The following is a 112225-nucleotide window of genomic DNA, read 5'->3' on the forward strand; positions in this document are numbered from 1 at the left end:
GGCGGACACGTCGGTGCCGTCCACCGTGATGGTGGGGGCGGCCGGGTCGGTGCCGGAGACGATCTCGGCCTTGCCTGCGACGGCGGCGATCGCGGACGGGTCGTCCAGGTCGATGCCGTTGTTCACCATCCACCAGGTGATCGCCCGGTACTGGGCGCCGGTGTCCAGGTAGCTGAGGCCGAGCTGGGCGGCGACGGCCTTCGAGGTGCTCGACTTGCCCGTGCCGGAGGGTCCGTCGATGGCGACGATCACTGCTGCCGTGGCGGCGGTCGCGGCGGTTTCCATAGGTGACGGACACCTTTCTCAGTGCACGGGGGCATGGGTACGGGGCGCGGAAACGCCCCGTACAAGGTTACTGGCTCCGGAAGACCCCTTCTTACGTGCCTCCAGCGGCCCCGTTACTGGCGCATCGCCCAGCCGCGCTCGCGCAGGGCGGCGGCCAGCTTGGGCGCCTGCGCGGGCTGAACCATGAGCTGGACGAAGCCGGCCTGCTGCCCGGTCGCGTGCTCGATGCGGACGTCCTCGATGTTCACGCCCGCCGCGCCCGCGTCGGCGAAGATCCGGGCCAGCTCGCCCGGCTGGTCGGAGATGAGCACGGCCACGATCTCGTACGCCGCCGGGGCCGCGCCGTGCTTGCCGGGGACGCGGGTCTGGCCCGCGTTGCCCCGCCGCAGCATCGACTCGACGCCGTCCGCTCCCTCGCGCCGCTTGGCGTCGTCGGAGGACTGGAGGGAGCGCAGCGCCTGCACCGTCTCCTCCAGGTCGCCGGCGACGGCGGAGAGCAGGTCGGCGACGGGGCCCGGGTTCGCGGACAGGATGTCGATCCACATCCGGGGGTCGGAGGCGGCGATCCGTGTCACGTCGCGGATGCCCTGCCCGCAGAGGCGTACGGCGGCCTCCTCGGCGTTCTCCAGGCGGGCCGCGACCATGCTGGAGACGAGGTGCGGCATGTGCGAGACGAGGGCGACGGCCCGGTCGTGCGCGTCGGCGTCCATGACGACGGGGACGGCGCGGCACAGGGCGACGAGTTCCAGGGCGAGGTTCAGGACCTCGGTGTCGGTCTCGCGGGTCGGGGTGAGCACCCACGGCCGTCCCTCGAAGAGGTCGGCGCTCGCGGCGAGCGGTCCGCTGCGCTCCCGGCCCGACATCGGGTGCGTGCCGATGTACGCGGTGAGGTCGAGGCCGAGCGCCTCGAGCTCGCGGCGCGGGCCGCCCTTGACGCTGGCGACGTCGATGTAGGCGCGGGCGACGCCGCGGCGCATGGCGTCGGCGAGCGAGGCGGCGACGTGCGCGGGCGGCACCGCGACGACGCAGAGGTCGACGGTGTCCTCGGGCGCCTCGTCGGTCCCTGCGCCGAGCGCGGCGGCGGTGTGCGCCTGCGCCGGGTCGTGGTCGGCGAGGTGCACGGTGACGCCGCGCGACGCGAGGGCCAGGGCGGCGGAGGTGCCGATGAGGCCGGTGCCGATGACGAGTGCGGTTCTCACTGGGCGATGTCCTTGCGGAGGGTGGCCGCGGCGCCGAGGTACACGTGCGCGACCTCGGCCTTGGTCCGCTCGGTCTCGATGTGCGCGAGTATCCGGACGACGCGGGGCAGGGCGCCCTCGATGTCGAGTTCCTGCGCGCAGATCAGGGGCACGTCGACGATGCCGAGCTTGCGGGCGGCCGCGGCCGGGAAGTCGGAGTGCAGATCGGGCGTGGCCGTGAACCAGATGGAGATCAGGTCGTCGGCGGTCAGCTCGTTCCGCTCGAGCACGGCGGTGAGCAGCTCGCTGACCTGCTCGTCCATGTGCGCGGCCTCGTCCCGCTCGAGTTGGACGGCGCCCCGGACCGCTCGTACCGCCACGTCACTGCCCCTTTTCCATGTACGTGCAATGGGATAGGAGGCCAGCGTAATCAAGGCAGGCCGCGCGGGTGCGCGGCGCCCGTCTGCCGAGACGGCCCGGACGGCCCCTGTCGCGGTCCGGCCGGAGCTGCTTGCATGGATGCGGTACCGCTGCCGCCTCGGGGGGAGGCCGGTCATGAAGCGCTCCGGCCCGCTGTACACCTTGTTCGCCGGACTGGCACTCGGCCTGTTCGTGCTCTCGCTCAACGCGACGACCGGCGAGGGCACCTCCTCGTACGGGAAGCAGCCCGCGGCGACCGCCTCGCCGCGGGCCTCGGCCTCACCGACCGCGTCGCCGTCCCCGTCGTCTTCGCCGTCGCCCTCCGCCTCGAAGAGCCGGGCGCGGGGGAAGACCAGCTACGCGGGCCGCACCGACGACGACACGTCCGCGGTGTCCATCTCCGTGCGCGGCGACAAGGCGATCGCCTACTTCTGCGACGGCCGCTCCAAGGAGTCGTGGCTGAAGGGGAAGGTCGAGGACGACGGCACGATGCGGCTGACCGGCAGGCACGGCGCGAAGCTGGACGGCCGGCTCTCCGGCGACCGGGTGCGCGGCACCGCGACCGTCGACGAGCGCCCCTACGGCTTCACGGCGAAGAAGGCCGTCAAGCCGTCCGGCCTGTACCGGGCGACCGCCGAGGTGCGCGGCGCGAAGATCGACGGCGGCTGGATCGTGCTGCCCGGCGGCCGCCAGGTGGGCATCGTGCGCCGCGACGACGAGCCGTCCGCCGCGCCCCGTATCGACCCGGAGACGGGGAGGGTCACGGTCGAGGGCGACCGTCTGACGGCCCGGCCCGTCGTTCCCTGAGGGGTTCCCATGACCGTCGACCCGAACGCCGCCACGCAGGGCTTCCCGAGCCCGGACCACCGCCGCCCCTCCGCGGCCCGCTATCTGGTGCCCGCCCTGGTGGCGGCCGCGGTGGCCGTGGCGCTCGGCGCCTACGGCAGGGTGCACGACCCGGCCGGCACCGCCTTCAACCTCGCCGGGTTCTCCAGCACCGGCGCCGTGAAGTCCTGGCTGGCGACGGCGGCCTTCGCCTTCGCGCTCGTCCAGGTCGTCTCGGCGTTCATGGTGTACGGGAGGCTGCGCGGCCCGTCGTGGGCGCCCGCGCTGCACCGCTGGTCGGGGCGGATCGCGTTCCTGCTGGCGGTGCCGGTGGCGGTGCACTGCCTCTACGCGCTGGGCTATCAGACGTACTCGACGCGGGTGCTGTGGCACTCGTTCCTGGGCTGCTTCTTCTTCGGGGCGTTCAGCGCCAAGATGCTGCTGCTGCGCGCGGAGCGGCTGCCGGGCTGGCTGCTGCCGGTGGTGGGCGGCCTCGCGTTCGCGGTCCTGACGCTGCTGTGGCTGACGTCGGCCCTGTGGTTCTTCCGGACGACGGGGGTGACGACGTGAGGGGCTCGGCTTCGCGCAGGAGCGTGCTCGTCGCGGGCACGGCGGCGCTTGCGGCGGGGTGCAGCAAGTACGGGGACGAGGGCGGCGCAGGCGGCGGGGGCGCGTCCACGAAGCCGCCTTCGTCGTCGGCGGCGGAGCCGTCCGCCTCGGGGAAGAAGCCGCCCGCCGCCAAGGAGCTGACGAAGACCTCCGACGTGCCGGTCGGCGGCGGCAGGGTCTTCCCCGCCGACAAGGTCGTCGTGACGCAGCCGTCCAAGGGCGACTTCAAGGCGTTCTCCGCGGTCTGCACGCACCAGGGCTGCACGGTGAAGGACGTGTCGGGCGGCACCATCAACTGCCCGTGCCACGGCTCGAGGTTCAGGATCGCCGACGCCTCGGTGGCGGGCGGCCCCGCTCCGCGCCCCCTCGACCCGCGCGGCATCGAGGTCACCGGAAATTCGATCACGCTGGCGTGAGGGGACGGCCTACGCTCCGGGGATGAACCCCGAGGACCTGGTGCGCGACCACACGATCTACTCCTGCGTCATGGGTTCGCGCGCGTTCGGCCTTGCCACGGACGCGAGCGACACGGACCGCCGGGGCGTCTTCCTGGCGCCGACGCCGCTGTTCTGGCGCTTCGAGAAGCCGCCGACGCACGTCGACGGGCCCGCCGAGGAACAGTTCTCCTGGGAGCTGGAGAGGTTCTGCGAGCTGGCGCTGCGCGCCAATCCGAACGTCCTGGAGTGCCTGCACTCCCCGCTCGTCGAGCACCTCACCGACACGGGCCGCGAGCTGCTCTCGCTGCGTGGCGCGTTCCTGTCCCGGCAGGCGTACGAGACGTTCACCCGGTACGCCGTGGGGCAGCGCAGGAAGCTGGAGGCCGATGTCCGGACGCACGGCGCGCCGCGCTGGAAGCACGCGATGCACCTGCTGCGCCTGCTGATCTCCTGCCGCGACCTGCTGCGTTCGGGTGAACTGGTCATCGACGTCGGTGAGCACAGGGAGCCGCTGCTCGCCGTGAAGCGGGGCGAGGTGCCGTGGGCGGAGGTGGACCGCCGGATGGCCCGGCTCGCCGCGCAGGCGGAGGAGGCCGCGGCCCGCACCCCGCTCCCTGCGGAGCCGGACCGCGCCCGCGTGGAGGACTTCCTGGTCCGTACGAGGCGGGCCTCCGCCGCGCTCAGCCCGTGACCGGGGCGTCCCACTCGGCGCCGAAGTCGAGCAGCTCGTCGCGGTGCTCGATCCGGGACACCCACTCCTTCGGCCACGCGTCGGCGCCGAGGTGGGCTCCCGCGAACGCCCCGGCGAGGGCCGCGATCGAGTCCGAGTCGCCGGACGTGCAGGCCGCGCGGCGCAGCGCGAGCACCGGGTCGTCGACGAACTGGAGGAAGCAGAGCAGGGCCGTGGCGAGCGCCTCCTCCGCGATCCAGCCGGCGCCCGTGGCGAGGCAGGGGTCGACCTCCGGGTTGGCCTCGCGCAGCGCCGCCTCCAGGCGTTCGAGGACGGCGAGGCACTCGTCCCAGCCCTGCGCGATGAACCGCTCGGGCGTCGGCTCGTCGCCGCGCTTCCACAGGTCGCCGAGCCACCGCTCGTGGTACGTCCCGCGGTTCTCGTAGGCGTACGAACGGAGCATGCCGACCAGGCCCGTCGGCTCGGCGCCCGCCGCGAGCAGCCGCACGGCGTGCGCGGTGAGGTCGGCGGCGGCGAGGCCCGTGGGGTGTCCGTGGGTGAGCCCGGCCTGCAGCTGGGCGGCGCCCGCGCGCTGCTCGTCGTCGAGTCCCGGCACGAGGCCGAGCGGCGTGACCCGCATGTTGGCGCCGCAGCCCTTGGAGTGGATCTGGCTGGCCTCCTGCCAGGGCCGGCTCTCGGTCTTGAGGAGGGCGCAGGCGCGCAGGCAGGTGTTGCCTGGTGCCCGGTTGTTGTCGGGCGACTGGTACCAGTCGACGAACTCCTCGCGCAGCGGCCGCTCGAACCGCTTCGGCCCGAGCGTCCCGCGGCTCGTGGCGGTGCGCAGCGCCCGCGCCGTGGCGAGCGCCATCTGCGTGTCGTCGGTGATGTACGCGACGGGGTGGCCCGGCAGCTCCATCTCCCGCCAGGGCCCGCACTTGGCGAGGATCGCCGGTACGTCGTTGAACTCGGTCGGGAAGCCGAGCGCGTCCCCGAGGGCGAGGCCGAGCAGCGATCCGGTGGCGGGGCTGCGGGTCATGGGCGGTTTCCTTCCGTCGGCTCGTGCGTGGGGCGCAGCAGGGGCGGGTGCAGCGAGGTGGCGCCGCCCGCCCGGTACAGCGCGGCGGGCTTGCCGCGCCCACCGGTGAGCCGGGACGCGCCGGGGATCTGCTCGACGAATCCGGGCGTCGCGAGCACCTTGCGGCGGAAGTTCGCCGGGTCGAGGTCGGTCCCCCACACGACCTCGTAGACCTGCCGCAGCTCGCCGAGGGTGAACTCGGGCGGGCAGAACGCGGTGGCGAGGCAGGTGTACTCGAGCTTGCCGCCGATCCGCTCGTGCGCGTCGGCGAGGATCCGGTCGTGGTCGAAGGCGAGCGCGCCCTGCGTCCCGTACGGCATCCAGGCGGCCCGCGCGGCGTCGCCGCCGCCGTGGGCCTGCGGGGCGTCGGGGACGAGCGCGGCGAAGGCGACGGAGACGACCCGCATCCGGGGGTCGCGCCCCGGTTCGCTGTAGGTGCGCAGCTGCTCCAGGTGCAGTCCCTGGACGTCGGTGAGCCCCGTCTCCTCGGCCAGCTCGCGGCGCGCCGCGCTCTCCGCGGCCTCGTGCGGCTCCAGGAATCCGCCGGGCAACGCCCAGCGTCCCGCGTACGGCTCGTGGCCGCGCTCGACGAGCAGGATGTGCAGCCGCCCCGAGCGGAGCGTGAACACGGCCAGGTCGACGGTGACGGCGAAGGGCTCGTAGGCGTACTTGTCGTATCCGGGCACGGACATGCGAAGACCCCCTCCCTTATTGGTCTCATCGACTTTAAAGGGAGGGGGTCGCCGCGGACAACCCTTCGGCGGTGTCGCCTGTCGGTCGACCTACAGGTCGACCTCCTTCATCAGCATGCCGACCTCGGTGTTCGACAGGCGGCGCAGCCAGCCCGACTTCTGGTCGCCCAGCGTGATCGGGCCGAAGGCGACCCGCACCAGCTTGTCGACCGGGAAGCCGGCCTCGGCCAGCATCCGCCGCACGATGTGCTTGCGGCCCTCGTGCAGGGTGACCTCGACCAGGTAGTTCTTGCCGGTCTGCTCGACGACCCGGAAGTGGTCCGCGCGCGCGTACCCGTCCTCCAGCTGGATGCCGTCCTTGAGGCGCTTGCCCAGGTCGCGCGGGATCGGGCCCACGAGGTGCGCGAGGTAGACCTTCTTCACGCCGTACTTGGGGTGCGTGAGGCGGTGGGCCAGCTCACCGTGGTTGGTGAGCAGGATGACGCCCTCGGTCTCGGTGTCGAGACGCCCGACGTGGAAGAGCCGCGTCTCGCGGTTCTGCACGTAGTCGCCCAGGCACTGCCGCCCCTCGTTGTCCTCCATCGTGGAGACGACACCGACCGGCTTGTTCAGCGAGAAGAACTGGTACGACTGCGTGGCCACGGTGAGCCCGTCGACCTTGATCTCGTCCTTCTCGGTGTCGACGCGCATGCCCTGCTCGAGGACGATCTCCCCGTTGACCTCGACGCGGGCCTCGTCGACCAGCTCCTCGCAGGCGCGCCGCGAGCCGTAGCCGGCGCGGGCGAGCACCTTCTGGAGCCGCTCGCCCTCCTGCTCGGCGCCGGGGAACGTCTTCGGCGGCCTGACGTCCTTCTTGCCCGCGTACCGCTCGCGGTTGCGCTCCTCCGCGCGGGCCTCGTACTCGCGCGAACGCGAGGGGGCCGTGCGGCCGCCGCGGCCGCCCGACTGCTGCTGGCCGCGCTTGGGGCCGCCCTTGGCGCCGCCGCGCGCGGAGGCGCCGCGGCCCGACTTGGGGCCCTCCTTCGAGGCGTTCGGGCCTACGTCGTAGAGCCGCTCCTCGGGGCGCGGCTTCTTGGGACGGCCCGCGCCCTGCTTGTCGTCCCGGTTGTTTCCGGCGCCGCGGTAGTTCCCGCGGCCGCCACTGGTCCTGCCGCGGCCGCGGCTGTTGCCACCACGGCTCCCGCCGTTGTTTCCGCTGCTGCTGCTTCGCATCAAAGTTCCGTCTGCTCGTGTACGTCCTCGGTGCCCGGCGCGTCAGGTGCGTCCGGGTCGAACGACGGGAGGCCCTCCTGCGTGTCGCCCTCGATCGCGTCCGCCTCGGGGAGGAAGGGCGCGAGTTCCGGCAGCTCGTCCAGGCCGCGCAGGCCCATCCGCTCCAGGAAGTAATTCGTCGTCCTGTACAGGATCGCACCTGTTTCGGGTTCCGCGCCCGCCTCCTCCACGAGCCCCCGCTGCAACAGGGTCCTCATGACCCCGTCACAGTTCACTCCGCGCACCACGGAGACCCGGGAACGGCTGACCGGCTGCCGGTACGCGACGACCGCGAGGGTCTCCAGAGCCGCCTGGGTGAGCCTCGCCACCTGGCCGTCGAGCACGAAGCCCTCGACGGCGGCGGCGTACTCGGGGCGGGTGTAGAACCGCCAGCCGCCCGCCACGAGCCGCAGCTCGAAACCGCGGCCCTGCGTCCGGTACTCGTCGACGAGCTCTTGCAGCGCGTCCGCGACGGCCCGCCGGGGGCGTTGCAGGATCTTGGCGAGGCGCTCCTCGGTGGCCGGCTCGTCGACCACCATCAGTACGGCCTCCAGGGCGGGCTTGAGGTCAAGCTCCGCCACCGTGCCGGCCTCGGGCTCGCTCACGTCGCAGCCTCCTTCTGCTCGGGCACCTCGGGCGCCCGGTCGAACTCGTCCGTCACCACGGGGTCGGCTTCGCCCTCGCCGCCGGTCCAGCGCACCATGAGCTCCCCCAGCGGAGTCTCCTGGTCGAGGCCGACGGCCTTCTCCCGGTACAGCTCGAGCAGCGCGAGGAACCGGGCGACAACGGTGAGCGTGTCGTCGGTGTCGGCGACCAGCTCCCGGAACGGGGCCTCGCCGACCTCCTTCAGCCGGGCCACGACGTACTGCGCCTGCTCCTGCACGCTCACCAGCGGCGCGTGGATGTGCTCGACGTACACCTGCGGCTTCGGCTTGGGCTGCATCGCCTTCACGGCGAGCTTCGCGAACCCCTCCGCGCCGATGTTGATCACGACGTCGGGCAGCAGCTCGGCGTGGTGCGGTTCGAGCCCCACGGTGCGCGGGTAGCGCCGCGCCTCGTCCTCCATGCGTCCGCTGAAGATGTCGGCGATCTGCTTGTACGCGCGGTACTGGAGCAGCCGCGCGAACAACAGGTCCCGCGCCTCGAGCAGCGCCAGATCCGCCTCGTCCTCCACCTCGGCCGCCGGCAGCAGTCGGGCGGCCTTCAGATCGAGCAACGTCGCGGCGACGACCAGGAACTCCGTCGTCTGGTCGAGGTCCCAGTCGGCCCCCATGGCCCTGATGTGGGCCATGAACTCGTCGGTGACCTTGGACAGCGCGACCTCGGTGACATCGAGCTTGTGCTTCGAGATGAGCTGCAACAGCAGATCGAACGGTCCCTCGAAGTTCTCGAGCCGAACCGTGAACTTCCCACTGTCCCCCTCCGCCACCTCGGGGCCATCCCCCTGCGGCTCCGCAGGCTCCTCCGCCTTGGGCAACATGCCGCCTTGGGCGGCAGGGTGGGCAAGGCGGCCCCCGGTACCGCCCGAAGGATCGGAGGGCTCCGGCGCCGTCTCGGCTTCCTCGCCCGGTTCGACCGCCCCCTGCGGCTCCACCGGCTCCTCCGACTTGGGCAACATGCCGCCCTGGGCGGCAGGGTGGGCAAGGCGGCCCCCGGTTCCGGCCGAAGGATCGGAGGGCTCCGGCTCCGGGGCGGAGAGCGCACCGCGGCCGAGCGCGCGCCGACGGGCGCCCGACGGCGGCGGACCAGAGGGTTCGTTCACGGACATCAACGCAGGACGCTACCCGCCCAGCGGCTAGCGCCCCCGTAGCCGGCGTACAAGAATGCTCGCGTCCCCCCGGGACTCGAGGTCGGCCAGCACCACGGCGACCGCCTCACGCACGATGCGCCCCCGGTCGACCGCGAGCCCGTGCTCCCCGCGCAGCACGAGCCGCGCGTGCTCGAGGTCCATCAGCTCCTCGGCGGACACGTACACGGTGATCTTCTCGTCGTGCCGCTCACGCCCACTGGGCCGCCGGTTGGCCGCCCGCGACGACCGCTTCCGCGCCGCCCCGCCGGACCCACGCCCACCGGAACCTTCCTGCGCCCCGCCGGAGGCCCTGCGGCCCGCCTTCTCCGCACCGTCGGCGGCCGCACCCCGGGTCCGCGACCCGGCATCCGACTCGGCGTCCGCGGCGGAGTGCTCACCGGACCCCGAGGAGGCGGGAGCCGCCTCCGCGTCACCCTCCGAGGAGGCGGCCGCCGCCTCGTCGGACTCCCCGGCGGGCCCCGGAACCCGGGCCTCACCGTTCGCCGGACGTCTCGGCGAGGACGCCTGCAGTGCCATGCCCCCGGTCGTACGGAACAGTTCGTCGGCCCCCGGCAGACTCACTCGGCGTGACACCGGGCGAGCACCTCCCTGGCAAGCTGGCGATAGGCCGCGGCACCGACCGAGTTCGAGGCGTACGTGGTGATCGGTTCACCGGCGACCGTGGTCTCCGGGAAGCGCACGGTCCGCCCGATCACCGTGTGGTACACGTTGTTGTCGAACGCCTCGACGACCCGCGCGAGCACCTCGCGGCTGTGCACGGTCCGCGAGTCGTACATCGTGGCGAGGATCCCGTCGAGCTCCAGGTCCGGGTTGAGCCGCTCCTGGACCTTCTCGATCGTCTCGGTCAGCAGCGCCACACCACGCAGCGCGAAGAACTCGCACTCCAGCGGCACGATGACCTTGTGAGCCGCCGTCAGCGCGTTCACGGTCAGCAGACCGAGCGAGGGCTGACAGTCGATCACGATGTAGTCGTAGTCGGCCATCAGCGGCTTGAGCGCCCGCTGCAGCGTGGACTCGCGCGCGACCTCACTGACCAGCTGCACCTCGGCGGCGGACAGGTCGATATTGCTGGGCAGCAGGTCCATGTTCGGAACGGCCGTCTTCAGCAGCACCTCGTCGGCGGCCATGCCCCGCTCCATGAGCAGGTTGTAGACCGTGAGGTCGAGCTCCATCGGATTGACGCCCAGGCCCACGGAGAGCGCGCCCTGCGGGTCGAAGTCGACGAGCAGGACCCGGCGGCCGTACTCGGCGAGCGCGGCACCCAGGTTGATGGTCGACGTGGTCTTGCCGACGCCGCCCTTCTGGTTGCACATCGCGATGATCTTCGCGGGCCCGTGATCGGTGAGCGGTCCTGGGATCGGGAAGTACGGCAAGGGACGTCCGGTGGGGCCGACTCGCTCGCGGCGCTGGCGGGCAGCGTCGGGTGCGAGCGTGGCCGCGTACTCGGGGTCGGGCTCGTATTCGGCGTCGGGGTCGTAGAAGTGCCCCTCGGGCAGTTCGTCGTAGTCGGCGAAGTGGCTGTGTGTGTCGCCACTTCGGTCGCCGGCCATGGCGTTCACGTGATGGCCATCCATGCTCTGGTCTGCTGTCTGCGTCGGCGTCTGCTGGGGGATGCCCTGATAACTGCTCTGCTGCTGGGCAGCGAAGGTACGCACAGCGACGGGGCCGACAGCCTGAAGCCCCGCGGGAACCTGTCCGCCTGGCTGGCCACCTCCGGGAGTAAATGTCGACTCATTCACAAGTCGTCTTACCTCCTTGGATATGACCAGGAACATTTATCGATAGGTCAGCGTGGCACCATGCCGACGGTTGGCGACTCTATGGCGTGTCACCGCTCCGCAGCAACACAATCCGCCGGACCCGGCACGATGTGTCGGTAACGAAACACCCTCATGTCAAGGGCGTACGACGGCTCTTCGGTGCATTTCGTCGCTGCGCGAATCGGTTAAAGGGTTACGTACAAGGCGAGTTGACCATGTCCGTACCCATGCACTTACGGCCGGACCCCTGACAAGGTCCGGCCGTAGGCGTGAGATTGACGACTTCGGTTGACGTCAGCCGAGCAGGCTCTCCAGCTCGACGTGCTCGAGACCGTGGGCCTCGGCGACCTCCTTGTAAACGACCTTGCCGTCATGGGTGTTGAGACCCAGGGCGAGCGCCGGGTCGCGGCGCAGGGCCTCGGCCCAGCCGCGGTTCGCCAGCTCGACGATGTACGGCATCGTCGCGTTGGTCAGTGCGTACGTGGAGGTGTTGGGGACCGCGCCGGGCATGTTGGCGACGCAGTAGAAGACCGAGTTGTGCACCTTGAAGGTCGGCTCGGCGTGCGTGGTCGGGTGCGAGTCCTCGAAGCAGCCGCCCTGGTCGATCGCGATGTCGACAAGGACACTTCCGGGCTTCATGCGGGACACGAGCTCGTTGGTGACCAGCTTCGGGGCCTTGGCGCCCGGGATGAGCACGGCGCCGATGACGAGGTCGGCCTCGAGGCAGGCCTTCTCGAGCTCGAAGGCGTTGGAGACGACCGTCTGGATCTTCGTACCGAAGATCTTGTCGGCCTCCTTGAGCTTGTTGATGTCCTTGTCGAGCAGGGTCACGTGGAAGCCCATGCCGATGGCGATCGTCGCGGCGTTCCAGCCGGAGACGCCACCGCCGATGACGACGGCCTTGCCGGCGTGCACGCCCGGGACGCCGCCCGGGAGGACTCCGCGGCCGCCGTTGGCGGCGAGCAGGTGGTAGGCGCCGACCTGCGGGGCGAGGCGGCCCGCGACCTCGGACATCGGGGCGAGCAGCGGCAGCTGCCGGTTCGCGGTCTCGACCGTCTCGTACGCGATGGCGGTCGTGCCGGACTCCAGGAGCGCGTCCGTGCACTCCTTGGAGGCGGCGAGGTGCAGGTAGGTGAAGAGCGTCTGGTCCTTGCGGAGGCGGTGGTACTCCTCCGCGATCGGCTCCTTCACCTTGAGCAGGAGGTCGGCCGTGGCCCAGACCTCGTCGGCGGTGGGCAGGATCTGCGCGCCGGCCGAGACGTACTCGCCGTCCGTGATCGAGGAGCCCACACCGGCGTTCTGCTCGACGAAGACCTGGTGGCCGTGGCGTACCAGCTCGTGGACGCCGGCGGGGGTGATGGCCACCCGGAACTCGTTGTTCTTGACCTCGCGGGGGATGCCGACCTTCATCGTCGATCACGGTCCTTGGCTCAGGGATTAAACGGGCAATGCACTACAGACCGGCACAACATTGGACGTGCCGGGAGATGCCACGGATGACCGCGGCAGAGCCAGTCTAATGAAGGTTATTGAGCTGTCTAGCCTTTCGATGCATCAATCTTCAGCGGATGCGCTACGGATTTCGCAGGTGTTAGCGGCCTGTTCCGAAGGTTTTGCCTCCGCCCCCTCCGGAGCCGCCAGCTCCTCTCCCAGCATGCGCTCGGCCGCACCGCGGTGCAGCTTGGCGGCGGCGGGGTCGCCGAGCCGGTCGAGGGTGTCGGCGAGGCGCAGCTGCAGCGCGGCCTGCAGCCGTACGTCCCCGGCCCTGCGCGCCCATTCGACCGCTTCCTGGCAGGTGTGCAGCGACTCCTCGGGCCGGCCCGCGTACTCGAGCACCCGTGCGAGTTCACTCAACGCGCGGGCCTGCGCGGGCACATCGCCCTCCTTGCGGTACCCGGCGAGCGCCGAGCGCAGGGAGCGCAGCGCCTCGCCGTAGCGGCCCGCGTACGTGTGGACTCCCGCGATACGTCCGTGCAGGCGCGCGGCGTCGGACCGCTCGCCGCGCGTGAGCCGCTGGGCGAGGGCGCGGCCGTACCAGTCGGCGGCCCGCTGCCAGTCCCCCAGCTCCTGGTAGGCGCCGCCTACGGATTCCATCGCGCGGCCCGTCGCGTACGGGTCGCGGGCGGCGCGTCCGGCGTCGAGCGCGGCCCGGTAGCGGGTGAGGGCCTCGTGGGTGCGGCCGGTCCTGGCGTCGAGGTCGGCGAGGTTCAGCAGGGCGGCGGCCCGCTCCCTCGGCAGGTCGCGGCGCTCGGCGACGTCGAGGACCAGGCGGTGGAGCCCGTACAGGTCGGGGGCGGCGTCCTCGGTCCCTCGGTGCGCCACGATCGCCCGGACCAGCGCGGCGATGAAGCGGCGCGCGAGGGTGTCGAGCTCCCCGTCGGCGACCGCGAGCCGGGCCGACGCGAGCAGCGCGGGCCTGCGCACGCGCAGCCAGGCGGCCGCCGCCTCCCGGTCGGCGAACCGCAGGGCGCTCGGCAGCCCGGCGAGCTTCTTGCGCGCCGGGGAGTCGTACGGTTCCGTGACCGCGCGGCACGAGGTGAGCAGCCGCACGGTCCGCTCCAGCATCCGGGCGCGGGCCAGCTGCACCTCGCCCGGCCGGTCGACCGTCTCGGTCAGGCCGCGCAGGAACGGGGCGAGGCAGCCGGGCACCTCGTACTGGGGCAGATCGGAGTCCACGCCGCGGACCAGGCCGAGCGTGACGAAGGCGTCGAGGGTGCTGTGGGCCGCGGCGACGGAGCAGCCGGCGAGGGCGGACGCGGTGTGCGGGTCGACGTGGCCCTCGGGGGCGAGGCAGAGATAGCGCAGTATCCGGGCGGCGGGGCCCGGCAGCGCCTCGTACGCGAACCGGAACACGCGGGCGAGGGCCGTTCCGTCGGGCTCCAGGGCGTGCAGCTGCTTCGCCAGGTCGGCGACGGACTCCTTGGGGCGGGCGGCGAGCCAGCCGCCGGCGATCTCCAGGGCGGCGGGTTCGGCACCGCACAGCTCCACCAGGGACTCCGCCGAGCGCGGGTCGCAGGTGACGCGGACCGAGCCGGTGTGCCGGGTGAGGAATTCGAGCGCGGCCTTGGTGTCGAGGCCGCCGAGCGTGCAGGGCCGCACGTCCGGGATGCCGGTCAGCGGGCCCTCCGACACGGCCACGGCGAGGCAGTCCGGGGTGTCGGGAAGGAGCGGGTCGACCTGTTCGGCGCTGCCCGCGTCGTCGAGCAGCAGCACCACGCGGCGCACCGCGAGGCCCTCGCGCAGCCGCTCGGAGAGGTCGTCGGCGTTCTCGCCCGGTGGGGCGGGGAGTTCGAGGGCGTCCAGGAGGTCGCGCAGGACGCGTTCGGTGGGGATCGGGGTGCCGTCGGGTGCGGTGAGGCGGGTGCGCAGGGTGCCGTCGGGGTACTGGTCGGCGACCGTGCGCAGCAGTTCCTCGGCCAGGGCGGTGCGCCCCGTGCCAGGGCGTCCCGCGATCAGGAGCACCCGGGCACGTGGCGCCTTCCGCCCGGAGAGCGTGTCGAGTCCGGCCCGCTCGATGTCGGACCGGAGCTGCGACAACTCCCTCTTGCGCCCCAGGAACTGACGCTCGGCCACCTCAGGTCCCCGACGGGTGCGACGCCTCTTGCGGGACCGTCCGGGGGCCGATTCGGCCTCCGTCACGTCGTCCGACTCGACCGCCTGATCCGTCACGGGCCACGCTCCGTCTCACCCATCCCCTCCGGGGGTCGGCAGGGGGCGTTTCCGAGCCTAGTTGAGGGTGCGTCGTCGTCCCTGGCGGGCGGCACGCCCAAGTCCCCTGATCGGCTCACCCGATGATCCGACTCCCGCCTCGCCCGATCCACCTACCCGGCCGTACGCCCCGGGGCTCCGCCCTGCCACCGAATTCGCCCACCCACGCCCGCCGCCATAGGCCTCCGCCCCGGCCCCCGCACCTCAAGCGCCGGCGGGATGGTCCTTGCAACACGCTCGCCACGCCCTGGGGTGCTCCGCCCCTCCGCTTACTTCGCCACTCGCGCCCGACGCCCCGGGGCTCCGCCCCGAACCCCGCTGCTCAAGCGCCGCAGGGGCTCAATTTACCTACCGGCACCGCCCCTTGAGGCCGCTGCCGCCACCCAAGATCCCACCCCCCGCCCCCTCCGGGGGCGTCGGCACCCCGAGGTGCCGCGACGGCTGCGGGCAGCCGCACGCGCGCCCTGGGCGGCAGGGTGGGCAAGGCGGCCCCCGGTGCCGCGCAACGGGCACGATGGACCCACCCCGCCATCGGTTACGCCCCGGAGCTCGGATCACCCGCCCTCTCCGTCCCACCGGGCCCGCGCGACGCGGGGCCCGTTGCCCCAGCCGAATTCCCACCCACCCGCCCCCCTCCAGGGACGTAGGCCCCACGGGGTTCCACAAGGCAATCGGCAGCCGCCGCAGGCTCCGCGGGAACGACTGCCCACCCGTTGCGGCCGACCGCGCCCCGCCTCCGGCAAGCAGCCACCGGAACGTCCGACCACGTTGCGGTCAGCCGCACCCGCGTCGAGGAAACGACCGCAGGGGCGGCTGCCCACCCGTTGCGGCTGACCGCACCCCACCTCCGGCAAGCGACCGCAGGAACGGCTTCCCATCCGCCGCGTTTCGGCCGCACCCGACTTGGGCGATCTGCCTCCCCCAAGACTCCGTCCGGGGGACCCCCAGGGCGGCAGAGTGGGCAAGGCGCCCCGGTGCAGGCCGCACCGGCGGTAGGCGCCAACCCCGACGCCGGCCACCAGGCCCGGTGCAGCACACCGAAGCGGACAGGCCGCGAGCCCTCGAGTTCGGCCACCCACGGGGCCCAAGCCCCCCCGGAGGGGGCGGGAGGGCGAGAGACAAGCGAGCAACGGGGGCTTGGCCGGCCCGCGGCGCCGCAGCCGCGCCACGGCGGACACCTGCCCCGGCGCAGCCCCGGGAAGCACGGCGCCGCGCAATCAGGAAGAGCGGTCGTACACGGCTATCGGTGCCAGGTCACGTCGGGGGCGGCCCCGGCCCGCGCCACGGAAACGACGAGCACCGCACCGGCACAGACCCCACGCCCACGGGGGCCCAGCCCCCGGAGGGGGCGGGAGGGTGGGAGACAAGCGAGCAACGGGGAAAGCCCGACCGAGGCGCCGGACACGCGCCACGGCAAACAACCGCATCGGCGCAGCCAGGAAGCACGATCCCGCGCAACCCGGAAGAACGGCCAGGCACGGCCATCGATGCCAGACCACGTCGGGGGCCCCGACCCGCGCCACGGAAACGACGAGCGCCACCCCGGCGCAGCCCCCAGGCCCACGGGGGCCCAGCCCCCGGAGGGGGCGGGCGGGTGGGAGATAGCCGGGCAACGGGGAAGCACCGTGCCGCGCACCCCGACGACGGCCCCGACCACGGGAAGCACAACACCGCTCACCCGGACGTCACGCGCCGACCACGGCAAAGCCCCCCCCGGCGCAGGCCGCACCCGCGTCAGGCGCCGCCCCCGGTCGACGCAAAACCGGCGGCGCCGCGCAACCACCCCGCACAGCGCCGACCCCCAGGAACCCGCTACACCTCGAAGGGCCGCGCCGGCCACTCCGCCAACGCCGGACGGAGCGCGTCGAGACCGTCCCCCGCAAGCGCCGCCGCAAGCGAAAGCACGCCCACCACAAGGCAGTTGTTGTGCAGCTCACCCGCGAGCACGCCCCGGACGAGCTCCGCCAGCGGCACCCGGGCGAACTCCATGTCCGCCTCCTCGTCCTCCACCTCGAACCGGTCCCCCTCCGCCTCGGAGAGATCCCGCGCCAGGAAGATCCGCACCGCCTCGGAGCACCCACCGGGCGTCGTGTAGACGTCCGTGAGCACCCGCCAGTCCTCCGCCTTGACGTGCACCTCTTCGTACAGCTCCCGCTGCGCGGCGTGCAGCGGATTCTCGCCGGGGATGTCGAGGAGCCCCGCCGGCACCTCCCAGAGCTTCATGTTCACGGGGTGCCGGTACTGCTTGAGGAGCAGGACCCGGTCCTGGTCGTCGAGCGCGACGACCGCCACCGAACCGGGGTGCACCTGGTAGTCGCGCCGGGCCACGGTCCCGTCCGGCATGACGACGTCGTCCGTACGTACGGAGGTCTTGTTGCCGACGAAGGGGGTCGCGGTCGCCCGCACCTCCCACTCCTCGGCCGTGTCCACGAGCGGCGGCGTGTTGGCCGTCATACCGAAAGCCCTCCTACGTACGCATGAGCGGTGCTCACAAGAAACCGGGGCGCACGCCGCAAAAGGCGTACACCCCGGTAACCGTACATCGCTTGTGTTACAAGCCCCTCAGAGCCCTTGCGCGCCCTTACTTGCCCTTCTTGGCTCCCGCGGAACCGGCCGAACCGCCCTGCGCCGCCTTCACCTTGCGCTCCACGGCCGCCTTCACCAGCCCGGCGAACAGCGGGTGCGGACGCGTCGGGCGCGAGCGCAGCTCCGGGTGCGCCTGCGTGGCGACCAGGTAGGGGTGGACGTCGCGCGGGTACTCGACGTACTCGACGAGCTTGCCGTCGGGCGACAGGCCGGAGAACTGCAGTCCGGCCTTCTTCTCCAGCTCGGCGCGGTACGCGTTGTTCACCTCGTAGCGGTGACGGTGGCGCTCCTCGACGTACTCCTTGTTGTCGTACACCTCACGCACGATGGAGCCCTCGGCGAGCTTCGCCGGGTACATGCCGAGCCGCATGGTGCCGCCCATGTCGCCCTCACCGGCGACGATGTCGAGCTGCTCGGCCATGGTCGAGATGACCGGGTGGGCCGTCGCCGCGTCGAACTCGGTGGAGTTGGCGTCCGGGATGTCGGCCAGGTTCCGCGCGGCCTCGATGACCGTGCACTGGAGGCCGAGGCAGAGACCGAGCAGCGGGATCTTGTTCTCGCGGGCGTACTGGATCGCACCGACCTTGCCGGACACGCCGCGGTCGCCGAAGCCGCCGGGGATGCAGATCGCGTCGACGTCGCCGAGCGTCTTCTTGGCGCCGGCCGGCGTCTTGCAGTCGTCCGACGTGACCCACTTGATCTTCACGCGGGCCTTGTTGGCGAAGCCGCCCGCGCGCAGCGCCTCGGTCACCGACAGGTAGGCGTCGGGCAGGTCGATGTACTTGCCGACCAGCGCCATGACGATCTCGTGGTCGGGGTTGTGGACGCGGTCCAGCAGGTCGTCCCACGTCGTCCAGTCCACGTCGCGGAACGGCAGGTCCAGCTTGCGGACGGCGTACGCGTCGAGGCCCTCGGAGTGCACGACCTTCGGGATGTCGTAGATCGAGGGGGCGTCGGGGCAGGCGACGACCGCGGCCTCGTCGACGTCGCACATCAGGCTGATCTTGCGCTTGATGGCGGTCGGGACCTCGCGGTCGCAGCGCAGCACGATGGCGTCCGGCTGGATACCGATGTTGCGCAGGGCGGCCACCGAGTGCTGGGTGGGCTTGGTCTTCAGCTCGCCCGACGGGCCGATGTACGGCAGCAGGGAGATGTGGACGACCAGCACGTTGTCCCGGCCGACCTCGTGGCGGACCTGGCGGACGGTCTCCAGGAACGGCAGCGACTCGATGTCGCCGACGGTGCCGCCGACCTCGGTGATGACGACGTCGACCTCGTCGGTCGCCATGCGGCGGATGCGGTGCTTGATCTCGTTCGTGATGTGCGGGATGACCTGGACGGTGTCGCCCAGGTACTCGCCGCGCCGCTCCTTGGCGATGACCTGCGAGTACACCTGGCCGGTCGTCACGTTGGCCGAGCCGTCGAAGTCGATGTCGAGGAAGCGCTCGTAGTGGCCGATGTCCAGGTCGGTCTCGGCGCCGTCGTTGGTGACGAACACCTCGCCGTGCTGGAACGGGTTCATCGTGCCCGGGTCGACGTTCAGGTAGGGGTCGAGCTTCTGCATGACGACCCGGAGGCCACGGGCCTTGAGCAGCATGCCGAGGCTGGAGGCCGTGAGGCCCTTGCCGAGGGACGAGGCGACACCCCCAGTGACGAAGATGTGCTTGGTCGTCGAGGATTTCGGCTGCATGGCCAAGAGGGGGCTCCCGTGGTCGCGGTCGTGGGGTGCGGGCCGACGCGCTCACCCGACTTCTCGGGAGGCGCCGTCGCTGCGGTTCGGGGGTTCGATGACCACCGGCTCACGGGCTACCAGGGTATCAGCGACGAGACGAGGCTGCTTCCGGCCACGCTCCGCTTACGGGCCACCACCCCAGGTGGGACGAGTGTGCCACGGTCACCCGTACGGCCGAGACGCGTTGTACTGAGCGGCACGCGGATCACTTGAGCGCGTCGTATCCTGCTCGGACACTCGGCTGGCGAGTCACAACGGAAAACGGCGTCACGACGGCAACACCCCCGCCCGTTCCCCACCGTTCATCGGAGCACCTCATCCGTTTCGCCGCGAACCCCACCCGGAACAACCGACTCGTCAGTTCGTTTGACAACGACGTATCCGGACGGCGTATCAACGGGACAACACGATCCGTCGTCTTTTCACTCCAATTTTCACTCCAACCGTGGCCGTTCGACTGGAGATGCACGTGGCCGGGCGCATCGAGGATTACGCACTCATCGGAGACATGCAGACCGCTGCCCTGGTCTGCCGGGACGGCACAGTCGACTGGCTGTGCCTGCCCCGCTTCGACTCGCATGCCATTTTCGCCGGGCTGCTCGGCACCGAGGACCACGGCTTCTGGCGCCTCGGACCCGCGCACGCCGAGGATGCCGAGCCGCCGACGGCGGCGCGGCGCAGATACCGCGGGGACTCGCTGGTCCTGGAGTCGGAGTGGGACACGCCGCGCGGCACGGTCCGGGTCACGGACTTCATGCCGCCGCGCGACGGCGCGCCCCAGCTGACCCGGATCGTGGAGGGCGTGAGCGGGCGCGTCCCGATGCGCTCGGCGCTGCGCATGCGCTTCTCGTACGGGCGGATCACCCCGTGGGTGCACAAGGTGGACGCCCGTACGGTCGCCGTGGCGGGGCCCGACTCCGTGTGGCTGGACACCGAGGCGGAGACGTACGGCAAGGACCTCACGACGTACGCCGACTTCACGGTGGCGCCCGGTGACCGGGTCGCCTTCACCATCCAGTGGCAGCCCTCGCACAAGGACCAGCCGCCGGTGCCCGACCCCGAGAACGCCCTCACGGCGACCGAGGAGTTCTGGCGCGAGTGGGTCGAGCACTGCACGTACCACGGCCCGTACCGCGAGGCCGTGGTCCGCTCGCTGATCACCCTGAAGGCGCTGACGTACGCGCCGACCGGCGGCATCGTCGCCGCGCCGACGACGTCGCTGCCCGAGGAGATCGGCGGCGTACGGAACTGGGACTACCGGTACACGTGGCTGCGCGACGCCGCGATCACCCTGTCGTCGCTGCTGCGCACGGGGTATCGCGAGGAGGCCCGCGCCTGGCGCGAGTGGCTGCTGCGGGCGGTCGCGGGCGACCCGGAGAACCTGCAGATCATGTACGGCATCGCGGGCGAGCGGGAGCTCGGCGAGGCGGAGCTGGACTGGCTGCCCGGGTACGAGAACTCGGCGCCCGTCCGGGTCGGGAACGGGGCGGCGCACCAGCTCCAGCTCGACGTGTACGGCGAGGTGACCGAGGCACTGCACCTGGCGCACATGACGGGCCTGGCGCGCAACGACTACGCGTCGATGCTCCAGCTCAAGCTCATCCAGTACCTGGAGGGGCACTGGGACGAGCCGGACGAGGGCATCTGGGAGGTGCGGGGCCCGCGTCGGCACTTCGTGCACTCGAAGGTCATGGCGTGGGTGGCCGTGGACCGCACGATCAAGCTCATCGAGTCCGGTGACGTGGACGGCCCGCTGGAGAAGTGGCGCGATCTGCGCGACGACATCCACCGGGACGTCTGCGAGCGGGGCTACGACAAGGAGCGCAACACCTTCACGCAGTCGTACGGCAGCAAGGAGCTGGACGCCTCGCTGCTGCTGATTCCGCAGATGGGCTTCCTGCCGCCGGACGACAAGCGGGTCATCGGCACCATCGAGGCGATCCAGCGCGAGCTGTCGACGCCGGACGGCTTCATCCTGCGGTACCCGACGGACGGCGACGACGCCGGTGTCGACGGGCTGCCGGGCGACGAGGGCGCGTTCCTGGCCTGTTCGTTCTGGATGGCGGACGACCTCGCGATGATCGGCCGGGTCGACGAGGCCAGGAAGCTGTTCGAAAAGCTGCTCGCGCTCCGCAACGACCTGGGGCTGCTGGCGGAGGAGTGGGACCCGCGGCTCCAGCGGCAGGTCGGCAACTTCCCGCAGGCGTTCAGCCACGTGCCGCTGATCGACACGGCGCTGCGGCTGACGGCTTCGGGCGCGTACGGCGGCTAGCGGGGCCGGGGTGGCCGAGGGCGGAACAAGGGCGGAGATGTTGCGCGGGCGTGCGCGCCGGTAGCGTCCGTGTCATGGACAGCACCTCCCCCGAGTTCTCCGCCTTCTCCTCGCCCGGCGGCATCACCGTGCGGCGCGCCCTGGAACTGCCGGGGCTGCGCAGCGGCCTCCCCGAGGTCGTCGCCGGCGGGGAGCGGCTGCACAGGACGGTGCGCTGGGTGCACGCGGGCGAGGTGCCGAACATCGCGTCGCTGCTCAAGGGCGGCGAACTGCTGCTGACCACGGGCTACGGGATCGGCACCCGCCCCGCCGAACAGCGCGCGTTCGTGCGCAAGCTGGCCGAGCGGGGCATCGCGGCGCTCGTCATCGAGCTGGGCCAGCGGTTCTCCCGGCTGCCCGCGGCCCTCGTGGAGACGGCGCGCTCGGCCGGCCTCCCGCTGGTACAGCTGCACCGCGAAGTGCCGTTCGTGACGGTGACGGAGGAGATCCACACCGAGATCGTCAACGGCCACTACACGCTGCTGCGGCGGGCCGAGGAGGTGCACAGGCGCTGCACCGAGGCGCTGCTCGGTGGCGGCGGGGTGCCGCAGGTCCTCGGCATCCTGGCGGAGTTCAGCGGGAACCCGGTGTTCCTGGAGACCGCCGACGGGCAGCTGCTGTACGCGGCGGGGGCCGAGGGCGACATCACCGATCCGCTCCAGGTGTGGGAGGGGCTGCGCGGCGCGCACAAGGACGAGCCGCCCGCGGGCGCCGTCCTCGTGGACGTGCCGGGCGGCGGGCCCGGCGCGGGGTCCGTGCGGGCGCGGCTCGTGCTGCTGCCCGTGTCGGCGGCGCTCGCGCCGGTGCACCGGATCGCCGCCGAGCGGGCCGCGGGTTCGCTCGCCGTGGTGCTGATGCAGGCCCGCCAGGAGGAGGAGCTCGCGGCGCGCGGGCGGGGCGACTTCCTCACCGACCTCGCGGAGGGCCGGATCGCGCCGGACGACGCGCCCGCGCAGGCCCGCGTCCTCGGGTTCAAGCCGGCCGGGAGCGGCCCGCTGCTCCCGGTGGTGATGCGGCTGCCGGAGACGACGATGAGCCTGGCCCCCGGCGGCGGCTGGGCGGTGCTCGCGCGGGCCGTGTCGGAGGAGCTGGCCTCGGTCGGGGTGCCGGTGCTGCTCGGCGTACGTCCCGTGGAGGGGCGGGTGCCGCTGCTGCTCGGACTGCGCACGGAGTCGGAGCGTACGGCGGTCGCGGAGCGGGTCGCGGCGGCGCTGCGGGCGGGGGTCGCGCGGGCCGGGATGCAGCGGGCGGGCGGGCAGCCGCCGGTCGTGGTGGTCGGCGGGGCGGGCGGCTGGGCCGCTGCGGCGGCCGGGCTGCGGCACGCGGCGGAGACGGCCGCGGCGGCGCAGGGCCTCGACGACCGGCCGTGGTTCGACGCGCGGCGGCTCGACATCGACCTGCTGCTGTGGCGGCTGCGCGACCATCCGGACCTGGCGGCGTTCGTGGACCGGGCGATCGGCCCGCTCCAGGAGCACGACCGGCGGGCCAAGCCGCCGCTGCTGCCCACGCTCCAGACGTATCTGGCGCACGCGGGCCGCAAGGCGGAGACGGCGCGCGAGCTGCACCTGAACCGGCAGACGCTCTACAACCGGCTCGCCCGGATCGGCGAGTTGCTCGGCACGGACCTGGACGATCCGCAGACGGTGCTCGCGCTGAGCCTGGCGCTGCGGGCGCGCCGGCACACGCCCGCGCCCTGATCCGGCGCGGCGGCGCCGCTAGTAAAAGCCCGTCAGCTCGTCGTAGACGCTGAGGACTTGGGCGACGGTCGCGTCCTCGGTGGGCCAGGTGGCGGCCTGCGCGGCGCCGCGCTCCGTGAGTTCCGCGCGGCGGCGCGGGTCGGCGATGAGGGCCCGGATCGCGCGGGCAAGCGCGGGCGCGTCGCCGTACGGCACCAACTCGGCGCCGTCGCCGACCAGTTCGGGGATGCCGCCGACGTCGGTCGCGACGAGCGGCACGCGCGCGTGCAGCGCCTCCTGGGCGAGCAGCGAACGCGACTCCCAACTGCTGGGCAGCACCGCGACGTCGGCGGCGCGCAGCAGTTCGGCGACGTCGTCGCGGCGGCCCGCGAGCCGCACCGGGAGTCCCTCCGTCTCGATGCGGCGTTGCAACGCGGCCCGCTGGGGCCCCTCCCCCGCGATCACGAGGAGCGGCACCGGGTCGAGCCCGAGGAGGGCGTGCGCGGCGTCGAGCAGCACGTCGTAGCCGCGGTGCCGCTCCAGGCTGCCGACGGCCATCAGCAACGGGCGGTCCACGCAGCCCAGTTCGGCCCGCGTCTTGTTGCGGGTGCGCTCGGCCTCCTCGCCCTCCGGGAGCGGGGCGCGCTGCGCCGGGAAGGTCACCGCGGCGAGCCGGGCGTCCCGCGCGCCACGCGCCCGGGCCCGGTCGACCAGGTCGGACGAGGTGCCGAGGACGACGGCCGCCGCCCTGGCCACGCGCCGCTCGAGCGCCCGCAGCAGATGGGCGCGGGCCCCTTCGGCGTACGAGCGGGTGTGCCAGGTGACGACGAGCGGGACGCGGCGGCCGCTGAGCGCGAGGGAGGCGCGCAGCGCGGCGTGCAGCCCGTGCGCGTGCACGAGGTCGGCGTCGGTGCAGGCGACGCGGAGCGCGGCGACGGACGCCGGGTCGCTGCGGCGCGGTACGGGGAGATGGTGGGCGCCGGCGTCCGCGAAGCCGTACGCCCGCTCGGCCGCCATCGGCGCGCACACCGTGACGCGCACCCCGCGGGCCACCAACCCGGCGGTCAGCGACCGGACATGGGCGCTGCTGCCCGCGCTGCCGCCGCCCAGCACCTGCACGGTGCGCAGCGTCGGCTGGCCGTGCGCTGACTGGCTGCTGGGGTGGCTCACGCGGCCGGGCTCCTGAGGGGTGTCGGCGAACTCGGTAGGTACGGAAGAGGCGTTAGGTATACGGAGCGTACGGGCTCTGGGGTAGGTACACCGTCGGTCCCCAAGGATGCCAGCCCGCACGGACGTTCCGGCACGGATCGCCGCCCCGCACCGCGCGGGCCTGGGCAACACGGCACACGGGACCACCCGCATGGGTGAGTTCAGGAGCCCGTTGCTTACGTATGTGCCTACCGAGCCGACACCCGCACCGCCCGGACCACCCGGTGTCCGTATACGGCCGACCGCGCCCGGATCCTCACGCGTCCGCCCGCGCGGCGGACAGCAGCTCCTCCGCGTGCGCCCGCGCCGTCTCCGAGTCCTCCTGGCCCGCCAGCATGCGGGACAGCTCCCTGACCCGGTCCTCGCCCTCCAGGACCGTGACGCCGGAGCTGGTGACGGAGCCGTCGTTCGTCTTCTCGACCAGGAGCTGCCGGTCGGCGAACGCCGCGACCTGCGGAAGGTGCGTGACGACCACGACCTGCGCCGACTTCGCGAGCTTGGCGAGCCGCCTGCCGATCTCGACCGCGGCCTTGCCGCCGACGCCCGCGTCGACCTCGTCGAAGAGATACGTAGGTACCGGGTCGTTGCCCGCGAAGACCACCTCGACCGCGAGCATCACGCGCGACAGCTCACCGCCGGACGCGCCCTTGGCGATGGGCCGGGGCGGCGCTCCGGGGTGCGGGGCGAGCAGCAGTTCGACCTCGTCGACGCCGTTGGGTCCCGCGGCCACCGTGCGGCCGTCGACCTCGACGCCCTCGGGCCCGTCGGTCTCGGTCTGCCGGATGTCGAACGACACCCGCGCGTGCGGCATCGCCAGCGAGGCCAGCTCCTCGGTGACGGCGGCGGCGAACCGGTCCGCCGCCTCCACGCGCGCGTGCGTCAGCTCCTGCGCGAGGACGCCGAGTTCGCCGCGCAGCGCGTCCCGCTCGGCCGTCAGCTCGCCGATCCGCTCGTCGTCGCCGTCGAGTTCGAGGAGGCGCGCGGAGCTCTTCTCGGCCCAGGCCAGCACCTCGGCGACGTCCTCGCCGTACTTGCGGGTGAGCGCGGTGAGCGCCGCCCGCCGCTCCTCCACCGCGGAGAGCCGCAGCGGATCGGCGTCCAAGTTGTCCGAATAGCCCGCGAGTTCGGCGGCGACGTCGGTGAGCAGGATCTGCACCTCGCCGATCCGCTCGGCGAGCGTCCCGAGCGCCGGGTCGTGCGAGCGCACGGCCTCCAGGGCCCGGTGCGCGCCACCCACCAGCGTCTGCGCGTCGACGCCCTCCGGGTCCTCGGGGTTCCCCGCGAGCGCGGCGTGCGCGGCGGCGGCCGCCGATGCCAGCGCCTCCGCGTGGCCGAGCCGGGAGGCCTCGTCGGCCAGCTCCACGTCCTCGCCGGCCCGCGGCTCCACCGCGTTGATCTCCTCGAGACCGAAGCGCAGCAGATCCGCCTCCTGCGCCCGCTCGCGGGCGCGCGTGGTGATCTCCTCCAGCTCGGCGTTGACCGCCTTCAACCGCTTGTGGACGCCCCGGTACTTGGCGAGCGGCGCGGCGACGGTGTCACCGGCGTACCGGTCGAGTGCCTGCCGCTGCCTGCCGAGCTTCAGCAGCCCCTGCTGGTCGGTCTGGCCGTGCACGGCCACGAGGTCGTCGGCGAGCTCGCTCAGCACGCCCACCGGCACGGACCGCCCGCCCAGGTGCGCCCGCGAGCGCCCCTCGGCGGAGACGGTGCGGCTCAGCAGCAGCACGCCGTCCTCGAGCTCGGCCCCCGCCTCCTCGGCACGGGCGAGCGCGCCCGAGTCGGCGGGCACGGCGACGCGCCCCTCGACCACCGCGTTCTTCGCACCGATCCGTACGAGGGCGGGGTCGGCGCGCCCGCCGAGCAGCAAGCCGAGACTGGTGACGACCATGGTCTTGCCCGCGCCCGTCTCACCGGTGACCGCCGTGAAGCCGGGCGAAAGCTCGACCACGGCGTCGTCGATGACTCCGAGCGACCGTATCCGCATCTCCTCCAACACGCCTCTGACCTTACGAGGTCGGGGGCCCTCCGTGCGACGGACCCTGGCCCCCGGGGCCGATTGCGCAGGTGGGAGCGCTGGTGCGGCGACAAACCTTCACGCCGCCGTCACTCGTTCGTGCCGCTCAGTGCGGGGCGCCGCGCCACCCGGCGACCGGGAGCGCGAACTTCGCGACGAGACGGTCGGTGAACACGGCGTGGTGGAGGCGGGCGAGCCGCACCGGCACACCGCCCCGCCGCACCTCGATGCGCGCGCCCGGCGGCAGCTCCACGGTCCGCCGCCCGTCGCACCACAGCACGCCGTGCGGCGTGTGCTGCTGCACCTCGACGGCGAGCACCGAGTCGGGCGAGGTGATGAGCGGCTTCGCGAACAGGGCGTGCGCGCTGATCGGCACCATCAGCAGTGCCTCGACCTCGGGCCACACCACGGGCCCGCCCGCCGAGAACGCGTAGGCGGTGGATCCGGTCGGGGTCGCGCACACGATCCCGTCGCAGCCGAAGCCGGTGACGGGCCGGCCGTCGATCTCCAGGACCACCTCGAGCATCCGCTCGGGCTCGATCTTCTGCACGGCGGCCTCGTTGAGCGCCCAGTCGCGGTGCACGACGTCGCCGTTGCGGTGCACGGCGACGTCGATCGTCATGCGCTCCTCGACCTCGTACTCCTTGGTGACGACGCGGTCGACGACCTTGTCCAGGTCGTCGCGCTCCGCCTCCGCGAGGAATCCGACGCGGCCCAGGTTCACGCCGAGCATCGGCACCCCCGAGGCCCGCGCGAACTCGGCGCCGCGCAGCAGCGTGCCGTCGCCACCAAGGACGATGAGAAGCTCGCAGCCGTCGAGGCAGGACGGCGTCGCCTCCGACTCCTTCACCAGTTCCACGGAGTCGGGCAGCGGCAGGTCCACCGCCTCCGTCTCCAGGACCCGCACCCCGAGGCCGCTGCGCAGCAGCCCCTGCACGACGAGCTCGGCGCTGCGGATCGCGGCCGGGCGGCCCGTGTGGGCGAGCAGGAAGACCGTACGGGCCGGGGTCTTTGGCCGGTGTGTCAGCTCTGTCACTGGGGGCCCTCCGCAACTGCACGCTCTACGTCGGCCGGGTCCAGCTGATCGGCACCGGCACGCAGCCACAGAAAGTACTCGACGTTCCCGGACGGCCCCGGCAGGGGGCTCGCGGTCACCCCGCGCACGCCGTATCCGAGCTTCCATGCCTGGTCGGCGACCCCGCGCACGGCCTCGGCGCGCAGTGCGGTGCTGCGCACGACGCCGCCGCTGCCGAGCCGTTCCTTGCCGACCTCGAACTGCGGCTTGACCATGAGCACGAGGTCGGCGTCCGGCGCCGCGCAGCGCGCGAGGGCGGGCAGCACCAGGCCGAGCGGGATGAAGGACAGGTCCCCCACCACGATGTCCACGGGTACGTCATCGATCGCCTCCAGCGTCAATTCGCGTACGTTCGTACGGTCCTTGACGGTGACGCGTTCATCGCTCTGGAGGGACCAGGCGAGCTGCCCGTAGCCGACGTCGACGGCGACGACGTGCGCGGCGCCCGCCCGCAGCAGCACATCGGTGAAGCCACCGGTGGAGGCGCCCGCGTCGAGCGCCCTGCGGCCCTTCACCTCCAGCCCCTGCGGCCCGAACGCGGCGAGCGCGCCCGCGAGCTTGTGCCCGCCGCGCGAGACGTAGTCGGGGTCGCTGTCGTCCTGCTTGACGACGATCGCGGCGGCCGTCTCCACCTGCGTCGCGGGTTTCGTCGCGACGGTCTTGCCGACCGTGACCCGGCCCGCGGCGATCAGCTGGCTCGCGTGCTCGCGCGAGCGGGCCAGCTTCCGGCGGACGAGTTCGGCGTCGAGGCGGCGACGTGCCACACCTGCCACGGTGGTTCAGCTCCTGTTGTCGAACGAGGACGGGGTGGGGGAAGGGCTCGGCGCGTCCAGCGCGGTCAGCGCGTTCCGCAGCCCCTGATGTACATCCTCGTACACCTCGCCGTGCCCGTCCGCCGCGAGGTGGTCCACATCGCCGAGCCGCTCCAGCTGGGCGTCCACCTCGGCGTTCCCCGTGGGGGTGCGCTCGATGCCGAGCGGGGCGGGGGCCGCGGGGTCGTACGAAGGCTCTGCCTCGGGCTCGGGCACGTCGGGGGGCGTCTCGCTCATGCCCCGACGCTACCGCGAAGCGCCGGTGTACCGTCGATCACGATGGCGACGACGGAGGAGTGCCGGGCGGCGCTCGACAAACTCTCGGACAACATGGCGGGCGCGGACGGCGACGTGCGCGCGGCAGCGGCCCTGGACCGCTCGCTGAGCTGCCGCATCACCGACCTCGACGTGACGTTTTCCGGCCGACTCCAGGACGGCCGGATCGAGGTCCTCGACACCCGCTCCGGGCCGCCCGCCGAGAAGGCGCAGATCAGGCTCGCGATGACCGGGGACGACCTGGTGGCGATGGTGAACGGCGAGCTGAACTTCGCGAAGGCATGGGCCTCCGGGCGGGTCCGCCTGGAGGCCTCGTTCCGCGATCTGCTGCGGCTCAGGACGCTGCTGTAGCGACCGCCTTCTTGCCGCGCGCCTGCCGCGCGGCCGGCACCACCAGCGGGGTCCCCGTCTCCGGGTCGTCGATGACCTGGCACTTCATGCCGAAGAGCCGCTCGACCAGGTCGGCGGTGACGATGTCCTTGGGCGCGCCCTCGGCGATCACCTCGCCGCCGCGCAGGGCGATGAGGTGGGTGGCGTAGCGGGCCGCGTGGTTGAGGTCGTGCAGGACGGCGACGAGCGTGCGGCCCTGCTCCTCGTGCAGCTCGGCGCAGAGGTCGAGGACGTCGATCTGGTGCTGGATGTCGAGGTACGTCGTCGGCTCGTCGAGCAGCAGCAGCGGCGTCTGCTGGGCGAGCGCCATGGCGATCCACACGCGCTGGCGCTGGCCGCCGGACAGCTCGTCGACGTACCGGTCGGCGAGTTCGGCGACGCCGGTCGAGCGCATGGACTCCTGCACGATCCGCTCGTCGTCGGACGACCACTGGCGCAGCAGGCCCTGGTGCGGGTAGCGGCCGCGGGCGACGAGGTCGCCGACGGTGATGCCGTCGGGCGCCACGGACGACTGCGGCAGCAGGCCGAGCGTCTTGGCGACCTTCTTGGCGGGCATCGACTGGATGACGCTGCCGTCCAGGAGCACCCGGCCGGAGCTGGGCTTGAGCATCCGCGACAGGGCGCGCAGCAGCGTGGACTTGCCGCAGGCGTTCGGTCCGACGATCACCGTGAACGAGTTGTCGGGGATCTCCACCGACAGCTTCTCGGCGATGACGCGCTGGTCGTATCCGAGGGTCACGTCGTCGGCTATGAGCCTGTTCACTGCGGTGCTCCTTTGGTTCGTACGAGAGGTGGGCGCGCTCATATCCGGCCTGCCTTGCGCTCGGTGACCAGCAGCCAGAGCAGGTAGACGCCGCCGACCACGCCCGTGACCACGCCCACCGGCAGCTGGTCGGCGCCGAACGCCCGCTGCGAGACGAGGTCGGCGACGATCAGCAGGGCCGCGCCGAGGATCGTCGACGCCGCGAGGTTCGGACCGGGCGACTTGGTCAGGCGCCGGGCGATCTGCGGGGCGGTGAGCGCCACGAAGGTCACCGGGCCCGCGGCGGCGGTCGCGGCCGCCGTCAGGACGACGGAGGCCGTGAGGAGCAGCAGCCGTGTGCGCTCGACGCGGACGCCGAGTCCGCCCGCCGCGTCGTCGCCCATCTCCAGCATCCGCAGCGGCCGTGAGTACGCGGCGACGACCGGGATCAGGACGGCGAACATGATCAGCAGCGGCCAGACCTGGGCCCAGTCGCGGCCGTTGAGCGAACCGGTCATCCACACGGTGGCGCGGGCGGCGTCGACGAAGTCGGCCTTGGTGAGCAGATAGCCGTTGACAGCGGTCACGAAGGCGGATACGCCGATGCCGACGAGGACGAGCCGGTAGCCGTGCACGCCCCGCTTCCAGGCCAGTACGTAGATGGCGAGGCCGGTGACGAGGCCGCCGACGAGCGCGCCGATCGCGACCTGTCCCGCGCTGCCGCCGAAGATCACGATCATCACGAGGGCGCCCGCGGTCGAGCCCTGGCCGAGGCCGAGCACGTCGGGGCTGCCGAGCGGGTTGCGGGAGACGGTCTGGAAGAGCGCCCCGGACAGGCCGAGCGAGGCGCCGACGAGCAGGCCGACGAGGACCCGCGGCAGCCGCAGGTCGTTGATGATGAACTCCTGTCCCGCGTTGCCGTTGCCCGCGAGGGCGCGCAGCACGTCGGGGACCGGGATCGGGAAGTCGCCGGTGCCGATGAGGAAGACGCTCGCGGCGAGCGCGGCGACGAGGAGGACGACCACGACGAGGAGCGAGCGGAGGTCGAGCCGGACGGACAGACCGCCCGGGGTGCGTATCGCCTTGGTCCTCTGCTTCTTGGTACGGGTCTCGGTGGCGGTCACAGCTGGGCCATCCTTCGGCGACGTACGAGCACGATGAAGACCGGCGCGCCGATGACGGCCGTGACGATGCCGACCTGGAGCTCGGACGGGCGGGCGACGATCCGGCCGACGACGTCGGCGCCGAGCAGCAGGACGGGCGAGAGAACGGCCGCGTACGGCATGATCCAGCGCATGTCGGGGCCGGTGAACGAGCGCACCATGTGCGGCACCATGAGGCCCACGAAGGCGATGGGGCCGCAGGCGGCGGTGGCGGCGCCGCACAGCAGCGTCGCGGCGATCATGCTCAGGGCGCGGGTGCGGCCGAGGTGGGCGCCGAGCGCGCGAGCGGTGTCGTCGCCCATGGCCATCGCGTTGAGCGGCCGGGAGAGGAGCAGCGCGAGGACGGCGCCGACCACGATGAACGGCCAGACCTGCTGGATCGTGTGCATCGATGCGGTGGCCAGCGAGCCGACCTGCCAGAATCGCATCCGGTTCAGGGCCATGTCGTCGGTGATCATCACCGCGTAGAGATAGCCGGAGAGAGCCGCGTTGATCGCGGTGCCGGCGAGGGCGAGCCGCACGGGCGTCGCGTTGCGGGTGCCGCCCAGCGCGTAGACGAGGACGCCCACGGCGGCGGCGCCCGCGAAGGCGAACCATACGTAGCCTTGGAGCGAGGTCACCCCGAAGAAGCTGATGGCGGACACCACGGCGGCCGACGCGCCCATGTTGATGCCGAGGATGCCGGGGTCGGCCAGCGGGTTGCGGGTCAGCGCCTGGAGCACCGCGCCGGCGAGGCCGAGAGCGACGCCGGCGAGCAGACCGAGCAGGGTGCGCGAGACGCGCTCACCGACGACCACGTCCGCGTAGTTCCCGGTGTCCTGGAACAGGCCGTGCCAGACCTGGTCGAGGGAGAGCGGTTTCGCCCCCACGGCGATGCTCGCCACGAGGACGGCGACCAGCACCAGGACAGACGCGAGCAGCCCGACGGTGCGTATCGCCGCACGGCGGTCGGGGGGCGCGGGAGCGGTCACCGCGCTGTCTTCGGGAGGACTGTCGACCAACACGAGGTTAGGTTAGCCTACCCTGCCGATCTTGAGCACGGCCCGCCCGACCCCCGTACCCGCGGGAACACACCGCGGGCTACAGCCCGAGCCGTGCGACCGCCTTCCCGCTCTCCAGCTCGCACACACCTTCCCCTGCCGCGCTCCACGCCGCCCCGCACAGCGCCCGCAGCCCGTCGATCGCCTCCCCGTCACCTTCGAGCCGCAGCTCCCCGTCACCGGCGACGGCGGTCCAGCCCCCGCACCGGAACCCGCCTCCGCCGTCCTCGACGGCCTCGACCTCCGGCTGACCGGTCAGCAGCCCCCGCAGATCGACGTCCACATACGTGGGCCGGTGCTCCGGCGGAGCCGCGAGGAGCTGCGCCGCGTCCGTGACCCCGGTGAGCACCAGCAGTGAATCCACCTCCCCGTTGAACGCCCCCTCGATGTCCGTGTCGAGCCGGTCCCCCACGACCAGCGGCGTCTTCGCACCGGTCCGCAGGATCGTCTCCCGGTGCATCGGGGGCAGCGGCTTCCCCGCGACCTGCGGCTCGGCACCCGTCGCGATCCGGACGACCTCGACCGCCGCCCCGTTCCCCGGCGCGATGCCGCGCGCGCTCGGAATCGTCAGGTCCGTATTGGACGCGAACCACGGCAGGCCCTTGGCGATCCCGTAGCACGCCTCCGCGAACCGCCCCCACGGCAGGTCGGGCCCCCCGTACCCCTGTACGACCGCCACCGGATCGTCGTCCGCCGACTCCACCGGCACGAGCCCCCGCTCGCGCAGCGCCACCCGCAGCCCCTCGCCGCCGATCACCAGCACCCGCGACCCGCTCGGCACCTGCTCGCTGATGAGCCGCGCGACGGCCTGCGCCGACGTGATCACGTCGTCCGCCCCGGTCGGGATCCCCAGCTCCGTCAGATGATCGGCGACCGTGTCCGGCGTCCGCAGCGCGTTGTTCGTGACGTACGCGAGCCCCATCCCGCCGTCCCGGGCCACCGCAAGCGACTCGACGGCGTGCGCGATCGCGTGCCCGCCCGCGTACACCACCCCGTCGAGATCCAGCAGCGCCGTGTCGTACGCCTCGCTCAGCGCCCGCGCGCTCGCGCCGGGGCGCAGCCGGGCCCCACCGTCGCCCGCACCGGTCGCCTTCTGGGCCTGGCTCATTCCGCATCGCTCCTCGCTCGATCCCACTCCCCCGATCATCCCCCACGCCACTGACACTCGTACGATGCGGGGATGAACACTGCAGGTCGCACGGCACAGACGGAGAGCAACGGCCTGGACCTCATCCCGTTCCGGGGCGTCCGCTACGTCCCCGAACGGGTCGGCAGCCTCGCCGCCGTGACCTCACCCCCGTACGACGTGGTGGTGCGGCCCGACGGGCTGCTGCACCTGGAGAACGCGGACCCGCACAACATCGTCCGCCTGATCCTCCCGCAGGCCGTGGAGCCGCGGACCCGCAACGACCTGGCGGCCGACACCCTCCGCCGCTGGCTCGCCGAGGGCGTCCTCGCGCCCGACGCCGAACCCGCCTACTACGTGTACGAGCAGCGCAACGGCGACATGCTGCAGCGCGGCATCATCGGCGCCCTGCACCTCTCCGACGCCTCGGAAGGTGTGGTCCTCCCCCACGAGGACGTTATGCCGCATGTGGTCGAGGACCGTGCCGGGCTGATGCGCACGACGGCCGCGAACCTCGAACCGCTGCTCCTCACCTACCGCGGCAACGGCAACGCGACGGGCGCCACCGCCGTCATCGAACGCACGGTGCGCCGCGCACCACTGCTCTCCACGACGACGGAGGACGGCTACAGCCACCGCCTCTGGGCACTCACCGACCCCGCCGACCAGCAGCAGGTCCGCGAGGGCCTCGCCGCCCACCAGGCGCTGATCGCGGACGGCCACCACCGCTGGGCCACGTACCTGCGCCTGCGCGGCGAACACCCGGCGGCAGCAGACTCCCCCTGGGACTACGGCCTCGTCCTCCTCGTCGACACGGCCCGCTACCCGCTCCGGGTCCGCGCCATCCACCGCCTCCTCGGCCGCCTCCCCCTCGACCGAGCGCTCGCGGCGGCCCGCCCCCACTTCCGCGTACGCGAGGTGGCGGGCCCGCTCCCGCACGCCATGGACGCCCTGGCCGAGGCGGCGGCGCACGGCAACGCCTTCCTCCTGACCGGCACCGAGGACACGTACCACCTTCTGGACCGCCCCGATCCGGCGCTCCTGGCCGCCACGATCCCCGGCGACCGCCCGGAGGCCTGGCGCACCCTCGACGCGACCGTCCTGCATTCGACGCTGCTCGGCCACGTCTGGGAGATCCCCGAGGACTCGCCCGCCGACATCGCGTACATCCACGACACCCAGGCCACCGTCGACAAGGCGCGCCGCGACGGCGGCACGGCGGTCCTGATGCATCCGGTCCGCGAGGAGGTCGTCCGCGAACTCGCCCGCCAGGGCGTGACGATGCCCCGCAAGTCCACGTCGTTCGGCCCGAAGCCGGCCACGGGCCTGGTCCTGCGCACGCTGACGGACGATTAGCCGGAAACGACAAAGAGGGGCGGCGGGAACCCAGTGGGTTCCCGCCGCCCCTCTTTGCCTCTGACTATCTATCTACTGGCCGTCCTTCGGCGCCGCCGGGGCGCCGTCGTCCTCGCTGTCGTCGAACGCGTCGACGAACTCGACGCCGTCCAGCTCGGCGAGCCGGTCGGAGGCGTCGGTGCTGCCCTCCTTGTCGGACTCGACGGCCTTGGCGAACCACTCGCGCGCCTCGCCCTCGCGCCCGGCCTCGAGCAGGGCGTCGGCGTACGCATAGCGCAGGCGCGCCGTCCACGGCTGCGTCGCGTTCGAGGCCAGCTCCGGGCTCTGGAGCGTCACGATGGCGGCGTCGAGCTGCCCCATGTCGCGGCGGGCACCGGCGGCCACGAGCCGCATCTCGACCTGCCCGGCCTTGTCCAGCTTCGACACCTCGGGCGCACCGGCCATGTCGAGCGCCTTCTCGGGACGCCCGAGCCCGCGCTCGCAGTCGGCCATGAGCGGCCACAGGTCGACGTTCCCGGTCATCCGCCGCGCGGCCCGGAACTCGGCGAGCGCCTCGCTGTACTTCTGGTTCCCGTACGCGGCGAACCCGGCGGCCTCCCGCACGGCGGCGACGCGCGACGCGAGCCGCAGCGCGATCCGCGAGTACGCGTAGGCGCCCTCCGGGTCCTCGTCGATGAGCCGCGCGACCATCACCAGGTTCTTGGCGACGTCCTCGGCGAGGCCCTTCGGCAGGGACTGGAGCTCCTGCTGCACGCTCTTGTCGAGCTCGGCACCGGAGACGTCCTCGGGGATCGGCAGCCGCTTGATCGGCTCGCGGTCCCGCTCGCGGTCGTCCCGGAACCGGGGCCCGCCACCGCGCCGGTCGTCGCGACGGTCGCCCCGCCGGTCGTCACGGCGGTCGTCGCGCCCGCGGAACCCCCCGGGACGGCCGCCCCGGTCGTCGCGCCGCGGTCCACCGCGCCCACGGTCACGGTCGCGGTCGTCACGGCGGAAGCCGCCGCCGCGGTTGTCGTCCCTGCGCGGGCCGCGGTCGTCACGACGGGGCCCGCGGTCGCGGTCCCGGTCACCGTACGGACGGTCGTCGCGCCGGTCGCGGAAGCCACCGCCACGGTTGTCGTCCCGACGGTCATCACGGCGATCGTCACGCCGGAAGTCCCGACGGTCGTCGCGCCGGTCATCACGGCGGAAGTCGCGGCGGTCGTCCCGCCGGTCGTCGCGTCGCGGCCCGCGGTCGCGGTCGCCGTACGAACGGTCGTCGCGCCGGTCCCGGAAGCCACCGCCACGGTTGTCGTCACGCCGGTCATCACGGCGATCGTCACGCCGAAAGTCCCGACGGTCATCACGGCGCGGCCCACGGTCGCGGTCCCGGTCACCGTACGGACGGTCGTCCCGCCGGTACGAGGGCCGGCCGCCGCGGTCGCGGTCACGATCCCGGTCGCCGTACGAGCGGTCGTCCCGACGCGGTCCGCGGTCGCGGTCGTCGCGCCGGTAGGAGGGACGGTCCCGGTCGCCGTCGCGCCGGTCACGGCGCGGTCCGCCGCCACCGCTGCCGCCGCGGAATCCGCCCCGCTCGCCCCGGGCGCCCCGGTCACCACTGTCCCGTCGGCGCTGATCGCGCTCCGGTCGATCGCGATCGTCGGGAGAGTTGGTGGCCATCGGTTGACTCCTGTCTTCGGTACCGCAGTCATTCTCGCGCAACCGGGGTGCCGGCGCGCTCCGAGAAGAGCTCTGTGAAATAGGTAAAACAAAAAGGACCCTTGGTCCCAGCATGTGTGCCGGGACCAAGGGTCCTCTCAAAAATAGTTCGGCGGCGTCCTACTCTCCCACAGGGTCCCCCCTGCAGTACCATCGGCGCTGTGAGGCTTAGCTTCCGGGTTCGGAATGTAACCGGGCGTTTCCCTCACGCTATGACCACCGAAACCCTTTCAGACATCCCTCGCAAGGGACATGTGAACAGGGCGGCGAACTAGCACACTCTTCAATTGATAAGTGAAACTGTTCTGCCAGCACAACTGTTCGTTGTCTGGGAACAACACAGTGGACGCGAGCAACTGAGGACAAGCCCTCGGCCTATTAGTACCGGTCACCTCCACACCTCACGGTGCTTCCAGATCCGGCCTATCAACCCAGTCGTCTACTGGGAGCCTTAACCCCTCAAAGGGGGTGGGAATACTCATCTCGAAGCAGGCTTCCCGCTTAGATGCTTTCAGCGGTTATCCCTCCCGAACGTAGCCAACCAGCCATGCCCTTGGCAGAACAACTGGCACACCAGAGGTTCGTCCGTCCCGGTCCTCTCGTACTAGGGACAGCCCTTCTCAATATTCCTACGCGCACAGAGGATAGGGACCGAACTGTCTCACGACGTTCTAAACCCAGCTCGCGTACCGCTTTAATGGGCGAACAGCCCAACCCTTGGGACCGACTCCAGCCCCAGGATGCGACGAGCCGACATCGAGGTGCCAAACCATCCCGTCGATATGGACTCTTGGGGAAGATCAGCCTGTTATCCCCGGGGTACCTTTTATCCGTTGAGCGACGGCGCTTCCACAAGCCACCGCCGGATCACTAGTCCCGACTTTCGTCCCTGCTCGACCCGTCGGTCTCACAGTCAAGCTCCCTTGTGCACTTACACTCAACACCTGATTACCAACCAGGCTGAGGGAACCTTTGGGCGCCTCCGTTACCCTTTGGGAGGCAACCGCCCCAGTTAAACTACCCATCAGACACTGTCCCTGATCCGGATCACGGACCCAGGTTAGACATCCAGCACGACCAGAGTGGTATTTCAACGACGACTCCCCCGATACTGGCGTACCGGGTTCAAAGTCTCCCACCTATCCTACACAAGCCGAACCGAACACCAATATCAAACTGTAGTAAAGGTCCCGGGGTCTTTCCGTCCTTCTGCGCGAAACGAGCATCTTTACTCGTAGTGCAATTTCACCGGGCCTATGGTTGAGACAGTCGAGAAGTCGTTACGCCATTCGTGCAGGTCGGAACTTACCCGACAAGGAATTTCGCTACCTTAGGATGGTTATAGTTACCACCGCCGTTTACTGGCGCTTAAGTTCTCAGCTTCGCCACACCGAAATGTGACTAACCGGTCCCCTTAACGTTCCAGCACCGGGCAGGCGTCAGTCCGTATACATCGCCTTACGGCTTCGCACGGACCTGTGTTTTTAGTAAACAGTCGCTTCTCGCTGGTCTCTGCGGCCACCCCCAGCTCACACTGCAAGAGTGATCACCAGAAGTGGCCCCCCTTCTCCCGAAGTTACGGGGGCATTTTGCCGAGTTCCTTAACCATAGTTCACCCGAACGCCTCGGTATTCTCTACCTGACCACCTGAGTCGGTTTAGGGTACGGGCCGCCATGAAACTCGCTAGAGGCTTTTCTCGACAGCATAGGATCATCCACTTCACCACAATCGGCTCGGCATCAGGTCTCAGACTCATGTGAACCGGATTTACCTGGATCACGTCCTACACCCTTACCCCGGGACAACCACCGCCCGGGCTGGACTACCTTCCTGCGTCACCCCATCACTCACCTACTACCAACTTGGGTCAGCGGCTCCACCACTCCCACCACCGGCAAAGCCGGCGCGGGCGGTTTCACGGCCTTAGCATCACTGGATTCGATGTCTTTCGCGTCACAGCGGGTACCGGAATATCAACCGGTTATCCATCGACTACGCCTGTCGGCCTCGCCTTAGGTCCCGACTTACCCTGGGCAGATCAGCTTGACCCAGGAACCCTTAGTCAATCGGCGCACACGTTTCTCACGTGTGAATCGCTACTCATGCCTGCATTCTCACTCGTGAACCGTCCACAACTACCTTCCGGCGCTGCTTCACCCGGCACACGACGCTCCCCTACCCATCACAGCCGCCGTTGGGCGTAATGCTGCAATGACACGACTTCGGCGGTACGCTTGAGCCCCGCTACATTGTCGGCGCGGAATCACTTGACCAGTGAGCTATTACGCACTCTTTCAAGGGTGGCTGCTTCTAAGCCAACCTCCTGGTTGTCTCTGCGACTCCACATCCTTTCCCACTTAGCGTACGCTTAGGGGCCTTAGTCGATGCTCTGGGCTGTTTCCCTCTCGACCATGGAGCTTATCCCCCACAGTCTCACTGCCGCGCTCTCACTTACCGGCATTCGGAGTTTGGCTAAGGTCAGTAACCCGGTAGGGCCCATCGCCTATCCAGTGCTCTACCTCCGGCAAGAAACACACGACGCTGCACCTAAATGCATTTCGGGGAGAACCAGCTATCACGGAGTTTGATTGGCCTTTCACCCCTAACCACAGGTCATCCCCCAGGTTTTCAACCCTGGTGGGTTCGGTCCTCCACGAAGTCTTACCTCCGCTTCAACCTGCCCATGGCTAGATCACTCCGCTTCGGGTCTTGAGCGCGCTACTACATCGCCCTATTCGGACTCGCTTTCGCTACGGCTTCCCCACACGGGTTAACCTCGCAACACACCGCAAACTCGCAGGCTCATTCTTCAAAAGGCACGCAGTCACGACGCAAGGAACAAGTTCCTTGCGCGACGCTCCCACGGCTTGTAGGCACACGGTTTCAGGTACTATTTCACTCCGCTCCCGCGGTACTTTTCACCATTCCCTCACGGTACTATCCGCTATCGGTCACCAGGGAATATTTAGGCTTAACGGGTGGTCCCGCCAGATTCACACAGGATTTCTCGGGCCCCGTGCTACTTGGGTGTCTCTCAAACGAGCCGCTGACGTTTCAGCTACGGGGGTCTTACCCTCTACGCCGGACCTTTCGCATGTCCTTCGCCTACATCAACGGTTTCTCACTCGTCGACCAACCGGCAGATTGATCAAGAGAGATCCCACAACCCCGCACACGCAACCCCTGCCGGGTCTCACACGTATACGGTTTGGCCTCATCCAGTTTCGCTCGCCACTACTCCCGGAATCACGGTTGTTTTCTCTTCCTGCGGGTACTGAGATGTTTCACTTCCCCGCGTTCCCTCCACACTGCCTATATATTCAGCAGCGGGTGACAGCCCATGACGACTGCCGGGTTTCCCCATTCGGAAACCCCCGGATCAAAGCCTGGTTGACGACTCCCCGGGGACTATCGTGGCCTCCCACGTCCTTCATCGGTTCCTGGTGCCAAGGCATCCACCGTGCGCCCTTAAAAACTTGGCCACAGATGCTCGCGTCCACTGTGCAGTTCTCAAACAACGACCAACCACCCATCACCCCGAACCAGTAGTCCGAGTGCACTGGGGCCGGCACTGAAGGCGACCTCGCGGCCGTACCCTCAGACACCCAACAACGTGCCCAACACGCCCAGTTGACGATCTGCGTTCCACGCCGAAGCAGTACTAACAGCCCTCATCCTGAGCGTGCCGAATAATCAACGTTCCACCCATGAGCTATCCACCGTCGAACGTTTGCCGACGTAGTGGCTCTGGCATCCCCGAGGGGACGCTAGATGCTCCTTAGAAAGGAGGTGATCCAGCCGCACCTTCCGGTACGGCTACCTTGTTACGACTTCGTCCCAATCGCCAGTCCCACCTTCGACAGCTCCCTCCCACAAGGGGTTGGGCCACCGGCTTCGGGTGTTACCGACTTTCGTGACGTGACGGGCGGTGTGTACAAGGCCCGGGAACGTATTCACCGCAGCAATGCTGATCTGCGATTACTAGCAACTCCAACTTCATGGGGTCGAGTTGCAGACCCCAATCCGAACTGAGACCGACTTTTTGAGATTCGCTCCACCTTGCGGTATCGCAGCTCATTGTATCGGCCATTGTAGCACGTGTGCAGCCCAAGACATAAGGGGCATGATGACTTGACGTCGTCCCCACCTTCCTCCGAGTTGACCCCGGCGGTCTCCTGTGAGTCCCCATCACCCCGAAGGGCATGCTGGCAACACAGAACAAGGGTTGCGCTCGTTGCGGGACTTAACCCAACATCTCACGACACGAGCTGACGACAGCCATGCACCACCTGTACACCGACCACAAGGGGGCGCCCATCTCTGGACGTTTCCGGTGTATGTCAAGCCTTGGTAAGGTTCTTCGCGTTGCGTCGAATTAAGCCACATGCTCCGCTGCTTGTGCGGGCCCCCGTCAATTCCTTTGAGTTTTAGCCTTGCGGCCGTACTCCCCAGGCGGGGCACTTAATGCGTTAGCTGCGGCACGGACAACGTGGAATGTTGCCCACACCTAGTGCCCACCGTTTACGGCGTGGACTACCAGGGTATCTAATCCTGTTCGCTCCCCACGCTTTCGCTCCTCAGCGTCAGTATCGGCCCAGAGATCCGCCTTCGCCACCGGTGTTCCTCCTGATATCTGCGCATTTCACCGCTACACCAGGAATTCCGATCTCCCCTACCGAACTCTAGCCTGCCCGTATCGACTGCAGACCCGGGGTTAAGCCCCGGGCTTTCACAACCGACGCGACAAGCCGCCTACGAGCTCTTTACGCCCAATAATTCCGGACAACGCTTGCGCCCTACGTATTACCGCGGCTGCTGGCACGTAGTTAGCCGGCGCTTCTTCTGCAGGTACCGTCACTTTCGCTTCTTCCCTGCTGAAAGAGGTTTACAACCCGAAGGCCGTCATCCCTCACGCGGCGTCGCTGCATCAGGCTTGCGCCCATTGTGCAATATTCCCCACTGCTGCCTCCCGTAGGAGTCTGGGCCGTGTCTCAGTCCCAGTGTGGCCGGTCGCCCTCTCAGGCCGGCTACCCGTCGTCGCCTTGGTGAGCCACTACCTCACCAACAAGCTGATAGGCCGCGGGCTCATCCTGCACCGCCGGAGCTTTCAACCCCTCCAGATGCCTGAAGGAGTGTCATCCGGTATTAGACCCCGTTTCCAGGGCTTGTCCCAGAGTGCAGGGCAGATTGCCCACGTGTTACTCACCCGTTCGCCACTAATCCACCCCGAAGGGCTTCATCGTTCGACTTGCATGTGTTAAGCACGCCGCCAGCGTTCGTCCTGAGCCAGGATCAAACTCTCCGTGAATGTTTCCGGGATACCCCGGTGACACCACGAGAGCGGAACAGTCGGAGGAATAATCCGACCGTTCACAGCGTCCTCGCTGTGCGCCATCCCAAAGGGATGGACTTTTTCAAAGGAACCTCGTCCCAGCAGATGCTGGAGACGGGGTATCAACATATCTGGCGTTGATTTTTGGCACGCTGTTGAGTTCTCAAGGAACGGACGCTTCCTTCGTACTCACCCGCAGAACATTCTCTGGGGCTTTCCTCCGGGCGCTTCCCTTCGGTATTTCGTGTTTCCAACCTTACCAGATCCGTTTTCCGTTCCGTTTCCGGTTCGGAGTTCATTTCCGGTGGCCGTTGGAGGGCCTTTGCCTTTCGGCGTGTCCACTACGTTAACCGATTCTCCCGGCAACTCATAATCGAGTTTCGCGAGTTCGAATTTCGGCATGCGGGCACGCCGAAAAGACCCCGCCGGGGGAAGTCGTGATGAGTGGTTTGGCCGCTTCCGGTGGTCGGCTGAGAGCCGGATCCGGTTTCAGCGGCTCGGGCTACATTACGGATCCCGTAGGGGCGCGTCAAGTTCGGCGGCGGCGTGGCGTGTGGGCCCGATAGGGGCTGACCGTCGGGTCGTTGGCGATCCAGAAGCGCCAGGGGTGGACGCCGCCCTCCCCCGAGACGCCGGTCCGCGGACCATTGCGTACCTGGTCGGCGGGGACGGGGGTGCCGTGCAGGACCTTCAGCGGGGAGTCCTTGGGGGCGCAGGCGTCCGTGCCGTCCAGGGAGCGGTCGACGGCGAGGGCCGTGGCGAGGCGGGCGGGGCCTTTGGCCAGTTCCTTGTCATGGCGGGCCGAGAGTCGACGCTCACGGGCCAGTTCCGCGCCCGCGGTGATCTCGCCGGCGCGCAGCAGTACCGCGCTCGCCCGGCCCTCCTCGCCGCAGACGAGGTTCATGCAGTGCCACATTCCGTAGGTGAAGTAGACGTACACGTGTCCGGGCGGTCCGAACATCACGCTGTTGCGGGCGGTCTGCCCGCGGAAGGCGTGGGAGCCGGGGTCCTGCGCGCCGTCGTAGGCCTCGACCTCCGTGAGGCGCAGCTCGATCGGTCCGTCGGGGCCGTTGCGGACCAGCGTGCGTCCGAGGAGGTCGGGGGCGACTTCGAGGACGGGTCGGTCGAAGAACTCACGTGCGAGGGGCGTACGGTCAGGGGCCGCGATCATGCCGTCCGAGGGTAGTGGAGCGGGCGGAAAGCGGCGCGGCGGAACCGGGCGCGGGTGTCCCGCGTTTGTAGTCAGCAGTATTCAGCAGTGGTTCGCACACACGGAGGAGATCGGGTCATGGGGTTCAAGCGGCTGTTGGCGAGTCTGGGTGCGGGCGGGGCGTCCGTGGAGACGGTGCTCACCGAGGTCAATGTCGTGCCCGGTGGTGTGGTTCAGGGTGAGGTGCGGATCCAGGGCGGGTCCGTGGACCAGGAGATCGAGGGGCTCTCCGTCGGTCTTCAGGCGCGGGTCGAGGTCGAGGGCCAGGACACGGAGACGAAGCAGGACATCGAGTTCACGAAGGTGCGGCTCGGTGGCGCGTTCGAGCTGAAGGCGCAGGCCGTGCACGCCGTGCCGTTCGGGCTCGAGATCCCGTGGGAGACGCCGGTCACGACGATCGACGGGCAGCAGCTGCGTGGCATGAACATCGGTGTGACGACGGAGCTGGAGATCGCTCGGGCCGTCGACTCGGGCGACCTCGACCCGATCAATGTGCATCCGCTGCCGTCGCAGCAGGCGCTGCTCGAGGCGTTCATCCGGCTCGGCTTCCGGTTCAAGAGCGCGGACATGGAGCGTGGGCACATCCGGGGGACGCGGCAGAAGCTGCCGTTCTACCAGGAGATCGAGTTCTACCCGCCGCAGCAGTACCGGGGGCTCAACCAGGTGGAGTTGAGCTTCGTGGCGGACGACCGGGAGATGGACGTCGTCCTGGAGATGGACAAGAAGCCGGGTCTGTTCAGCGAGGGGAGCGACACGTTCCGCTCGTTCGTGGTCGGGCACCAGGACTTCCAGGGCACCGACTGGTCGGCGTATCTGCACCAGTGGCTGTCCGAGGTCGGCAGCAAGCGGAACTGGTTCTAGGGTTTCAGGAGCAGGGTCGTCGGGCCCTGCCGGACCAGCGTTTCCGTAGATCCAGGAGGTGTCGTTGTGACCGAGCAGCCCACGAGGGCCTCGCTTCCTCATGACTTTCATCCGCAGGTGCCGTCGTTCACCGTCGTGAGCCAGGACTTCGAGCCGGGCGGCACGCTGGGCGACGCGCAGGTGTACGCGGCGGGGAACACGTCGCCGCACCTGCGCTGGGAGGGCTTCCCGGCGGAGACCAAGAGTTTCGCCGTGTCGTGCTTCGACCCGGACGCGCCGACGGGCAGTGGTTTCTGGCACTGGAGCGTCTTCGACATTCCGGCCTCGGTGACCGAGCTGCCGGTGGGCGCCGGCAGCGGCAAGTTCGAGGGGCTTCCCGAGGGCGCCGTGCAGGTGCGCAACGACTACGGGACGAAGGAGTTCGGGGGCGCCGCGCCGCCTCCCGGGGATCCCGCGCACCGTTATGTGTTCACCGTGTACGCGGTGGACCAGGAGAAGCTCGGTCCCGACTCGGATGCCACGCCGGCCTTTGTCGGGTTCAACCTGCGGTTCCACACGATCGCGCGGGCCCAGGTCATCGCCGAGTACGGGGCGCCCGCCGAGGGCTGATCCGCTTTCCCAGCGTTCACCGAACGTTTGCCCGCCCCTGGTCTTGGAATTGATCAGGGGCGGGCAGTTTTTTGCCTGGTCCCCCTGGGGGATGCAGTTATTGCGTTGTCCATCTCGGCGTGCACGGCCAGAGTTGACGCACGGACGCCGAGGGGTGATCCGCTGCGTACGGGAGGTGGGCAGGGTGCGGGACACACTGGTGCTGAACGCGAGCTTCGAGCCGCTCTCCACGGTGACACTCAATCGAGCCGTCGTGCTGGTCCTTCAGGACAAGGCCGTCGTGGAACAGTCCCACCCCGAGCTGCGGATGCGCGGTGCCGCGATCGACATTCCGGTGCCTCGGGTGATCAGGTTGTGCAGGTATGTCCGGGTGCCGTTCCGAAGACGTGCCCCGTGGTCGAGGCGGGGTGTGCTGGTCAGGGACCAGCACAGGTGTGCGTACTGCGGGAAGCGGGCGACGACGGTCGACCACGTGGTGCCGCGTTCGCACGGTGGTACGGACACCTGGCTGAACACGGTGGCGTCGTGTGCCGACGACAACCACCGGAAGGCGAACCGGACGCCGGAGCAGGCGGGGATGCCGCTGCTCTGGGAGCCGTTCGAGCCGACGCCGGCCGACGCGATGCTGTTGTCGCTCGGTTCCGGTGGCCGGGCCGGGCTGCCGGACTGGCTGGCGCGGACCGCGGCGTAGGGGCGTGACGCACAGGGCCCGTCGACCTCATGGTCGGCGGGCCCTCGGCCGTTCGGGGCGGGGTCAGTCGATCGGCGGCTGTTCGCGACGGGGCTGGGGCGGGGTCGGCATGACGGGGGGTGTGCCGTCGCCGCCGCCGGTCATGGGGCCGAAGTTGCCGATGGCGCCGGAGAGGCCCTTGAGGGCGTCGCCGATCTCGCTGGGGACGATCCAGAGCTTGTTGGCGTCGCCCTCGGCGATCTTCGGGAGCATCTGGAGGTACTGGTACGAGAGCAGCTTCTGGTCCGGGTCTCCCGCGTGGATGGACTCGAAGACCGTGCGGATGGCCTGGGCCTCGCCCTCGGCGCGCAGGGCCGCTGCCTTCGCCTCACCCTCGGCCTTGAGGATCGCGGACTGCTTCTCACCTTCGGCGGTGAGGATCTGGGACTGCCTGATGCCTTCGGCGGTGAGGATCGCGGCGCGCTTGTCGCGGTCGGCGCGCATCTGCTTCTCCATCGAGTCCTGGATGGAGGTGGGCGGCTCGATCGCCTTGAGCTCGACGCGGTTGACGCGGATGCCCCACTTGCCGGTGGCCTCGTCGAGGACGCCGCGCAGTGCCGCGTTGATCTCCTCGCGGGAGGTCAGGGTCCGCTCCAGGTCCATGCCACCGATGATGTTGCGGAGGGTGGTGACGGTGAGCTGCTCGATGGCCTGGATGTAGCTGGCGACCTCGTAGGTGGCGGCCCGCGCGTCGGTCACCTGGTAGTAGATGACGGTGTCGATGTTGACGACGAGGTTGTCCTGGGTGATCACCGGCTGGGGCGGGAACGGGACGACCTGTTCGCGGAGGTCGATGCGGTTGCGGATCGAGTCGATGAACGGGACGACGATGTTCAGGCCCGCGTTCAGTGTCCGTGTGTAGCGGCCGAAGCGCTCCACGATGGCGGCGCTGGCCTGCGGGATGACTTGGATGGTCTTGATCAGGGCGATGAAGACCAACACCACCAGAATGATCAGGACGATGATGATCGCTGACATCGAGTCTCCCGTGCCCCTCGTACCGTTCGTACCGTCGTGGTCCCGACGCGCTCGCGCCGGAAAGATCATGAGGTCTTGCGCGTCGAGTGTGTCAGAACTGCCCACGTGACGGGGCTGGTTCAGGTCACATCGGGGTTCACATGACGATCGCCGTGGCCCCCTCGATGTCGACCACGTCGACCTGGCGGCCCGGTTCGAAGCTCGCTTCGGTGTCGAGGGCGCGGGCGGACCAGATCTCGCCGCCCAGTTTGATACGGCCGCCCTCCTGGCCGTCGACGCGCTCGACGACGAGGGCCTGTTTGCCCTTGAGTGCCTCGACGCCGGTCGCGAGTTGGGGTTGCTGGGCGCGGTGCCTCGCGGCCACGGGTCGTACGACCGCGATGAGCGCGCACGAGACGACCGCGAAGACGAGTACCTGGAGGACGACTCCGCCGCCCACGCCCGCCGTGACGGCGCCCGCGACGGCGCCGACGGCGAGCATGCCGAGCTCGGGCATGGCGGTGATGACGAGCGGGATTCCGAGTGCGGCCGCCCCGATCAGCCACCACACCCATGCGTCGATGTCTGCCACACGGCCATGGTAGATCCGCAACTCCCGCGCGGACAGGGGCCGTCCGGTGCGCGCGGGGGCGCGTGGGCTCAGCTCAGGGGCAGGCCGGTGGCGGTCCAGCGGCCGTTGTTCTCCTCGACGACCAGCGGGAGGCCGAAGCACTTGGAGAGGTTGCGGGAGGTGAGCTCGAGCTCGATGGGGCCCGCGGCGAGGATCTGGCCCTGGCGGATCATCAGGACGTGCGTGAAGCCGGGGGCGATCTCCTCGACGTGGTGCGTGACCATGATCATCGAGGGGGCGATCGGGTCGCGGGCGAGGCGGCCGAGGCGGCGCACCAGGTCCTCGCGGCCGCCGAGGTCGAGTCCCGCGGCCGGCTCGTCGAGGAGCAGCAGCTCGGGGTCGGTCATCAGGGCGCGGGCGATCAGGGTGCGCTTGCGCTCGCCCTCGGAGAGGGTGCCGAACTTGCGGTCCAGGTACTCGTTCATGCCGAGGCGGTCGAGGAACGCGCGGGCGCGCTGCTCGTCCACGTCCTCGTACTCCTCCTGCCAGCCGGCCGTCATGCCGTACGCGGCGGTGAGCACGGTCTGGAGGACGGTCTGGCGCCTGGGCAGCTTGTCGGCGAGCGCGATGCCGGCCATGCCGATGCGCGGGCGCAGCTCGAAGACGTCGGTGCCGGGCTTGCCGAGGGTCTCGCCGAGGATGGTCGCGGTGCCCTTGCTCGGGTAGAGGTAGCTCGAGGCGACGTTCAGGAGGGTGGTCTTGCCCGCGCCGTTCGGTCCGAGGATGACCCAGCGCTCCCCCTCCTTCACCGACCAGGAGACCTGGTCCACCAGAGCCCGGCCCTCGCGGACCACGGATACGTCCTCCAGCTCCAGTACATCGCTCATGAGCGCGTTGTCTCCCATTGCAGTCTCGTCTGTTCGCCGCGTCCGTCATGCCTTCGCAGAGTTCCTGCTCGGTGCGGCCCCCAAGGAAAACCTACGCCACTGCCCCGGTGGTCCATTCCATCGGTCGGGCTTTAGGTGTCATTGGGGGCTTCTAAGGTGGGGCGCATGCTCACTGAACCACGCTCGGGGCGCCTCGCGGCCTGGGGAAATGCCCTTCTTGGCGGATTTGTCGCACCTGATGACGCGGCGCTCGCGATCGTCGGCGAGGACGCCTCGCATCGTGTGGCGGGGCTTCCGGGCGAGGACGGGCCCGTGGGCCTGACGCTCGCGCTCGGCCGGCTGCGGGCGCTCGGCGTCGGCGGACTGCGGGTGGCGCTGCCCGCGCCGGGGCATCCGCTGGGGCTCAGCGGTCCGCCGGAGTTCAACGCGCGGGCGCTGGAGGCCGAGGAGGCGGTGGTCTGCCACGGCGCGGCGCTCGGTCTCGTTCCCGAGGTGTACGAGGTGGGGCCGGAGGGCGACGAGCACGTCGAGGTGACGTGGCACTGCCTGCCCGTGCGGGAGGCGCCGCCCGCGGACGTGCCGTCGCTCGGCGAGGCGGAGCGGGAGCTCGCGGAGGCGCTGCGGGAGGCGACGGAGGTGCTGACGCGGCTCGACGTGGCTGGTTCCGGTCCGGTGTCGGAGGCGGCCGTGGACGCGTACCGGGCGCGGGCCGAGCGGGGCCGCGAGGCGCTGGCGCCGGGGTATCCGGGGCGGGCGGTGCGGGTGCTCGAGCTGGCGCAGCGGGTGGGGCTGCTGATCTCCGTGGCGTACGAGAGCGGGCACGGGGGCGCGGTGAGCGCTTCGGAGATGGCGGCGCGGGCGGTCGCGCTGCGGCCGGTGGAGCGGACGGCCCGGCGGGCGCAGGTGGCGGCGTACAACGCGTTCGTGGAGGAGCGCGAGAAGGGCCGGGGCTGAGCCCCTCCGGGAATCCACCCGGGCAAGGGGAAAGGCCCCGACGGACGTGTCCGTGGGGGCCTTTCCGTGCCTTGGCGGCAGTGAACGTCAGCCGTTCGAACCGGCGTTGCCGAACGCCGGGTTCAGCAGGCCGATCACGTTGACGGAGTTACCGACGACGTTGACCGGAACGTGGACCGGGAGCTGCGCGACGTTGCCCGAGCCGACGCCCGGCGAGTTGGCGGCCGCACCCTCGGCGCCGGAGTCGGCGAAGGCGGCACCGGCGGTGGCGCCCCCGGCGAGACCGGCAACGGCGACGACCAGGGCGGCCTTCTTGGCGATGTTCATGAGAAGCGTTCCTCCAGATATTGCGTTCCGACCCCAGCCGCGGGGTCGCACGCTGAGAAACGCGCGGGAGGCCTGACGGACACGGGACAAGTGCTCGATCCGCCCGATTGGATCAATAGGCCGACGAATCGACCAACCGCGCGAGCGAACACGTGCACAATGCGGACCGGCCCCGCGGGGCGAACCCCGGGGGCCGGTGAGCCGTGAGCACGCGTCAGTGGTTGAGGCCGACGTTCGCGAACGCCGGGTTGAGCGCGCCGATGACCGTGGCGGTGTTGCCCACGGCGTTCACCGGGATGTGGACCGGAGCCTGGACCAGGTTGCCCGAGCCGACGCCCGGGGACTTCACGGCCTTGCCGTGGGCCTGCGCGCCGTCGGTGGCGGAGGCGAGGCCGGCGCCGGCGGCGACGAGTCCGCCGGCCACGAGGGTGACGGCCGCGGCCTTCTTCAGGTTCTTCACTTCTGGATCCTCCTAGCGATCGCCGCGGCATGGCCGCCGCAGCACGCCTTGGAGAACGCGGCACCGCGCGAGGAGTTGCGCCATTCGAGGGACATCCACACGACGGTATGAATTACGGAACGGAGCGGTGACTTCAGCCCGTGACGCCGTGGCGAACGGCCCAGAGCGCGGCCTGGGTGCGGTCCGCCAGATCGAGCTTCATCAGAATGTTCGACACATGCGTCTTCACCGTCTTCTCGGAGAGGACGAGGGCGCGGGCGATCTCGCGGTTCGAGCGGCCGTCGGCGATCAGGCCGAGCACCTCGCGCTCGCGCTCCGTGAGCGAACCGCCTCTCCCCTGCCCGTTGTTGCCCTCGTCCTGGGCGAGCAGGGCGCCCGCCACCTCGGGCTGGAGCAGGATGTGGCCCGCGTGCACGGAGCGGATGGCGCCGGCGAGAGCCTCCGGGTCCACGTCCTTGTAGACGTACCCGGCAGCTCCCGCGCGCAGGGCGGGGACGACGGTGCGCTGTTCGGTGAAGCTGGTGACGATCAACACCTTGGCGGGGTTGTCGAGTTCGCGGAGCCGGCGCAGGGCGTCGACGCCGTCCATGACCGGCATCTTGACGTCCATGAGGACGACGTCGGGCTTCAGCTCCTCGGCGCGGGCGACTCCCTCGGCGCCGTCGGCGGCCTCGCCGACGACCTCGATGTCGCCCTGCACCTCCAGGAAGGTGCGCAGGCCCCGGCGGACGACCTGGTGATCGTCGACCAGCAACACCTTGATTGGGTCAGCCACCGGGGACCTCCATCTCGATCGTGGTGCCCTTGCCGGGCTCCGATTCCACTGTGAGCCCGCCGCCGACGCCACCCGAGCGGTCGCGCATGGAGACGAGGCCGAGGTGGCGGCCCGCGCTGCGGATCGCCTGCGGGTCGAAGCCCGCCCCGTCGTCGGTGATGCGCAGCACGGCGCCCTGGCCGCGCTTGTCGAGCGTGACCCGGACCTTCTCGGCGCCGGAGTGCCGCAGCGCGTTGTGCAGCGCCTCCTGGGCGACGCGCAGCACCGCCTCCTCCTGCGCCGCGGGCAGCGCCTTGATGCCGCTGGTGGTGAAGGTGACGTGCGCCGAGTGGGCGCGGTCGAGGACCTGGATCTGGGTGCGCAGGGTGGCCACCAGGCCGTCCTCGTCGAGGGCCGCGGGGCGCAACTCGACGACCGCGGCGCGCAGTTCGTCGGCGGCCTCCGCGGCGAGCTCCGCGACGTGCTGCAACTCGCCCTTGGCGCGGTCCGGGTCGCGGTCCATCACGGTCGCGGCGGCCTGGGCGGTCAGGCGCAGCGAGAACAGCTTCTGGCTCACGGCGTCGTGCAGTTCGTGGGCGAGCCGGGAGCGCTCCTCGGCGATGGTGAGCTCGCGGCTGCGCTCGTAGAGGCGGGCGTTCGTGAGCGCGATGGCGGCGTGCTGGGCGAGGATGCCGAGCAGTTCCTCGTCGTCCTGCGTGAAGCCGCAACCGCCTTGCGGCTTCGGGCAGTTCTTGTTGGCGAGGAACAGCGCGCCGATGGTCTCCTCGCCGTCCTTGATGGGCAGGCCGAGGAAGTCCGACATGTTCGGGTGGGCGCTGGGCCAGCCCTCGAAGCGGGGGTCCTTGCGCACGTCGGCGAGGCGCTCGGTCTTCGCGTCGCGCAGCATCGCGGCGAGGATGCCGTGCTGGCGCGGGAGCGGCCCGATGGCCTTCCACTGCTCCTCGCTGACGCCGTCGACGACGAACTGGGCGAAGCCCCCGTGGTCGTCCGGCACGCCGAGCGCCGCGTACTCGGCGTCGAGCAGCTCGCGGGCCGAGGCCACGATCGTCTTGAGGACGTCGCGCACCTCGAGGTGCCTGCTCATGGCGAGGAGCGCGGCGCTGACCGCCGCGAGCCCCGTGCGTGGACCTTGGCTCATGACCTCACCGTACCGGCGGGGTGCGACAGCGGGATCGGGCCGCGGGCGGCCCTCGCCTAGGTCCGTCGGCGTAGGGCGAAGGGCCCTGCGTTCTTGCTGCTCGCGCACGAGGTGCCGGGGGCGGCCGCGTTCCTACGTTGAGGACACGACGCATCACGGACGGCACGACTCAAGGGGACGGTTGTCATGGCGGTAGCGATCATCACGGGGGCCTCGCGGGGGTTCGGGAGGGCGCTGGCGACGGCGCTGGCCGAGCGGGGCTGGGATCTGGTCCTGGACGCGCGGACGGCGGGGCCGCTGGAGGAGGTGGCGGAGCGGTTGCGCGGGTACGGCGGGGTGGTGAAGGCGGTGCCGGGCGATGTCACGGAGGGCGGGCACCGGGTGGAACTGATCGCGGCGGCCTGGGAGTTGGGCGGCCTCGATCTGCTGGTGAACAACGCGGGGGTGCTGGGAGCGGAGCCGCTGGTGCCGCTCGACCGGCATTCGCTCGACGACTTCAGGAAGGCCCTGGAGGTGAATGTGGTGGCGCCGCTCGGTCTGCTCCAGGAGGCGCTGCCGCTGCTGCGCGAGTCGCCCGCGGGGACGGTGATCGGCATGAGTTCGGACGCGGCCACGGAGGCGTACCGCACGTGGGGCGGCTACGGGGCGACGAAGGCGGCGCTCGACCAGCTGGTGGCCGTGCTCGCGGTGGAGGAGCCGGGGCTGCGGGTGTGGGCGGTCGATCCGGGCGGGATGCGCACGGACATGCTGGCGGCGGCCGAGCCGGAGGAGGACCTGAGCGGGGTGCCGCGCCCGGAGGATGTGGTGCCGGCGTTCCTGAGCCTGCTCGACCGGCGCCCGGCGAGCGGCCGGTACGCGGCCCCGTCCCTCCTGGAGGCGTGATGGCGCTGGCGGTGCGGGTTCCGGAGGAGCTGTCGGCGCGGGTGCCCGCCGAGCAGCGGGGGCCAGGTCTGGACAGATCGGCGGTGCGGCTCCTGGTGTCGCGCGGCACCGATGTCACCCATCACCGCTTCCCCGAGCTGCCGTCGGTGCTGCGGGCCGGGGATCTGCTCGTCGTCAATACGTCGCCCACGCTGGCGGCGGCCGTGGACGGGCGGCTCGGGCACGCGCGCGTGGTCGTGCATTTCTCGACACGCGGGGACGACGGGCGCTGGGCGGTGGAGCTGCGGGAGCCGGACGAGCGGGGCACGACGGGGCCGCGCCCCGGAGGGCTGGCGGGGTCGGTGGTCGTGCTCCCCGGTGGAGTACGCCTCGTATATGAGGAGCCGCTGGCGGCCGGGGGCGAGCGGCTGTGGTGGGTGCGGGCGAGCGGGGACGTGCCCGCGCTGCTCGGCCGGTACGGGCGGCCGATCCGGTACGCGTACACGGCGCGGGACCAGCCGCTGGAGGCCTATCAGACGGTGTTCGCGCTGCCGTACGCGGCGGGGGCGGGCAGTGCGGAGATGCCGAGTGCGGCGCGGCCCTTCACGGAGGCGGTCGTGTCGCGGCTCGTGAGCCGGGGCGTGCAGTTCGCGCCGATCACGCTGCACACGGGGGTGGCGTCGGCGGAGTCGCACGAGCCGCCTTATGCGGAGCGTTTCGAGGTGCCTGAGGCGTCGGCGCGGCTGCTGAACGCGGCGCGGGCGGCGGGGCAGCGGGTCGTCGCGGTGGGGACGACGGCGGTGCGGGCCGTCGAGTCGGCGGTCGGTGTCGACGGGGTCGTGCGGGCGGCGCGCGGCTGGACGGATCTGGTGGTGACGCCCGAGCGCGGGGTGCGGGTCGTGGACGGGCTGCTCACCGGACTGCACGAGCCGGAGGCCTCGCACCTTCTGATGCTGGAGGCGGTGGCGGGGCGGCCCGCCGTCGACCGTGCGTACGAGGAGGCGCTGCGGGGGCGCTACCTGTGGCACGAGTTCGGCGACGTGCACCTCATCCTTCCGGAGGAGAGGACTCACGCTGTGCGTTGCAGTGGCAACTGCCGGTGAGTTTCGGCGGGGGTGCGTGTGACGCCACCCATAGGGCCCACGTCACGTACGAAGGTCCGTAGTGGACGAGTAAGGGACTTAGGTCCCGCTACAGCACTGGGACAGGAAGTCGGACATCGGCTTCCTGTCCCTTTTCGTACCCCCGGGGGCGACTACCCGACTTCGTAGGTCACACCTTTGCCTCGGCATTTTGCGGCCGCTAAGAATGTCCAGCGTTGCTCGGCGCCGCGGTCTCTACCCGCGGCGTTCGTGTCGTAAACACGACGTTCCGGTCCCCCGGTCAGGCGAGCGACTTCCGTTCTTAGAGAGGTCCCATTCTCATGACCAAGCACCGCCCCGCCGCCGGCCATAGTCAGCTGACCCGCACCCACAAGTTCTCGCTCGCCGGTGTCGCCGCGCTCGGCGCCGCGGCTCTCGCGGTCACGCTGGTTCCGGGTCACGACACCGAGGCCCAGGCCAAGGACGAGACGGTCGCCGCCGCCCCGGTCGCCTTCACCACCGAGGCCGGCGCGAAGCAGATCAAGGACGTGCACGCCAGCGTCACCGACCAGCAGGCCGCCGCCAGCGAGAAGGCCAAGCAGGCCGAGGCCAAGGCGAAGGCCCGCCAGGAGGCCGAGGCCAAGAAGAAGGCGGAGGCCGAGGCGAAGGCCAAGGCCGAGGCCCAGGCCGCCGCGAAGGCGAAGGCCGAGGAGCAGGCGAAGAAGGAGCGCGAGGCCAAGGAGGCCGCCGCGCGTGCCGCCGCCCGCAAGCCGGTCTACGCCAACAACCTGGACGGCTGGATCAAGGAAGCCCTCTCGATCATGAAGGCGAAGGGCATCCCCGGTTCGTACGAGGGCCTGCACCGCAACATCATGCGCGAGTCGGGCGGCAACCCGAACGCCGTGAACAACACCGACATCAACGCCATCAACGGCACGCCGTCCAAGGGTCTGCTCCAGGTCATCCAGCCGACCTTCGACGCGTACCACGTCGCCGGCACGGCGAACAACCTGACCGACCCGGTCGCCAACCTCGTCGCCGCCGCCAACTACGCGGCTGACAAGTACGGCTCCATCGACAACGTGGACAGCGCGTACTGATGCCTGTAGTTGGGACCTCCAGGTCCGGCACTCGCTGAACCCCCACGGCACGAAGGGCGGCACCCATTGGGTGCCGCCCTTCGTGTGTCCGGTGCCGGCCCTGCTACTTGCGCATGACCTCCGGCTCGTGGCGGCGCAGCAGGCGCGCGACCGCGAAGCCGCAGAGGATGCCGAGGACGATCAGGACCGTGAGGTCGATGCCCCACTGGGCGACCGAGTGGTCCCACAGCGGGTCGAGGTCGTTCGGCTTCTTCGGGTCCCACGGCGGCATCAGGTGCGCGAGGTCCAGGGTGGCGCCCGCGGCGCCGACCGCCCAGCGGGACGGCATCAGCCAGGCGAACTGCTCCAGGCCCACCGTCCCGTAGATCTGGAAGAGCACGCCGGTGAACACGACCTGGACGATCGCGAACATGACGAGCAGCGGCATCGTCTTCTCGGAGGTCTTCACCAGCGAGGAGATGACCAGCCCGAACATCATCGACGTGAAGCCGAGCGCGATGATCGAGATGCACAGCTCGGCGGCCGGCGGCAGCAGCAGGCCCTCCTTCGGCAGCTCGCGCGTGGAGAAGCCGATGGCGCAGATGATGACGCCCTGGACGGCCGTGATCACGCCGAGGACGATGACCTTGGACATCAGGTACGCGGAGCGGGACAGTCCGGTGGCCCGTTCGCGCTCGTAGATGACCCGCTCCTTGATCAGCTCGCGCACCGAGTTGGCGGCGGCGGAGAAGCACATGCCGACCGCGATGATCAGCATGATGGTGCCCGCGTCCCCGTTGAACTTGGACGGCGGCTTGGGCGGGCCGAGCCCGAAGTCGGCCGGGATGACGACGGAGACCAGGCCGAGGACCGCGGGCAGGATCACCATCAGGCCCATGAAGCCCTTGTCCGAGGCGATCACCGAGCAGTAGCGGCGGATCAGCGTGATCAGCTGGGAGCCCCAGGGCTGGGTCTTGGGCGCCTTGATCGCGGCGGGCGGCGGCACGGACACCGACTGCGCGGCCACGGCGTCGATGTCGGCCGCGTACATCTGGTAGTGCTGCGAGCCCTTCCAGCGGCCCGCCCAGTCGTAGTCGCGGTAGTTCTCGAACGCCGAGAACACGTCGGCCCACGTCTTGTAGCCGAAGAAGTTGAGGGCCTCCTCGGGCGGGCCGAAGTAGGCGACGGAGCCGCCGGGCGCCATCACGAGGAGCTTGTCGCAGAGCGCCAGCTCGGCCACGGAGTGGGTGACGACGAGGACCGTGCGCCCGTCGTCGGAGAGGCCGCGCAGGAGCTGCATGACGTCGCGGTCCATGCCCGGGTCGAGGCCCGACGTGGGCTCGTCGAGGAAGATCAGCGACGGCTTGGTCAGCAGCTCGAGGGCCACGGAGACGCGCTTGCGCTGGCCACCGGAGAGCGAGGTGACCTTCTTCTCCTTGTGGATGTCGAGCTTGAGCTCGCGCAGCACCTCGTCGATGCGCTGCTGGCGCTCCTGCTCGCTGGTGTCCGCGGGGAAGCGCAGCTTGGCGGCGTACTTGAGCGCCTTCTTGACGGTCAGCTCCTTGTGCAGGATGTCGTCCTGCGGGACCAGACCGATGCGCTGGCGCAGCTCGGCGAACTGCGTGTAGAGGTTCCGGTTGTCGTAGAGGACGTCGCCTTCGTCGGCGGGCCGATAGCCGGTGAGCGCCTTCAGGAGGGTGGACTTTCCGGAGCCCGACGGGCCGATGACGGCGATCAGCGACTTCTCGGGGACGCCGAACGAGACGTCCTTGAGGATCTGCTTGCCGCCGTCGACGGTCACCGTCAGATGGCGCGCCGAGAACGACACGTCGCCGGTGTCGACGAACTCCTCGAGCCGGTCGCCGACCAGGCGGAACGTGGAGTGGCCCACGCCCACGATGTCGGTGGGGCCGAGCAGCGCCGTGCCGCCCTTGGGGATCGGCTGGCCGTTGACGTACGTGCCGTTGTGCGAGCCGAGGTCGTGGATCTCGAAGCGGCCGTCGGGCGACGCGTGGAACTCGGCGTGCTGCCGCGAGACCTGGAGGTCGGACACCACCAGCTCGTTCTCCAGGGCGCGGCCGATGCGCATGACGCGGCCGAGCGCCAGCTGGTGGAACGTCGTGGGGCTGCGGTCCCCGTACACGGGCGGGGCCCCCGCGACCCCGCCTGCGACCTGCTGCTCCGGCGCGCGGCGCTGCTGGGGCGGCTGCGGCTGCGGCTGCGGCTGCGACCAGCTCGGCTGCTGCTGGTACTGCTGCGGAGGCGGCTGCTGCGTGAGGCCCGCGGCCTGCTGCTGCGCCTGGTGCGGCGAGGCCACCGCGGCGGGGCGGGCGCCGCCCCGCACGTTCAGGCAGGGCCCGTCGGTGGAGTTGCCCAGGTGCACGGACGAGCCGGGCCCGATCTCCATCTGGTGGATCCGCTGCCCCTGCACGAACGTGCCGTTGGTCGAGCCGTGGTCCTCGACGACCCAACTGCGGCCGCCCCAGCTGATCGTGGCGTGACGCCAGGACACCCGGGCGTCGTCGAGCACGATGTCGCCCTGCGGATCGCGTCCGAGGGTGTACGGCCTGGACGGGTCGAGCGTCCAGGTCCTGCCATTCAATTCCAGTACGAGTTCAGGCACTCCATGCCCCACTGAGTTGTCCCCCGAGTTTTTCCCCCGACATGGGGAGTCTAGGGATGTCGAACATCGTGAGGAACTATTTCAGGAAGCCCTCCGTGACCGAAAGGCGGGCCTTGCGCGAAGCCCGTACGCACCTCCTGTACGCCCCTTGGCACGCGCCCCGTTGACGGTACGGAGACCGCCCCGGAGAGTGGTAGTCGCCACAACTCGGGGGGACCGTGATGGCGTTGGCGGAGAGCGGGCACGGGACGAAGGGGCGCGCGGGGGCGCGCGCGGGCGATGTGCTGCTGTCCGCCGTGGCCGCGGTGAGCTGGGCGTTCATCGCCATGGCCGGGGTCGCCGCGCTCGGCCTGCACCTCCTGGAGGCCGACACCGTGGCCTCGCTCGGCCCGATGACGGCGGCGGTGGTGGCGCTGGGGGCGGGCGGGCGTGTGACGCCGTCCGGTGACGTGTCCGCGTTCGGCCTCGAGGGCGCGCAGGCGCACACGGCGATCGACATCGCGCCGCTCGGCGTGGGCCTAGTGGGCGCGCTGGCGCTCAGCTGGTTCTTCCTGCGGTCTCTGCGGGTGGCGGGCGTCGAGGTGACGCCGGGTGAACTCCTCGCGCGCGCGGGCGCGGTGGTGGCGCTCTTCGTGGCGATGATGGGCGGGCTCGCGTGGGCGGGCCACGACGTGATCACGATCGACGGCGAGCAGTTGGGGCTCGACGACCTCACGGGCGACGGCAAGGGACTTCCGGGCGGTATCGCGGACAAACTGCCGGGCGGGATCGGCGGGCTGCTGCCGGACCGGGTCGGCGATCTGGTCGACGCGAAGGCGCACGTCGGGTTCACCGTGGACACGGTGCCCTCCCTGCTGGGCGGCGCGGGGTTCGTGGTGGGCGTCCTCGTGATCGCGCTGCTCGCGTCGCGGCGCACTCCGCTGCCGCGCGCCTTCGCGCCGCTGCTGCGCGCCGTCCGCCCCGCCGCGTCTGCGCTGGTCCTCGTTCTCCTGATGGCGGTCGTCGCGGGTCTGGCAGCGGCGGCGTACGCGATGATCGGCGACGACCATCCGAAGCGGATCGCGGGCGCCGCGCTGCTCGGGGCGCCGAACGGGACGTGGCTCGGGGTCTCCGTCGGCCTCTTCGTGCCGTGGGATGGCAAGGCGACGGGTGAGCTGGCGAAGCTGCTTCCCGATCCGCTGGACGAGCTGCTGCGGGTGTCGTCGGACGAGCCGGTGACGCTGGGGCGGCTCGCGGAACTCGACGGCAGGGTGTGGCTGTTGGGGGTGGCGGTGGCCGTGATGATGTTGCTGGCGGGGGTGCTCACGGCGGTGCGGTCGCCGGTGCCGCAGGGGGCGCTCCGGTTCGCGGCGCGGTGTGCGGTGCGGTTGGGGGGCGTGACGGCGCTCGCGGTGCCGCTCCTGGTGTGGCTCACGGAGGTGTCGGCGGGGGCGTCGCTCTCGGTCCTCGGGTTCGACGCGTTCGGGGCGGGCATCGAGCTGCACGGGCGGATCGGGTGGGCGGTGCTGCTCGGGGCGGCGTGGGGCGCGGGGGCGGGGGGCCTCGGGGCGCTGCTGGCGTACGCGAGCGGGAGGGCCCGGCCGGTGACCGGGGCTCCGGCGGAGGGGCCGGCGGGTCCTTACCGGCCGAGTCAGCCGTATCGGCCGGCCAATCCGGACACGAATCCGTATCTGCGGCCTTATCGACGGTGAAGGTCGTCCGGGGAACCGGCGCGGGGCGCTCGGTGCCCAAGGAGTGGGCTGGATTGCAGGGGGCGCACACGTGCCCGATAACGTGGACCCCATCATGAGCGCTTCGCAGCCCCAGCCCACCGCTGATGCCCCCTCCGTGGACGTTCCGGCGGACGTCCCCACTCTCCTGGTCAAGATCTTCGGCAAGGACCGGCCCGGTATCACCGCCGGGCTCTTCGACACCCTCGCCGCCTACTCCGTGGACGTCGTCGACATCGAGCAGGTCGTCACGCGTGGCCGGATCGTCCTGTGCGCCCTGGTGACCCAGCCGCCGGCCGGGCTCGAGGGCGATCTGCGGTCGACCGTCCACAGCTGGGCGGAGTCGATGAAGATGCAGGCCGAGATCATCTCCGGCATCGGTGACAACCGGCCGCGCGGCACCGGCCGCTCCCACGTCACCGTGCTCGGGCACCCCCTCACCGCCGAGCAGACCGCGTCGATAGCGGCCTGCATCACCGGCACAGGCGGCAACATCGACCGCATCTTCCGCCTCGCGAAGTACCCCGTGACGGCCGTCGAGTTCGCGGTGTCCGGCACCCCGACCGAGGAGCTGCGCACGGTCCTCGCCATAGAGGCCGCGAAGCTGGGCGTGGACGTGGCGGTCGTCTCGGCCGGTCTGCACCGCAGGGCGCAGCGGCTCGTCGTGATGGACGTCGACTCGACGCTCATCCAGGACGAGGTGATCGAGCTGTTCGCGGCGCACGCGGGCTGCGAGGACAAGGTCGCGGAGGTGACGGCGGCGGCGATGCGCGGCGAGCTCGACTTCGAGCAGTCGCTGCACGCGCGCGTGGCGCTGCTCGAGGGGCTCGACGCCTCGGTCGTGGACAAGGTGCGCAGCGAGGTGCGGCTGACGCCCGGCGCCCGCACCCTGATCCGTACGCTCAAGCGGCTCGGCTACCAGGTGGGGGTCGTGTCCGGCGGGTTCACGCAGGTCACGGACGATCTGAAGGAGCGCCTGGGGCTCGACTTCGCGCAGGCCAACACGCTGGAGATCGTCGACGGGAAGCTGACCGGCAGGGTCACCGGCGAGATCGTGGACCGGGCGGGCAAGGCGCGGCTGCTGCGCCGGTTCGCCTCGGAGGCGGGTGTGCCGCTGGAGCAGACCGTGGCGATCGGCGACGGCGCGAACGACCTGGACATGCTGAACGCGGCCGGGCTCGGTGTCGCCTTCAACGCCAAGCCGGTCGTGCGCGAGGCCGCGCACACCGCGGTGAACGTGCCGTTCCTCGACACGGTGCTCTACCTGCTCGGCATCACGCGGGAAGAGGTCGAGGCCGCGGACATCCTGGAGCCGTAGCGGCTCGTGCGTGGGGCCCGGTACCGGCGATCGGTACCGGGCCCCTCGTCGTACGGATGACGGGACGGGCGGTGGCGGTTACTCGCTCGGCGCCCAGTAGTCGACGAGCGTGGCGGTGCCGGGCTCCAGGGTCTTCCACGGTCCGTTGAACGTGAGCACGGAGAACGCGGCGGTCGGGAAGCCGCGGCGGCTCAGGCGCTGGCCCGCGTCGCCCTCGGCCTCCGCGGCGAGGATCTCGGAGAGGGCCTGCACGCCGGGGTTGTGGCCGATCAGCACGGTGTTGCGCACGTCGTCGGGGGTCTCGTTCAGCAGCGCGATCAGCTCGCCGGGCGAGGCCTCGTAGATCCGCTCCTCGTACACCGTCTTCGGCCGCTCGGGCAGTTCCTGCACGGCGAGCTTCCAGGTCTCACGGGTACGGGTGGCGGTCGAGCACAGGGCCAGGTCGAAGGGGATGCCTGCGTCGGCCAGCTTGCGGCCGGCGACGGGGGCGTCCCTGCGGCCCCGCTCGGCGAGCGGCCGCTCGTGGTCGGAGACCTGCGGCCAGTCCGCCTTGGCATGCCGGAAAAGGACAATCCTGCGGGGTTCTGCGACGCTCATGCGTCCCAGCTTCGCATGAAACCCTCGGCCGGGCGCAGGGAGTTGACGCGGTCGCCCGGCACGGGTGAACGGGTCGGGCGCCGCTAGCGCAGCACCAGATCCCTGGCGTGTTCCAGCATGCGGATGATGCTCGGGTCACCGGAGGCGGCATGCGCGTCGGACGGGTTGAGGATCAGCAGGAGCAGCGCCACGAAGGCGACGGCGGGCAGCACGAGCGCCCACCACGGCAGCCGGATGTCGACGCGCCCCGTGGCTGCCTGGTGGGGCGGGGTGTGCGTGGGGGCCGACATGGGTGCCTCCGGGGTCCGTGGTCCGTACCGCGCTTCGTCGGTCTCGACGGTATGCGGCAGGAGGCGCGGGACCCATCCGGTGATCCACCCACTTCACCCTGACACTGTCCCCCTAGGGGACGGTGGGGAAAGCCCCACCCCGGTGTCAGGGCGCGGCGATGGACGCGATGATGCCGACGACGACCGTGACGGCCAGCATCGCGCCGAGCACGAGGAGGAGCTTCTTCTGGCCGTTCTGGGGGTTCGGCTCGAGCACAGGCGACATGCGCCAAGTGTCGCACCTGTCCCCCGGGGTCAGGACGCCGGGGCCGCCTCGTCCTCGACGGTGCGGTTGCGGCCCGCGAGGACGCCGACCACGATCTGCGGCACCATCAGGGCGGCCATCAGGGCGATCGGGGCGCCCCAGCCGCCGCTGTGCTGGTAGAGGACGCCGACGAGCAGCGGGCCGGGGATCGAGATCAGGTAGCCGGTGGACTGGGCGAATGCGGACAGCTTGGCGACGCCCGCGCCGGTGCGGGCGCGCATCCCGACCATGGTGAGCGCCAGCGGGAACGCGCAGTTCGAGATGCCGAGCAGCAGCGCCCACGCCCAGGCGCCCGAGGCCGGGGCGAAGTACAGGCCCGCGTAGCCCGCGAGGCCGCAGACTCCGAGGGCGATCACCATCGGGCCCTGGCTGGGCAGCCGGGCGGCCATCCGCGGGATGACGAAGCCGAGCGGGATGCCCATCGCCATGGTCACGGCGAGCAGCACGCCCGCGGTGGAGGCGGAGACCCCGGAGTCGCGGAAGATCTGCGCCATCCAGCCCATCGTGATGTACGCGGCGGTGGCCTGGAGGCCGAAGAAGACGGCGAGGGCCCAGGCGGTGCGGCTGCGGACGATGCGCAGCCCCTCGCCCTCGGGGGCCGTGCCGGTCTCGGCGGCGGGCGTCGCGGCGGCGGCCAGGGTGGCGGTGTCCTTCTTGCGGACGAGCGGCAGCCAGGCGAGGGCGGCGACGGCGGCGAGCGCGGCCCATACGGCGAGGCCCGCCTGCCAGCTGCCGCCGAGCGCCGAGGTGACGGGGACGGTCGCGGCGGCCGCGGTGGAGGTGCCGAGCGCGAGGGCCATCGAGTACAGGCCGGTCATGGTGCCGACCTTGTCGGGGAACCAGCGCTTGACGATGACCGGCATCAGCACGTTGCTGACGGCGATGCCCATCAGGCCGAGGGCGCTGGCCACCAGGAAGCCCGCGGTGCCGCCGGTGAAGGGGCGGACGACGAGGCCGACGGCGATGGCGACCATGCCGGCGCAGACGACGGCGCTGGGGCCGAAGCGCCGGGCGAGCCGGGGCGCCGTCACACCGAAGATCGCGAAGCAGAGCGGCGGCACGGACGTGAGGAGTCCGGCGACGCTGCCGCTCATCCCGAGCCCGTCACGGACCTCTTCGAGGAGGGCGCCGAGGCTGGTGATGGCGGGCCGCAGGTTCATCGCGGCGAGGACGATGCCGACCGTGACGAGCCGGATCACCCAGGTGCGCGGAGCGTGCTGTTCCGTGCGGAGGGGGGTGTCGTGGGCGGCGCTCGGTGGTGCCATCGTCGGGGTTTCCTCACTAGCCATGAGGCCCATATTAGATTCATGGGATGATTGGCTGTCCAATCCGATCCCGAAGGAACGTCATGCCGCTGACCTCGCCCCGGCGCTCGGCCCTCTCCGAGCAGGTCATCTCCGCCCTGCGCGCCCAGATCTCCTCGGGCGAGTGGCCGGTGGGCTCCCGCATCCCGACGGAGCCGGAGCTCGTGGAGCAGCTGGGCGTGGCCCGGAACACGGTGCGGGAGGCGGTCCGCGCCCTCGCGCACAACGGGCTGCTCGACATCCGGCAGGGCTCGGGGACGTACGTGGTGGCGACCAGCGAGCTGGCGGGCGTCATGCAGCGGCGGTTCGCCGACGCGGCCCCGCAGGACATCGCCGAGCTGCGGGCCACGCTGGAGTCGAGCGCGGCGAGGTTTGCGGCGGAGCGGCGCACCGAGCGCGACCTGAAGCAGCTCGACGCCCTGCTCGTACGGCGTGAGGAGGCGTGGTCGTCCGGGGACACCGAGGCGTTCGTGTCGGCGGACGCGACGTTCCACCTGGCGGTGGTGGCCGCGTCGCACAACGAGGTGCTGACGGCGATGTACGCGGACCTGGGCGAGGTCATGCGGGACTGGCTGCGCGAGGACGTGGGGGCCGAGCTGACCGCGGAGAACCACATGGACCACGCGACGCTCGTGGACGCGATCCGGGTCGGTGACGCGGAGGCCGCGGCGCAGGAGGCCGCGCGCTACCCGTTCGACTGTCGCCCGGGACGGCTCACTTCGGCGCCTTGTGGTGACTGACCCAGGCCGTCTTCACGCTCTTCCAGCACCGGCCGTCGAGGCGCAGCGTCTCGGCGGGGAACACCGCCTTCGGGCGGGAGTCCGTGTCGATGTCCCACCAGCGCGCGCACTCGATGTGCAGGGCCACGCGGTCGACCGTCGGGTACGGGTTGTGGCAGACGGCGCTGACGAGGTCGCGGCGGACCGCTATCCGGCAGTCGGCCCCCGACGGCTCGCGTTTCCTGGCCGGCTTCTCGTCGGACACGGCGTCGTAGGGCAGCGTGAACAGCAGGGTCAGCGCGGCGAGCGCGGGGACGACGCGGTGTGAGAAACGCAAAGGGACCTCCTCGCACCAGCGTGCGTGGAGGTCCCTGCGGCCCGCCCGGCCGGTGGGCCGAACGGGTGAGCGGGTGTCAGGCGCCGATGGCGTGCAGACCGCCGTCGACGTGCACGATCTCGCCCGTCGTCTTCGGGAACCAGTCGGAGAGCAGCGCGACGATGCCGCGGCCCGCCGGCTCCGGGTCCTCGAGCTTCCACTCCAGCGGGGAGCGGGAGTCCCACACGGAGGCCAGCTCGCTGAAGCCCGGGATGGACTTCGCGGCCATGGAGCCGATCGGGCCCGCCGAGATCAGGTTGCAGCGGATGTTCTGCTTGCCCAGGTCACGGGCCATGTAGCGGCTGGTGGCCTCCAGGGCGGCCTTGGCCGGGCCCATCCAGTCGTACTGCGGCCAGGCGAACTGCGCGTCGAAGGTGAGGCCCACGACGGAACCGCCCTCGGTCATCAGCGGCAGCAGCGCCATGGTCAGCGACTTCAGGGAGAAGGCGGAGACGTGCATGGCCGTGGAGACGGACTCGAACGGCGTGTTCAGGAAGTTGCCGCCGAGGGCGTCCTGCGGCGCGAAGCCGATGGAGTGCACGATGCCGTCGAGGCGGTCACCGAGCTGCTCGCGGACCTGGCCCTCCAGGCGGGCGAGGTGCTCGTCGTTCGAGACGTCGAGCTCCAGGACCTTGACCTTGTCGGGCTCCGGCAGCTTCTTGGCGATGCGCTCGGTCAGCGACGGGCGCGGCCAGGCGGTGAGGATGATCTCCGCGCCCTGCTCCTGGGCCAGCTTCGCGGTGTGGAAGGCGATGGAGGACTCCATCAGCACACCGGTGATGAGGATCTTCTTGCCCTCGAGGATTCCAGCCATGGTGATCAGTGACCCATTCCCAGTCCGCCGTCAACCGGGATGACGGCTCCAGTGATGTACGAGGCGTCGTCCGAGGTCAGGAACTTCACCACTCCGGCGATCTCCTCGACCTGCGCGTACCGGCCGAGCGGCACCTGCGACACGATGCCCGCGCGCTGCTCGTCGGTGAGCGCCTGGGTCATGTCGGTGTCCACGAAACCGGGGGCGACGACGTTGAAGGTGATGTTGCGCGAGCCCAGCTCGCGGGCGAGCGAGCGCGCGAACCCGACCAGACCCGCCTTCGACGCGGCGTAGTTCGCCTGCCCCGCCGAGCCGAGCAGGCCGACGACGGAGGAGATCAGCACGACGCGGCCCTTCTTGGCGCGCAGCATGCCGCGGTTGGCGCGCTTCACGACCCGGAAGGTGCCGGTGAGGTTGGTGTCGAGGACGGACGCGAAGTCCTCCTCGGACATGCGCATGAGGAGCTGGTCCTTGGTGACGCCCGCGTTGGCGACGAGGACCTCGACGTTGCCGTGCTTCTCCTCGATCTCCTTGTACGCGGCGTCCACCTGCTGGGTGTCCGTGATGTCGCAGCGGACGGCGAGGGCGCCGGCGTCGACGAGCTCCTTGGGGGGCTCTCCGGAGCGGTAGGTGAAGGCGACCTTGTCGCCCTGCTCCAGGAAGGCTCGGGCGATGGCGAGGCCGATGCCCCGGTTTCCTCCGGTGACGAGAACCGAGCGGCTCAACGGATCACCCTTTCGATCGGCGGTCAGGTACGTCTTGAACCTATCCGCCTGCGGCACCGGGTGCCGAATCCGGGGGCGACAGGTCGAGGGGGTGCTGTCTGTGGGGTTCCCACAGACAGGACGCGTCGTGGTTCACTCACACGCACCGTGCCGCGCATGCCGTGACAGAAGGGGAAGCCGCCCATGGCCCATGAGATCGATCAGTCGTTCCTTGATCTGCCCCTACGAGCCCTCGCCGACGCCGCCCTCGCGCGGGCCCGCGCCCTGGGTGCCGAGCACGCGGACTTCCGCCTGGAGCGGGTGCGGGGCGCGTCGGTGCGGCTGCGGGACGCCAAGCCCTCCGGGGCGTCGGACAGCACCGACCTGGGATACGCCGTGCGCGTCGTACATGGCGGGACGTGGGGGTTCGCCTCCGGTGTCGATCTGACGATGGACGGCGCGGCGCGGGTCGCCTCGCAGGCCGTGGCGATGGCCAAGCTGAGCGCGCAGGTCATCAAGGCCGCCGGGTCGGACGAGCGGGTGGAGCTGGCCGACGAGCCGGTGCACACGGAGAAGACCTGGGTCTCCTCGTACGAGATCGATCCCTTCACCGTGCCGGAGGAGGAGCGGGCCGGGCTGCTCGCCGACTGGAGCGCGCGGCTGCTCTCGGCGGACGGGGTGTCCCATGTGGACGCCTCCTTGTACTGCGTGCACGAGAACAAGTTCTATGCGGACACGGCGGGCACGGTCACGACGCAGCAGCGCGTGCGGCTGCACCCGGAGCTGACGGCGGTCGCCGTGGACGACTCCAGCGGCGAGTTCGACTCCATGCGCACCATCGCGCCGCCGGTCGGGCGCGGCTGGGAGTACCTCACCGGGACCGGCTGGGACTGGGAGTCCGAGCTGGCCGAGATCCCCGAGCTGCTCGCGGAGAAGATGCGCGCGCCGAGCGTGAAGGCGGGCGCGTACGACCTGGTCGTGGACCCGTCCAACCTCTGGCTGACCATCCACGAGTCCATCGGGCACGCCACCGAGCTGGACCGCGCGCTCGGCTACGAGGCGGCGTACGCGGGCACCTCCTTCGCCACGTTCGACCAGCTCGGGAAGCTCAAGTACGGCTCCGAGATCATGAACGTGACGGGTGACCGCACCGCGGAGCACGGGCTCGCCACCATCGGGTACGACGACGAGGGCGTGGCCGGGCAGTCCTGGGACCTGGTGAGGGACGGGACGCTGGTCGGCTATCAACTCGACCGGCGGATCGCGAAGTTGACCGGCTTCGAGCGTTCCAACGGCTGCGCGTACGCCGACTCCCCCGGGCACGTCCCCGTGCAGCGCATGGCCAATGTGTCGCTCCAGCCGGATCCGGGCGGGCTCGCCACGGAGGACCTGATCGCGGGCGTCGACCGAGGGCTCTACCTGGTCGGCGACCGGTCGTGGTCCATCGACATGCAGCGCTACAACTTCCAGTTCACCGCGCAGCGCGCGTACGCGATCCGGGGCGGGAAGCTCGCCGGGCAGGTGCGGGACTTCGCGTACCAGGCGACGACCACGGACTTCTGGGGCTCGATGGCGGCGGTCGGCGGCCCGCAGACGTACGTCCTCGGCGGCGCCTTCAACTGCGGCAAGGCCCAGCCGGGCCAGGTCGCGTCCGTCTCGCACGGCTGCCCGAGCGCGCTCTTCAAGGGCGTCAACATTCTGAACACCACGCAGGAGGCCGGTCGATGAGCCCGCGTACCAGCAAGCCGTACGAGATCGTCGAGCGCGCCCTGGAGCTGTCGCGCGCCGACGGCTGCGTGGTCGTCGCCGACGAGACGTCCACCGCCAATCTGCGCTGGGCGGGCAACGCGCTCACCACGAACGGCGTGACGCGCGGGCGCACCCTCACCGTCGTCGCCACGGTCGACGGCAAGGAGGGCACGGCGTCCGGCGTCGTGTCCCGCTCGGCCGTGACCGCGGACGACCTGGAGCCGCTGGTGCGCGCCGCCGAGGAGGCCGCCGCCAAGGCGGGGCCCGCCGAGGACGCGCAGCCGCTGATCGCCGACGTACCGCACTCCCCCGACTTCACGGAGGCGCCCGCCGAGACCTCGTCCGCCGTCTTCGCGGACTTCGCGCCGGCGCTCGGCGAGGCGTTCGCGCGGGCGAGGGCGGGCGGGCGCGAGCTGTACGGGTTCGCCAATCACGAGCTGACCAGCAGCTACCTCGGTACGTCCGCGGGGCTGCGGCTGCGGCACGACCAGCCCGACGGGACCCTCGAGCTGAACGCCAAGTCGCACGGGCGCAGGCGCTCCGCGTGGGCGGGCCGCTCGACGCGCGACTTCAAGGACGTCGATCCGGCGGCCATGGACGCCGACCTCGCCACCCGGCTCGGCTGGGCGGAGCGGCGGGTCGACCTGCCCGCCGGACGGTACGAGACGCTGCTGCCGCCGACAGCCGTGGCGGACCTGCTGATCTACCAGATGTGGTCGTCGGGGGCGCGGGACGCGGCCGAGGGCCGGACCGTGTTCTCCAGGCCGGGCGGCGGTACGCGGGTCGGCGAGCGGCTCAGCGAGCTGCCGCTGACGCTGCGCAGCGATCCGCACGCGCCGGGCCTCGAGTGCGCGCCGTTCGTCCTCGCGCACTCCTCCAGCGACGCGTCGTCGGTGTTCGACAACGGGCTGCCGGTGGGCGCCACCGACTGGATCCGCGAGGGGAAGCTCGCGCGCCTCACGACGACCCGGCACAGCGCCGCGCTCACCGGGCAGCCCGTCGCCCCCGCGATCGACAACCTGATCCTCGACGGGGGCGGCGAGAAGTCCCTGGACGAGATGGTGGCGGGCACCGAACGCGGACTGCTCCTGACCTGCCTCTGGTACATCCGCGAGGTCGACCCGGCGACGCTGCTGCTCACCGGGCTCACCCGCGACGGCGTGTACCTGGTGGAGAACGGCGAGGTCGTCGGCGAGGTGAACAACTTCCGGTTCAACGAGTCGCCCGTCGGTCTGCTCGGCCGGGCCACCGAGGCCGGGCGCACGGAAAAGACGCTGCCCAGGGAGTGGGGCGACTGGTTCACTAGGGCGGCGATGCCCGCGCTGCGGGTGCCGGACTTCAACATGAGCTCGGTCAGCCAGGGCGTGTGACACCCATAGACTGGCAGGGTTACAGCAGACCTGTTCAAGGAGAACAAGAACCGTGACCGACATCGTCGACGACCTGAAGTGGCGAGGCCTGTGGGCCCAGTCCACTGACGAGGACGCACTGCGCAAGGCGCTCGCGGACGGTCCGGTCACGTTCTATTGCGGCTTCGACCCGACCGCGGCCTCCCTGCACGTCGGCCACCTGGTACAGGTCCTCACCATGCGCCGGCTCCAGCAGGCGGGCCTGCGCCCGCTCGCGCTCGTCGGCGGGGCCACGGGCCAGATCGGCGACCCGCGCCCGACGGCGGAGCGCACGCTGAACGACCCGGAGACGATCAAGCTGTGGGTCGACCGGCTGCGCTCGCAGATCGAGCCGTTCCTCGACTTCGAGGGCGAGAACGCGGCGACGATGGTGAACAACCTGGACTGGACCGCGGGCATGTCCGCGATCGAGTTCCTGCGTGACATCGGCAAGCACTTCCGGGTCAACAAGATGCTGACGAAGGACTCCGTGGCCCGCCGCCTGGAGTCCCAGGAGGGCATCAGCTACACGGAGTTCAGCTACCAGCTCCTGCAGGGCATGGACTTCCTGGAGCTGTACCGCCGCTACGGCTGCACGCTCCAGCAGGGCGGCTCGGACCAGTGGGGCAACCTGACGGCCGGGCTCGACCTGATCCACCGCCTGGAGCCGGAGGCGGAGGCGCACTGCATCGCGACGCCGCTGATGGTGAAGGCCGACGGCACCAAGTTCGGCAAGTCCGAGGGCGGCGCCATCTGGCTCGACGCCGAGATGACGACCCCGTACGCCTTCTACCAGTTCTGGCTGAACACGGACGACCGCGACGTCTCGAAGTACATGCGGATCCTGTCCTTCAAGTCCCGCGAGGAGCTGGAGGAGCTGGAGAGGCAGACCGAGGAGCGCCCGCAGGCCCGTGCCGCGCAGCGCGCCCTCGCCGAGGAGCTGACGACGCTGGTGCACGGCGCCGACCAGACGGCCGCCGTGATCTCCGCGTCGAAGGCGCTGTTCGGCCAGGGCGACGGGAACCTGGCGGACCTGGACGAGGCCACGCTCGCCGCGGCCCTGTCCGAGCTGCCGAAGGCCGAGGTCACCGAGCTCGGCCCGGTCGTCGACCTGTTCGCCGAGGTCGGCCTCGTCGCGAGCAAGTCGGCCGCGCGCCGCACGGTGAAGGAGGGCGGGGCCTACGTGAACAACGTGAAGGTCGCCGCCGAGGACTTCGTGCCGGGCGCGGACGAGCTGCTGCACGGCCGCTGGCTGGTGCTGCGGCGCGGCAAGAAGAACCTCGCGGCCGTGGAGGTCAAGAGCGCGTAGCGCGACGTGCGCGTGCCCCGCACCCCGAAAGGGATGCGGGGCACGCGTGTGTCTAGGCCCTGCTCTTGTTTCCGCGCAGCGCCACCCAGAGTCGGTCGCCCACACCGACCACGATCACGGCTCCGATCAGCTGGAGCACATGGCGGATCCAGTCGATGCCCTTGGTGTCGTTGACACCGAGGCCGGTGGCCGCCCAGTTGCCCAGAACGCTGCCGATGATGCCGAAGATGATCGTCAGCCACAGCGGGATCTTCTGCTTGCCCGGCAGGATCGCCTTCGCGATCAGGCCGAGCACCAAGCCCACGACGATCGCCCACAACCAGCTCATGCCTGTCGCCTCCTCGCACAGTGCGGGACGCCGTGCGGCTGCCCGCACGTTCAGTGTTGCCGCGTACGCCATACGGCGCATGTCGGACAGCTCCGTACGTGGTACTGCGCAGACACTGCTCCCAGGTCAGGCCCGCCCCCGGTCTCGTAGCCGACGCATACCGGGCGTACCGTGGACGCAGTCCGGTCCGGGGAGAGTCCGGCCAGCTGGCGGGTGGTGGAGTGTGATGCGGAAGCGCAAGGACAACGGTGGGGCAGAGGTTTTCCGGATCACGGGGGCCCGGCAGGGGCTCGCCGCCGATGTCCGTGGCCGGCAGCGCCGGTACATCATCTCGATGGCCATCCGCACCGTTTCGGTGATCCTCACGGCAGTGCTGTGGAACGTGGAGCGGCACGTCGCCATCGTGACGCTGGTGCTCGGCGCCTTCCTTCCCTACGTCGCCGTGGTCATCGCCAACGCGGGGCGGGAGAACGCGCCGTCGCTGCCCTCGACCTTCGTGCCCGCGCCGTCGCGGCCCATGATCTCGCCGGTGCCGTCCGCGGACCCCGCGGATCACGGCCCGGAGGAGCGGCGCTGACACAGCCGGGGAACGGCGCAGACAAAGCTCAAGAAAAGCTCAGATCAATCATGTGGTTCCGGTGCCGGGCGGCGGGTCCCCCGTGACATACTGCGTGAGCGCTCCGCATCCCCCGTCGGAGCGACGGACCGACGCCGGGCAGCTCCCCCCGTGGCTGCTCGGCGTCGCCATTTCCGGGGGCTCTCCGGCGCGTTTTCCGGTGCGTCTAAGGTTGACGCGTGAACCTCGCGAACCTCTCAGGACCGTCGCCCGAAACTCCCCAGTGCTCGGCCAAGGGCTGTCGCGCCGACGCGGTGTGGGTGCTCGCGTGGAACAACCCGAAGCTGCACACGCCGGAGCGCCGCAAGACGTGGCTCGCGTGCGACGAGCACCGGGAGCACCTGGCGAAGTTCCTCGGCGTGCGCGGGTTCCTCAAGGACGTCGTCGCCCTGGCCGAGTGGGACGACCGGGACGCCGAGGGCTGACCGGCCCTCCGGGGCGGGCCGGTCAGCCGCCGATCGCCGACATCGGGCGGTCCGGCTGGAGGAACGACGGGTCGTCGAGCCCCGAGCCCGCCTTCTTGCCCCACATGGCGACCTTCCAGATGCGGGCCACTTCCTCGTCCGGCGCGTCGGAGCGCAGGGCCGCCCGCAGGTCGGTCTCCTCGGTGGCGAACAGGCACGTGCGGACCTGGCCGTCGGCCGTGAGCCGCGTGCGGTCGCAGGCCGAGCAGAACGGGCGGGTCACCGAGGCGATGACGCCCACGCGGTGCGGTCCCCCGTCGACGATCCAGCGCTCGGCGGGCGCGGAGCCCCGCTCGCCCGCGCCCTCCTCGGTGAGCTCGAAGCGCGTACGCAGCGAGGCCAGGATGTCGCCCGCGGTGATCATGCCCTCGCGCTTCCAGCCGTGCTGGGCGTCGAGCGGCATCTGCTCGATGAAGCGCAGCTCGTACTCGTTCTCCACCGCCCAGGCCAGCAGCTCGGGGGCCTCGTCCTCGTTGAGCCCCGGCATCAGGACCGAGTTCACCTTCACCGGGGTGAGGCCCGCGGCGCGCGCCGCTTCGAGGCCCTCGATGACGTCCTTGTGCCGGTCGCGGCGGGTGAGGGTCTTGAAGACGTCGGGGCGGAGGGTGTCGAGCGAGACGTTGACCCGGTCGAGGCCCGCCTCCTTGAGGGCCTGAGCGGTGCGCTTCAGCCCGATCCCGTTCGTCGTCAGGGACATCTTCGGGCGGTTCTCCAGAGCGGCGACGCGCTCCACGATGCCGACGAGGCCGGGGCGGAGCAGCGGCTCGCCGCCGGTGAAGCGGACGTCGGTGATGCCGAGGTCGGTGACCGCGATGCGGATGAGCCGGACGATCTCGTCGTCCGTGAGCAGGTCGGGCTTGGCGAGCCACTGAAGGCCCTCTTCGGGCATGCAGTACGTGCACCGCAGATTGCACCGGTCGGTCAGCGAGACCCGCAGGTCGGTCGCCACTCGGCCGAATGTGTCGATGAGCACGGGGCCCCCTCCCTCGGCATGTTTCCAGCTGCTGATCCCGAGCCTACGTGACAGGTATGACAGCGGCAGGCCGCGTGCCGTCCAAAGTGCGTGCCGTGCCCGTCGTAGATCCCTACGACGGGCACGGCACGCACGGGGGAAAGCGGCAGGTCAGTGGGCTCCGGTGCCCGTCAGGGAGCGGACCTCCAGCTCGGCGTACTTGCCCTTGTCGGCCTTCTCCTTGGCGACGTAGGTGCCGATGATGCCCAGCAGGAAGCCGACCGGGATCGAGATGATGCCCGGGTTCTCCAGCGGGAACCAGTGGAAGTCGACGCCCTTGAACATCGACGTCTTCGGGTTGCCCGAGACGACGGGCGAGAAGAGCACCAGGAAGACCGCGGTGAACAGGCCGCCGTAGATCGACCACAGCGCGCCGTTCGTGTTGAACCGCTTCCAGAACAGCGAGTACAGGATCGTCGGCAGGTTCGCGGAGGCCGCGACCGCGAAGGCCAGGGCGACCAGGCCCGCCACGTTCAGGTCGCGGGCGAGCGCGCCGAGGGCGATGGAGACGATGCCAATGAAGACGGTGGACCAGCGGGCCGCCTTCATCTCCTCCTTCTCGGTGGCCTTGCCCTTCTTGATGACGTTCGCGTAGATGTCGTGCGCGAACGAGGAGGACGAGGCGAGGGTCAGTCCGGCGACGACCGCGAGGATCGTGGCGAAGGCGACCGCCGAGATCGAGGCGAGCAGGATCGCGCCCCAGCTGGAGTCGACGCCGCCGAGATGGAGCGCCAGCAGGGGCGCCGCGGTGTTGCCCGCCGGGTTGGAGGCGATGATCTCCTCCGGCTTGATGAGCGCGGCGGCGCCGAAGCCGAGCGCGATCGTCATCAGGTAGAAGGCGCCGATGAGGCCGATGGCCCAGTTGACCGACTTACGGGCGGCCTTCGCGGTCGGCACCGTGTAGAAGCGGATCAGGATGTGCGGCAGTCCTGCCGTGCCGAGCACGAGCGCGATGCCGAGCGAGATGAAGTCGATCTTCGACGTGGCCGTGACGCCGTACTTCAGGCCCGGCTCAAGGAAGGCCGCGCCCTTGCCGCTGTTCTCCGCGGCCGTGCCCAGCAGGTCCGAGATGTTGAAGTCGAACTTCAGCAGGACGAGGAAGGTCAGCAGGATCGCGCCGACCATCAGCAGCACGGCCTTGACCATCTGCACCCAGGTGGTGCCCTTCATGCCGCCGATGGTGACGTAGACGATCATCAGCACGCCGACGAGGGCGACGATGCCGATCTTGCCCGCGTCCGAGGTGATGCCGAGCAGCAGCGAGACGAGGACGCCGGCGCCGGCCATCTGCGCGAGCAGGTAGAAGATCGAGACGACGATCGTCGACGTGCCGGCCGCGGTGCGCACGGGGCGCTGCCGCATCCGGTAGGCGAGCACGTCGCCCATCGTGTAGCGCCCGGAGTTGCGCAGCGGTTCGGCGACCAGGAGGAGGGCGACGAGCCAGGCGACCAGGAAGCCGATCGAGTACAGGAAGCCGTCGTACCCGGCGAGCGCGATGGCGCCCGCGATGCCGAGGAACGACGCGGCGGACATGTAGTCGCCGGAGACCGCGAGGCCGTTCTGGAAGCCGGTGAACTGGCGGCCGCCCGCGTAGAAGTCCGCGGCGTCCTTGGTCTGCCGGCCCGCCCACACGGTGATGACGAGGGTCGCGACGACGAACACCGCGAACAGGCTGATGATCAGCGGCCGGTGCTCGCTGGCCTCGGCGGCCAGCGGGATCAGGGTCGTGTCGGGGCTCATGCGCCGCCCTCCAGACGGGACTTGATGGCCTCGGCCTTGGGGTCGAGCTTGGCCGCGGCGTGCCGCGAGTACCACCAGGCGATGAGGAACGTGGTCAGGAACTGGGCGAGACCGAGGACGAGGGCGACGTTGATGTTGCCGAAGACCTTGGTGCCCATGAAGTCGCCCGCGTAGTTCGACAGCAGCACGTACACGAGGTACCAGGCGATGAAGGCGATGGTGAGCGGGAAGGCGAACGAGCGGTGCGCGCGGCGCAGTTCACCGAACTCCGCGCCTTCCTGCACCTCGATGAACTTCTCGGTGGAGGGCAGCGCCGGCCCGTCGTGCGGGCTGCCCTGCTGCGGTGGTGGTGCGTCGGTGGCCACGGAGTCTCCTCGCGATGCGGGTGCTGTCTGTGCGGGTGCTGTCTCTCGAACCTCGACGTGATGTGGATCACGCGGGCCGGGTCGCGATGGTAGAGCCACCCGACCCCCTGCACAACGGCACGGGAGCGGCGTCGTCCGGGTTCAACTCGCCTTGTTTCTTTCGGAACTTCTTTCGGAACTTCTTTCGGAACTCGTTGATGACCTGCGTTGACCAGAGATACGTTCACACCGCACCACGCGTCATGCACCTGCCCGGAAATCACTCATGTCCCGGGCATTTCCGTAATCGACGGATGATGTGGAGACCCCATGGCTCATCTGCCTTCCAGACGCCTGCCGTCCCGGCGCCGCCTGGCCCTGGCCCTGCCGATCGGCATCGCTCTGACGGCTTCGTTCGGCTTCCTGCCGTCCGCGACGGCGGCCCCGGCCGCCGACTCCCCCTCGGCGACGGCGACTTCGGAGTCCTCGCTCGCGTACGTGGTGAACACGCGCGGCACCGATGCCCGCACGATCTCCTCGGTGGGCAGGGCGATATCCGCGGCGGGCGGCTCCATAGTCGCCACGTACGCGAAGATCGGCGTCTTCGTCGTCCACTCCTCGAACCCCGACTTCGGCAAGCAGATGCGCGCGGCCAAGGGTGTGGCCACGGCGGGCGCGACCCGCACCGCGCCGTTCACGCCGTCGGGCACCACCGAGGAGGGCGCGGTCGAGAAGCTCTCCAAGGCCGAGGCCAAGGCCGTCGCGGCGAAGGCGGACTCCGCGCAGGAGCCGCTGGAGGCCGACCAGTGGGACCTGCGGGCGATGGGCGCCGACAAGGCCGCCAAGATCAACCCGGGCAGCAGGAACGTCACCGTCGGCGTCATCGACACCGGTGTGGACGACACCCACCCGGACCTCGCCCCGAACTTCTCCGCCTCGCAGTCCGCGAACTGCGTCGGCGGCAAGGCGGACACCTCGCCGGGCGCCTGGCGGCCCGCGAACAAGGACCACTACCACGGCACGCACGTCGCCGGTGAGATCGCCGCCGCGCGCAACGGGATCGGCGTCGCCGGTGTCGCGCCGGGCGTGAAGGTCGCCGGCATCAAGGTCGCCGACCCGGTCAGCGAGCTGTTCTACCCGGAGAGCGTCGTCTGCGCCTTCGTGTTCGCGGCGGACCACGGCATCGAGGTCACCAACAACAGCTACTACGTGGACCCGTGGCTCTACAACTGCATGGACGACCCGGACCAGCGGGCCATCGTCGACGCGGTCAACAGGTCCCAGCTGTACGCCCAGAAGAAGGGCACCCTGAACCTGGCGTCGGCGGGCAACTCCAACCACGACCTGGACGCCGACTCGATCCTGGACGACTCGAGCCCGGACGACTCCACGCCGGTGAACCGCACGATCGACCCGCACAGCTGCTTCGACATCCCGACCCAGCTGCCGGGTGTCGTCACGGTGAGCGCGACGGGCGTCACCAAGGCCAAGTCGTACTACTCGACGTACGGCAACGGCGTCATCGACGTCGCGGCGCCGGGCGGCGACAAGTACAAGAAGCCGACCGACACCCCGTCGAAGGACGGCCGCATCCTGTCCACGCTGCCGGGCGGCGAGTACGGCTGGCTCCAGGGCACGTCGATGGCGTCGCCGCACGCCGCCGGTGTCGCCGCGCTCCTCAAGTCGACGCACCCGAAGGCGTCGCCGGCGCAGCTGCAGTCCCTGATGAAGGCGCAGGCCGACAAGGAGCCGTGCCCGACCGCGTACGACGGGGACGGCGACGGCACGGTCGACGCGGTCTGCGAGGGCCCCGAGCAGCGCAACGGCTTCTACGGGTACGGGATCGTGGACGCCCTGAAGGCCGTCAAGTGACGTCCTCTGTATGAAGTGACGTCTTCCGCTTCCCCGTGAAGTGACGTCCTCCGCGTGAAGCGGGCACCGGGGCCGGGTGGCGCACGCCACTCGGCCCCTCCGCGTGCCGCCCCGTGTGCCGGGGCCCTGTGCTGCGCGATAGTGCGGACATGACACATGCGCCCCATCCACCGGTCGACACCAGGGCCGTGTGGGCGGCACTGGGTGGCGACCCCGCCCTGCCCGCCCGCGTTTCGTACCGCACGCGCGCGGGTGCGCTGCCCGCCCGCCTGCCCGTCCTCGACCTGGCCAGGGCCTGCGTCGCGGGCTGCTCGCTCGCCGCTGCCGAACTGGCCGCCACGCGCGCGAGGCACTCCGTCGGCTCCCTGCGGGTGCGGGTCGACGACGGGGCGGTCGCCACCGCCTTCACCAGCGAGCGGCACCTGCTCGTCGACGGGCGCGCGCCGGTCACCTTCGCGCCCCTGTCCCGCTTCTGGCGCGCGCGGGACGGGTGGCTGCGCACCCACGCGAACTACCCGCACCACGAGGGACGGCTGCGCGCGGCCATCGGCGTCGGCCCGAGCGCGACCGTGGACGAGCTGGCGGCGCTGATCGCGGAGCGCTCCGCCTTCGAGGTCGAGGAGACGGTGTACGCGGCCGGGGGCCTGGCCGTCGCGCTGCGCACGCCCGAGGAGTGGGCCGCGCATCCGCAGGGCGCACGGGTGGCGGCCCAGCCGCTCCTGACGCTCGACCGGGTCGACGCGGCGCCGCCCCGCCGCCTGTCGCGCGGCGTGCTGTCGCCGGCCGCCGGGGTCAGGGTCCTCGACCTGACGCGGGTCATCGCGGGCCCGGTCGCCACGCGCACCCTGGCGCTGCTCGGCGCCGACGTGCTGCGGGTGGACGCGCCGCAGCTGCCGGAGTCCGCCGACGCGCACGCCGACACCGGCTTCGGCAAGCGCTCGACCCGGCTCGACCTGACGGCGGCGGCGGACCGGCGGACCTTCGACGCGCTGGTCGCCGAGGCGGACGTGGTGGTCACGGGGTACCGGCCGGGCGCGCTCGACCGGTTCGGGCTTGCTCCCGAGGCGCTGGTGGAGCGGCGGCCCGGCCTCGTGGTGGCGGCGCTCTCGGCGTGGGGCGGGTACGGGCCGTGGGGCGGGCGGCGTGGATTCGACAGCCTCGTGCAGGTGGCGGCGGGCGTCGCGGCGACCGAGGGCTCGCCGGAGCGGCCCGGCGCGCTGCCGGCGCAGGCGCTCGACCACGGCACCGGCTATCTGCTGGCGGCAGCGGTGCTGCGCGCGCTCACGGAGCAGACGGCGGACGGCGGTTCGCGGGTGGCGCGGCTCGCGCTCGCGCACACGGCGGCCTGGCTCCTGGGCGGGGCGCGGCCGGTCGGGCACGGCGAGCCCGCGGAGCCGTACGAGGCGGCGGACCCGGCCGCCTGGCTGACCGAGGCGGACAGCCCGATCGGGCGGCTGCGGCACGCCCTGCCGCCGCTGTCGTTCGACGGCGGTCCCGCGAACTGGGCGCGACCGCCCGGCTGTTGGGGCACGGACGAGCCGGGCTGGCTACCGGCGGCATAGCCCCCGGGCCGCCCGGTCTGTCCGGATTGCCGTGCCCCACTTGTTGGTCTGCGCTTGCCGCGGACGGGGCGGCCTGGTGAAGATCCAGTGGTGAGTTCGATACCGCCGCCCACCGAGGCTCCCGTTCCCGTAGGGGCCGACGTCCCCCTGCGCAGACCCGGCGCGGGGCGCGCCGTCGCCGTGCTCGCGCTGGTCGCCGTGGCCGCGCTGATCCCGCTGCTCGGGCCGCGCGCCGCGCTGGAGGGCACCGGGGAGGCGGCGGCTCCCGGTGTCGGCGTGATCGCGCTCCTGCGCACGGTCCTGTTCGCGGCGCTGTGCGTGCAGGCGGGCGAGGTGTTCGGCCGGTTCCTGGCGCGCCGGGTGGATCCGCTGCGCGAGCCGCCGGCCACCTGGTCGGCGTACGTGCCGTGGGCCGGGTTCGCCGCCGCGCTCGGGCTGGCGTCCGTCGTGGCGTCGGGGAACCTGATCCCGCACAGCATGGCCGCGCTCGACATCGGCGGCCTGGGCGGGACACGGGACGGCATGCTCGCGCTCGTCGAGGTCAACGGCTTCCTGTTCGCGGGCCTGTGCGCCCGCACCAGGCGGCCCGCGACGGCGCTCGCGCCGCTGTCCGCCGTGGCGGTCGCCGAGGCGCTGCGGGCGCATCCGGCGGCCGAGGACACCGCGCTGCTCGGCTCGGGGCTCACCCTGATCCACCTGACCTGCGCGGCGCTGTGGGTGGGCGGTCTCGTGTACGTGCTGCGGACGACGCACGCGTGGCGGACGAGCGCACCGGAGGCGGGCACGGCGCTGTTGGGCCGCTACGCGCGCGTGGCCGCGCTGCTGCTGGCGGCGATCACCGCGACGGGCGTGTGCAGCACCCTGCGCCGGATGCCGCCGGGCACGGTCGTCGACCAGCTGACGACGACGGCGTACGGGCGTGCGCTGCTCGCGAAGGTGCTGCTCGTCGCCGTCGTCGCGGGGCTCGCCCTGGCGGCCCGGCTGCGGCTGCGCCGGGCGGAGGGCCGCGAGCGCGCCTACGCGCCCGCCCGCGCGGAGGTCGTGGTCCTCGCGGTCGTGGTGGCCGTGTCGGCGGCGCTGACCGCGCTGCCGGTGCCGATCCGCTGGTGACGGCCGGTCAGGCCGCGCGGGCCTCGACGCCGCATGGGACCGGCGTCGGCGCCCGCTCCCCGAGCACGCCCCGGGTGAGCAGGGACTGGGCCGCCACGTAGGTGCCCATGACCCAGAAGTCGGGGCGCGGCAGGGCGGGCCAGTCGGCGATGCCGGTGGCGATCAGCGAGTCGGAGAGCAGGAACAGCGCGCCTCCGACGCCCGCCGCGACGCCGAGCCGGGACGCCGCGAACGCCATGCAGGTCAGCAGCACGCTGTACCCGGCGACGGGCCCGCGCATGTCCGCCGGCAGATCGGGCCACAGGGCGGCGACGGTGGCGACGAGCGCGGCCCCGTACGCGACCGCGAGCAGCGCACCACGCGCGCGTGCCGTCCCGTGCCGCTTGAACAGCACCAGGTAGCAGACGTGTCCGGCGGCGAAGGCGCCCATCCCGGCGAGGAACACGAGGTCCTGGTCGAACAGCAGCGCCACGTCTCCGCACCACCCCAGGAGCAGGGCGGCGCACAGCAGCCGGGGGCCCCGGCAGGCGAGCACGTACGCCGCGAGCAGCGGCATGAGCAGGGGCTTGAGGACGACGTGCGCGCCGTCGACGCCCGCGAGCAGCGCGCCGAGGTCGGCGGCGCAGGCCACGACGAACAGGGCGCGCCACGTCACGGCGGAGGGCCTCACGCGGCGCCCTCCGTGACCTTCTGCGGGGCGCTCGGCGCCCCGGCGGGCTCCGGCTGCCATCCGGGTCCGCGGAAGACCCGCCCGGCCCGCTCGCGCCAACCGGACGCCGCCTTCAGGTCCTTGGCGATGGCCACGTACTCGTGGGTCGCGACGCGCAGCGGGTTGTACGTGTCGATGTTCTTGGTGAGTCCGAACTCGGGGCGCTCGACCTCCGGCACCCACGAGCCGAAGAGCCGGTCCCAGACGATGAGGATGCCGCCGAAGTTCCGGTCCAGGTAGCCGCCCTGGGAGGCGTGGTGGACGCGGTGGTGGGAGGGCGTGTTGAAGACGAACTCGAAGGGCCGCCACATCTTGTCGATGCGCTCGGTGTGGATCCAGAACTGGTACACGAGGTTGACGGACGAGCAGAAGGCGAGCGCCGCCGGGTGCACGCCGAGCGCGATGAGCGGCAGGTAGAAGGGCCAGACGGTGAGGCTCGTCCAGGGCTGGCGCAGCGCGGTGGTGAGGTTGAACCTGCGGCTGGAGTGGTGCACCACGTGGCAGGCCCACAGGACGCGGATCACGTGGTGGCCGCGGTGCGACCAGTAGTAGAAGAAGTCCTGCCCGAGCAGCATCAGCGGGATCGTCCACCACAGGACGGGCACGCGCAGCGGTGTCAGCTCGTAGACGGCCGTGTAGATCGCGACGATCGGGATCTTCCACAGGAAGTCGAAGACGAGGCTTCCGAGCCCCATGGTGACGCTCGTCGCCGCGTCCTTGGTCTCGTAGCCCGCGGCGTCCTCGTCGGGGTGGATCCGGACGCTGATGATCTCCACGATCGTGAGCAGCACGAAGGCGGGGATCGACCACAGCACGGCGTCGGGCAGGTTCGGGGTCGGCATGCGTGCACCGTAAGTGCCCCGACCTGCCCCCGGCTATAGGTGGTTACCGACAAGTATTACCGGCGGTAGGGGTCAGACTCCGGCGGCTCCCAACAAAGATCCCGCCGCGTACGTGACACCCATCGCGAGCGCTCCCCCGCCCACGTTGCGCCACATCGCGGGCCGCACCGCCGCGCCGCCCATCCGGGCGCTGCTGTAGCCGGTGAAGGCGAGCGCCACCAGGACGGAGCCGACCGTGACGGGCAGCCGCCACGCGGAGGGCGGCAGGACGATGGCGAGCAGCGGCAGCAGGGCGCCCGCCGTGAAGGCGAGGAAGCTGGCCCAGGCGGCGTGCCAGGGGTTGGTGAGGTCGTCGGGGTCGATGCCGAGCTCCACGCGCGCGTGGGCGCGCAGCGCGTCCCTCTCGGTGAGCTGCTCGGCGGCCTCGCGGGCGACGTCGCGGCTGAGCCCGCGCTCCTCCAACAGGTCGGTGAGCTCCTCCAGTTCGGCGTCCGGCTGCTCCTTCAGCTCGCGCTTCTCCATGGCGATGGCGGCCTTCTCGGAGTCGCGCTGCGTGGACACGGAGACGTACTCGCCCGCCGCCATGGACATCGATCCGGCGAGCAGTCCCGCGAGCCCGGCCGTGAGCAGGGTCGAGCGGTCGTCGGTGGCTCCCGCGACGCCGACGACGAGGCCGGCGGTGGAGACCACGCCGTCGTTGGCACCGAGGACGGCGGCGCGCAGCCAGTTGAGCCGCGAGCCGAGCGCGCCGCCGTGGGACTCGTCATGGGTGGTCTGTGCTCCGGGTTCTGTCACGCGGTGAGCTTGCCACCCAGGGCGTCACCACACGCGTACCGACGCCCCTGGAGCGAACACCGGGCTCGTGGCGTCCGCGGGCGGCTCCTTCAGCGGCTCGTCGATCTCGGCGACCGTGGGGCCCACGCGGGCCGCGATCGGGTCGAGGAGGCCGAGGTCGAAACCGTAGACGCGGGCCGCGTTGCCGCCGACCATCGCGGCGATCTCGTCCCGCGGGAGGCCCGCGTAGGCGATCCGGAGGCCTTCGCGCGTGTACGGGTAGGTGCCCTCGTCGTGCGGGTAGTCGCTGCCCCACATGATCTTCTCGAGGCCGATCCGGTCCCGCAGCGGCACTTCGTGCGGGCGCATGAAGCTCGCCCCTACGAAGCAGTTCTCCCGCCACACCTCCGAAGGGCCCTTGCCCATCGAATCGGCGAGCCCCGCCCCGAACTTGGACTCCGCGGTGTTCGCCTTCGTGGCCGCCCTGACCAGGCGCGCGTGGTAGTAGTCCAGCATGTCCAGGACGCCGGGGATCCAGCCCGAGCCCTGCTCCGTGAGGACGAGCCTCAGCTCCGGGTGCTTGCGGAAGGCGCCGCCGAACACGAGGTGCCACAGGGCGCGGTGCGAGAACCACGTCGTCTCGACCATGAACACCGCGCGGGCGGCCGGTTCCTCGCCGAGCGGCGGGGAGGCGGAGCCCGCGTGGTGGTTGACCGGGACGCCGAGCTCGGCGCAGGTCCGCCAGATCGGGTCGTACGTCGACGAGTACAGCTCCGGGAGGCCGGAGCCCGGCGGGGTGCCGGGGAGCAACAGGCCGCCCTTGAGGCCCGCTTCGGCGGCCCAGCGGATCTCCTTGACGGCCTCGTCGACGTCGTTGAGGAGGATCTGGAAGACGCCCGCCCTGCGGCCGGGGGCGGCGGCGCAGAAGTCCGCGAGCCACCGGTTGTGGGCGCGCAGCCCCGCCCAGCGCCGCTCGAACTCCTCGCGGGTCGGCGCGGGTGCCATCAGGGAGGCGGACGGGAAGAACGGCGGGATGGTGTTGGGGAAGACGACCTCAGCGACGATGCCGTCCCGCTCCAGCTCGGCGACGCGCCGGTCGGAGTTCCAGTTCCGGTCGGCGGTGTCGGCGAGCAGATCGGCGTACGGGTTCACGTAGGTGGCGGCCCACGCGTCGAAGGCGTCGTGGTGGCGGGCCTCCAGGTACGGCTTGTAGTCGAGGAGGTCGGCGCCCGCGTGGCAGTCCGCCGAGATGACGGTGTAGCGGTCCTCGGTGGCACTCATGGCGTCACCCCGATGTGCGGGAAGTCGTTCTCCGTCAGCCAGTGCCGCCCCACCTCGCGCGAGCGCGCCCAGGACGCCTCGACGGCGCTCTGGTCGGCGTCCTGGCCGAGGTCGGCCGGGGTCGGCCCGATGCGGGCGGCGAGCGGGGCCAGCTTGGCGGTGTCGAAGCCGAAGACCTCGGCGGCGGACAGGCCGAGCATCCGCCGGGTCTCCTCGACGGGGATGTCGTGGAAGGTTTTGCGCAACCACGCGCGCGTGTCGGGCCATGTCCCTTCGGGGTGCGGGAAGTCGCTGCCCCACAGGATGTTGTCGACGCCGATCTCGTAGCGCTGGGCGAGTTCGCGGCGCTTGGTGTTGGTGGCGCAGACGAAGACCTGCCGGTCGAGGTACTCGGCCGGGGAGCGCTTCAGTTCGGCGAACGGGGAGAGCTTCTTGCCGCCGTGCGCGCCCAGGTAGAGGCGGTCCATGAACCACAGCAGGTTCGGCAGCCACCAGCAGCCCGATTCGGCGACGCCGAACTTCAGCCCCGGGTGCCGCTCGAAGGCGCCCGACCAGAGCAGGAACCACAGCGGCCTGGCCGGCCACCACGTCACCTCGCTGACGTAGATGCCCAGATGGTCGCCGTACTCGTGGCGCGGCGCCGCACCCGAGTGCGTCACGACGGGCATCTCGCACTCGGCCGCCGCCGCCCACACGGGGTCGTAGCGGCGCGCGTGGTACGGGTCCTGGTCGACCCACATGGACGGGATCATCAGGGCGCCGAGCCCCGACTCCTTGGCGCGGTGGATCTCGGCGACGACCTTGTCCGGGTCGGCCGTGACCGGCAACAGGGCGACGCCGCAGTGCCGTTCGGGGTGCTGGGAGACGAACTCGGCGAGCCAGCGGTTGTGGGCCTGCGCGCCCGCCATGCCCAGCTCGGGGTCCTGGTCGCCGGAGAGCCCGAGGCCGACACCGAAGGGCGCCGCCGTCTGGCTGTCCACGGCGTCCGCGTCGGGGAAGACGACCTCGGCGGCCACCCCGTCGCCGTCGAGCTCCTTGAGGCGCTGCGCGGTGTCCCAGCCGCCGCGCAGGCCCTCCTCGTTGTCCTCGAACCACTTGGCGGCGAACGCGTCGTTGCGGATGCCGAGCCGCGTCGCCTCCTCGCGGCGCTTGTCCCGCTCGCCGAGGAACGCGTCGAAGTCGCGGTGGAAACGGCTGTTTAGATAGGGCCGGTACTCCTCGGTGGGGAGCCCGGCGTGGCAGTCGGAGGAGATGATCAGGTACGGGTCCTGGTTGCTCATCGTGCGTGCCCCTCAGTCGAGAATGAAGCTCTCCAGGTACGCCGGGTTCGCCCGGTCCAGCATCGACCGCGACCTCGCCCGGATCTGCTTGTCGCTGTGCTCGCTCGCAGGGAGCAGCCAGAACCGGTCCGCGGCGATGCCCTCGGCGACGAAGTCGGCGACCTCCTCGACGGGCGTGAACTCGACCTCGTTCCCCGCCTCCTTCATGGCGGCCTCCCACTGGTCGAGGCTGCGGTACGGCGTCCTGCGCGGGCGCTCCTTCGCGAACCGCTCGGGCCGGTTGCGGTGCGACTCCCACAGGCCCGTGCGCAACATGTGGGGGCCAGGGAAGAGCACGGAGGCGCCCACGCGCGCGTGCTCCGCCTTCAGGTGGGCGTACAGCGACTCCGTCATGGTGACGACGGCCGCCTTCGTCACGGCGTACACGGACGCCGTGGGCAGCGGCGCGATGCCGCCGTCCCCGGACGACGTGTTGACGATGTGGCCCGGCTCGCCGGCCGCGATCATGCGGGGCACAAAGGCCTGGATGCCGTGGAAGACGCCCCACACGTTCACGTTGAACGCCCACTTCCAGTCGTTCGGTTCGTGCTGCCACATGCGACCCTCGGCGCCCGAGCCGACACCGGCGTTGTTGCACAGCACATGGCAGGCGCCGAACGTCGCGTACGTGTCCTCGGCGAGGTCCATGACCTGCTCGCGCTCGCCGACGTCCACCACGCGCGCGTGCACGCTCGCCCCGGTGCGCCGCAGCTCCTCGGCGGCGCTCTCCAGGGCGCCCTTCTCGACGTCCGCGAGCACCACCTTCAGGCCGTCCGCCGCGAACCGCCGCGCCATGGCGAGCCCGATCCCGCTCGCCGCGCCCGTGACGACGGCGACCTGTCCCTCGCGCAGCTCCATCAGGCGCTCCCCTCGGGCGGGCCGTCGTGGATCTGCTGCGGGTCGTCGTAGCGCTGGTGGATGTACGGGAGCAGGGCCTGGGCGCTGACCCGCTCGACGACCTTGCCCTTCTGGTCGGTGGTCTTCTCGCCGATGGTGATCTCGACCAGGGAGCGCACCGGAAGGTCGGCGACCGGGTCGAACATGGACTCGCGCAGGACGACGTCCCCGGTGATCGCCTCCAGCTTCCTGACCTTCTCGTTGCGCAGGCAGTGCACGAGCACCGGCTCCGCGTCGAAGCCCGAACCGTCCACGCCCGGAAGGAACTTGAAGTAGAAGTCGGTCTTCTGCGTGGGCTCGGGGATCGGCAGGCCGCCGCTGACGGCGCCGCGCACCTCGACGAACGCGATGCCGTGCCGCGCGAGCGCCGCCCGCACGACGAGCCCGTCGCGCTCCACCGTGACCTCGCCGAGCTTCTTCGGTTCGCCGAAGACCTCACGGCCGCCGATCAGCGCCCGCTCGTGCGTCATCGGCATGACCAGCGGATACCAGCCCTCCACTCCCCCGTGCTCCGCCGCGACGGCCACCGAACCCGCGCCCAGGGGGTAGCCCGGCAGGTCGACCTTGCTGATGTTGGCCCGCACCAGGGGCCGCCCGGTGGGCTTGAGCGGCGGTGGCAGCACGGCGGCCACCGCGTCCGGATCGGACTCCCACACGGCCACCACACCGGTGGACCAGATGTCGGGAAGTTTGCTGCTCGCCGAGCGCGAGGCGGCGATCTCCGCCTCACTGCGCGCTCCGTACCGTACGCGTGCCATGTCGTACCACCCTTCGTACGAGACGTGTTGGGGGTCGTTCGATGGTTGGTTCGTTCGCGAGGCGCCTGTAACACAGTTACACCGGCGGCGATGAAGGGTAAAGACATGCGCACAGGGCAGCGACGGGAGGGGCGAGAAGTGGCCGCACGCGCACCGCTCACCCGCGAGGAGGTCGTCGCCGTCGCCGCCGACCTCGTCAAGCAGCACGGGCCGCAGGCGCTCACCATGCGCAAGCTCGCGGCGGAGCTCGGCACGGCCGTCACATCGATCTACTGGCACGTCGGCAACCGCGAGTCCCTGCTCGACGCCCTCGTGGAGCGCACCGTCGCCGACCTCGGCGGCTTCCGGCCGCGCGGCGCGACGCCGCAGGACCGCGTCGTCTCCATTGCCCGCACCCTGCGCCGCCGGCTGCGCGCCCACCCGCACCTGATCGCGATGGTCCACGAACGCGGCCTCACCGAGCGGATGTTCCTGCCCGCGCAGCAGGCCCTGGTGCACGAGGTGCACGGCGCGGGCCTGCGCGGGGCGCGCGCCGCCGAGACCGTGCGCGCCGTCGTCTTCCAGGTCGTCGGCCACGTCCTCGTCGAGCGGAACAGGGAGCGGGCCCCCGCCCAGCGCCCCCGCGAGGAGGAGCTCTGGTCCGCGGGCGACGCGGAGGGCGATCCCGCGCTCGCCCGCGCGCTCGCCGCGCCCGCCGACCCGGAGCGGATCTTCACGACGTCCGTGCGCGCCCTGGTGAAGTCGCTCCTGGATCCGCCCACTTGAGTCACGGAGTGATCCGCGACACGGCTCGCGGTGCGGGCGCCGACAGCTGTGTCAGTGTCGGCCCGTATCCTTTCGGACCATGCTCGAAGACCATCCGACCGCAGCGTCCGCAGCCTCCTGGCCGGCCGCGTATCCGAAGGGATACGCGGTCGTCGACGTGGAGACCACCGGCCTGTCCCGGGACGACCGGATCATCTCCGCCGCCGTCTACCGCCTGGACGCGCGGGGCGATGTCGAGGACCACTGGTACACGCTCGTCAACCCGCAGCGCGACCCGGGCCCCGTGTGGATCCACGGTCTGACGACGGACGTGCTGACGGCCGCGCCGCTGTTCTCCGACATCGCGGAGGAGTTCGCCGCGCGCCTGGAGGACCGCGTCCTGGTCGCGCACAACGCGGTGTTCGACTGGTCGATGATCGCCCGCGAGTACGCGCGGGCGGAGCGCACCGCCCCGGTCCGCCAGCGCCTGTGCACCATCGCGCTCTCCAAGGAGCTGGGCCTGCCGCTGCCCAACCACAAGCTGGAGTCGCTCGCCGCGCACTTCGGCGTCGTCCAGGAGCACGCGCACAACGCGCTGGACGACGCGCGCGTGCTCGCGGAGGCGTTCCGCCCGAGCCTGCGCACGGCCGCCGCGGGGAACGTGCGGCTGCCGCTCCTGGAGTGCCGCCCCCTCACCGAGTGGTCCGAGAAGTCGTCGGTGCCGCGCCAGCCCGGCTCCTCCTCCTACCGGGGCGGCGGTGGCACCTGGCGCCCCTCCCGCAAGCGCCCCGCCTGCCCGTACCCGAACCCGGGGCGCTACGTGCCGGGCGAGCCGCTCAAGCAGGGCATGCGGGTGGCGTTCTCCGGCGACACGTCGGTCGACCGGGAGCTCCTGGAGGACCGGGCGGTCGACGCGGGCCTCCATGTGGCGACGAGCCTGTCCCGGCTGACCAGCCTCCTGGTGACCAATGACCCGGACTCGTACACGTCGAAGGCGGTCAAGGCGAAGCAGTTCGGGACGCCGGTCGTGGACGAGGCGGCGTTCGGTCAGCTCCTGCAGGACGTGACCCCGGCGGACCCGAAGTAGGACGGGCAGACGAGTGAACGCGGGGCGACTCGCCCCGCGACCGCTCGCCCGGCGCCGCCCCGGGCGCCCACCCTGTGGCGCATGGCACGTTGTGAAGTCTGCGGAAACGACTACGGCATGTCCTTCGAGGTGCACGCGCAGGGCGCGGTGCACGTCTTCGACTGCTTCAGCTGCGCGATCCACCGCATGGCGCCGATCTGCGAGCACTGCCGGTGCCGCATCATCGGGCAGGGCGTCGAGGTCGACGGGCACTGGTTCTGCGGGGCGCACTGCTCCCGCGCGGAGGGGAAGGTGGGCATCGTCGACAGCGTCTGAGCACCCGGCTGAGATCACCCCATGGGCGAGTTGTACGGTCATGGGGTGTACCGCTTCCTCCTGACCCGGCAGTGGATCATCCTCACCCTGGTCGCCATCGTCCTCATCCCCACGATGATCCGTCTGGGCATCTGGCAGATGGACCGCTACCACGAGCGCGACGCGAGGAACCAGCTGGTCACGGACGCGCTCAACGCGAAGCCCGTACCGGTGGAGGAGCTGGCGTCCCCCGATCACACGGTCACCAGCAAGGAGCGGTACCGCTCGGTGACCGCGAAGGGCCACTACGACACCGACGACGAGGTCGTCGTGCGGCGCCGCGTGAACTCCAACGAAGAGGTCGGCTTCCACGTCCTGACCCCCTTCGTCCTCGACGACGGCAGGGTCCTGCTGGTCAACCGCGGCTGGATCCCGGCGCCCGGCGCCCAGACCTCGTACCCGGAGGTCCCCGCCCCGCCGCGCGGCGAGACCACCGTCACCGGCCGGCTGATGCCGAACGAGACGACCGAGGCCAGCGGCATCAAGGACCTCAAGGACCTGCCCGACCGGCAGATCATGCTGATCAACAGCAAGGAGCAGGCCGAGCGGCTCGGAAGGACGGTGCTCGGCGGGTACGTCGCGCAGACCGCGCCCGAACCGAAGGGCGGCACGCCCGAGCTGGTCGGAGCCCCCGGCAAGGAGGACTCCGCGCTGAACTACGCGTACGCCATCCAGTGGTGGCTGTTCGCCGCAGCGGTGCCCGTGGGCTGGGTGGTGCTGGTCCGGCGCGAGCTGCGGGAGCGCAGGCGCAAGGAGGAGGCCGCGGCCGACGAGGCGGAGGCACCGGCCTCCGTCGGCTGACCCGGGCGCCGCACGGGACTCACCCGAAATATTGATGCAACCCCGGGCCGATGACGGGGAACCCATGGCGTGTGCGCCCACATATCGAGGACTACGCCCTCATCGGTGACCACCAGACCGCTGCCCTCGTCGGCAGGGACGGCTCGATCGACTGGCTCTGCCTGCCCAGATTCGACTCCCCCGCCTGCTTCGCCGCGCTCCTCGGCAGCGAGGACAACGGGCACTGGCGACTCGCCCCCAAGGGGGCGGAACACTGCACCACGCGCGCGTACCGGTCCGGTTCCCTCGTGCTCGACACCGAGTGGGAGACGCCGGACGGCAGCGTCCGCGTCACCGACTTCATGCCGCAGCGCGACAAGGCGCCCGACGTCGTCCGCATCGTCGAGGGGCTCGGCGGCCGGGTCGCCATGCGCGGCACGCTGCGGCTGCGTTTCGACTACGGCTCCGTGGTGCCGTGGATGCGCCGCTCCGACGGGCATCGGGTGGCCGTCGCCGGTCCTGACTCGGCGTGGCTGCGCAGCGAGCCGAACGTGCACACCTGGGGCGAGGACTTCGGCACCCACTCCGAGTTCACCGTCGAGGAGGGCGAGACCGTCGCCTTCGTCCTGACCTGGCACCCTTCCCACGAGAAGCGTCCGCCGCTCGTCGACCCGCACGAGTCGCTGCGGCACAGCCTGGAGGACTGGCGGGCCTGGGCGGACCGCTGCCGCTACGAAGGACCGCACAAGGAGGCGGTGCTGCGCTCCCTGCTCACCCTCAAGGCCCTCGCCTTCGCGCCGACCGGCGGCATCGTCGCCGCGCCCACCACCTCGCTGCCCGAGGAGATCGGCGGCGTACGGAACTGGGACTACCGGTACTGCTGGCTGCGCGATTCGACGCTGACGCTCGGCGCGCTGCTCTCCGCCGGGTATCTCGACGAGGCAGAGGCGTGGCGGGACTGGCTGCTGCGGGCCGCGGCCGGCGACCCCGCCGACCTCCAGATCATGTACGGGCTCGCGGGCGAGCGGCGCCTCCCCGAGCAGGAGCTGAGCTGGCTCGACGGCTATCACGGCTCCCGCCCCGTACGCGCCGGGAACGACGCGGCGCACCAGCTCCAGCTCGACGTCTACGGCGAGGTCGTCGACTCGCTCGCCCTCGCCCGCCGCGAGGGCCTGAAGGCGCAGCCGCACGCCTGGCGGCTCCAGTTGGCGCTGCTCGACTTCCTGGAGGAGGCGTGGCGCGAACCCGACCAGGGGCTGTGGGAGGTGCGCGGGCCGCAGCGGCACTTCGTGCACTCGAAGGTCATGGTGTGGGTCGCGGCCGACCGCACCGTGCGCGCCATGGAGGACGACCCGGAACTGCCCGGCGACCTCGACCGGCTGCGCAAGCTCCGCGACGACGTGCACCGGGAGGTGTGCGAGCGCGGGTACGACACCGAGCGCGGCACGTTCACCCAGTTCTACGGTTCTTCCGAACTCGACGCTGCGCTGCTGCTCCTGCCCCGCGTCGGGTTCCTGCCGCCGGACGACCCGCGCGTGGTCGGCACGGTCGACGCGGTCCGCGAGGAACTGTCGTACGAGGGTTTCCTGCGCCGCTACAGCGCCGACGAGACCGTGGTGGACGGGCTGCCGGGGCAGGAGGGCACGTTCCTGGTCTGCTCGTTCTGGCTCGCCGACGCGCTGCACATGACGGGGCGCACGAAGGAGGCGCGCGAGCTGTTCGAGCGCCTGGTGGCGCTCCGCAACGACGTGGGGCTGCTTGCCGAGGAGTACGACCCGGTGGCGGGGCGGCAGCTCGGCAACTTCCCGCAGGCGTTCAGCCACATCGGGCTCGTCGGCACCGCGCTGACCCTGTTCGGCGCGCCCGGCGAGGGAGAGGGAGGATAGGGCCATGGATCTTGGACTGAACAACCGTGTGTACGTGATCACCGGAGCGACGCGGGGCCTCGGCAACGCCGCGGCGCGCGAGCTGGTCGCCGACGGCGCGAAGGTCGTCGTCAGCGGGCGCGACGAGCGGAAGGCGAAGGAGGCCGCGGCGGAGCTCGGCCCGAACGCGTACGGAGTCGCCGCCGACAACTCCGACCCGGACGCCGCCGAGCGGCTGATCGCGGCGGCCCGCGAGCAGTTCGGCTCGTTCGACGGGATTCTGGTGAGCGTCGGCGGGCCCGCGCCCGGCTACGTCGCCGACAACACGGACGAGCAGTGGGAGACGGCCTTCGAGTCGGTGTTCCTCGGCGCGGTGCGGCTCGCGCGGGCCGCGGCGGCGCAGCTCGACGAGGGCGGGGTCATCGGGTTCGTGCTCTCCGGCTCCGTGCACGAGCCGATCCCCGGACTGACCATCTCGAACGGACTGCGGCCCGGGCTCGCGGGCTTCGCGAAGTCGCTCGCGGACGAGCTGGGGCCGCGGGGCATCCGCGTCGTGGGCCTGCTGCCCGCGCGCATCGACACGGACCGCGTGCGCGAGCTCGACGGGCTCGCGGCGGACCCGGAGGCGGCGCGGGCCGCGCAGGAGTCCCGCATCCCGCTGCGCCGCTACGGGAAGCCGGAGGAGTTCGGCCGCGCGGCCGCCTTCTTCCTCTCCCCCGCCGCGTCCTACCTCACGGGCGTGATGCTCCCGGTCGACGGCGGGTTCCGCCGCGGCTTCTGACGGCTTCCCGCACCGCCGGTCAGCTCACGCGTTCCGCGCGGTGCTTGGTGGCGCGCAGGCGGACCTCGGTGGGGAGTTCGGACAGGCCCGCCGAGGTGCGGGCCTGCTTCAGGGAGTCCTGGCCGAGCAGGCGCAGCGCCTCGTCGGGCACCGCGTGGGGTTCCAGGGTGAGCGTCACACCTGCCTGCGGCGCGGTGCGCCGGCCGGTGAGGCGGACGGTCGCCCGGTCGACCCCGTCGAGGGCCTCCGCGCCGCCCACGAGGACCGCCTCCAGGGCCCGCCCCCGCAGCAGCGCGCCCTCGCCGTCGCCGCTGTCGACCAGCACCTCGGCCAGCCGGCGGCGGCGCAGCTGGGCCACGAGCCACCACAGGGCGAGCAGCACGACGACGCCGAGCACGGCGATCACCGTCGGCCAGAACCAGCCCGCGTCGTGCCACCGCGCCCGGTCGGCGTCGCTGACCAGCACGTCGTCCGGGCCGTCGTGGATCCACCACGACGGCGGGTTCACCCCGAGCCCGACGGCGAGCACCGAGCCGCCGGCCACGACGAGGACGAGCCCCAGCAGCCCCAGCACGATCCGGTTGACGCTCCTGCGCACGCCGCTCACCCCTTCTTCCCCGGCCGCGCCACGCGCACCGAGAGGCGGGGCGCCTTGCCGAGCCCGAGCGCCTTGATGCCCTCGCCGAGCGTGGCGTCCAAGTCGCTTCGTACGTCGTCGAGTTCACGGAAGTGCGAGAGCGCCCGCACATCCACCTTGGACCGCTTCACCCGGACCCGTACGGACTGCACGCCCGACACCTCCATGGCCCGGTCGCGCAGCACCATCGCCGCGGCCGTGCGGTGCAGCACCGCGCGGACCCCGGGCTGCGTGCGGCGCATGGGCAGCAGCGCCCGAAGCCCCGGCGTCGCCGCGAGCAGGATCAGCCACAGGCCGAGCGCCGCCGCGACGCCCGCGCCCACGAGGACGGCGGTGTCGTCGAGGGGCCGCGTGGCCAGCTCGTCGGCGAGCGTGCGCCGCCACTGCATGGCCGGGCGTCCGGCGCGCACGGCGGCGACGTCGTAGAGGAAGAGCCCCGCGACGCCCAGGATCACGAGCGCGGCGACGGCCGCCGGCACCCGGCGCGCGGACCACAGGCGGCTCGCCTTCGGCTCGCCCTCCAGCGTCGGATGCGGCTCGTACGCGGCGGCGGACGCCGACTGGTCGAGCTCGCCCGTGTCGTGCTCGACCACCGGAATCGGCCGGGTCGGCTCGCTCATCGGATCCTCTCCCGGTCGGTGCCACGGGTGTGCGCCGAATGCAGCCGCTCCACCTGGACGGCCACCTCGGGCACCTCCATTCCCGCCAACTCCCTTACCCGCTGCGAGACTTGACGACGCACGGCGCCGCACTGGGCACCGATGTCCGTCGGGTACTCCAGCTCGAGGCTGATCCGGACCCGCGCGCTGTCGTGCCGCACGGCGACCGTGGCGCTCGGCGTCGCCCCGTCCTCGGGGATCCGATCGAGCGCTTCTCGTGCCGCGTACGCGGCGATCTTCGCGACGACCCGGTCGGCGATCCGGGTCGCGCCGCGTTCGGCGGGCGCGACCTGTGCCGCCATCGGTCACCTCCGCCGATCGCCGCGCGAACGGAAGAACTCGCCGGGTTCGAGGTCCCCTTCGAGGAACCGTCCCGCGACGAAGCCGATGGCGCCGAGCGCCGCCACCAGCAGGAAGGCCCCGAAACCGCCGAAGTATCCGGCGAATCCGAGGGCCATGCCGGCGATCATGCCGACCACGGCCAGATTCATCGTGCGCTCCTCCTGGGGAAGCCCTTGCCCGTCGGTACGCTCACGGATCTCACTGGAGCCTCGACTCCGGCTCCTCGTCCTCCTCGTCCGGCAGCTTCACGTCGCTGACGGCGATGTTCACCTCGACGACCTCGAGCCCGGTCATCCGCTCGACGGCGACGATCACGTTCTCCCGCACGGCGCGCGCGGTGTCCGCGATCGATACGCCGTACTCGACGACGATCTCCAGGTCGAGTGCCGTCTGCACCTCGCCGACCTCGGCCTTCACGCCCCGCGACACGGACTTGGTGCCGCCGGGCACCCGGTCGCGCACCGCGCCGAACGTGCGGGAGATGCCGCTGCCCATCGCGTGGACGCCCTCGACGTCCCGCGCGGCGAGGCCGGCGATCTTCTCCACGACGCCGTCGGCGATGGTGGTGCGTCCCCGGTTGGCGGGGTCGCCGCCACCCTTCTTCGTCACATTGGTCCTGGCTGCGGCGGGAGCCGACGTCTCGCCCGGCTTCTGCGCGGTGTCACTCATCGGGCCATCCCCTCGGTGAGGTGCGATCTCGGTGGGGTGCTGCTTTCTTTTGCCCACATTAAGTGTGGTTGCGCGAAGGCGCGCTCGGTATGGGGCAGCCTGGGTCAATGACCGCTGATCGATGGACGCAGGCAGTGCGTACGCAGCTCGGGCTCGGCAGGCTGCTGCCGCTGGGCGGGCCGGGGGACGGGGCGTGGATCGCCGAACCGGCCGCCGCGGGGGCGTTGCGGCGGGCCGTGCGCGGGGTTCCCGGGGTGCGGCTCGGGTCGCTGCGGATCGGGCTCGCGGATCCGGACGAGGCGGCGGAGTCGGCCGTGCCCGCGCCGCCGAGCGCGCTGCCGCCGGGGGCGCTGCGGGTCACGGCGGACTGCGCGGCTGCGGGGGACGAACCGCTGCCGGTTGCCGCCGATCGGCTGAGGGAGGCGCTGGCGGGGGCGGCGGAGTGGGTCGGGCTCGCGGTGACGGAGGTGGATCTTCGGGTCACCGGGCTGCTGGAGGCCGATCAGGTGGCGGAGGCCGAGGACGAGGGATCCGGCGGGGCGGGGGCCACCGCCACGCCGAAGCCGGGTGATCCGGCGGGGGACGCGGGGCGGGTGGAGCAGGCCGCGCTCGGGGTGCCGGGGGTGGTGCGGCTGACCGGCGCGCTGGGTGGCGTCGGGCGGGCCGTGCGGATCGAGGAGCGGGGAGAGGTGGGGGCCGCGCTGCCGCGGCGGCATGTGCGGGTGGAGGTCGCCGTGGCGGTGGGGGTGCGGCCGGTGGAGGTGGCCGGGGCGGTGCGCTCCGCGGTGGGCCGGGCGCTCGCCGACGGGCCGACCGTCGCCGTGCTGGTCACCTCGGTGGAAGGCTGAATCACCCGGGGGCTTCGCCCCCGGGTCGCCTTGTCCTCGATCGCCGGACGGGCTCGATGTGCCGAGACGGCCTTGCCCCCTACTCCCCCACGCCCGCCAGGTCGCGGAGGCGGCGGCCCTGGGCGGCGCGTTCGGCCGTGCGCTGGGCGTCGAGGGTGCGCGTGGAGGCGCCCTGGAGGAGGGCCTTGGTCTCGATCACGGCGTCGCGCGGCGCGGCGACGAGCGCCGACACCAGGTCACGCGTCGCGTCCGAGAGTTCGCCCGCGGGCACGGCGACGTTCGCGAGGCCCGTGTTCACCGCTTCGTCGGCGTGGACGTAGCGCCCGGTCACACAGATCTCGAGCGCCCGCGCGTATCCGACGAGGCCGACCAGTGGGTGCGTGCCCGTGAGGTCGGGGACGAGGCCGAGGCTGGTCTCGCGCATGGAGAACTGCACATCGTCGGCGACGACGCGCAGGTCGCAGGAGAGAGCCAGCTGGAAGCCCGCGCCAATGGCGTGCCCCTGGACCGCGGCGACCGACAGGATGTCGCTGCGCCGCAGCCAGGTGAAGGCGTCCTGGTACTCGGCGATCGTCGCGTCCAGGGTCGCGTCGTCGCCGCGTGCCAGGTCGATGAAGGACGGCTCGCCGTCGAAGCCCTCGGGCGTGAACGCCTGACGGTCGAGGCCCGCCGAGAAGGACTTGCCCTCGGCGCGCACCACGACGACCCGCACGGACCCCGGCAGGGCACGCCCGGCCTCGGCCAGCGCCCGCCACAGAGCGGGGCTCTGCACGTTGCGCTTGTCCGGGTTGGTCAGGCTGACCGTGGCGATCGCGTCGTCAACGGTGAGCCGGACGCCGTCCTGGTCGAGCAGCGGTGCGGGCAGGTTCATCTGGACCTCCGGGTCTGCGCAGTCGTGAGCGACGCAAATGCGTAAGTGACTGCACAGTAACCACCCGGCCGGACAGCGGACCGACCGGGTGGTCAGTTGGAGCCAGTGAGCCGAACGAGCCCGGCGAAGGTCAGGCCGACGTGGCCTTCTTGCCTCGCGTGGCCCCGCCGCGTCCGCGCAGCGTGACTCCGGATTCGCTCAGCATCCGGTGGACGAAGCCATACGAGCGGCCGGTCTCCTCGGCCAATGCCCGAATGCTCGCACCGGAGTCGTACTTCTTCTTCAGGTCTGCCGCGAGCTTGTCGCGCGCGGCGCCGGTCACCCGGCTGCCCTTCTTCAGAGTCTCGGCCACCCGTGCCTCCTCATGGGAAGTGCGCTCTGGATTTCCCATGATCACCCCTTGCGGGCTTCCTGGCCACCCATTCGGCAAGGTCCATAGACCTCCAATTCCGGATTGACCGGGGATCCACACGAGTGGAGTCGGCAATTCCGAGGAGGTTTCCCGGGCCCCGAAAGCGCTGCACGGAAAGAAGCGGCAGGTCAGCGACAGCCCAGGCGCCGCAAGGGCGCCATGGACCACGCGACGCCGAATTCCGTGCATGACACACCTGAGTGTGAGGCGATCTCACTCAGATGAAGGATCACGGATCGGCCGAATGATCCAGACGAGTGGATCAGTGACTGGATCAAGCAGTTGATCAGTCGATCGATCATCCGGTGATCAGGTGGCGATCTTTGAGTTGAACAGTCGGAGGATCAGTGAGTTGTTGAACGAAACGGCTGTTCCGGTACTCACGCCAGGGCGACGAGATCCGCGTACGCCTGGCCCCACAGGTCCTCGATTCCGTCCGGGAGCAGGATGATCCGCTCCGGCTGGAGCGCGTCGACCGCGCCCTCGTCGTGCGTGACGAGGACAACGGCGCCCTTGTAGGTGCGCAGCGCGCCGAGGATCTCCTCGCGGCTCGCCGGGTCGAGGTTGTTCGTGGGCTCGTCGAGGAGCAGCACGTTCGCGGACGACACGACGAGCGTGGCGAGCGCGAGACGGGTCTTCTCGCCGCCGGAGAGGACGCCGGCCGGCTTGTCGACGTCGTCGCCGGAGAACAGGAACGAGCCCAGCGTCTTGCGGACCTGGACGAGGTCGAGGTCCGGGGCGGCGGAGCGCATGTTCTCCAGGACCGTGCGGTCCGGGTCGAGCGTCTCGTGCTCCTGCGCGTAGTAGCCGAGCTTCAGGCCGTGGCCCTCGATGACCTGGCCCGTGTCGGGCTTCTCGACGCCGCCGAGCAGCTTGAGCAGGGTCGTCTTGCCCGCGCCGTTGAGGCCGAGGATGACGACGCGCGAGCCCTTGTCGATGGCCAGGTCGACGTCCGTGAAGATCTCCAGGGAGCCGTACGACTTCGACAGGCCCTCGGCCATGAGCGGCGTCTTGCCGCACGGCGAGGGCTCGGGGAAGCGCAGCTTGGCGACCTTGTCGGACTGGCGGACCTCCTCGAGGCCCGCGAGGAGCTTGTCGGCGCGGCGCGCCATGTTCTGCGCGGCGACCGTCTTGGTGGCCTTGGCGCGCATCTTGTCGGCCTGCGCGTTCAGGGTCGCGGCCTTCTTCTCGGCGTTCTGCCGCTCGCGCTTGCGGCGCTTCTCGTCCGCCTCGCGCTGCTGCTGGTAGAGCTTCCAGCCCATGTTGTAGACGTCGATCTGGGAGCGGTTGGCGTCCAGGTAGAAGACCTTGTTGACGACCGTCTCGACCAGTTCGACGTCGTGGGAGATGACGATGAAGCCGCCGCTGTAGTTCTTCAGGTAGTCGCGCAGCCAGACGATCGAGTCCGCGTCGAGGTGGTTCGTGGGCTCGTCGAGGAGGAGCGTGTCCGCGTCGGAGAAGAGGATGCGGGCCAGCTCGATACGGCGGCGCTGACCGCCGGAGAGCGTATGGAGGGGCTGGCCGAGGACGCGGTCGGGCAGGTTGAGCGCGGCGGCGATGGTGGCGGCCTCGGCCTCGGCGGCGTACCCGCCCTTGGTGAGGAACTCCGTCTCCTGGCGCTCGTACTGGCGCAGGGCCTTGGCCTGCGTGGCGCCCGTGCCGTTCGCGATGCGCTGCTCGTTCTCGCGCATCTTGCGCATCAGAACGTCGAGGCCGCGCGCGGACAGGATGCGGTCGCGGGCCAGCACGTCGAGGTCGCCGGTGCGCGGGTCCTGCGGCAGGTAGCCGACCTCGCCGGAGCGGCTGATGGTGCCGCCGGCCGGCTGGCCCTCGCCCGCGAGGCACTTGGTGAGGGTCGTCTTGCCTGCGCCGTTGCGGCCGACGAGGCCGATGCGGTCGCCCTTGGCGACACGGAAGGTGGCGTTCTCGATGAGGATGCGCGCGCCCGCGCGCAGTTCGATGCCCGATGCGGTGATCAAGGGAGGTACTCCAGGACAGGATTAACGGCTGGTTGACAGGGCGGGGGCCAATCAGCGCCGCTAATGCACCCAGAGAAGAAACGTCATACGAGCCAGTTTAGCGGTGCGGTGCAAGCGCTTTTTCCGGGTGGCCGCGTCCCCCGTTCGGCCCTCCGATCCGGCTGCCCCGACCAGCGGCGTAACAGGATGAGGGGGTCGATGACCGGCGAGAAGGCGGTGCGCATGCAGTTCGACGACGACGCGCGTCTGGACACCTCCGAGGTGTCGGACGTGCGCGGCAGCCGGCTTCCCGGTGGCAGGGCCACGCTGGGCGGCGGCCTCGTGGGTGTGATCGCGCTCGTCCTCGGGCTGCTCTTCGGGACGGACGAGTTCGGGCTCTCGGACGGCACCACCGGCGCCCCGGCGGCCCGGATGTCCAGCGAGGCGCAGGTCCAGGAGGAGTGCCGGACGGGCGCGGACGCGAACAGCAGGCAGGACTGCAGGACCGTCGCCGTGGTCAACAGCGTGCAGGACTTCTGGGACGCGGAGTTCCGGCGCAGGGGCGGCACGTACTCCCCCGCGTCGACGGTGTTCTTCACCAGCCAGGTGGCCACGGCCTGCGGCTCGGCGACCTCGGCGGTGGGCCCCTTCTACTGCCCCGGCGACCGGCGGGTCTATCTGGACCTGGGCTTCTACGACGAGCTGCGCACGAAGTTCGGTTCGAGCGGCGGGCCCTTCGCGCAGGCGTACGTGGTGGCGCACGAGTACGGCCACCACGTGCAGAACCTGACGGGCACGCTGAGCCGCGCCCAGGACGGGCGCACGGGCGAGGGCAGCAACGCGGTCCGCGTCGAGCTCCAGGCCGACTGCTACGGCGGCGTGTGGGCGCGGCACGCGACGACCACGCCCACCGAGTCCACCGGCAGGCCGCTGATCACCAGCCTCACCGACGCCGACATCCGTGACGGGCTCGACGCCGCCGCGGCGGTCGGCGACGACCGGATCCAGGAGCGGTACCAGGGCCGGGTGACGCCCGAGACGTGGACCCACGGCTCGGCCGCGCAGCGCCAGCAGTGGTTCGACCGGGGCTTCCGGAGCGGCGACATGGCGCAGTGCGACACGTTCCGCTGAGCCGCTGAGCCGGCGGGCTACGCCCCGCCGGTGTGCACCTGGAACGCCGCCCTGCGGACCGCCTTCGCGAGCGCCGGGTCCGGGTGCGCCGCGGCGAGCGCGACCAGCACCTGCACCGTGCGCGGATGCCCGACGGCGCGCACCTCCTCGATGAGCGCGGGCACGGTCGGCTGCACCGCGGTCTCCAAGTGCCGTACGAGGAGGGGGGCTTCGCCGTGGTCGGCGACGGCGGCGGCGGTGTCCACCCACAGCCAGGTCGCCTCCTCGCGGCTGAGCACGCCGTGCACGTCCTCGGGGTCGGCGCCCTCGTGTTCGGCGAGCCACAGCAGCGCGTACGGGCGCAGGTGGACGTCGTCGGCGGCGCGCCTGACCTCGGGCTCGGCGGGGGCGCCGACGACGCGCAGCGCCTCGAAGGCGAGTCCGCGCAGCAGGGCGTCCTCGCCGCGGGCGGCGTCGAGGAGGTCGGTGACGGCGGTGCCGATGTCGCGGGCGGCGAGCCAGGCCCGGTACTCGTCGCGGGCCGCCTTGGGGCGAAGCCGCGCGCAGCCGCGCAGCATGTCCTCGGCCGACACCTCGATGTTCCCCGCCGGGGACTGGGCGGCGACGCAGATCTGCTCCAGCTTGACCCACACCGCCCAGCTGCCCAGCGGGGTGAGCCTGGCGTGCCCGTCCTCGTAGGTGAGCGCGCCGACGGCGGCGAGGGCGCGCAGGGACCATTCGAGCAGCGGGAGCAGCGGGGTGTCCTGCGGGGCGACCGGTTCCGGCTGGGGCCCGAAGGGGATCTCGCAGCGCTCCGTGCGCAGCTCGGTGACGCGCTGGTCGAGGAGGTCGAGGAGCTGCGGCGCGGCCACCGGGTCGGCCATCAGCTGGAGGAAGCTGAGGAGCTGCGGCACGGCCTCGACGACCTCGGCGACGGCGGCGGGGTCGACGCCTTCGGGGGCCGGGTGGACGAGCGACCAGGCGTCGAACAGGGCGACCCAGCCGCGCAGCACGGCGGTGTCGTCGCGGTCCCAGGCGCGCAGCCGCCAGCCGGGGCGGGCGCTGGCGCCGTGCACCTCGACGAGTCCGGCGAGGCGCGCGGTGTCCCAGTGCGCGCGGACCTGATCGACCGTCAGCGCGAGCTCGTCCGCGGCGCGCAGGGCGGTCGCGTCGGAGAGGGTGCCCTTGCCGTCGCGGGCGGCGACGCTGTTGCCCGGACCGATCCTGGTGTCCGCCCAGCGGGCCACGCGGACGGCGTCGGCGAGGTCGCGGCGGGCCGCGCGGGCGAGTTCCGACGGCGGCGGGGTGCCCTCCGGTGGCCGGGGCGCGGGACGGCGTGCGGCCACGGGCCGCGGGGTCGGGGCGGCCAGGGGCTGGCGGCGCGGGCTGACGAGTCGGAGCCTGGAGTCGCGCGGGGTACGGGACGTCACGAAGGGCAGTCTCTCGGTTGACCCCGCCATTTCCCAAACGGGGGCCTACATCAACGGCGTCAGGAACCTTCTGAGCGCCTCTTCGTAGCCCTTCGGGTCCGCGTTCCACATGGCGTTGTGGGGTGCCTCGTCGACCTCGTGGAGCGTGACGAGGTCCGGGCGGCGGTCGGCCAGGCGGCGGGAGAGCGCCCAGGGGGCCACCCGGTCGTCGGGGCCGTGGACGAGGAGCGTGGGGATCTTCAGGCCGCTGGGGTCGGCGACCTCGGCGAGCCGGTCGCCGCTCAGCCCGGTGCGGCCCTGCGCGGCGCGGACGGCGAGCGGCAGCAGGACGCCGGGGGTGCGGCGGGCGCGGGCCAGGGCGCGCAGCGTGGCCTCCCAGCTGAGCACGGGCGAGTCGAGGACGAGGCCCTTGATCCGGTCGCGCAGCGCCGAGTGGGCCGCCGCGTGCAGGGCCATCGCGGCGCCGGTGGACCAGCCGAGCACGATGACGTCGCGGGCGCCGTGCCGCACGGCGTGCCGGATCGCCGCGTCGAGGTCGCGCCACTCGGTCTCGCCGAGGTGGTTCAGGCCGTCCGGGGAACGGGGCGCGCCGAGGTCGCCGCGGTAGGCGAGGTCGAGCACGGGGAACTGGTGGCGGTGCAGGAACTCCATGAGGTTCATGGGGTGTTCGCGGGTGGTGCCGAGGCCGTGCACGGTGAGCACCCAGGTGTCGCGGGTGCCGGGCAGGAACCAGGCGGGCAGCCCGCCGAGTTCGCCCGGCACGTCCATGTCGGCGTGGTCGAGGCCGAGCGCCGACTTGGGGTCGCCGAGGTGCACCTGGGGCGTGAGCCAGGCCTTGGCGCCGGCTTCCAGGGTGCCGTGGGTGACCCGCTCCAGGCGGCGTACGACGGTGTCGGCGGAGTGGCCCGCCGACTCGACCACGGGGCCGACGACCGCGTGGTAGCCGTCGCCCTGCAGCCCGTACGTGCCGGGGCGCAGCGAGGCCAGGTCGCGGGTGAGGGTGATCTGGCCCGCTGCCGTGGCGTGCACGGTGAGGCGTGGCTCGGTGGGCAGCGGGCGGCCCGCGGGGGCCCTGAGCGCTGCGTCGCTGGCCAGGCGGCCCGCGGCGATGGCGGCGGCCGAGGCCCCTACGGCGGCGGTGACGGCAGCGGCCGTCGCTTTGGCGGTGCGCACCCGTCCAGTGTCGGGGTCCCGGCCCGCCGCGGCCAGTGGGACGACGGCCCCGGGTGACGCGGGCCGCTCATCGGCCGCCTGGCTGCCCGTATCCGCTCAGCCGTTCCTCGACCTCGCGCAGCTGGTCGTCCGTCAGGAGGGAGGGGGTACGGCCGGGGACGGAGTGGGCGGTGAGCCAGAGGCGGCACATCCACTCGAGCTGGGCGGTGCGGTCGTAGGCGCGGGCGAGCGTGTCCCCATAGGTGACGGTGCCGTGGTTCTGGAGCAGGCAGCCGGTGCGTCCGGCGAGCGCGCGCAGCATGTTCTCGGCCAACTCCGGGGTTCCGTACGTCGCGTAGGGGGCGACGCGGACGGGGCCGCCGAGGGCCGCGGTCATGTAGTGCACGGGCGGGAGTTCGGGTACGAGCGTGGAGACGGCGGTGGCGTGCACGGCGTGGGTGTGGACGACGGCGCGGGCGTCGGTGTGCCGGTAGACCGCGAGGTGCATGGGCAGTTCGCTGGTCGGTTCGAGGCGGCCCGCCCGGCGCTTCCCGTCGAGTCCCACGGCGAGGAGGTCGGCCGGGCCGAGCGCGTCGTAGGGGACTCCGCTCGGCGTCACCAGCACCGTGTCGCCGTCGGGGCCGTCCTCGCCGCCGCTCGCGGGCACGCGGACGGAGACATTGCCGGAGGTGCCGACGACCAGTCCGTCGGCGACCGTGCGGCGGGCCGTCGCGAGGAGTTCCTGCCATGACTCGTCGAGTTCCGTCATGGCGCGCATCCTGCCAGCCGCCGGGCGGCGGAGCCGGTGCAGGTTAGTGCGGACTCCATTCCTCCGGAATCCCCCATATGGGCATTGATCGGATTCTGATGGCGATTGGCTGATCTTTGCCAGGTATTTGATTATGTCCCGGCGCTGTCTGGGAGATCTCCCCTTGAATCGGCATGCACGTCACTTTCGGGGGGTACCCATGGCCCGCACCCGTACCGCGTCCCCGCGTCGCTCCCGCGTCGCAGCGATCACGTCCGTCGTCGCGCTGACCGTCGGCGGCACCGTGCTCGCGGAGCTCCCCGCCCAGGGAGCCGGAAAGCCGCGCGGACACGATGTCTCCTCGCACCAGAAGAACGTCGACTGGCAGAAGGCGAGGAGCAAGGGAGCCCGGTTCGTCTACGTGAAGGCGACCGAGTCGACGAACTACCGCAACCCCTATTTCTCGAAGCAGTACAACGGGGCCCGCAACGCGGGCATCGTCCGGGGCGCCTACCACTTCGCGCTGCCCCAGAAGTCCTCCGCCAAGGCACAGGCCTCGTACTTCGTCCGCAACGGCGGGGCGTGGCGGCGCGACGGCTGGACGCTGCCGCCCGCGCTCGACATCGAGTACAACCCGTACGGCAAGGGCAAGCACCCCTGCTACGGGCTGAGCAAGGGCGCGCTGGTCTCGTGGATCCAGTCGTTCAGCGACGAGATCGTCCGCTCGACCGGGCGCCGTCCGGTCATCTACACCAACGCGCGATGGTGGAAGCAGTGCACGGGGAACAGCGGCGCCTTCGCCGCGAACCACGCGTTGTGGCTCGCCCGGTACGACCGGAGCGCGGGCGCACTACCGGCGGGCTGGAACTACTGGACGTTCTGGCAGTACGGCGAGAGCGGCCGGCTGCCGGGTGACCAGAATCTCTTCAACGGCTCGCTGGACCAGCTCAAACGGTTCGCGCGGGGCTAGCGGACGCCCCCTTCGAAGGCCCCCGGAGCCCGTGGTTCCGGGGGCTTTCGGCGTCTCGAACCGGAACCGGCGCCGCCGTCCCGCGCGAAGCGGAGCGGCGGCCCTCCGGATCGGGTCACCGGGGCGCCCGGCCCAGTTCATCTTCCGTTCACTCGGGCTCTTTACGTTCCGAAGAACCACTGACGTCCAACCGAAGCCTGGGTAAATGGAACACATCACGCTGCTCCTGGCGATCGTGATCGTTACCGCACTGGTCTTTGACTTCACCAACGGTTTCCACGACACGGCCAACGCGATGGCGACGACCATCTCGACTGGCGCCCTCAAGCCGAAGACGGCGGTGGCCATGTCCGCCGTGCTGAACCTCGTCGGAGCGTTCCTCTCCGTCGAGGTGGCGAAGACCATCTCCGGCGGCATCATCAATGAGGACGGCCTCAAGACAGAGGTCATCTTCGCGGCGCTCGTAGGCGCCATCCTCTGGAATCTGCTGACCTGGCTGCTCGGCCTGCCGTCCAGCTCCTCGCACGCGCTGTTCGGCGGCCTCATCGGCGCCGCGGTCATGTCGATGGGCTGGTCCTCGGTCAACGGCGGCACCGTCGTCACCAAGGTGCTGCTGCCCGCGGTGGCCGCGCCGCTCGTCGCCGGCATCGCCTCGATGCTGGCCACCCGCCTCACGTACCGCATCAGCAAGAAGACGGACGAGAAGGCGACCGCCAAGGGGTACCGCGCCGGGCAGATCGCCTCCGCGGGCCTCGTCTCCCTCGCGCACGGCACGAACGACGCGCAGAAGACCATGGGCATCATCACCCTCGCCCTGATCACCGGCGGCGTGCTCGCGCCGGACGCCGACCCGCCGATGTGGGTCATCGTCTCGGCCGGTCTCGCCATCGCCCTCGGCACGTACCTGGGCGGCTGGCGCATCATCCGCACCATGGGCAAGGGCCTCACCGAGCTGGCGCCGCAGCAGGGCTTCGCGGCGCAGACCAGCGCGGCGACCGCCATCCTCGCCTCCTCGCACCTGGGCTTCTCCCTCTCCACCACGCAGGTCTGCTCCGGCGGTGTGATGGGCGCGGGCCTCGGCCGCAAGGGCGGCGTCGTCCGCTGGTCGACCGCGAGCCGGATGTTCATGGCCTGGGGCCTGACCCTGCCGGCCGCAGGCCTTGTGGGCGCGGGCGCCGAGTTCCTGACCAAGCAGGGCCCGTGGGGCGTCGGCGTCACCGCCGCGCTGCTCGTGCTCGGTTCCGGTGTCATCTGGAAGCTGTCGCGCCGCAACTCCATCGACCACACCAACGTCACGGCCGACGAGCCGCACGCCGAGGCCCCCGGTGTCGTGACGACCGCGATCGCCTCGGTCACCCCGCCGCCTGCGGGCACGGTCGAGTCGGCCGAGTCCGAGCCGAGGACCGCGGACCGGCCGAAGGCCGGAGCGGTCAACGACCCCGCGCGCCCCGCCGGCGCCACGCTGTAAGGAAGCAGGACAGGTATGAAGATCGACTGGGCGGCCCTCGGCTCCGTCTTCGGTGTCTCGCTCGTGGTCACCGTGGCCCTCGTCGGCCTGTTCACCCTCGGCATCGTCGGCCTCTCCAAGCGGGAGTCCGCGGCGCGTGAGGGGGGCTCGGCGACGGTCGCGACGTCCGGTGCCTACGTCTGCTTCGCCCTGTGCGCGGCGGCCGTGGCCTACGGGATCTATCTGATCGTGGCCTGACCCGGCCCCGATGACGCACCGATGGGGTGCGGGACGTGCGACGTCCCGCACCCCATCCGCGTACTGAACAACAAGTTGACGTGCCAACTCGGGGCGTGGTGGACTTCCCCCGCCATATACGGCAGCAGTTCGAGGAAGCCGGTGCGAATCCGGCGCGGTCCCGCCACTGTGAGCCCCGTTCCCTCGGGGCGAGCCAGGAACTCTCGCTGCCGGTCTCGTCGAACCAGGGCGTGGACACCCTGAGTGAGGACACCTACCGCCATGTTCGCCCAGCGCGGCGTCCGGCGGCCCGAGCGCGTCTTTGCCTCCGGTGCCGCCGTCGGAATGTTCGCCGACCTTCTTCTTGGTGATCCGCGCAGAGGGCATCCCGTCGCCGGGTTCGGTCGGGCCGCCGCGGCCGTCGAGCGCCGGCTGTGGCGCGACCACCGGGGCGCCGGCACGCTGCACGCCGTGGTGTGCGCGGGAGGCGCCGCCGCCGCGGCCGCCGCCGCGGCCCGTCTCGTCCGCCGCTCCCCCACCGCGTCCGTCGCGCTGACGGCCGCCGCCACCTGGGCCGTCGTCGGCGGCACCTCGCTGGGCCGGGAGGCGCGGGCCGTCGGATCCGCCCTGGAGGCCGGGGACGTGGAACTGGCCCGTGAGCTGCTGCCCCGGCTGTGCGGCCGCGATCCGCAGGGCCTGGACGCCGACGGGATCGCGCGCGGCGTCGTCGAGTCCGTCGCCGAGAACACCTCCGACGCCGTCGTGGGCGCGCTCGTGTGGGGCGCGCTCGGCGGAGTGCCGGGCCTGGTCGCGTTCCGCGCCGTGAACACGCTCGACGCGATGGTCGGTCACAAGTCCCCGAAGTACCGGCGGTTCGGCTGGGCGTCGGCCCGCCTCGACGACGTGGCCGGCTGGCCGGGCGCCCGCCTCACCGGCGCCCTCGCGGTCCTCGGCGGCGGCAGGCCGCGGCAGGCGCTGGCCGCGTGGCGTGCGGACGCCGGGCGGCATCCGAGCCCCAACGCGGGGGTCGTCGAGGCCTCCTTCGCGGGCGCGCTCGGGGTGCGGCTCGGCGGGACGCTGGCGTACGGCGGACGGGTCGAGCACCGGCCGGTCCTGAACGCCCCGGGGCGGGCGGTCGAGGTGCGTGATGTGGATCGGGCCGTGCGGTTGTCACGGCGGGTGTCTCTGTTGGCGTTGGGAGTCTGTGTGGGTGCGCGACTGGCTGTACGAGCGCGGGGGCGGCGATGACGGGCGGCGGGCTGCTCGTCGCGGGGACCACCTCCGACGCGGGCAAGAGCGTCGTGACCGCCGGGATCTGCCGGTGGCTGGTGCGGCAGGGCGTGAAGGTCGCGCCGTTCAAGGGCCAGAACATGTCCCTGAACTCGTTCGTGACGCGCGAGGGCGCCGAGATCGGGCGGGCGCAGGCGATGCAGGCGCAGGCCGCGCGGGTGGAGCCGAGCGCCCTGATGAATCCGGTGCTGCTCAAGCCGGGCAGCGACCGCAGCAGCCAGGTCGTCCTCATGGGCAGGCCCGTGGGCGAGCTGAGCGCGCGCGGGTACCACGGGGGGCGGCAGGCCACCCTGATGGACACCGTCGTCGGGTGTCTGGAGGAGCTGCGCTCCACGCACGACGCCGTGATCTGCGAGGGCGCCGGATCGCCCGCCGAGATCAATCTGCGGCGCACCGACATCGTGAACATGGGGCTGGCGCGGGCCGCGCGGCTGCCGGTCCTCGTGGTCGGGGACATCGACAGGGGCGGCGTCTTCGCGTCGTTCTTCGGGACGACGGCGCTGCTCGCCCCCGAGGACCAGGAGCTGCTGGCCGGGTACCTGGTGAACAAGTTCCGCGGTGACGTGAGCCTGCTGGAGCCGGGGCTCGACATGCTCAAGTCCCTCACCGGGCGCGACACCTACGGCGTGCTGCCGTTCCAGCACGGCCTCGGCATCGACGAGGAGGACGGGCTCCGGGTGTCGTTGCGGGGCGCCGTACGGGAGTCGGTCGTGGCGCCGCCGGTCGGCGAGGACGTGCTGCGGGTCGCCGTCTGCGCGATCCCGCTGATGTCGAACTTCACCGATGTGGACGCGCTGGCCGCCGAGCCCGGGGTCGTCGTGCGGTTCGTGGACCGGGCGGAGGAGCTCGTCGACGCGGACCTCGTGGTGGTGCCGGGGACGCGCGGCACGGTGCGGGCGCTCGACTGGCTGCGCGAGCGCGGGCTCGCGGACGCGCTCGCACGGCGGGCCGCCGAAGGACGCCCCGTGCTCGGCATCTGCGGCGGCTTCCAGGTGCTCGGCGAGACCATCGAGGACGAGGTCGAGTCGCGGGCCGGCGTCGTCGACGGGCTCGGACTGCTCCCCGTACGGGTGCGGTTCGAGGCCGAGAAGACGCTCGCGCGGCCGGTCGGCGAGGCGCTCGGCGAGCACGTCGAGGGGTACGAGATCCATCACGGGGTCGCCGAGGTGCTGGGCGGCGAGGCGTTCCTCGACGGGTGCCGGGTCGGGGACGTGTGGGGGACGCACTGGCACGGGTCGCTGGAGTCGGACGGGTTCCGGCGGGCGTTCCTGCGGGAGGTCGCCGCGGCGGCGGGGCGGCGGTTCGTGCCGGCGCCGGACACGTCGTTCGAGGCGCTTCGGGAGGAGCAGCTCGACCGGCTCGGGGATCTGATCGAGCGGCATGCGGATACGGATGCGCTCTGGCGGTTGATCGAGGGCGGGGCGCCAGGCGGGTTGCCGTTCGTGCCGCCGGGGGCGCCGTGATGGGAAGTCGCCCCCGCCGCCCCTTCCCGTCCCGTCCCCGGGGGCTGCGCCCCCGGACCCCCTTCGCGCAGTTCCCCGCGCCCCTGAAAACGTTCCACTCACTGGAGGTTGACGGCTGATGGCCACCCCCTATCCGTTCTCCGCCGTCGTCGGGCAGGACGATCTGCGGCTCGCCCTGTTGTTGAACGCCGTGTCGCCCGCCGTCGGCGGTGTGCTCGTGCGCGGTGAGAAGGGGACCGCCAAGTCCACCGCCGTGCGGGCGCTGTCCGCGCTCATGCCGGATGTGGACGTCGTCGCCGGATGCCGGTTCTCGTGCGATCCGGCGAACCCCGATCCGCAGTGCCCCGACGGTCCGCACGCCGACGCTCCCGGGGCGCGGCGGGACGCCCGGATGGTCGAGCTGCCCGTCGGCGCGTCCGAGGATCGGCTCGTGGGCGCGCTCGACATCGAGCGGGCGCTGTCCGAGGGCGTGAAGGCGTTCGAGCCGGGGCTGCTGGCCGACGCCCACCGCGGGATCCTGTACGTCGACGAGGTCAACCTGCTCCACGACCACCTCGTCGACCTGCTGCTCGACGCCGCCGCGATGGGCGCCTCGTACGTGGAGCGCGAGGGCGTCTCCGTACGGCACGCCGCGCGCTTCCTGCTCGTGGGGACGATGAACCCCGAGGAGGGCGAGCTGCGGCCGCAGCTGCTCGACCGGTTCGGGCTGACCGTGGAGGTCGCCGCCTCGCGGGAGCCGGAGCAGCGGGTGGAGGTCGTGAAGCGGCGGCTCGCCTACGACGACGACCCCGAGGGCTTCGCGAGCCGCTGGGCCGACGACGAGGCCGAGGTGCGGGCCAGGATCGTGGCCGCGCGCGAGCTGCTGCCCCACGTGCGGCTCGGTGACCGGGCGTTGACGCAGATCGCGGCGACGTGCGCGGCGTTCGAGGTGGACGGCATGCGCGCCGACATCGTGATGGCGCGGACGGCGACGGCGCTCGCCGCCTGGGCGGGCCGCACCGAGGTGCTCGCGGAGGACGTGCGGCAGGCCGCGCTGCTCGCGCTGCCGCACCGCAGGCGCCGCAACCCGTTCGACGCGCCGGGCCTCGACGAGGACAAGCTCGACGAGACCCTTGACGAGTTCGGGCCCGAGGACGAGCCGGAGGAGCCGGAGGGCCCCGAGGGCGACGGCGACGACGACCCCGACGGCGGCGGCCCCGGCGGTGGCGGCGGGGTACCGCCCCAGGACGGGCCGCACGACGCCCCGCAGGAGACCGGCGACGCGCCGCAGGACGCCCCCGCCGGTGACGACAGGGCCGACTCCCCCGAGGAGCCCGCCGCCGCGCCCGCGGCCGGTGCCGGGGCGTCCGAGCAGAAGCCCGTGGCGGCCGGTGAGCCCTTCCGCACGAAGATGCTGAGCGTTCCCGGGCTCGGCGAGGGCGCGGCGGGGCGCAGGTCCCGGGCCCGTACCGAGCACGGCCGCACCACGGGTGCCACCCGGCCGCGCGGCGCCCTGACGAAGCTGCATCTGGCGGCGACCGTGCAGGCCGCCGCCCCGCACCAGCGGGCGCGCGGGCGCTCCGGGCGCGGGCTCGTCGTGCGCCGTGACGATCTGCGGCAGGCGACCCGCGAGGGCCGTGAGGGCAACCTCGTGCTGTTCGTGGTCGACGCCTCCGGTTCGATGGCGGCGCGGCAGCGGATGGCGGCCGTGAAGGGCGCGGTGCTCTCGCTGCTGCTCGACGCCTACCAGCGGCGCGACAAGGTGGGGCTCGTGACGTTCCGGAAGTCGGGCGCCGAGGTGGCGCTGCCGCCCACGTCGAGCGTGGACGCGGCGGCGGCCCGCCTGGAGTCGCTGCCCACCGGCGGGCGCACCCCGCTGGCGGCCGGACTCCTGAAGGCGCACGACGTGCTGCGCGTGGAGCGGCTTCGGGACCCGGCGCGGCGGCCGCTGATGGTCGTCGTGACGGACGGGCGGGCGACGGGCGGCCCCGAGCCGGTGAAGCTGGCGGCCCGGGCGGCCGGGCTGCACGCCGCCGAGGGCACCGCGAGCGTCGTCGTCGACTGCGAGACCGGCATGGTGCGGCTCGGGCTCGCCGGGCAGCTCGCCGGTCAACTGGGCGGCACGGCGGTCGCGTTGGACGAGCTGCGGGCGGACTCCATCGCCGGGCTCGTGAAGGACGTACAGGGATCCGAACGGAACATCAGGAGGGCCGCTTAATGCCGCAGGGACAGCCGAGCGTCGTACCGAACGACGGACTGACGACACGTCAGCGCCGCAACAGGCCGCTGGTGTTCGTGCACACCGGCATCGGCAAGGGCAAGTCGACGGCCGCCTTCGGGCTCGCCCTGCGCGCCTGGAACCAGGGCTGGCCGATCGGGGTGTTCCAGTTCGTCAAGTCGGCGAAGTGGAAGGTCGGCGAGGAGAACGCGCTCAAGACGCTCGGCGCGAGCGGCGAGGGCGGCACCGTGGCCTGGCACAAGATGGGCGAGGGCTGGTCGTGGGTGCAGCGCGATGACCAGGCGGACAACGAGGAGAAGGCCCGCGAGGGCTGGGAGCAGGTCAAGCGCGACCTGGCCGCGGAGACGTACCGGCTCTACGTGCTCGACGAGTTCGCCTACCCGCTGCACTGGGGCTGGATCGACGTGGACGACGTCATCGAGACGCTGCGGAACCGGCCGGGTCAGCAGCACGTCGTGATCACGGGCCGCAACGCGCCGGAGAAGCTGGTGGAGTTCGCGGACCTCGTCACCGACATGTCGAAGGTGAAGCACCCGATGGACGCGGGTCAGAAGGGCCAGCGGGGCATCGAATGGTGAGTGTGCCCCGCCTTGTGGTGGCCGCGCCGGCCTCCGGCACCGGGAAGACGACGGTGGCGACGGGCCTGATGGCGGCGTTCGCCGAGCGCGGGCTCGCCGTGTCGCCGCACAAGGTGGGGCCCGACTACATCGACCCCGGCTACCACGCGCTCGCGACCGGCAGGCCGGGGCGGAACCTCGACGCGTACATGTGCGGGCCCGAGCTGGTCGCCCCGCTGTTCGCGCACGGCTCCGCGGGCTGTGAACTGGCCGTCGTGGAAGGCGTGATGGGCCTGTTCGACGGGGCGTCGGGCGAGGGCGAGCTGGCGTCGACGGCGCATGTCGCGAAGCTGCTCAAGGCGCCCGTCGTGCTCGTCGTCGACGCGTCGTCGCAGTCGCGGTCCGTGGCGGCGCTCGTGCACGGCTTCGCGTCGTTCGACCCGGAGGTGCGGCTCGCGGGCGTCATCCTCAACAAGGTCGGCTCGGACCGCCACGAGGCGCTGCTCCGCGAGGCCATGGAGGAGGTCGGCGTCCCCGTGTACGGGGCGCTGCGCCGCGTCCCGCAGGTCGCGACGCCGTCCCGGCACCTGGGTCTCGTGCCGGTGGCGGAGCGGAGCTCGGAGGCCGTGGACTCGGTGCGGGCCGCCGCGGCGATGGTCCGCGAGGGGTGCGACCTGGAGGGGTTGCTGGAACTGGCCCGTAGCGCGCCGGCTCTCCGTACGGATGTGTGGAGTCCCGGTGGGCCGGGAGCGCCGGGCGAAGCCGGGGGTGACGTCGCGGGGCTCCGCCCCGGACCCCGCGCCTCAAACGCCGGCGGGGCTGGATTTTCCCAGCCCGTCGTGGCGGTCGCCGGAGGCGCGGCCTTCACGTTCTCGTACACCGAGCACACCGAGCTGCTGCGGGCGGCGGGCGCCGAGGTCGTGGCGTTCGATCCGCTGCGCGACGAGGCCCTGCCGGAGGCCACCGCGGCGATCGTCATCGGCGGCGGCTTCCCCGAGGTGTACGCCCCCGAGCTGTCGGCCAACGAGCGGCTGCGCAAGGCCGTGGCCGAACTGGCGCGCGGCGGCGCCCCCGTGCTCGCCGAGTGCGCGGGCCTGCTGTACCTCTCGCGTTCGCTGGACGGTCAGCCGATGTGCGGCGTGCTCGACGCGGACGCGAAGATGTCCGGCCGCCTCACGCTCGGCTACCGGGACGCGGTGGCCGTGACCGACAGCCCGCTGGCACCGGCCGGGGCCCGGCTGCGCGGCCACGAGTTCCACCGGACCGTCCTCGAACCGGGCGCGGGCCCCACGCCCGCCTGGGGCATGCGGCTGCCGACGCCGCGCGTCGAGGGCTATGTGCAGGACGGCGTGCACGCCAGCTATCTGCACACGCACTGGGCGGCGCTGCCCGACATCGCGCGGCGCGTCGTGGAGCGGTGCGCCGCGCCGTGAACAGGTCAGCCCGCGACGCCCACCACGAGCCAGATGAACGCCGCGCCCGCGACCGTGCAGAGCAGGGTCGAGCGGGCGGGGTGTTCGTGGTGGGCCTCCGGGAGGATCTCGGCGGCGGCCAGGTAGAGCAGCACGCCGCCGAAGAAACCGAGATAGCCGCCGAGCAATTGCTCCGGAATGGTGAACAGGAGCGTCGACGCGGCGCCCACGACGGGCGCGCAGGCGTCCGCGAACAGCATCGTCAGCGCCTTGCGGCGGGCGTTCCCGTACAGCCGGGTGATCGTGTACGTGTTGAAGCCGTCGGCGAAGTCGTGGGCGATCACGGCGAGCGCCACGGCCGCGCCCATGCCGCCGCCGACCTGGAACGCGGCGCCGATCGCCATGCCGTCCATCAGGCTGTGCCCGACCATCGCGGACGCCGCCGTGAGCCCCACCTCCGGGGCCCGGCCGTTCGCGCCCTCCTCGGCGCCGTGCGCGGCCTGGCGGCGGGCCAGCAGGTGCTCCATGATGTGCGCGCCGAGGAACCCGGCGACGAACAGCAGCAGCGCCGCCGGCACCCCGAACACCGCGCCGCCCGCCGCCTCCAGGGCCTCGGGCAGCAGGTCGAGGCCGACGACGCCGAGCATGAGGCCGCCGGCGAGGCCGAGCACCAGGTGCCGCCGGTCGGTGACCCGCTGCGCGGTCCAGCCACCGACCAGGGTCATCAGAAAGGCGCTCAGCGCCACGATCACGGCCATGGCCCCTTGCTAACCCATCCGGGGGCCCGCGCGCACGTCCGGGGCCCCGGTGTCGTCGTCGGCGTCGGCGCCCGCAGGGGTGTGCCGGCGGACGAGGTGCTGGGCCTGGTCAGGGCGGCGCTCGCCGAGGCGGGCGGCCCCGAGGTGCTGGCCCTCGCCACGGTCGACACGAAGGGCCGTGAGCCGGGGATCGTCGCGGCGGCCGGTGCGCTGGGCGTGCCCCTGGAGACGTACGCCGCCGAGCGCCTGGCCGCCGTGCCCGTGCCGCACCCGTCGGGGCGGGCCCGCGAGGCCGTGGGCACCCCGTCGGTGGCGGAGGCCGCCGCGCTCGTACGCGGTGGTGAACTGCTCGTCCCGAAGCGGACGTCGACCGGTCCCGGCGGGGGCCCTGGCCGGGCGACGTGTGCGGTGGCCCGCCCCGGGTAGGGACGCCGCGCCGCCCTCCCGTTCCCCCCTCCTCTCCTCTCCCCAGTCCGCAAGGAGACGTCCATGCACACCCCTCCCCCGGCCCTGCTCGCCGCGCTCGAGCGGCGGCTCGACGACGTCCTGGGCGGCGGGCCGCGCCGTCCGGGCGACCGGGCCGATGTGACGGTGCTGCTCGTCGGGAGCGGTTCGACCGACGCCGTCGCGAACGCCGAACTCGTCGCGGCCGCCCGCCTGTTGTGGGAGGGCAGCGGCTGCGCGGGCGTGGAGACCGCGTTCGTGTCCGCGGCGGCGCCCGACGTGCCCGCGGGGCTCGACCGGTGCGCGGCGCTCGGCGCGCGGCGGATCGTCGTGCTGCCGTACGAGGCGCTGCCCCAGGAGCGGTTCGGTCCGCAGACCGTGGGGTGGGCGGCGGCG

General features: G+C 71.5%; 104 protein-coding genes, 3 rRNA genes, 3 pseudogenes and 1 riboswitch (1 of these 111 only partly in view). Of the genes and pseudogenes, 44 read left to right on the forward strand and 66 right to left on the reverse strand.

What is annotated here, in order from left to right; genetic code table 11:
• The 3 genes from cmk to aroH all read right to left on the reverse strand — a co-directional run.
• Positions 1-285 carry the 5' portion of a (d)CMP kinase gene (cmk, locus tag ACTWJ8_RS10705; RefSeq protein WP_356387879.1) on the reverse strand. 411 nt of this gene lie to the left of the window's left edge, so the window shows 285 of its 696 coding nt (coding positions 1-285); its start codon is at positions 283-285; its stop codon lies beyond the left edge, outside the window.
• Between the two features lie 113 nt (positions 286-398).
• On the reverse strand, positions 399-1484 hold the full coding sequence (locus tag ACTWJ8_RS10710) for a prephenate dehydrogenase (protein ID WP_356387881.1): 1086 nt from the start codon (positions 1482-1484) through the stop codon (positions 399-401).
• Positions 1481-1843: a chorismate mutase gene (gene aroH, locus ACTWJ8_RS10715; RefSeq protein ID WP_356387883.1), complete on the reverse strand. Its 363-nt coding sequence runs from the start codon at positions 1841-1843 to the stop codon at positions 1481-1483. The genes ACTWJ8_RS10710 and aroH overlap by 4 nt, the downstream gene beginning before the upstream one ends.
• Positions 1844-2018: 175 nt before the next feature.
• On the opposite strand from aroH, the gene ACTWJ8_RS10720 reads away from it, so the two are divergent.
• From ACTWJ8_RS10720 to ACTWJ8_RS10735, 4 genes are read left to right on the forward strand one after another with little or no spacing between them, the layout of a single operon-like run.
• Positions 2019-2690 (forward strand): hypothetical protein, encoded by a 672-nt coding sequence (locus ACTWJ8_RS10720; protein ID WP_443263684.1) that lies wholly within the window; start codon positions 2019-2021, stop codon positions 2688-2690.
• Positions 2691-2699: 9 nt separating this feature from the next.
• Positions 2700-3278, forward strand: a complete 579-nt coding sequence (locus ACTWJ8_RS10725; RefSeq protein WP_443263685.1) for a DUF6529 family protein — start codon at positions 2700-2702, stop codon at positions 3276-3278.
• Positions 3275-3733 carry a Rieske (2Fe-2S) protein gene (locus tag ACTWJ8_RS10730; RefSeq protein WP_443263686.1) on the forward strand — a complete coding sequence of 153 codons (459 nt, stop codon included), beginning with the start codon at positions 3275-3277 and terminating at the stop codon, positions 3731-3733. The genes ACTWJ8_RS10725 and ACTWJ8_RS10730 overlap by 4 nt, the downstream gene beginning before the upstream one ends.
• A gap of 22 nt (positions 3734-3755) precedes the next feature.
• Entirely contained in the window at positions 3756-4445 is a 690-nt protein-coding gene (locus ACTWJ8_RS10735) for a nucleotidyltransferase domain-containing protein (RefSeq protein ID WP_443263687.1), read from the forward strand.
• Here the strand turns inward: ACTWJ8_RS10735 and ACTWJ8_RS10740 are convergent.
• The 11 genes from ACTWJ8_RS10740 to ACTWJ8_RS10790 form a co-directional block, all read right to left on the reverse strand.
• On the reverse strand, positions 4435-5460 hold the full coding sequence (locus ACTWJ8_RS10740; protein WP_443263688.1) for an ADP-ribosylglycohydrolase family protein: 1026 nt from the start codon (positions 5458-5460) through the stop codon (positions 4435-4437). The genes ACTWJ8_RS10735 and ACTWJ8_RS10740 overlap by 11 nt on opposite strands.
• The gene (locus tag ACTWJ8_RS10745) at positions 5457-6191 is read right to left on the reverse strand and encodes an NUDIX hydrolase (RefSeq protein ID WP_356387900.1); all 735 of its coding nucleotides are present in this window, start codon (positions 6189-6191) and stop codon (positions 5457-5459) included. The genes ACTWJ8_RS10740 and ACTWJ8_RS10745 overlap by 4 nt, the downstream gene beginning before the upstream one ends.
• A gap of 90 nt (positions 6192-6281) precedes the next feature.
• Positions 6282-7403, reverse strand: coding sequence for a pseudouridine synthase (locus ACTWJ8_RS10750; protein ID WP_443263689.1), 1122 nt, complete (start codon positions 7401-7403; stop codon positions 6282-6284).
• Positions 7403-8047: an SMC-Scp complex subunit ScpB gene (scpB, locus tag ACTWJ8_RS10755; RefSeq protein WP_443263690.1), complete on the reverse strand. Its 645-nt coding sequence runs from the start codon at positions 8045-8047 to the stop codon at positions 7403-7405. The genes ACTWJ8_RS10750 and scpB overlap by 1 nt, the downstream gene beginning before the upstream one ends.
• A complete protein-coding gene (locus tag ACTWJ8_RS10760; protein WP_443263691.1) occupies positions 8044-9210 on the reverse strand; it encodes a segregation/condensation protein A in 1167 nt (388 codons plus the stop codon). The genes scpB and ACTWJ8_RS10760 overlap by 4 nt, the downstream gene beginning before the upstream one ends.
• Positions 9211-9237: 27 nt before the next feature.
• The gene (locus ACTWJ8_RS10765; protein ID WP_443263692.1) at positions 9238-9825 is read right to left on the reverse strand and encodes a hypothetical protein; all 588 of its coding nucleotides are present in this window, start codon (positions 9823-9825) and stop codon (positions 9238-9240) included.
• The gene (locus ACTWJ8_RS10770; RefSeq protein WP_356387915.1) at positions 9810-10991 is read right to left on the reverse strand and encodes a ParA family protein; all 1182 of its coding nucleotides are present in this window, start codon (positions 10989-10991) and stop codon (positions 9810-9812) included. The genes ACTWJ8_RS10765 and ACTWJ8_RS10770 overlap by 16 nt, the downstream gene beginning before the upstream one ends.
• A gap of 315 nt (positions 10992-11306) precedes the next feature.
• Complete coding sequence (gene ald / locus ACTWJ8_RS10775; protein ID WP_443263693.1) at positions 11307-12422, reverse strand: alanine dehydrogenase; 1116 nt, start codon at positions 12420-12422, stop codon at positions 11307-11309.
• A gap of 144 nt (positions 12423-12566) precedes the next feature.
• Positions 12567-14585, reverse strand: coding sequence for a tetratricopeptide repeat protein (locus ACTWJ8_RS10780; protein ID WP_443263695.1), 2019 nt, complete (start codon positions 14583-14585; stop codon positions 12567-12569).
• Positions 14586-16532: 1947 nt separating this feature from the next.
• Positions 16533-17174 (reverse strand): NUDIX hydrolase, encoded by a 642-nt coding sequence (locus tag ACTWJ8_RS10785; protein WP_356387924.1) that lies wholly within the window; start codon positions 17172-17174, stop codon positions 16533-16535.
• A 127-nt stretch (positions 17175-17301) separates the two neighbouring features.
• Positions 17302-18996 (reverse strand): CTP synthase, encoded by a 1695-nt coding sequence (locus tag ACTWJ8_RS10790; protein ID WP_443263697.1) that lies wholly within the window; start codon positions 18994-18996, stop codon positions 17302-17304.
• 511 nt (positions 18997-19507) lie between these two features.
• On the opposite strand from ACTWJ8_RS10790, the gene ACTWJ8_RS10795 reads away from it, so the two are divergent.
• Positions 19508-21310: a glycoside hydrolase family 15 protein gene (locus tag ACTWJ8_RS10795; protein WP_356387979.1), complete on the forward strand. Its 1803-nt coding sequence runs from the start codon at positions 19508-19510 to the stop codon at positions 21308-21310.
• Positions 21311-21384: 74 nt separating this feature from the next.
• Positions 21385-23046 carry a PucR family transcriptional regulator gene (locus tag ACTWJ8_RS10800; RefSeq protein WP_356387929.1) on the forward strand — a complete coding sequence of 554 codons (1662 nt, stop codon included), beginning with the start codon at positions 21385-21387 and terminating at the stop codon, positions 23044-23046.
• 18 nt (positions 23047-23064) lie between these two features.
• Here ACTWJ8_RS10800 and ACTWJ8_RS10805 read toward each other — a convergent pair whose 3' ends face one another.
• The 5 genes from ACTWJ8_RS10805 to ACTWJ8_RS10825 form a co-directional block, all read right to left on the reverse strand.
• Complete coding sequence (locus ACTWJ8_RS10805) at positions 23065-24195, reverse strand: glycosyltransferase family 4 protein (protein ID WP_443263698.1); 1131 nt, start codon at positions 24193-24195, stop codon at positions 23065-23067.
• A 295-nt stretch (positions 24196-24490) separates the two neighbouring features.
• Positions 24491-26215 (reverse strand): DNA repair protein RecN, encoded by a 1725-nt coding sequence (recN, locus tag ACTWJ8_RS10810; protein WP_443264861.1) that lies wholly within the window; start codon positions 26213-26215, stop codon positions 24491-24493.
• Positions 26216-26351: 136 nt separating this feature from the next.
• On the reverse strand, positions 26352-27281 hold the full coding sequence (locus ACTWJ8_RS10815; RefSeq protein WP_356387935.1) for an NAD kinase: 930 nt from the start codon (positions 27279-27281) through the stop codon (positions 26352-26354).
• Positions 27278-28093: a TlyA family RNA methyltransferase gene (locus ACTWJ8_RS10820; RefSeq protein ID WP_356387938.1), complete on the reverse strand. Its 816-nt coding sequence runs from the start codon at positions 28091-28093 to the stop codon at positions 27278-27280. The genes ACTWJ8_RS10815 and ACTWJ8_RS10820 overlap by 4 nt, the downstream gene beginning before the upstream one ends.
• A gap of 6 nt (positions 28094-28099) precedes the next feature.
• Positions 28100-28369 carry a hypothetical protein gene (locus tag ACTWJ8_RS10825; RefSeq protein ID WP_356387941.1) on the reverse strand — a complete coding sequence of 90 codons (270 nt, stop codon included), beginning with the start codon at positions 28367-28369 and terminating at the stop codon, positions 28100-28102.
• A gap of 42 nt (positions 28370-28411) precedes the next feature.
• Between ACTWJ8_RS10825 and ACTWJ8_RS10830 the strand changes: the two genes are divergently transcribed.
• A complete protein-coding gene (locus tag ACTWJ8_RS10830) occupies positions 28412-28759 on the forward strand; it encodes an SCP2 sterol-binding domain-containing protein (protein WP_356387944.1) in 348 nt (115 codons plus the stop codon).
• Here ACTWJ8_RS10830 and ACTWJ8_RS10835 read toward each other — a convergent pair.
• The 4 genes from ACTWJ8_RS10835 to ACTWJ8_RS10850 form a co-directional block, all read right to left on the reverse strand.
• Positions 28743-29603, reverse strand: a complete 861-nt coding sequence (locus tag ACTWJ8_RS10835; RefSeq protein ID WP_356387947.1) for an ABC transporter ATP-binding protein — start codon at positions 29601-29603, stop codon at positions 28743-28745. The two genes, ACTWJ8_RS10830 and ACTWJ8_RS10835, sit on opposite strands and share 17 nt — an antisense overlap.
• Positions 29600-30664 (reverse strand): FecCD family ABC transporter permease, encoded by a 1065-nt coding sequence (locus ACTWJ8_RS10840; protein ID WP_356387950.1) that lies wholly within the window; start codon positions 30662-30664, stop codon positions 29600-29602. The genes ACTWJ8_RS10835 and ACTWJ8_RS10840 overlap by 4 nt, the downstream gene beginning before the upstream one ends.
• Positions 30661-31707: a FecCD family ABC transporter permease gene (locus ACTWJ8_RS10845; protein WP_356387952.1), complete on the reverse strand. Its 1047-nt coding sequence runs from the start codon at positions 31705-31707 to the stop codon at positions 30661-30663. The genes ACTWJ8_RS10840 and ACTWJ8_RS10845 overlap by 4 nt, the downstream gene beginning before the upstream one ends.
• 76 nt (positions 31708-31783) lie before the next feature.
• Positions 31784-32851, reverse strand: coding sequence for an HAD hydrolase-like protein (locus ACTWJ8_RS10850; protein WP_443263699.1), 1068 nt, complete (start codon positions 32849-32851; stop codon positions 31784-31786).
• Positions 32852-32923: 72 nt separating this feature from the next.
• Here ACTWJ8_RS10850 and ACTWJ8_RS10855 point away from each other — a divergent pair, with 72 nt between their 5' ends.
• Positions 32924-34225 (forward strand): DUF1015 family protein, encoded by a 1302-nt coding sequence (locus ACTWJ8_RS10855; RefSeq protein WP_443263700.1) that lies wholly within the window; start codon positions 32924-32926, stop codon positions 34223-34225.
• Positions 34226-34297: 72 nt separating this feature from the next.
• Here ACTWJ8_RS10855 and ACTWJ8_RS10860 read toward each other — a convergent pair whose 3' ends face one another.
• From ACTWJ8_RS10860 to ACTWJ8_RS10880, 5 genes are all read right to left on the reverse strand, one after another.
• Positions 34298-34978: a hypothetical protein gene (locus ACTWJ8_RS10860; protein WP_443264863.1), complete on the reverse strand. Its 681-nt coding sequence runs from the start codon at positions 34976-34978 to the stop codon at positions 34298-34300.
• Between the two features lie 1049 nt (positions 34979-36027).
• A 5S ribosomal RNA gene (gene rrf / locus ACTWJ8_RS10865) occupies positions 36028-36144 on the reverse strand.
• A 134-nt stretch (positions 36145-36278) separates the two neighbouring features.
• Positions 36279-39403: ribosomal RNA gene (locus tag ACTWJ8_RS10870) — 23S ribosomal RNA — on the reverse strand.
• Positions 39404-39703: 300 nt separating this feature from the next.
• Positions 39704-41229 (reverse strand): 16S ribosomal RNA (locus tag ACTWJ8_RS10875).
• The 16S, 23S and 5S rRNA genes sit together here, the layout of an rRNA operon.
• A gap of 553 nt (positions 41230-41782) precedes the next feature.
• On the reverse strand, positions 41783-42424 hold the full coding sequence (locus tag ACTWJ8_RS10880) for a DNA-3-methyladenine glycosylase (RefSeq protein ID WP_356388587.1): 642 nt from the start codon (positions 42422-42424) through the stop codon (positions 41783-41785).
• A 117-nt stretch (positions 42425-42541) separates the two neighbouring features.
• Between ACTWJ8_RS10880 and ACTWJ8_RS10885 the strand changes: the two genes are divergently transcribed.
• From ACTWJ8_RS10885 to ACTWJ8_RS10895, 3 genes are all read left to right on the forward strand, one after another.
• On the forward strand, positions 42542-43324 hold the full coding sequence (locus ACTWJ8_RS10885; RefSeq protein WP_356388585.1) for a sporulation protein: 783 nt from the start codon (positions 42542-42544) through the stop codon (positions 43322-43324).
• Between the two features lie 66 nt (positions 43325-43390).
• Positions 43391-43933, forward strand: a complete 543-nt coding sequence (locus ACTWJ8_RS10890; protein WP_356388583.1) for a YbhB/YbcL family Raf kinase inhibitor-like protein — start codon at positions 43391-43393, stop codon at positions 43931-43933.
• A 184-nt stretch (positions 43934-44117) separates the two neighbouring features.
• Positions 44118-44624: an HNH endonuclease gene (locus tag ACTWJ8_RS10895; protein ID WP_356388581.1), complete on the forward strand. Its 507-nt coding sequence runs from the start codon at positions 44118-44120 to the stop codon at positions 44622-44624.
• Between the two features lie 63 nt (positions 44625-44687).
• Here ACTWJ8_RS10895 and ACTWJ8_RS10900 read toward each other — a convergent pair whose 3' ends face one another.
• From ACTWJ8_RS10900 to ACTWJ8_RS10910, 3 genes and pseudogenes are all read right to left on the reverse strand, one after another.
• Positions 44688-45641, reverse strand: a complete 954-nt coding sequence (locus ACTWJ8_RS10900; protein WP_356388579.1) for an SPFH domain-containing protein — start codon at positions 45639-45641, stop codon at positions 44688-44690.
• Between the two features lie 136 nt (positions 45642-45777).
• Complete coding sequence (locus tag ACTWJ8_RS10905) at positions 45778-46212, reverse strand: NfeD family protein (RefSeq protein WP_443263701.1); 435 nt, start codon at positions 46210-46212, stop codon at positions 45778-45780.
• 335 nt (positions 46213-46547) lie between these two features.
• Positions 46548-47096, reverse strand: a pseudogene (locus ACTWJ8_RS10910) (ABC transporter ATP-binding protein); the annotation flags it as partial.
• A gap of 147 nt (positions 47097-47243) precedes the next feature.
• Between ACTWJ8_RS10910 and ACTWJ8_RS10915 the strand changes: the two are divergent.
• On the forward strand, positions 47244-48032 hold the full coding sequence (locus ACTWJ8_RS10915; RefSeq protein WP_443263702.1) for a hypothetical protein: 789 nt from the start codon (positions 47244-47246) through the stop codon (positions 48030-48032).
• 87 nt (positions 48033-48119) lie between these two features.
• On the opposite strand, the gene ACTWJ8_RS10920 is transcribed toward ACTWJ8_RS10915, so the two are convergent.
• The 4 genes from ACTWJ8_RS10920 to ACTWJ8_RS10935 all read right to left on the reverse strand — a co-directional run bounded on the left by ACTWJ8_RS10920 (position 48120) and on the right by ACTWJ8_RS10935 (position 50732).
• Entirely contained in the window at positions 48120-48359 is a 240-nt protein-coding gene (locus ACTWJ8_RS10920; RefSeq protein ID WP_356388571.1) for a chaplin, read from the reverse strand.
• A 214-nt stretch (positions 48360-48573) separates the two neighbouring features.
• Positions 48574-48819: a chaplin gene (locus tag ACTWJ8_RS10925; protein WP_356388569.1), complete on the reverse strand. Its 246-nt coding sequence runs from the start codon at positions 48817-48819 to the stop codon at positions 48574-48576.
• Positions 48820-48952: 133 nt separating this feature from the next.
• Positions 48953-49594: a response regulator transcription factor gene (locus tag ACTWJ8_RS10930; protein WP_356388567.1), complete on the reverse strand. Its 642-nt coding sequence runs from the start codon at positions 49592-49594 to the stop codon at positions 48953-48955.
• A complete protein-coding gene (locus ACTWJ8_RS10935) occupies positions 49587-50732 on the reverse strand; it encodes a GAF domain-containing sensor histidine kinase (protein ID WP_443263703.1) in 1146 nt (381 codons plus the stop codon). The genes ACTWJ8_RS10930 and ACTWJ8_RS10935 overlap by 8 nt, the downstream gene beginning before the upstream one ends.
• A gap of 186 nt (positions 50733-50918) precedes the next feature.
• Here ACTWJ8_RS10935 and ACTWJ8_RS10940 point away from each other — a divergent pair, with 186 nt between their 5' ends.
• From ACTWJ8_RS10940 to ACTWJ8_RS10950, 3 genes are all read left to right on the forward strand, one after another.
• Positions 50919-51614, forward strand: a complete 696-nt coding sequence (locus tag ACTWJ8_RS10940) for an SDR family NAD(P)-dependent oxidoreductase (protein WP_443263704.1) — start codon at positions 50919-50921, stop codon at positions 51612-51614.
• Entirely contained in the window at positions 51614-52696 is a 1083-nt protein-coding gene (locus ACTWJ8_RS10945) for an S-adenosylmethionine:tRNA ribosyltransferase-isomerase (protein WP_443263705.1), read from the forward strand. Before ACTWJ8_RS10940 ends, ACTWJ8_RS10945 begins: the two co-directional genes overlap by 1 nt.
• A 320-nt stretch (positions 52697-53016) precedes the next feature.
• On the forward strand, positions 53017-53775 hold the full coding sequence (locus tag ACTWJ8_RS10950; RefSeq protein ID WP_356388559.1) for a transglycosylase SLT domain-containing protein: 759 nt from the start codon (positions 53017-53019) through the stop codon (positions 53773-53775).
• A gap of 103 nt (positions 53776-53878) precedes the next feature.
• On the opposite strand, the gene ACTWJ8_RS10955 is transcribed toward ACTWJ8_RS10950, so the two are convergent.
• Complete coding sequence (locus ACTWJ8_RS10955; RefSeq protein ID WP_356388557.1) at positions 53879-56377, reverse strand: ABC transporter ATP-binding protein/permease; 2499 nt, start codon at positions 56375-56377, stop codon at positions 53879-53881.
• Positions 56378-56598: 221 nt separating this feature from the next.
• On the opposite strand from ACTWJ8_RS10955, the pseudogene ACTWJ8_RS10960 reads away from it, so the two are divergent.
• Both ACTWJ8_RS10960 and serB read left to right on the forward strand, forming a co-directional pair.
• Positions 56599-58053, forward strand: a pseudogene (locus ACTWJ8_RS10960) (streptophobe family protein); the annotation flags it as partial.
• Between the two features lie 109 nt (positions 58054-58162).
• On the forward strand, positions 58163-59404 hold the full coding sequence (serB, locus tag ACTWJ8_RS10965; protein WP_443263706.1) for a phosphoserine phosphatase SerB: 1242 nt from the start codon (positions 58163-58165) through the stop codon (positions 59402-59404).
• A gap of 78 nt (positions 59405-59482) precedes the next feature.
• Here serB and ACTWJ8_RS10970 read toward each other — a convergent pair whose 3' ends face one another.
• From ACTWJ8_RS10970 to ACTWJ8_RS10985, 4 genes are all read right to left on the reverse strand, one after another.
• On the reverse strand, positions 59483-60001 hold the full coding sequence (locus ACTWJ8_RS10970) for a SixA phosphatase family protein (protein WP_356388553.1): 519 nt from the start codon (positions 59999-60001) through the stop codon (positions 59483-59485).
• 83 nt (positions 60002-60084) lie between these two features.
• On the reverse strand, positions 60085-60291 hold the full coding sequence (locus tag ACTWJ8_RS10975; protein ID WP_443263707.1) for a hypothetical protein: 207 nt from the start codon (positions 60289-60291) through the stop codon (positions 60085-60087).
• Positions 60292-60436: 145 nt separating this feature from the next.
• A complete protein-coding gene (locus ACTWJ8_RS10980) occupies positions 60437-60547 on the reverse strand; it encodes an SGM_5486 family transporter-associated protein (protein WP_266725572.1) in 111 nt (36 codons plus the stop codon).
• Between the two features lie 38 nt (positions 60548-60585).
• Positions 60586-61884, reverse strand: a complete 1299-nt coding sequence (locus ACTWJ8_RS10985; protein WP_356388549.1) for a CynX/NimT family MFS transporter — start codon at positions 61882-61884, stop codon at positions 60586-60588.
• A 59-nt stretch (positions 61885-61943) separates the two neighbouring features.
• Here ACTWJ8_RS10985 and ACTWJ8_RS10990 point away from each other — a divergent pair, with 59 nt between their 5' ends.
• Complete coding sequence (locus ACTWJ8_RS10990; RefSeq protein ID WP_356388547.1) at positions 61944-62639, forward strand: FadR/GntR family transcriptional regulator; 696 nt, start codon at positions 61944-61946, stop codon at positions 62637-62639.
• Here the strand turns inward: ACTWJ8_RS10990 and ACTWJ8_RS10995 are convergent.
• From ACTWJ8_RS10995 to fabG, 3 genes are all read right to left on the reverse strand, one after another.
• On the reverse strand, positions 62614-62955 hold the full coding sequence (locus tag ACTWJ8_RS10995; RefSeq protein ID WP_356388545.1) for a hypothetical protein: 342 nt from the start codon (positions 62953-62955) through the stop codon (positions 62614-62616). The two genes, ACTWJ8_RS10990 and ACTWJ8_RS10995, sit on opposite strands and share 26 nt — an antisense overlap.
• Positions 62956-63031: 76 nt before the next feature.
• Positions 63032-63808 (reverse strand): enoyl-ACP reductase FabI, encoded by a 777-nt coding sequence (fabI, locus tag ACTWJ8_RS11000; protein ID WP_356388543.1) that lies wholly within the window; start codon positions 63806-63808, stop codon positions 63032-63034.
• Between the two features lie 5 nt (positions 63809-63813).
• The gene (fabG, locus tag ACTWJ8_RS11005) at positions 63814-64533 is read right to left on the reverse strand and encodes a 3-oxoacyl-[acyl-carrier-protein] reductase (protein ID WP_356388541.1); all 720 of its coding nucleotides are present in this window, start codon (positions 64531-64533) and stop codon (positions 63814-63816) included.
• Positions 64534-64716: 183 nt separating this feature from the next.
• Here fabG and ACTWJ8_RS11010 point away from each other — a divergent pair, with 183 nt between their 5' ends.
• From ACTWJ8_RS11010 to tyrS, 3 genes are read left to right on the forward strand one after another with little or no spacing between them, the layout of a single operon-like run.
• Entirely contained in the window at positions 64717-66240 is a 1524-nt protein-coding gene (locus ACTWJ8_RS11010; protein WP_443263708.1) for a TldD/PmbA family protein, read from the forward strand.
• Positions 66237-67631 carry a metallopeptidase TldD-related protein gene (locus ACTWJ8_RS11015; RefSeq protein WP_356388537.1) on the forward strand — a complete coding sequence of 465 codons (1395 nt, stop codon included), beginning with the start codon at positions 66237-66239 and terminating at the stop codon, positions 67629-67631. The genes ACTWJ8_RS11010 and ACTWJ8_RS11015 overlap by 4 nt, the downstream gene beginning before the upstream one ends.
• A gap of 52 nt (positions 67632-67683) precedes the next feature.
• Positions 67684-68958: a tyrosine--tRNA ligase gene (gene tyrS / locus ACTWJ8_RS11020; protein WP_356388535.1), complete on the forward strand. Its 1275-nt coding sequence runs from the start codon at positions 67684-67686 to the stop codon at positions 68956-68958.
• Between the two features lie 52 nt (positions 68959-69010).
• Here the strand turns inward: tyrS and ACTWJ8_RS11025 are convergent, their stop codons facing one another.
• The gene (locus ACTWJ8_RS11025) at positions 69011-69286 is read right to left on the reverse strand and encodes a GlsB/YeaQ/YmgE family stress response membrane protein (RefSeq protein WP_356388533.1); all 276 of its coding nucleotides are present in this window, start codon (positions 69284-69286) and stop codon (positions 69011-69013) included.
• Positions 69287-69512: 226 nt separating this feature from the next.
• On the opposite strand from ACTWJ8_RS11025, the gene ACTWJ8_RS11030 reads away from it, so the two are divergent.
• Positions 69513-69863 (forward strand): DUF3099 domain-containing protein, encoded by a 351-nt coding sequence (locus tag ACTWJ8_RS11030; protein ID WP_356388531.1) that lies wholly within the window; start codon positions 69513-69515, stop codon positions 69861-69863.
• 218 nt (positions 69864-70081) lie between these two features.
• Entirely contained in the window at positions 70082-70327 is a 246-nt protein-coding gene (locus tag ACTWJ8_RS11035; protein ID WP_356388529.1) for a hypothetical protein, read from the forward strand.
• 22 nt (positions 70328-70349) lie between these two features.
• Here the strand turns inward: ACTWJ8_RS11035 and moaA are convergent, their stop codons facing one another.
• From moaA to ACTWJ8_RS11050, 3 genes are all read right to left on the reverse strand, one after another.
• On the reverse strand, positions 70350-71339 hold the full coding sequence (gene moaA / locus ACTWJ8_RS11040) for a GTP 3',8-cyclase MoaA (RefSeq protein WP_356388527.1): 990 nt from the start codon (positions 71337-71339) through the stop codon (positions 70350-70352).
• Positions 71340-71489: 150 nt separating this feature from the next.
• Positions 71490-73118 (reverse strand): solute symporter family protein, encoded by a 1629-nt coding sequence (locus ACTWJ8_RS11045; protein WP_356388525.1) that lies wholly within the window; start codon positions 73116-73118, stop codon positions 71490-71492.
• Complete coding sequence (locus ACTWJ8_RS11050) at positions 73115-73483, reverse strand: DUF485 domain-containing protein (protein ID WP_356388523.1); 369 nt, start codon at positions 73481-73483, stop codon at positions 73115-73117. The genes ACTWJ8_RS11045 and ACTWJ8_RS11050 overlap by 4 nt, the downstream gene beginning before the upstream one ends.
• A 309-nt stretch (positions 73484-73792) precedes the next feature.
• Between ACTWJ8_RS11050 and ACTWJ8_RS11055 the strand changes: the two genes are divergently transcribed.
• The 3 genes from ACTWJ8_RS11055 (at position 73793) to ACTWJ8_RS11065 (ending at position 78006) form a co-directional block, all read left to right on the forward strand.
• Entirely contained in the window at positions 73793-75334 is a 1542-nt protein-coding gene (locus tag ACTWJ8_RS11055; RefSeq protein ID WP_356388521.1) for a S8 family serine peptidase, read from the forward strand.
• 149 nt (positions 75335-75483) lie between these two features.
• Positions 75484-76896, forward strand: coding sequence for a CoA transferase (locus tag ACTWJ8_RS11060; RefSeq protein WP_443263709.1), 1413 nt, complete (start codon positions 75484-75486; stop codon positions 76894-76896).
• A gap of 90 nt (positions 76897-76986) precedes the next feature.
• The gene (locus tag ACTWJ8_RS11065) at positions 76987-78006 is read left to right on the forward strand and encodes a CopD family protein (protein ID WP_443263710.1); all 1020 of its coding nucleotides are present in this window, start codon (positions 76987-76989) and stop codon (positions 78004-78006) included.
• Between the two features lie 7 nt (positions 78007-78013).
• Here ACTWJ8_RS11065 and ACTWJ8_RS11070 read toward each other — a convergent pair whose 3' ends face one another.
• The 7 genes from ACTWJ8_RS11070 to ACTWJ8_RS11100 all read right to left on the reverse strand — a co-directional run bounded on the left by ACTWJ8_RS11070 (position 78014) and on the right by ACTWJ8_RS11100 (position 84586).
• Positions 78014-78736 carry a lysoplasmalogenase gene (locus ACTWJ8_RS11070; RefSeq protein ID WP_443263711.1) on the reverse strand — a complete coding sequence of 241 codons (723 nt, stop codon included), beginning with the start codon at positions 78734-78736 and terminating at the stop codon, positions 78014-78016.
• Entirely contained in the window at positions 78673-79557 is an 885-nt protein-coding gene (locus tag ACTWJ8_RS11075; RefSeq protein WP_356388515.1) for a sterol desaturase family protein, read from the reverse strand. The genes ACTWJ8_RS11070 and ACTWJ8_RS11075 overlap by 64 nt, the downstream gene beginning before the upstream one ends.
• Before the next feature lie 72 nt (positions 79558-79629).
• Positions 79630-80352 (reverse strand): VIT1/CCC1 transporter family protein, encoded by a 723-nt coding sequence (locus ACTWJ8_RS11080; RefSeq protein WP_356388513.1) that lies wholly within the window; start codon positions 80350-80352, stop codon positions 79630-79632.
• Positions 80353-80376: 24 nt separating this feature from the next.
• On the reverse strand, positions 80377-81612 hold the full coding sequence (locus ACTWJ8_RS11085; protein ID WP_356388511.1) for an amidohydrolase family protein: 1236 nt from the start codon (positions 81610-81612) through the stop codon (positions 80377-80379).
• Positions 81609-82892: an amidohydrolase family protein gene (locus ACTWJ8_RS11090; RefSeq protein WP_443263712.1), complete on the reverse strand. Its 1284-nt coding sequence runs from the start codon at positions 82890-82892 to the stop codon at positions 81609-81611. Before ACTWJ8_RS11090 ends, ACTWJ8_RS11085 begins: the two co-directional genes overlap by 4 nt.
• A 12-nt stretch (positions 82893-82904) precedes the next feature.
• Positions 82905-83789 carry an SDR family NAD(P)-dependent oxidoreductase gene (locus ACTWJ8_RS11095; RefSeq protein WP_356388507.1) on the reverse strand — a complete coding sequence of 295 codons (885 nt, stop codon included), beginning with the start codon at positions 83787-83789 and terminating at the stop codon, positions 82905-82907.
• The gene (locus ACTWJ8_RS11100) at positions 83789-84586 is read right to left on the reverse strand and encodes an acetoacetate decarboxylase family protein (protein ID WP_356388505.1); all 798 of its coding nucleotides are present in this window, start codon (positions 84584-84586) and stop codon (positions 83789-83791) included. The genes ACTWJ8_RS11095 and ACTWJ8_RS11100 overlap by 1 nt, the downstream gene beginning before the upstream one ends.
• A 105-nt stretch (positions 84587-84691) precedes the next feature.
• Between ACTWJ8_RS11100 and ACTWJ8_RS11105 the strand changes: the two genes are divergently transcribed.
• The 6 genes from ACTWJ8_RS11105 (at position 84692) to ACTWJ8_RS11130 (ending at position 90197) form a co-directional block, all read left to right on the forward strand.
• Positions 84692-85351, forward strand: coding sequence for a TetR/AcrR family transcriptional regulator (locus tag ACTWJ8_RS11105; protein WP_356388503.1), 660 nt, complete (start codon positions 84692-84694; stop codon positions 85349-85351).
• 79 nt (positions 85352-85430) lie between these two features.
• A complete protein-coding gene (locus ACTWJ8_RS11110; RefSeq protein ID WP_356388501.1) occupies positions 85431-86417 on the forward strand; it encodes a DEDDh family exonuclease in 987 nt (328 codons plus the stop codon).
• Positions 86418-86498: 81 nt separating this feature from the next.
• The gene (locus ACTWJ8_RS11115) at positions 86499-86732 is read left to right on the forward strand and encodes a hypothetical protein (protein WP_356388499.1); all 234 of its coding nucleotides are present in this window, start codon (positions 86499-86501) and stop codon (positions 86730-86732) included.
• 45 nt (positions 86733-86777) lie between these two features.
• A complete protein-coding gene (locus tag ACTWJ8_RS11120; protein WP_443263713.1) occupies positions 86778-87572 on the forward strand; it encodes an SURF1 family cytochrome oxidase biogenesis protein in 795 nt (264 codons plus the stop codon).
• 71 nt (positions 87573-87643) lie between these two features.
• A complete protein-coding gene (locus tag ACTWJ8_RS11125) occupies positions 87644-89437 on the forward strand; it encodes a glycoside hydrolase family 15 protein (RefSeq protein ID WP_443263714.1) in 1794 nt (597 codons plus the stop codon).
• A gap of 4 nt (positions 89438-89441) precedes the next feature.
• Positions 89442-90197 carry an SDR family oxidoreductase gene (locus ACTWJ8_RS11130; RefSeq protein ID WP_356388493.1) on the forward strand — a complete coding sequence of 252 codons (756 nt, stop codon included), beginning with the start codon at positions 89442-89444 and terminating at the stop codon, positions 90195-90197.
• A 19-nt stretch (positions 90198-90216) separates the two neighbouring features.
• Here the strand turns inward: ACTWJ8_RS11130 and amaP are convergent, their stop codons facing one another.
• Genes amaP through ACTWJ8_RS11155 form a run of 5 tightly spaced genes read right to left on the reverse strand, consistent with a single transcriptional unit; the run spans position 90217 to position 92504 of the window.
• Positions 90217-90804 carry an alkaline shock response membrane anchor protein AmaP gene (amaP, locus tag ACTWJ8_RS11135; RefSeq protein WP_356388491.1) on the reverse strand — a complete coding sequence of 196 codons (588 nt, stop codon included), beginning with the start codon at positions 90802-90804 and terminating at the stop codon, positions 90217-90219.
• Positions 90801-91454, reverse strand: a complete 654-nt coding sequence (locus ACTWJ8_RS11140) for a DUF6286 domain-containing protein (RefSeq protein ID WP_356388489.1) — start codon at positions 91452-91454, stop codon at positions 90801-90803. Before ACTWJ8_RS11140 ends, amaP begins: the two co-directional genes overlap by 4 nt.
• Complete coding sequence (locus ACTWJ8_RS11145; protein WP_356388487.1) at positions 91451-91795, reverse strand: Asp23/Gls24 family envelope stress response protein; 345 nt, start codon at positions 91793-91795, stop codon at positions 91451-91453. The genes ACTWJ8_RS11140 and ACTWJ8_RS11145 overlap by 4 nt, the downstream gene beginning before the upstream one ends.
• A 3-nt stretch (positions 91796-91798) precedes the next feature.
• Positions 91799-91984 carry a hypothetical protein gene (locus tag ACTWJ8_RS11150; RefSeq protein ID WP_356388485.1) on the reverse strand — a complete coding sequence of 62 codons (186 nt, stop codon included), beginning with the start codon at positions 91982-91984 and terminating at the stop codon, positions 91799-91801.
• Between the two features lie 49 nt (positions 91985-92033).
• Positions 92034-92504: an Asp23/Gls24 family envelope stress response protein gene (locus tag ACTWJ8_RS11155; RefSeq protein WP_356388483.1), complete on the reverse strand. Its 471-nt coding sequence runs from the start codon at positions 92502-92504 to the stop codon at positions 92034-92036.
• Between the two features lie 107 nt (positions 92505-92611).
• On the opposite strand from ACTWJ8_RS11155, the gene ACTWJ8_RS11160 reads away from it, so the two are divergent.
• A complete protein-coding gene (locus tag ACTWJ8_RS11160; RefSeq protein WP_443263715.1) occupies positions 92612-93352 on the forward strand; it encodes a nucleopolyhedrovirus P10 family protein in 741 nt (246 codons plus the stop codon).
• A 79-nt stretch (positions 93353-93431) separates the two neighbouring features.
• On the opposite strand, the gene ACTWJ8_RS11165 is transcribed toward ACTWJ8_RS11160, so the two are convergent.
• The 3 genes from ACTWJ8_RS11165 to ACTWJ8_RS11175 all read right to left on the reverse strand — a co-directional run bounded on the left by ACTWJ8_RS11165 (position 93432) and on the right by ACTWJ8_RS11175 (position 96614).
• Positions 93432-94223: an enoyl-CoA hydratase/isomerase family protein gene (locus ACTWJ8_RS11165; RefSeq protein ID WP_356388479.1), complete on the reverse strand. Its 792-nt coding sequence runs from the start codon at positions 94221-94223 to the stop codon at positions 93432-93434.
• A gap of 130 nt (positions 94224-94353) precedes the next feature.
• Positions 94354-94575, reverse strand: a complete 222-nt coding sequence (locus tag ACTWJ8_RS11170; RefSeq protein ID WP_009337982.1) for a helix-turn-helix domain-containing protein — start codon at positions 94573-94575, stop codon at positions 94354-94356.
• 440 nt (positions 94576-95015) lie between these two features.
• The gene (locus ACTWJ8_RS11175; protein ID WP_356388477.1) at positions 95016-96614 is read right to left on the reverse strand and encodes an ABC-F family ATP-binding cassette domain-containing protein; all 1599 of its coding nucleotides are present in this window, start codon (positions 96612-96614) and stop codon (positions 95016-95018) included.
• Positions 96615-96836: 222 nt separating this feature from the next.
• On the opposite strand from ACTWJ8_RS11175, the gene ypfJ reads away from it, so the two are divergent.
• Positions 96837-97724, forward strand: a complete 888-nt coding sequence (ypfJ, locus tag ACTWJ8_RS11180; RefSeq protein WP_356388603.1) for a KPN_02809 family neutral zinc metallopeptidase — start codon at positions 96837-96839, stop codon at positions 97722-97724.
• Positions 97725-97741: 17 nt separating this feature from the next.
• Here ypfJ and ACTWJ8_RS11185 read toward each other — a convergent pair whose 3' ends face one another.
• The 3 genes from ACTWJ8_RS11185 to ACTWJ8_RS11195 form a co-directional block, all read right to left on the reverse strand.
• Positions 97742-99133, reverse strand: coding sequence for a hypothetical protein (locus ACTWJ8_RS11185; protein ID WP_356388475.1), 1392 nt, complete (start codon positions 99131-99133; stop codon positions 97742-97744).
• 45 nt (positions 99134-99178) lie between these two features.
• Positions 99179-100306 carry an alpha/beta hydrolase gene (locus ACTWJ8_RS11190; RefSeq protein ID WP_443263716.1) on the reverse strand — a complete coding sequence of 376 codons (1128 nt, stop codon included), beginning with the start codon at positions 100304-100306 and terminating at the stop codon, positions 99179-99181.
• 67 nt (positions 100307-100373) lie between these two features.
• The gene (locus ACTWJ8_RS11195) at positions 100374-101063 is read right to left on the reverse strand and encodes a class II aldolase/adducin family protein (protein ID WP_443263717.1); all 690 of its coding nucleotides are present in this window, start codon (positions 101061-101063) and stop codon (positions 100374-100376) included.
• Between the two features lie 190 nt (positions 101064-101253).
• On the opposite strand from ACTWJ8_RS11195, the gene ACTWJ8_RS11200 reads away from it, so the two are divergent.
• The 8 genes from ACTWJ8_RS11200 (at position 101254) to ACTWJ8_RS11235 (ending at position 110648) form a co-directional block, all read left to right on the forward strand.
• Positions 101254-102003, forward strand: a complete 750-nt coding sequence (locus ACTWJ8_RS11200) for a lysozyme (protein ID WP_356388469.1) — start codon at positions 101254-101256, stop codon at positions 102001-102003.
• A 205-nt stretch (positions 102004-102208) separates the two neighbouring features.
• Entirely contained in the window at positions 102209-103471 is a 1263-nt protein-coding gene (locus ACTWJ8_RS11205; protein WP_356388467.1) for an inorganic phosphate transporter, read from the forward strand.
• 15 nt (positions 103472-103486) lie between these two features.
• Positions 103487-103708 carry a hypothetical protein gene (locus ACTWJ8_RS11210; protein ID WP_356388465.1) on the forward strand — a complete coding sequence of 74 codons (222 nt, stop codon included), beginning with the start codon at positions 103487-103489 and terminating at the stop codon, positions 103706-103708.
• Between the two features lie 131 nt (positions 103709-103839).
• Positions 103840-103911, forward strand: a riboswitch (cobalamin riboswitch).
• A gap of 58 nt (positions 103912-103969) precedes the next feature.
• Complete coding sequence (locus tag ACTWJ8_RS11215; protein ID WP_443263718.1) at positions 103970-104935, forward strand: cobalamin biosynthesis protein; 966 nt, start codon at positions 103970-103972, stop codon at positions 104933-104935.
• Complete coding sequence (locus ACTWJ8_RS11220) at positions 104932-106440, forward strand: cobyric acid synthase (protein ID WP_443263719.1); 1509 nt, start codon at positions 104932-104934, stop codon at positions 106438-106440. The genes ACTWJ8_RS11215 and ACTWJ8_RS11220 overlap by 4 nt, the downstream gene beginning before the upstream one ends.
• Before the next feature lie 118 nt (positions 106441-106558).
• Positions 106559-108637, forward strand: coding sequence for a putative cobaltochelatase (locus ACTWJ8_RS11225; RefSeq protein ID WP_443263720.1), 2079 nt, complete (start codon positions 106559-106561; stop codon positions 108635-108637).
• A complete protein-coding gene (gene cobO, locus ACTWJ8_RS11230; RefSeq protein WP_356388457.1) occupies positions 108637-109236 on the forward strand; it encodes a cob(I)yrinic acid a,c-diamide adenosyltransferase in 600 nt (199 codons plus the stop codon). Before ACTWJ8_RS11225 ends, cobO begins: the two co-directional genes overlap by 1 nt.
• Positions 109230-110648, forward strand: a complete 1419-nt coding sequence (locus tag ACTWJ8_RS11235) for a cobyrinate a,c-diamide synthase (protein WP_443263721.1) — start codon at positions 109230-109232, stop codon at positions 110646-110648. Before cobO ends, ACTWJ8_RS11235 begins: the two co-directional genes overlap by 7 nt.
• Positions 110649-110653: 5 nt before the next feature.
• Here the strand turns inward: ACTWJ8_RS11235 and ACTWJ8_RS11240 are convergent, their stop codons facing one another.
• A complete protein-coding gene (locus ACTWJ8_RS11240) occupies positions 110654-111385 on the reverse strand; it encodes a ZIP family metal transporter (protein ID WP_356388453.1) in 732 nt (243 codons plus the stop codon).
• Between the two features lie 6 nt (positions 111386-111391).
• Between ACTWJ8_RS11240 and ACTWJ8_RS11245 the strand changes: the two genes are divergently transcribed.
• Positions 111392-111811 (forward strand): cobalamin biosynthesis protein, encoded by a 420-nt coding sequence (locus tag ACTWJ8_RS11245; protein WP_443263722.1) that lies wholly within the window; start codon positions 111392-111394, stop codon positions 111809-111811.
• 63 nt (positions 111812-111874) lie between these two features.
• Positions 111875-112159, forward strand: a pseudogene (locus ACTWJ8_RS11250) (CbiX/SirB N-terminal domain-containing protein); the annotation flags it as partial.
• Positions 112160-112225: the final 66 nt, after the last annotated feature.

The organism is Streptomyces sp. SDT5-1 (genome assembly GCF_052245995.1).
Taxonomy (GTDB): domain Bacteria; phylum Actinomycetota; class Actinomycetes; order Streptomycetales; family Streptomycetaceae; genus Streptomyces.

Bases quoted from the DNA above. Each gene is read 5' to 3' on its own strand.
- ACTWJ8_RS10720 (WP_443263684.1), top strand. From the start codon at position 2,019: ATGAAGCGCTCCGGCCCGCTGTACACCTTGTTCGCCGGACTGGCACTC.
- ACTWJ8_RS10725 (WP_443263685.1), top strand. From the start codon at position 2,700: ATGACCGTCGACCCGAACGCCGCCACGCAGGGCTTCCCGAGCCCGGAC.
- ACTWJ8_RS10735 (WP_443263687.1), top strand. From the start codon at position 3,756: ATGAACCCCGAGGACCTGGTGCGCGACCACACGATCTACTCCTGCGTC.
- ACTWJ8_RS10740 (WP_443263688.1), bottom strand. From the start codon at position 5,460: ATGACCCGCAGCCCCGCCACCGGATCGCTGCTCGGCCTCGCCCTCGGG.
- ACTWJ8_RS10745 (WP_356387900.1), bottom strand. From the start codon at position 6,191: ATGTCCGTGCCCGGATACGACAAGTACGCCTACGAGCCCTTCGCCGTC.
- ACTWJ8_RS10750 (WP_443263689.1), bottom strand. From the start codon at position 7,403: ATGCGAAGCAGCAGCAGCGGAAACAACGGCGGGAGCCGTGGTGGCAAC.
- ACTWJ8_RS10760 (WP_443263691.1), bottom strand. From the start codon at position 9,210: ATGTCCGTGAACGAACCCTCTGGTCCGCCGCCGTCGGGCGCCCGTCGG.
- ald (WP_443263693.1), bottom strand. From the start codon at position 12,422: ATGAAGGTCGGCATCCCCCGCGAGGTCAAGAACAACGAGTTCCGGGTG.
- ACTWJ8_RS10785 (WP_356387924.1), bottom strand. From the start codon at position 17,174: ATGACGGCCAACACGCCGCCGCTCGTGGACACGGCCGAGGAGTGGGAG.
- ACTWJ8_RS10790 (WP_443263697.1), bottom strand. From the start codon at position 18,996: ATGCAGCCGAAATCCTCGACGACCAAGCACATCTTCGTCACTGGGGGT.
- ACTWJ8_RS10800 (WP_356387929.1), top strand. From the start codon at position 21,385: ATGGACAGCACCTCCCCCGAGTTCTCCGCCTTCTCCTCGCCCGGCGGC.
- recN (WP_443264861.1), bottom strand. From the start codon at position 26,215: ATGCGGATACGGTCGCTCGGAGTCATCGACGACGCCGTGGTCGAGCTT.
- ACTWJ8_RS10825 (WP_356387941.1), bottom strand. From the start codon at position 28,369: ATGAGCGAGACGCCCCCCGACGTGCCCGAGCCCGAGGCAGAGCCTTCG.
- ACTWJ8_RS10830 (WP_356387944.1), top strand. From the start codon at position 28,412: ATGGCGACGACGGAGGAGTGCCGGGCGGCGCTCGACAAACTCTCGGAC.
- ACTWJ8_RS10835 (WP_356387947.1), bottom strand. From the start codon at position 29,603: ATGAGCGCGCCCACCTCTCGTACGAACCAAAGGAGCACCGCAGTGAAC.
- ACTWJ8_RS10850 (WP_443263699.1), bottom strand. From the start codon at position 32,851: ATGAGCCAGGCCCAGAAGGCGACCGGTGCGGGCGACGGTGGGGCCCGG.
- ACTWJ8_RS10855 (WP_443263700.1), top strand. From the start codon at position 32,924: ATGAACACTGCAGGTCGCACGGCACAGACGGAGAGCAACGGCCTGGAC.
- ACTWJ8_RS10880 (WP_356388587.1), bottom strand. From the start codon at position 42,424: ATGATCGCGGCCCCTGACCGTACGCCCCTCGCACGTGAGTTCTTCGAC.
- ACTWJ8_RS10885 (WP_356388585.1), top strand. From the start codon at position 42,542: ATGGGGTTCAAGCGGCTGTTGGCGAGTCTGGGTGCGGGCGGGGCGTCC.
- ACTWJ8_RS10900 (WP_356388579.1), bottom strand. From the start codon at position 45,641: ATGTCAGCGATCATCATCGTCCTGATCATTCTGGTGGTGTTGGTCTTC.
- ACTWJ8_RS10915 (WP_443263702.1), top strand. From the start codon at position 47,244: ATGCTCACTGAACCACGCTCGGGGCGCCTCGCGGCCTGGGGAAATGCC.
- ACTWJ8_RS10920 (WP_356388571.1), bottom strand. From the start codon at position 48,359: ATGAACATCGCCAAGAAGGCCGCCCTGGTCGTCGCCGTTGCCGGTCTC.
- ACTWJ8_RS10935 (WP_443263703.1), bottom strand. From the start codon at position 50,732: ATGAGCCAAGGTCCACGCACGGGGCTCGCGGCGGTCAGCGCCGCGCTC.
- ACTWJ8_RS10940 (WP_443263704.1), top strand. From the start codon at position 50,919: ATGGCGGTAGCGATCATCACGGGGGCCTCGCGGGGGTTCGGGAGGGCG.
- ACTWJ8_RS10945 (WP_443263705.1), top strand. From the start codon at position 51,614: ATGGCGCTGGCGGTGCGGGTTCCGGAGGAGCTGTCGGCGCGGGTGCCC.
- ACTWJ8_RS10950 (WP_356388559.1), top strand. From the start codon at position 53,017: ATGACCAAGCACCGCCCCGCCGCCGGCCATAGTCAGCTGACCCGCACC.
- serB (WP_443263706.1), top strand. From the start codon at position 58,163: ATGAGCGCTTCGCAGCCCCAGCCCACCGCTGATGCCCCCTCCGTGGAC.
- ACTWJ8_RS10970 (WP_356388553.1), bottom strand. From the start codon at position 60,001: ATGAGCGTCGCAGAACCCCGCAGGATTGTCCTTTTCCGGCATGCCAAG.
- ACTWJ8_RS10975 (WP_443263707.1), bottom strand. From the start codon at position 60,291: ATGTCGGCCCCCACGCACACCCCGCCCCACCAGGCAGCCACGGGGCGC.
- ACTWJ8_RS10985 (WP_356388549.1), bottom strand. From the start codon at position 61,884: ATGGCTAGTGAGGAAACCCCGACGATGGCACCACCGAGCGCCGCCCAC.
- ACTWJ8_RS10990 (WP_356388547.1), top strand. From the start codon at position 61,944: ATGCCGCTGACCTCGCCCCGGCGCTCGGCCCTCTCCGAGCAGGTCATC.
- fabI (WP_356388543.1), bottom strand. From the start codon at position 63,808: ATGGCTGGAATCCTCGAGGGCAAGAAGATCCTCATCACCGGTGTGCTG.
- ACTWJ8_RS11010 (WP_443263708.1), top strand. From the start codon at position 64,717: ATGGCCCATGAGATCGATCAGTCGTTCCTTGATCTGCCCCTACGAGCC.
- ACTWJ8_RS11015 (WP_356388537.1), top strand. From the start codon at position 66,237: ATGAGCCCGCGTACCAGCAAGCCGTACGAGATCGTCGAGCGCGCCCTG.
- ACTWJ8_RS11025 (WP_356388533.1), bottom strand. From the start codon at position 69,286: ATGAGCTGGTTGTGGGCGATCGTCGTGGGCTTGGTGCTCGGCCTGATC.
- ACTWJ8_RS11030 (WP_356388531.1), top strand. From the start codon at position 69,513: ATGCGGAAGCGCAAGGACAACGGTGGGGCAGAGGTTTTCCGGATCACG.
- ACTWJ8_RS11045 (WP_356388525.1), bottom strand. From the start codon at position 73,118: ATGAGCCCCGACACGACCCTGATCCCGCTGGCCGCCGAGGCCAGCGAG.
- ACTWJ8_RS11055 (WP_356388521.1), top strand. From the start codon at position 73,793: ATGGCTCATCTGCCTTCCAGACGCCTGCCGTCCCGGCGCCGCCTGGCC.
- ACTWJ8_RS11060 (WP_443263709.1), top strand. From the start codon at position 75,484: ATGACACATGCGCCCCATCCACCGGTCGACACCAGGGCCGTGTGGGCG.
- ACTWJ8_RS11070 (WP_443263711.1), bottom strand. From the start codon at position 78,736: ATGGCAGCCGGAGCCCGCCGGGGCGCCGAGCGCCCCGCAGAAGGTCAC.
- ACTWJ8_RS11075 (WP_356388515.1), bottom strand. From the start codon at position 79,557: ATGCCGACCCCGAACCTGCCCGACGCCGTGCTGTGGTCGATCCCCGCC.
- ACTWJ8_RS11085 (WP_356388511.1), bottom strand. From the start codon at position 81,612: ATGAGTGCCACCGAGGACCGCTACACCGTCATCTCGGCGGACTGCCAC.
- ACTWJ8_RS11090 (WP_443263712.1), bottom strand. From the start codon at position 82,892: ATGAGCAACCAGGACCCGTACCTGATCATCTCCTCCGACTGCCACGCC.
- ACTWJ8_RS11095 (WP_356388507.1), bottom strand. From the start codon at position 83,789: ATGGAGCTGCGCGAGGGACAGGTCGCCGTCGTCACGGGCGCGGCGAGC.
- ACTWJ8_RS11100 (WP_356388505.1), bottom strand. From the start codon at position 84,586: ATGGCACGCGTACGGTACGGAGCGCGCAGTGAGGCGGAGATCGCCGCC.
- ACTWJ8_RS11105 (WP_356388503.1), top strand. From the start codon at position 84,692: ATGCGCACAGGGCAGCGACGGGAGGGGCGAGAAGTGGCCGCACGCGCA.
- ACTWJ8_RS11110 (WP_356388501.1), top strand. From the start codon at position 85,431: ATGCTCGAAGACCATCCGACCGCAGCGTCCGCAGCCTCCTGGCCGGCC.
- ACTWJ8_RS11115 (WP_356388499.1), top strand. From the start codon at position 86,499: ATGGCACGTTGTGAAGTCTGCGGAAACGACTACGGCATGTCCTTCGAG.
- ACTWJ8_RS11130 (WP_356388493.1), top strand. From the start codon at position 89,442: ATGGATCTTGGACTGAACAACCGTGTGTACGTGATCACCGGAGCGACG.
- ACTWJ8_RS11140 (WP_356388489.1), bottom strand. From the start codon at position 91,454: ATGAGCGAGCCGACCCGGCCGATTCCGGTGGTCGAGCACGACACGGGC.
- ACTWJ8_RS11145 (WP_356388487.1), bottom strand. From the start codon at position 91,795: ATGGCGGCACAGGTCGCGCCCGCCGAACGCGGCGCGACCCGGATCGCC.
- ACTWJ8_RS11150 (WP_356388485.1), bottom strand. From the start codon at position 91,984: ATGAATCTGGCCGTGGTCGGCATGATCGCCGGCATGGCCCTCGGATTC.
- ACTWJ8_RS11155 (WP_356388483.1), bottom strand. From the start codon at position 92,504: ATGAGTGACACCGCGCAGAAGCCGGGCGAGACGTCGGCTCCCGCCGCA.
- ACTWJ8_RS11160 (WP_443263715.1), top strand. From the start codon at position 92,612: ATGACCGCTGATCGATGGACGCAGGCAGTGCGTACGCAGCTCGGGCTC.
- ACTWJ8_RS11165 (WP_356388479.1), bottom strand. From the start codon at position 94,223: ATGAACCTGCCCGCACCGCTGCTCGACCAGGACGGCGTCCGGCTCACC.
- ypfJ (WP_356388603.1), top strand. From the start codon at position 96,837: ATGCAGTTCGACGACGACGCGCGTCTGGACACCTCCGAGGTGTCGGAC.
- ACTWJ8_RS11195 (WP_443263717.1), bottom strand. From the start codon at position 101,063: ATGCGCGCCATGACGGAACTCGACGAGTCATGGCAGGAACTCCTCGCG.
- ACTWJ8_RS11200 (WP_356388469.1), top strand. From the start codon at position 101,254: ATGGCCCGCACCCGTACCGCGTCCCCGCGTCGCTCCCGCGTCGCAGCG.
- ACTWJ8_RS11205 (WP_356388467.1), top strand. From the start codon at position 102,209: ATGGAACACATCACGCTGCTCCTGGCGATCGTGATCGTTACCGCACTG.
- ACTWJ8_RS11210 (WP_356388465.1), top strand. From the start codon at position 103,487: ATGAAGATCGACTGGGCGGCCCTCGGCTCCGTCTTCGGTGTCTCGCTC.
- ACTWJ8_RS11215 (WP_443263718.1), top strand. From the start codon at position 103,970: ATGTTCGCCCAGCGCGGCGTCCGGCGGCCCGAGCGCGTCTTTGCCTCC.
- ACTWJ8_RS11220 (WP_443263719.1), top strand. From the start codon at position 104,932: ATGACGGGCGGCGGGCTGCTCGTCGCGGGGACCACCTCCGACGCGGGC.
- ACTWJ8_RS11225 (WP_443263720.1), top strand. From the start codon at position 106,559: ATGGCCACCCCCTATCCGTTCTCCGCCGTCGTCGGGCAGGACGATCTG.
- cobO (WP_356388457.1), top strand. From the start codon at position 108,637: ATGCCGCAGGGACAGCCGAGCGTCGTACCGAACGACGGACTGACGACA.
- ACTWJ8_RS11235 (WP_443263721.1), top strand. From the start codon at position 109,230: ATGGTGAGTGTGCCCCGCCTTGTGGTGGCCGCGCCGGCCTCCGGCACC.
- ACTWJ8_RS11240 (WP_356388453.1), bottom strand. From the start codon at position 111,385: ATGGCCGTGATCGTGGCGCTGAGCGCCTTTCTGATGACCCTGGTCGGT.